This is a genomic window from Paraburkholderia flava, assembly GCF_004359985.1.
Lineage (GTDB): Bacteria > Pseudomonadota > Gammaproteobacteria > Burkholderiales > Burkholderiaceae > Paraburkholderia > Paraburkholderia flava.
This window is the reverse complement of record NZ_SMRO01000004.1, coordinates 227110-342452: the sequence shown is the minus strand read 5'-3', so window position 1 is coordinate 342452 and position 115343 is coordinate 227110. Positions and strand designations below refer to the sequence as shown.

Sequence of the window (115343 nt, the reverse complement as noted above, 5' to 3'; positions counted from 1 at the left end):
TCACGCAGGCGACGAAGGATGCGGTCGCGACCGGCGCGGCTGTGCAGGTCAGCGATCCGGCCGATCTCGCGCGTGCGTTGCGTGAGCTGTTCGAAGACCGGCCGCGACGCATCGCGATGGGTGCGGCTGCTTCCGCGTTTGCCGCGCGGCATCGCGGCGCGACGGTGCGGACGGTGGATGTGCTGACGACGTTGTTGCCTGCGCCGGAGCTGTAACTACGCAACGCCCGCCGTCAACAACCCCTTCTTCTCGATAAACGCGACAACATCCGCCAGCCCGTCGAGCGCCTTCAGATTGGTCATCACGAACGGCCGCTCGCCGCGCATCTTCTTCGCGTCGGAGGCCATCACGTCGAGATTCGCGCCGACCATCGGCGCGAGGTCGGTCTTGTTGATCACCAGCAGGTCCGACTTCGTGATGCCGGGGCCGCCCTTGCGCGGAATCTTCTCGCCGCCCGCGACGTCGATCACGTAGATCGTCAGATCGGAAAGCTCCGGGCTGAAGGTCGCGGCCAGATTGTCGCCACCCGATTCGATGAACACGATGTCCGCATCCGGAAAACGCGTGAGCATCCGGTCGACGGCTTCGAGATTGATCGACGCATCTTCGCGGATCGCCGTATGCGGACAGCCGCCTGTCTCGACACCCATGATCCGCTCGGCGGGCAACGCGCCCGCAACCGTCAGCAGACGCTGGTCTTCTTTCGTATAGATATCGTTGGTGATCGCGACGAGGTCGTAGCGCTCGCGCATCGCTTTGCAGAGCATTTCGAGCAGCGTGGTTTTTCCGGAACCGACCGGGCCACCGACGCCCACGCGCAGCGGCGGCAATTTCTTCGTGCGGGTTTTATTCACAGCAGAGGCGTGAGGTGCATTCATGTTCTTGAGTGATTGCGTGATGCGCTTATGAACGGAATAGCCGCGAATACTGCGACTCGTGACGCGCCGACAGAATGCCGAGTTGCGGCGCGAACGTATTTAGATCATTGGGCGATGTGGCGAGCGCGTAAGCAACCGCGCCGTCGATTGAATCGCGCAGTGCGACGATGATCCGCTGTCCTGCAAGCTGACCGAGCGGCACCGCCTTTAGCGCAGCGGCGGCCTGATTCTCGGCCCAGCTGAATGCGTACGCGGCGAGGGCGGCGTCGGGTGCGATGTCGTGTGCGTACGCGGCGAATGCGAACGCAGTCGGCTGCGCGATCGGAACGAGTGCAGCGAGCGTCGCGCGACGTTCCGCATCACCCCATTCAAGCGACGCGCACAACTGCCGTAGCGACCAGCCCATCTGTTCGGTTTCGCGGCGCAGTTCCATCGACTCGCGGCTCGCGATGAAGCTCTCGTTTGCTTCGGCGAGACCGGCCGCATCGTGCATGCGCCAGCGTTCGATCTGATGCGCGACAAACGGCAGTTCACCGCGTGCGAGTACGTCGGTCAGACCGCTCGCGATCCAGTCGCGTGCGCTGTCCGCGTCGGTGACGAGTTGCGCTTCGATGGCCGCTTCGAGTCCCTGCGAATAGCTGAATGCACCGATCGGCAGTGCCGGTGACGCGAGATGCAGCAGCGCGGTGAGTTCAGCGATACGCATGGTGCGAGTGATGGCCGAGCCCCTGGCCGGGGCCGTCGCCGTGCGCGTGATCGTGGCAGTGGTCGTGTTCGCACTCGCCGGGGTGGTCGTGGTGCGCGTGGCTGTGAGTTTTTTCGGCGTGCGGATGTTGATGCGAGTGATCGTGTGCGTCGTGCGAATGGCCATGATGCTCGCCATACACCTGCTGCGCGAGCGCATAGTCTTCGGCGAACGATTCATCGTGACCATGCTTATGACCGCCGCCATACGCGCCGGATTCGGGCTGGAACGGCAGCGTCGCATGCTCGACATGCGCACCTAGCCTCTTCAACATATCTTCAAGCACAGCGTCCGCTTCGAGCTTTAGCGACTCGACACCGACCTCAACCGGCGTATGGCGATTGCCGAGATGATACGCGGCGCGCGTCAGCGTGAGCCGATCCGGCGATGTAACCAGCAGCACTGCTTCGGGCGCGGCGATCACGCGGACAAGGCCACCGTCCTGCGCAACCAGCACATCGCCATCGCTAAGAATCGTGCCGCGCGGCAGCAGCACGGCTGCTTCGTCGCCGTTATCGAGCGTCGCGGCGAGGCGGCTACGGCAGCGGTCGCCGTATGCGAGCGTCAGCGTGGGCGCGCGTTTCACGAGCACGGCGGCGAGCTTTATGTGTGGGTCGATGCGTTTGTCGAGCGTTCGCATGATTGAAATTCTATCGATGGTCAGAACAGAAAATAGCGTTGCGCCATCGGCAATACGGTGGCGGGCTCGCACGTCAGCAGCTGGCCGTCGGCGATCACCTGGTAGGTTTCCGGATCCACGCTGATCGACGGCTGCCACGCATTGTGAATCATATGCGCCTTCGTCACCGAGCGGCAGTTGCGCACCGGCACGATGTGTTTCGTCAGACCATAGCGGCCCGCGATGTCCGCTGCCGCGGCCATCTGCGACACGAACGTCAGCGACGTGCGCGCGAGCGCGCCGCCGCGCGTCGCGAACATCTCGCGATAATGCACCGGCTGCGGCGTTGGAATCGACGCGTTCGGGTCGCCCATCTGCGCGAGCGCGATCATCCCGCCTTTGAGGATCAGCGCAGGCTTGATGCCAAAAAACGCCGGTTCCCAGAACACCAGGTCGGCCCACTTGCCCGGCTCGATCGAACCGACTTCATGCGCGATGCCGTGCGTGAGCGCCGGATTGATCGTGTACTTCGCGACGTAACGCTTCGCACGGAAGTTGTCGTTGCGCGCACCGTTTCCTGCATCTTCGGGCAGCGCGCCGCGTTGCACCTTCATCTTGTGCGCGGTCTGCCACGTGCGGATGATCACCTCGCCGACACGCCCCATCGCCTGCGAATCCGACGACAGCATCGACAGCGCGCCAAGGTCGTGCAGGATATCTTCGGCCGCAATCGTCTCGCGACGGATCCGCGATTCGGCGAATGCGATGTCCTCGGCAATCGACGGGTCCAGGTGATGACAGACCATCAGCATGTCGAGATGTTCGTCGAGCGTGTTGACCGTGTACGGACGTGTCGGATTCGTCGACGACGGCAATACGTTCGCTTCGCCGCAGACCTTGATGATGTCCGGCGCGTGGCCGCCACCCGCGCCCTCGGTGTGATACGTGTGGATCGTGCGGCCCTTGAACGCCGCAACCGTCGCTTCGACGAAGCCCGCTTCGTTCAGCGTGTCGGTGTGGATCGCGACCTGCGTGTCGGTGGCATCAGCAACCGACAGGCAGTTGTCGATGGCGGCAGGCGTCGAGCCCCAGTCCTCATGCAGCTTCAAACCGATTGCGCCTGCCGCGATCTGTTCTTCCGCAGGCTCGGGCAGGCTCACGTTGCCCTTGCCGAGAAAGCCGAGATTCATCGGATAGCCGTCGGCCGCTTGCAGCATCCGTTCGAGATGCCACGGTCCTGGCGTACAGGTGGTCGCGTTGGTGCCGGTCGCGGGACCGGTGCCGCCGCCGATCATCGTCGTCACGCCGGACGCGAGCGCCTCGTCGATCTGCTGCGGGCTGATGAAGTGAACATGCGTATCGATGCCGCCCGCCGTGACGATCATCCCTTCGCCGGCGATCACTTCGGTCGCCGCGCCGATCGCGATCGTCACGCCCGGTTGAATGTCCGGATTGCCCGCCTTGCCGATGCCGACCACGCGGCCGCCCTTGATGCCGATGTCGGCCTTCACGATGCCCCAGTGATCGAGGATCACCGCATTCGTCACGACCGTATCGACGACATCGGCGGCGACGCGCTGCGACTGGCCCATGCCGTCGCGGATCACCTTGCCGCCGCCGAACTTCACTTCCTCGCCGTAGATCGTGTAGTCGCGCTCGATTTCGATCAGCAACTCCGTGTCTGCGAGACGGACGCGGTCGCCCGTGGTGGGGCCGAACATTTCCGCGTATGCGCGGCGGCCGATGCGTAAGGTCATGATGTGAGTCCGGAGTGAGGCGTGAGGTGTCGACGGTGGGATCGCATGCGTGGCATGTGCGACATCAAAGCTTGCCCATCACCAGGCCGTTGAAGCCGTAGACGGTGCGTGCGCCGGCCAGCTCGACGAGTTCGACCGTACGCGACTGGCCCGGCTCGAAGCGCACGGCGGTACCCGATGCGATGTTTAACCGGAAGCCGCGAGCCGCCGCGCGATCGAACGACAGCGCCGTGTTCACTTCGTAGAAATGGTAGTGCGAGCCGACCTGCACGGGTCGATCGCCGGTGTTCGCGACCGTCACCGTGAGGGTGGTGCGGCCTGCGTTCAGTTCGTGTTCGCCGTTGTCGACGATGAGTTCGCCTGGGATCATGCGGCCTCCTTCACGGGATCGGATGATGGACGGTGACGAGCTTCGTGCCGTCGGGGAACGTGGCTTCGACCTGGATGTCGGGGATCATTTCGGGGACGCCGTCCATCACATCGTCGCGCGTGAGCAGCGTCGTGCCGTAGTGCATCACGTCGGCGACGGTCTTGCCGTCGCGCGCCGCTTCCATCAGCGCGGCGCTGATGAACGCGACCGCTTCCGGATAGTTGAGCTTCAGACCGCGCGCGCGGCGCCGCTCGGCGAGCAACGCGGCGGTGAAGATCAGGAGTTTGTCTTTTTCGCGGGGGGTGAGCTTCATTGCGGTGGGGTGCGTTGGGTCTGGTCGGTCGGTTGAGCGGTTGGTCGCGCGGTCCGCGTTGAAAGCGGGGTTCCGTTCAACCGCTGCACAAAGATAGCAAGCCGCTTTAACGGGATGCTTACAGATCGGCGGGCAGCGGTGCGCCGAACCACTTTTTCGACATCGCGTTCAACGTGCCGTCCTTTTTGGCCTGCGCGATGGCCGCGTCGACTTTCTGCTGCAGCTTCGGCTCGTTCTTGTTCATCCCGACGAAGCACGGCGAGTTCTTGATCACGAACTTCGGTTCGGGGCGACGCGGCGGATTCTTCGTCAAGATCGCGGCGGCGACGATGTTGCCTGCGGCGATCAGTTGAACCTGGCCGGACAGGAACGCGGCGATGGTCGCGTTGTTGTCCTCGAAGCGCTTGATCGTCGCGTTCGGTGCCATCTGCGACAGCGCGATTTCCTCGAGCGCGCCGCGCGTTGCGCCGACGGTCTTGCCGGTGAGATCCGCGGGGCCTGCGACCTTGATGTCGCCGGGACCGAACACGCCCTGGAAGTACGGCGCGTAGGCCGTCGAGAAATCGATCACCTTCTCGCGCTCGGGCGTTTTGCCGAGCGACGAGATCACGAGGTCGACCTTGCCGGTCTGCAGATACGGAATGCGGTTCGCGCTGTTGACGGGCACGAGTTCGAGCTTCACGTTCATCGATTTCGCGAGCATGGCGGCGGTGTCGATGTCGTAGCCCTGCGGCTTCAGATCCGGACCGACTGCACCGAACGGCGGATAGTCCTCCGGCACGGCGACCTTCAGCACGCCGGCTTTGGTGATTGTGTCGAGCGTGTCGGCGTGGGCGACGGGTGTGGCGAGCGACAGCAGTGAGGCGAGCAACGGGGCGCACAGGAATGCGGCGAGGCGTTCACGGTATGTCGTGCGGCGGGTGCTTTGATTCGGGGTCATCGACAGAAGGTCTCCAGCAAGCGGACGCCTGCCGTCGGAGGCGGCAGATGCGTGGGGCAGGGAGGAGCAAGGGGTATGCCAGTTGGTTGGTTGGCGGGCGGGGGCGGCGTGATTACCCTGCATGTTCGGGTAAAAGCCTTGTAAGCATGAGGCATTGGCTAAGTGACACAGTGCCTCATGCGCCGCGCGCACCGTCAGGGCGCATGGACCGAACGGGGCGCACTTTCGCGGTGCGCAAAAGGTGAGGCCAAGGTTCACCTAGCCCGAGATTTTTGGGATAGTTTTGTGCGGCCATGCTGGCAATGGTGCTTGCTCAGCTTCAGACTGCTGATTCTCAGCTCTGATTTGTCCGCATCCTAGTATCGACGACACGAATGGTACTGTCGGACGGTAACTGCTGGCTGCTCACTGCCGAATGCCAATGTCGGCGGCTGACTCGTCTCGCTCCTTCAATGCGAGTAGCCCACAACGGCGACTTACGGTGCAGAGCGGACAGGGGCTTCTGACGTTAACGCTGTCTCTCATTCACGCCGATAAAGCGAGTAATGAGCTTACCTTAACCAACAAAAACGGACGCGAACATGACGAATTGGGACCTAGTGACGAAACTGGCATTCCCCATCATTGTTGCCATCGTCGTGGCAGCGATCAGTCGGAGGTTAGATCACAAACCGAAGCTAGTCACTTACTTGGCGCACGCGGCTGGTTTCTCGATGCCGCCTATTGAAGGCCCTGCCCAGCCACCCGCGCGGTCGGATGGGAGTTCGCCCCGCACGCTAGCAGTCTCCGGTGGCACGCCTGCCAACGTCACAGTGACGCCGGGTGTCCAAGTGCACGTGCATAGCATCGTCGTCCGGAATACCGGTAAAAAGACCGCCTTCAACGTTCGATTGGGGCACAACGTTCGTGTGCCTAACTATGTCCTGGAGCCGCAGGTTCAGCACGAGAAAAAGGAGTCACCGACGGGGCCTTGGGAAATTGTCTTGCCTGCTCTGGTGCCCAATGAGCAGGTCCTCGTGTCATATCTCTATTTCCCGCCGCTAACGTGGCCACAAATCAATGCGTACACTAAATCGGATGAAGGCTCTGCACGGTTCCTAAACGTGCTTCCTGCTCCTCAGCCGTCTCGCTGGACCGTGCGAGTCTTCCTCGCTTTTTTCTATTTTGGGGTTGCGGCGACTGCTTATGCGTTAATCGCGATCATCCAGTGGTGCGTCGCGGTATCGCATTTGCTCGGGCAGCATTGACGTTTGCTATCAACTCAGGGGCTCGCCAAGACAGCACCTTATTTGAGGGTACTGGCACAGGCGCAAATGAGTCTGGCTACTCACGACCGCATGCTCTCTTGCTTTAAGTGGGTTCAGCGTCGACTGTCGCAAAAATTTAAATCTGGATATGTAATAGAGATGTGAGCAACCGGAACCTCAACAAAGCGGTAGCTTACACAGCTACAGTAATCTATTGCAATACAACGCGTCACTGTTTTGTCGATTCCCCTCGGAGGCGAACTCCTCAACGCTCGAGCTGACCTCCGCCTCAAATTTGTATCCTCGCCTTCATCGATTAAGGTTCAAATCGAGATGACGGCATGTCGTCGGGGATGTCGTCCCCTGACTCCCGATCCACTTCGTTATCGATTTCTTTCCGGAGTTGCCTGAGTGCTTCACGGTATGTTCTGTCGAGGTTATTGGTATTCCCAAGTATGGTGATTCGGCTGAGCGCGTCGGGTGAGGTATTGGCGAGGATCATGTTTAGAGCATCCTCTCTTGTTTTTGCCGCTGGAATACTTTCAAAACCGTTCGCTGCTCGGAGTATATAAGTTGCAAAGTCAATACTTTGATCGAAAACTTCTGTGCTTCGACTTACCTCGATCGGTTTGCAGGCTGAAGTTGACTTTACCATCGGAAGCGCTGGAAAATCGATGCGACTTTTTCCATTCTCATAGAAAATGTAGCTGGATGCGCAATTTGCTTGTCTTAGCTGATTGAATTGGTAGCCACGTACGCTATTTTTTTGAGATATATCAGCGCGTGATCCCGTGTAGCACTTAGCCTGAAATAGAAGTGGTACAAATACATCGCCTCGCGGACGCCCTGTCAGCGCAATGACCTCGGGCTCCAGATCAGCATCGCACGAAACGCTCTCTTCAATGTCCAGAATCAATGCGAAATCGCCGCCAGTTTTTTGCTCGCCACCATCGATAGTTAAGTCAATGCTACTGACCCCAAGTACATTTTGTACGCGACTTAGATAAGAAGACGATGCCTCTGCCCAGCTTGTGCAAGCTGCTTTAATTCCCTCAAGCAGTCGGCCTGTAAGAACATCCTCTCGTGAGTGAGCTGGGCACACGTCAAGGGAAAAATCACATTCTGCTTGAAGACACGCATGAAAAAATAACCAGATGACTCGATTTCGCACAGCGACAGGTTCGTTGTATATCTGTTTGAGGACTGTCTCCCATTCCGGTTGACCAATTTTTGCGGAGTTCAATTCCTGCATCAGACTCATGAATTTGTATAGGCCGACCTTGGATAAAATATGTCGGCATTCTAAAATTTGTTTTGCAATATGAGCGCCAGAATCCTGTGTTCGTCTTGCTGTTAATAGGCGAGAGAGATTTGCCTTTTCCCCAAGACTTTTATCGAAAGCCAAATCTTGCATAGCCGTGATTTCGTCCAAGCTGATGCCAAACACGTCAAGAAGGGTCGGTTGATTCATTGTTGGGTGTTAAATGGAGTGGTCAATATATATCGGCAAATCGCAGGGAAAATTGAATTCCAATACAAAGAAAATTGATCATTGATAGCGCGGAACGCCAGGTGCCGCCGATTTCCGGCCTACGACTCGCGGAAAAGGTCTGCAAGCTGGGTGGACAAAGCATAGAGCAGAGCATCAATTCGCGTCATCTAACAGTGCGACGAGATGGGTCTGCATTGCTATCCGGCACGCGGAGAAACCCGTCATGATCTTCTCTACATCCGAGAACCGGACATAGGTCTCGGGGTCGTCAAATACCTTGATGTCCTGTTTGACCATCAACAGGTCCCACTGTGTTGAGGAAGTATCAAACGCCAGATAGAACGCACCCTGATGCGCTACAAAATTCCGTGCACTGTCGAGTTGGCTAAACCAGCCGTGATCGATTCCTTTCATGTTCATCCACGAATTAATTATCCTGATGCGCTCCGTGGTCGTGATGGGCAGGCCAACATGCTTGTGGACCGCGTGCATAAAGTCTTTCATGGCGTCGATGCATGCGTTGAGCTCGAATAGGATTGAGTGCAGGTCGGCGATCACTAGATACTTCCGATCGTTGTCAATCGGTAGCGCGAAGGCTTCCTTGTCCGGTGTGTTTCTGTGATCTGCGGTCAAGTCTGCGGCTACGGCATTCCACAGGGCGGCGAGGTCTTGGCCGAGGCGGTGGCCGATATATGGAAGCAGCGTGAGCCGGGTGCTGATATGGAGGCCAAGCTCAGTGATTGGCATTCCTTGGCCGGTGACAACCTGCATCTTGTCTGTCGTGCGCTTCTCCTGCGCAGCCCGGTGCCACGCGGTGTAGATAGGCAGTACCCATTGGTCGTATTGCATCTCCGTCAGATGGACCCATTGTGTGATCGTCATTTTTTTCTCTGTGTCGGACGTACCGAATAGCGAAGTTCTTGAAGTCTACTTCGCGGTCAGCGGTGCGGAGGTTTGTGCGGGCGGTTCGTTCGGCAGATTCTGGAGTATTGCAGCCGTCCCAACGACAGAGTTCTCCGCGTGCCGAACGACAGATCGTGGCCGCTTTCCACCTGATTTCGGGCGCGGGTCGCCGCTCGGGACAGCCGTTGCGCTGCGCTTTACGCTCGCCTGACGTCGGGGGCGGAACAGCGAGGGGCCTTACGGCCGACGCGGCAATCTTTGTCGCCACCGAACGGCGGTGTCATTCGTAGTGAGTCTTTATGAACGTTTAGCTCGGCTAGACGAACTATGTCGTCCACAGCCGCAACGGCGTCGCCTCGACCCCATGCACGACCGGCCGCAACCGCAGCCAGCATTGCATGAGCGCGTGTTGCAACGGCTCCATCGACCGCGCGGCCACCCGCACGAGCAGCACGTTGTCGCAGACGCACGATGCGGCTGCGCGGATGGTGTCGTCGAACGGCAGCGAGGCCGTCAGTGTTTCGGCGAGCGAGTCGTCGCATGCGGGACCAACGGCCCACAGCGTGCCCCACGCAGGGAAGCCCGCGAGACCTTGCGGTGCGTCGCGCAGTGGATCGGTGGCTGAGATGCGCGCCTGTTCGAGCCACAGCGTTCGACCGGTCGGCCCGACGATCCGCGCATCGGCGCGCAGCGTACCCGCCGACCATCGTTCGCCGGCTGCCTGACGGCCCAACTGACAAGCGTCCCAGCCGAGCGCGGTCGCGCCGTCGGCGAGCGTTAGCGTAAAGCCGAGCTGTGCGTGCGCGTGATCGAACACGATGTTGTTTTGCGGCAGCCAGTCGAGCTTCGCACCGGCGCCGACGCGAATGTCGATCTGCTGTTGCGCGATACGACCATTCGATTTGTACCACTTGGTCGCCCCCGGCGTCGTCAGCACCGCGTGCGTGCCGGCATCGAGCGAGATATCGACGTCGAGCCGATCGCCGCCCGCGACCCCGCCCGGCGGATGCACGATCACCGCGTGACAGATCGAATCGCCTTCCGGATAGAGCGGCCGCTGCACCCGCAGCGGCCCGCGATGCAACCGATGCGTGAGCGCCGTGCGCGTGCGTTGCAACGTGAAGCCGAGTTCGAGACGCGCGTGCCATCCGGCATCGAAAGCGGTCGATGCCGGGCTCAGCGTGGCGTGGTGTTCATGCAGCGACATGCGGGTGACGGGATAGGTGGGTGCTGTGGTGCGTGACTGCGGCGAGAATAGCACGCGGGGTGTGCGTGTTTATCGGAGCGCGATGCGGCTCATCGCGACACAGCGCCTCACACCGCGATCAACGCACGCACACCATCGGCATCCATGTTTTCGCCTTGCCCACCGGCGACGATTTCGCCGCGACTCATAACCCAGTATTGATCGGCGATGGCTTTAGCGAAGTCGTAGTATTGCTCGACGAGGAGGACGGTGAGGCCCATTTCCTCGACGAGTTGCCGGAGGGTGCGTCCGATGTCCTGGATGATGGACGGCTGGATGCCTTCGGTGGGCTCATCGAGAATGAGCAGTTGCGGCTCGCTCATGAGTGCGCGTCCGATGGCGAGCTGTTGCTGTTGCCCGCCGGAGAGATCGCCACCGCGTCGCGAGCGCATGTCCTTGAGCACGGGAAACAGATCGTAGATGCGCTCGGGAATTTTCGATGGTGCTTTACGACTTGCGGCACCGACAAGCAGATTCTCTTCGACGGTGAGTCTTGGAAAGATGTCTCGCCCTTGCGGCACATAGGCGAGCCCTTGTGCGACACGGGCGTGCGGCGGCAGTTTAGCGAGCGAGTTACCGCGCCACGAGACTGATCCGTTTTTAGCGTGCACGACGCCCATCAGACAGCGCAGCAGCGTCGTCTTACCGACACCATTCCGCCCGAGCAGGACGGTCAACTTTCCATCGGGCACGGTGAGCTTCACGTCACGAAGAATGTGACTGCCGCCATAGTATTGATTCAAACCTTCGACTTCGAGCATGACAGTCCTTTAAAGCGGAGACGCGGTGATAACGAGCCGTGAGGAAAGGCGCAATTGCAGAACAGCAACAGCAGGGCACAGCGACAGCAAAGAACAACAACAGCAAAGAACAACAACAGCAGAGAGCGATCACGGCAAAGAACGACCACAGCAAAGAACGACCCAACCGCACCGCACGAAGTGCGAAGCGGGATGAATGACTGCCTTGTCACTCAGTTGTGTGGTGCGAGAGACGATCTCGTCTCGGACCACTACGCAGGGTGAACGTGGCGTCCACTTAGGCGAGTGCCACCGAGGCAGCACATGGAAAGGAGAAGCTTCGTCTCGGCAGCTTTCTTTTGCCTACTTTTCTTTGCTGCGGCAAAGAAAAGTAGGTGCCGCCCCGCACAGGGGCAACGCCAGCGCCGCGAGGCGCAAAATCGCAGCCGCCTGCACAGGCAAAAAGGTAAAGCACAAAACCCACGCCGCGAGGCAAAAAAGCATGCCCACCAGCAGAGAGAAAAACCCTCACCTCCCAAGATAAGACTCAATCACAGCCTCATCCCTCTTAACACTATCCAAAGTCCCTTGAGCGAGAACGCGCCCCTCGGCCATGACGGTAACGCGCCCAGCGTCACCAGCGAGAGCAGCAACAAACTCCATATCATGCTCAACGACCATCATCGAACAAGACCCACGCAAGCGATTCAGCAAAGAGGCAAGTTCCATGGTCTCATCATCAGTCATCCCCGCCGCAGGCTCATCGAGCAACAACAAAGCAGGCTGCTGCATCAACAACATCCCAATCTCAAGCCTTTGCTTCTGACCATGCGACAACTCGCCGGCAGCCCGTAAAGCCTCCGATTCAAGCCCAATCAAACACAAAGTCTCCTCGATCCGAAACTGCGCTTCGCGATCAAGCCGAGCAAGCAACGAAGCCCACCACCCCTTATCAGCCTTCATAGCAAGCTCGAGGTTTTCCCAAACCGGATGCTGCTCAAAAACAGTAGGTTTCTGAAACTTCCGACCAATGCCTGCACGCGCAATCGAAGGCTCTTTCATCCGCGTGAGATCGATCGTCTGCCCGAGAAAAACCTTGCCGGAATCGGGCGATGTCTTGCCGGTGATGACGTCCATCATCGTGGTCTTGCCCGCACCGTTCGGCCCGATGATGCAACGCAGCTCACCCGCATCGATAGACAGCGACAACGCATTGAGCGCACGAAACCCATCGAAACTAACAGTCACATCTTCAAGATAAAGAATCGTCCCATGCGACACATCGATCTCACCGGGCGTAACCGCATGCCCCGTCGTCGCAACGCCAGACAATGACACTTCATCATCAAGGTTCATCGACGCCCCCTACGCGAAATCATCTCGATCAACCCCATAATCCCGTTAGGCAACAACAACGGCACCAGCACAAAAATCAGCCCAAGAAAAAACAACCAGTACTCAGGAAAATTCGCGGTAAAGAAGCTCTTCGCACCATTCACCGCGAACGCACCGATGATCGGCCCGATCAATGTGCCGCGTCCGCCGACGGCGACCCAGATCGCCATCTCGATCGAGTTTCCCGGCGACATCTCGCCCGGATTGATGATGCCGACCTGCGGCACATACAACGCACCGGCAATCCCGCACAACACGGCAGACACAGTCCACACGAACAGCTTGTAAGCGAGCGGGCTATAGCCGAGGAACATCAACCGCGTCTCGCCGTCGCGCACCGCAGTGACGACACGCCCGAGCTTGCTCGTGACAATCGCGCGCGCACCGAGAAACGCGAGTACCAGCACCGCAAACGTGATGAGAAGCAGCGCCGCACGCGTGCCCGGATGCGTAACCGGAAAACCTCCGATGCGCTTGAAGTCGGTGAACCCGTTGTTGCCGCCGAAGCCGGTCTCGTTGCGATAGAACAGCAGCATCGCGGCGAACGTCAGCGCCTGCGTGATGATCGACAGGTACACGCCTTTCACGCGCGAGCGGAACGTGAAGAAGCCGAACACCCACGCGACGATCGCCGGCACCGCGACCACCAGCAGCAGCGCGTACCAGAGATGTTCGGTGCCTTGCCAGTACCACGGCAGCGCATGCCAGTCGAGAAACACCATGAAGTCCGGCAGATCGCTGCCGTACTTGCCGTCGTGACCGATCGCGCGCATCAGATACATGCCGATCGCGTAGCCGCCGAGCGCGAAGAACATCGCGTGGCCGAGGCTCAGGATGCCGCAGTAGCCCCACACGAGATCGAGCGCGAGCGCGGCGATCGCGTAGCACATGAACTTGCCCGCGAGCGTCATCGTGTACGCGGACAGATGGAACACGCTCGATTCGGGCAGCACGAGCGCGGCAAACGGCACGCCGAGACCGAACACGATCACAAGTGCGATCAGCGCAAGCCACGCGCGTCGCGACAGCAGCGCGGGACGCGGCGGCAGACCAAGTGCGAAGCTGTCGGAATGCGGACGCACAGCATCCGGAACCGGCAGCGTGGAGACAGAAGAAGCCGTAGTCATCTCAAGCCTCCGCGCTGCGGCCCTTCAAGGCGAACATGCCCTGAGGACGCTTCTGAATGAACAGCACGATCAGCACCAGCACCGCTATCTTCGCCAACACTGCTCCCCAGAACGGTTCGATCGCCTTGCTGACCAGCCCAAGCCCGAAGCCGCCGAGCACGGTCCCCGCCAGCTGCCCGACGCCGCCGAGCACGACTGCCATGAACGAATCGATGATGTAGCTCTGTCCGAGGTCCGGACCGACATTGCCGATCTGCGACAGCGCGCAGCCGCCGAGCCCAGCGATGCCCGCGCCGAATGCGAACGCATACGAATCGACGCGTGCCGTTTTCACGCCGACGCACGCAGCCATTCGACGGTTCTGCGTGACGGCGCGCACGAACAGGCCGAGGCGCGTCTTCGTCAGCACGGCCCACGCGATGCCGACGACGATCAGCGCGAACGCGAGAATCGCGAGCCGGTTGTACGGCAGGATCAGATTCGGCAGCACGGTGACGCCGCCGCTCATCCACGACGGATTCACCACCTGCACGTTCTGCGCGCCGAAGATCATCCGCGTCGCCTGAATCAGGATCAGGCTCACGCCGAACGTCGTGAGCAGTGTTTCGAGCGGCCGGCCGTACAGATGCTTCAACACGAGCCGTTCGAGCACGATGCCGACCACAGCAGCCGCGACGAACGATGCAGGAATCGCGAACAGCGGATACCAGTCGAATGCGCCGGGCGCATGGCGCTGGAACACGTTCTGCACCGCGTACGTTGCATACGCGCCGATCATCAGAAACTCGCCGTGCGCCATGTTGATCACGCCGATCAGCCCATACGTGATCGCGAGGCCTAGCGCCGCAAGCAGCAGCACGCTGCCGAGCGACAGCCCCGCGAACAGCGTGCCGGCGATCTCGCTGCGGCGCTGGATCGAATCGAGTGCGTCGATGCCTTGCTGTGCGACCGCGCGAACGTTCGCGTCGCTTTCCGCGAAACTGCCGTCGGGCTTCTTCGCGACGAGCGGACGCAGCAGTTCGTACATGTCGAGATCGTGCCTCGCGGCGACGAGCTTGACCGCTTCGAGCCGCGTCGCGGCGTCGGGGTTGTGGAGCGCGGTCATCGCCCACAGCGTGTCGAGACGTTTCTTCAACGTCGGGTCGGTTTCCTTCGCGCGGGCCGCGTCGATCAGCGGCTTCATCGCGGGGTCGGGGTTTTTCAGCAACGCTGCGACGGCCGCGCGACGCGCGTCGAGATCGGATGAGCCGAGTTGCAGTCCCGACAGTGCGCCCGTTACCTTTGAGCGCAGCAGGTTGTTCAGCGTGACCGGTTGCGCGTCGCCGGCGGCGACGGTCTTGCCGGTGGCGGCATCGTGTGCGGTGTCGCCGTCCTGGAGCAACACTTCGCCGCTATCGGTGGCGAGTGCGGTGTCGTCGGACAGCGCTTTCAGCACGGCGAGCGACGGCGCGTCGCGATTCGCGATCAGCTTGTCGATCGCGGCGGACTTCGCATCGAAGTCGTCGCCCGCGAGCGGCGCGAGATCGGCGGGGCTCAGCGCGAACGCGGCGAGCGGCGTGCCCGCGATGAACGTCAGCAGCGCGGCAGCGACGTGACGGCGCAGCGACGCGGAAAAGTGGAACGCCATGGTGGCCTTCTAAAGTAGTGCAGGTGGTACGGCGCGGCGGTGCAGCACCGCCGCGTCACAACGTTACGGCGTCACAACATCAGGCAACCCGCGAACGCCGCAAAAACGCCGGAATCGAACTCACCACATCCGCCTTGCCCGCATTCCCCGCGATATACGGGCTCCACGGTTGTGCACGGATCGTCGTCTTCGTGCGCCACACGACGTTGAACTGACCGTCCGCGCGCACTTCGCCGATCATCACCGGCTTGTGCAGATGGTGGTTGCCGTCCATCTCGAGCGTGAAGCCCGATGGTGCCGCGACCTTCTGGCCGATCATCGCGACGCGCACCTTGTCGACGTCGGTGCTCTTCGCTTTTTCGACGGCCTGCTTCCACATGTGAATGCCGACCCACGTCGCTTCCATCGGATCGTTCGTCACGCGCTTCGTACCGCCCGGCAGATTGTTTTTCGCGACCCAGTCGGCCCATTGCTTCTTGAACTTGTCATTGGTCGGATTGCGCAGCGACATGAAGTAGTTCCACGCGGCGAGGTTGCCGACCAGCGGCTTCGTATCGATACCGCGCAGTTCTTCCTCACCGACCGAGAACGCGACGACCGGCACATCGCTCGCCTTCAAACCCTGGTTGCCGAGTTCCTTGTAGAACGGCACGTTTGAATCGCCGTTCACCGTCGAGATCACGGCCGTCTTGCCGCCCTGCGAGAAGGTCTTGATGTTCGCGACGATGGTCTGATAATCGCTGTGACCGAACGGCGTGTAGACCTCCTGGATGTCCGCTTCCTGCACGCCTTTCGACTTCAGGAACGCGCGCAGGATCTTGTTCGTCGTGCGCGGGTACACGTAGTCGGTGCCGAGCAGGAAGAAGCGCTTCGCGCCGCCGCCTTCGGCGCTCATCAGGTATTCGGTTGCGGGGATCGCCTGCTGGTTGGGAGCCGCGCCCGTATAGAACACGTTGCGCGACATCTCTTCGCCTTCGTACTGCACCGGATAGAACAGCAGACCGTTCAGTTCCTCGAACACCGGCAGCACCGACTTGCGCGACACCGACGTCCAGCAGCCGAACACAACAGCGCACTTGTCCTGCGTAATCAGTTGACGCGCCTTCTCGGCGAACAGCGGCCAGTTCGACGCCGGATCGACGACGACCGGTTCGAGCTTGCGGCCCATCACGCCGCCGCTTGCGTTGATCTCGGCGATCGTCATCAGTGCGGTGTCTTTCAGCGACGTCTCCGAGATCGCCATCGTGCCCGACAGGGAATGCAGGATGCCGACCTTGATCGGACCGCTGCCCGACTGCGCGCGCGCAAACGGGCTTTGTCCGGCGAGCGCGAGCGCGCCGCTCATGGAGCCGAGCTTCAACAGACTGCGACGTTTCATGTATTACCCCTTGCCGTGGTTGGTGAGTGTTATGACGCGCGCGACGGGCCGCGTGAGCAGCGCTCGGATGCGACGCGCTGCATGGCTTGCGGGGCGGATACTGCAAGGCATATGCCAAGCTGATAACCGGAGGGCGATGCGGGTGTTGTGCTGCGCTGCGGATTGCTGTCATGGCTCGCCTTTACGGCTCGCCAGTGCGGCTTGTCCGTCATGGCGCGTGCGATGACGAGCTGTTGTGCGCGCGATGCGGGCTGGGGGCGAAACTGGTGCAATGGCGGCGTGTCTGCTGCGTCGAGGTGCGCGCCGCGCTGCAACGAGGCGCACGCACGACCCGACGAACGGACGCGGTGCATCGCCGCTATGTCGTTGTGCATGCGCCGACCTCTGCCTACACTGGAAGACTCGCTGCAAGACTGACTGGAAAGACTCACCGAAAGACCCGCTGGTTAACCCCACAGGAAACCCATTACGGAGGAGCACCCCATGAGTACGCCCGACATGTCCGCGTTCTGGATGCCGTTCACCGCCAATCGACAGTTCAAGAGCGCCCCACGGCTGCTCGTGAGCGCGAAGGGCATGTACTACACGTCGCACGACGGCCGGCAGATTCTCGACGGCACCGCCGGCCTGTGGTGCGTGAACGCGGGCCACTGCCGCGACGAGATCGTCGCCGCGGTGCAGGCGCAGGCGGCGGAGATGGATTTCGCGCCGACGTTCCAGATGGGCCACCCGAAAGCCTTCGAGGCCGCCACGAAAATCGCCCGCCACACGCCCGGCGACCTGAAGCACATCTTCTTCGTGAACTCGGGATCGGAAGCCGTCGACACCGCCCTGAAAATCGCGCTCGCGTATCACCGTTCGCGCGGCGAAGGACAGCGCACGCGTTTCATCGGACGCGAGCGCGGTTATCACGGCGTGGGCTTCGGCGGGATTTCGGTCGGCGGGATTGCGCCGAATCGCAAGACGTACTCGGGTGCGCTGCTGCCGTCGATCGATCATCTGCCGCACACGCTCAACGTGAAGGAAGCGGCGTTCTCGAAGGGCCAGCCCACGTGGGGCGCGCATCTCGCGGACGAGCTGGAGCGCATCGTCACGCTGCACGACGCGTCGACGATCGCGGCGGTGATCGTCGAACCGGTCGCCGGTTCGACGGGTGTGCTGATTCCGCCGCAGGGCTATCTGGAGCGGCTACGCGAGATCTGCACGAAGCACGGCATCCTGCTGATTTTCGATGAGGTGATCACCGGCTGGGGACGTCTCGGTGCGCCGTTCGCCGCGCAATACTTCAACGTGACGCCCGACCTGCTGACGATGGCGAAGGGCACCAACAACGCCGCCGCACCGCTCGGCGCAGTCGCGGCGAGCACGCGGATTCACGACTCGATCGTCAACGGCGCGCCGGCCGGCATCGAGCTGTTTCATGGCTACACGTATTCGGGACATCCGATCGCGGCGGCCGCGGCCTGCGCGACGATCGATCTGTACGAGCGCGACCAGCTGTTCGATCGCGCGGCGCGGATGGCACCGGTTTTCGAAGCAGCGATTCATAAGCTGCGCGGCGAGCGTCATGTGATCGATGTGCGTAATCTGGGGCTCGTGGGTGGCGTTGAACTGGCGCCGCGCGATGGTGCGCCCGGTGCGCGTGCCGCCGAGGTGTTCCAGCGCTGCTATCAGAAGGGCGTGCTCACGCGCTATACCGGCGACATCCTCGCGTTCTCGCCGCCGCTCATCATCGACGAAGCGCAGATCGATGAGATTTTCCGGACGGTGGGGGAGGTGTTGCGCGAGACGGAGTGAGTGCGCATCGCGTCCGCTGTCGTTTAACGCAGTCGTTCAACTGAAGGGAGTGGATATCGCATCGGCAGCAAGCGACGCGATATCCATAACCTCACGATCCAGCAGGCGCATTACTGCTCGTCTTGAGCCCAGGAACGAGCGGTGTAACGAACTGCGTGAAGTGCGGTAGCCATATCGGAATCGCGCGGTCGACGGCGAACATGCCGTGCCCGTCGCGTCCGAACGGCGGTTCGACGATCAGTTCGCCTTGACCGCCGCCAGCCTGGAACGCCGCGAACCAGGTCCGCACGACGTCAGGCGCGAAGAACTGGTCGTTCTCCACGTAGTGCCACAAGATGGGGACGTGCGTGGTCGTCGCGAATTGTTTCATGGTGCGCGCCATGCCTTCCGGATCGCACGGGTCCCCTGGATGCGTCGCCGGTCGACCGCCCCGGCCGCCGGAGAAATTCACGACGCCGACGAGGCCATCCGGTGCCATGCTCGCGGTGGCAAGCGACGCGAATCCACCTGCCGATTGACCCACGAGAATCACGTGATGCGCGTCGATCTGCGGCAGCGTGTCCGCGAATTTGATCGTCGCGAGCAGGTCTTCGGCTGCATGATGGCCCGCATCTTCGTAGTCGGCATGTTTGCACGAGCCGGTATCTTCCGCGAACGTGCCGCCGGTTTCGCCATACCCGCGCCGGACCGGCACGATCACGGCAAATCCCATCCGGACGAATTCGCGGATCTGCGCGATCTTGCGATAGCGGCCGACCTTGACGCGATCCAGCGGGCTCGGAGGATTGCCGTGACTCAACACGATCAGCGGGAAGGGGCCGTCGCCGTCGGGCATATACGTCGTCGCGACGAGTTCGCGCTGCGATGTCCCGAAGAATCCTTTTTCTGTCATCGGTACGTGGACGATGGTTTCGTGCAGATCGGTTGCCAGCGCTGGGTCGTCGACCCCTGTCGATGTATGGCCGGCCATCGCTGCATGGGCTGTGGTTAACGTCAGCAGGACGGCCAGCGACGCTTTTATGAGACGCAGTCTGTTCATAATGATTTTTGTAGGATACCGAAAGGTAATCGACGGGTGGCTCTGCTTTCCTGCTGCGATAATTTATCAGGTGATGGGGGTGCGGTGGGGATCGTTGTGATCATGGTCGTCGCAAACGTACGACGGCCAGAATGGTGCTACGCCCACAACCAATCAGCACGCAGAGGCTTCGTGCGTGTCGCTAAGCCGCCCCCTACCATGCCTTCAGGTCGCCACGCGAATAGGGAAGCGCATGGCGTACGATTCAAGCGGCAATTGCAGGGCATTCGTGAGATAGCTTACTGTTCGATAGAAGCCCGCCAGCATCAGCATCTCAAGGATCGCTTCCTCAGCGAAGTGCGCGCGCAACGCATGCCATAAGTCCTCGTCGATACTGCAGTCGCGATGCAGTGCGTCGCACATTCGCAGGATGACGGAGTCTTCGACCGACCAGCACTCGTCCTGAGGGGTGCCGTGCACCAGCGCCTCGATCTGCTCAGCCGAGAAATCGACACGGGCGCCAAAGAAGGCCATGTGGACACCCCACTCGTATTCGGACTTACACAGCGCGGTGGTTCGATCGATGATCAACTCGCGTTGTCGAAGCGTCAGGTGGCCACGTTCCAGCAAGTTGGCGGCGAAGAATTTGCCAAACAGACGCTCGTCACGAGCCATCGTCGTGAAGAGGCTAAGTGGTGGGACGCCTGGCGGCATGATTTTCTCCAGCATCTCATGGATGGCCGGCGAGAAAGGCGGCTGAACGGGTGCGATGCGGGCTGACATGTCGCGTCCTGTGCTATATTTTCTATAGCGGACTCTAACGATGTTGCTATGAAAAGTAAAGCATGAAGATACCTAAAGCTGGCAAGCCGGTGCGCGGGTCAACGACGGGCCGTCCCATCATGGTCGCGCTTGATCTGCTGGGGCGACGGGCGGCGCTACGCATTTTGTGGGAATTGCGAGGCGAGCCGCTGACGTTTCGCGCATTGGAGCAGGCGGCCGATACGAATCCCAGCTTGCTCAATACCCGCCTCAAGGAATTGCGAGAGGCAGGGCTCATCGATCATGCGGGGCAGGGCTACTGTCTGACCGAGGCAGGCGTAGCGTTACGGACGGCGTTGCGGCCGCTAAACGATTGGGCGGAGACCTGGTTCGAGTGATGCCGATTGTCGATGATTCGTGCCAGTGGGTCGAACGACTGGTTGTAGTCGACTAGAGCCGCACGACAGCCCCGCTTCCGGCACGCTTATCGGCCTCGCCTGATTCGCGCTTCGAGTCGTCTTTGTGCAGCCCGTGGAGAAAGCCGCCTACTGCGTACCCGCCGGCATCGTCCGCCGACCACCCTTATTCCCCGCGCCCTTCATATGCACACCCGGATGCGGCACAGCAACCGGCTGCGGCAAGTCGGTGAGCGCGCTGTCGTCATCAGTGGAGAGCAACGTGCTGAGTTGCAGCACATCCTCGTCGGTGAGATTGCCGGCCGACGCCTTCAACTTAAGTCCATTGACGAGCGTGTCATAGCGCGCCTTCGCAAGATTGCGCCGCGCGGTGAACAACTGGTCCTGCGCGTTCAGCACATCGATATTGATCCGCACACCGACCTGATAACCAAGCAGGTTCGATTCGAGCGACGTGCGCGCGGATTTCTCCGCAGTTTGCAATGCCTGCACCTGCGCGAGTCCGCTCGATACGCCGAGGTACGCCTGACGCGCGGACAACGCAGCGTTGCGTCGCGCGGTGTCGAGATCGGACGATGCCTGGTCTTCGAGCGCGAGCGTCTGGCGCACGCGGCTTTGCGTCGCACCGCCCGCGAACAGCGGAATGGTCACCTGAATGCCGATCGTGCTGCTCGTGTACGACGAGCCGAGGCCGCTCAGTTCGGCGCCGAGCGGCACGTTGCCGCCCGCACCGAGCCCGCCTGCACCGAAGCCGGTGCCGGCCGAGCCGAGGCTGTTGCGCGAATAGCTCGCGACGAGGTCGACGGTCGGCAGATGGCCGGCCTTCGCCTTCGACGTTTCGCGCTGCGCGGTGTCGAGCGACAGACGCTTCAATACCACCTGATAGTTCGTCGCGGTCGCCGCGTCGACCCACTGACTGAGATCGGCGGGCATCGGCGGCGGTAGCGGCACACCGGCTGCGAGTCCATCGACACGCTCCACCGGATGCCCGACGATCTGCTCCAGTGCAGCGAGCTTCACCGCGAGATCGTTCTGCGCGCCGATTTCGGCGGATACGGCCTGATCGAATTTGGCCTGCGCTTCGTCGGTATCGGTGATGGTCGTGTTGCCGACTTCGAACGAGCGTCGCGCGGATTCGAGCTGCTGCGCGATCGACGTTTTCTGCGAACGCGCAATCGCCAGCGAATCCTGCGCGGCGAGCGCATCGAAGTACGCCTGGCCGAGTCGCAGGATCAGGTCCTGCCGCGCAGCGCCGAACGACGCCTGCGCCGACTCGACCGCGAGCTTGCCCTGCGAATAGCCGTACCAGTTATCGACGTGAATCAACGGCTGCGTCAGCGATACCGTATAGCCGGTGCTGTTGCCGTACGACTTCGGAAAAGCGCCGCCGAGATCGGTGCGCTGACGACTCGCGTTGACCGTCGCGTTGGCCTGCGGCAGCAGCTTCGCGCGGGCGAGCGGCAGCTCTTCGCTGTTCGCGGCCATCGTCGCGCGCGCGCTTTGCAGTTGCGAGTCGTTGCCGAGCGCTTCGTCGTAGAGCTGCGACAGACCGACCGCGTGTGCGTGCGCCGCGCAGAACACGAGCGTGAGCGCAAGCAGGACCGGCGCGGCCCGGCGCAGACGCATCGTGCGGATCAGTAGGTGGGGATCGACGGATCGACCTGGCGCGACCACGCGTCGATGCCGCCTTGCAGGTTGAACACGTTCCGGTAGCCGCGCGACTCGAGGAACATCGCGACCTGCGCACTGCGCGCGCCGTGGTGGCACACGCAGACGATCTGCGCTTCGTCGTCGAGTTCTTCGCTGCGCGCGGGGATCTCGCGCATCGGGATCGACAGACTGCCGGCGATCTTCGCCGTTTCGATTTCCCACGGCTCGCGCACGTCGAGCAGCACGGGGGCGGCACGCGACGTGTCGGCGAGCCATTCGGCGAGGGCGGAGGCGGTGAGGTTTTGCATCGATGGGTCCGGTGACGGGAAGGGGGCGACGAGGGCGTGTTGACGCGCTGCCTCGGCGCCTTGTTGGTTGGGGCGGCCCATCGGGGCTCGCCCACTCAGGCTAACTCATTTAGGGCAACCCATTCAGGGCCGATCTCGCAGGCTCACCCATGCGGACTGAGCCTTCGATCATCTACCCCACAGCGAGCCCATCGCGCACCAGCTCATCGCAATCCTCGCAACAAGCCAGCCGCGTTAAACAATCAGAGCAATCAGAACTTGAACCGCGGCGGCTCGACAGCGTTGACCAGCGGCGCGACGTAAGTTTCGAACACGTCGGCGACGCGGTATTGCTTGTCGTCGATACGCGTGATGATCTGTGCCTTCATCACCGGCGCCGTGCCGACGAACACCGCGAGACGGCCGCCGACCTTCAGCTGTTCGAGCAGATCCTGCGGCAGCACCGGCAGACCGCCCGACACGCAGATCACATCGTACGGCGCCGCCGTGGGCCAGCCGCGCGAACCGTCGCCGGTGGCGACTTCCGCGTTCAGCACGCCGTTCGTCGCGAGGTTCTGCTTCGCGAGTTCCGCGAGTTCGGGTTCGATGTCGACGGTCAGTACGTGCTGGCCGCGATGCGCGAGCAGCGCTGCCATGTAGCCCGAACCGGCGCCGATTTCGAGCACGCTTTCGTGCTTCTTCACCGCGAGTTCCTGCAGCATGCGCGCTTCGACGCGCGGCGCCAGCATGCGCTGACCGGCAGGCAGCGGCACTTCGAAATCGACGAAGGCCAGATCGCGATGGACGGCGGGGACGAAGTTCTCACGCTTGACGATCGACAGCAGATTCAGCACGTCCTGGTCGAGCACTTCCCAGGGGCGGATCTGCTGTTCGATCATGTTGAAACGCGCTTGCTCGATGTTCATGGTGGGTTCGGCGATGTGTGGGTTGAATGCGGACCGGCTGGCGTGCGGTAACTGGAACACGCGGGGGGAGGGCTTGGGGCTTGAGCCTCACTCCCGCCTGCTTCCGGCGGCCTTGCGACTGCGCGATTGTACCAAACCAGATCGACGGGCTGTTTCATCGCCGGCCGTCCGGCTTGGTGTTAATCCCTACGCGATCGAGCTTGCGGTCAGGCAGTTTGTCGAGCAAAAATGTAATCGATTACATTTTCCGGGTTTCAGTCATCGTGTCCCGTCCGCCGCGTTCTCCTCGCTCACCAGATTCATCTGCTCCGTCTGCGGCTGCCAGTTCGGCTGGCAAGGCGAGGGCGGCGCGTAACGGCGCGACGACATTGAAGAAAGCGGCAGTGAAGAAAACACCGCCATCGCAAACCGCGAAGGCTCGCTCATCCGCTGCGGCAGACATCGCACCCAGCGGCCAGTCGATCTCCAGCGTCGCCGAACAGGCCGGCGTATCGGTCGCGACCGTGTCGCGCGTCCTCAACGACCACTCGAACGTGAAGCCCGCGACGCGCGAGCGCGTGCTCGCCGCGATCGAGGCGAGCGGCTATCGCGTGAACGAACTCGCGCGCAATCTGCGCACCGCCGAGAGCCGTCTGCTGCTGACGATGGTGCCCGACGTCGGCAACCCGTTCTACGCGGAGATCGTGCGCGGCATCGACAGCGTCGCGCGGCAGCACGGCTACTTCATGCTGTTGTGCGACACCGGCGCCGATCCGGGACGCGAGCGCAGCTACTTCGATCTGCTGCGTCGGCGGCGCGCGGACGGCGCGATCTGTCTCGATCCGGCGACGGTCCAGCAGGCGCTCGCCGAAGAGTCCGGCACGCTGCCGTGGGTCGCATGCTGCGAATTCGATCCTGCGGTCGGCGTGCCGTACGTCGGCATCGATAACTACCGTGCCGCGCGCGATGCGGTGCGGCATCTGCTCGCCCGGGGGTGTCGACGGATCGCGCTGGTCAATTCCGGCGACAGCTATCTGTACGCGCGGCAACGCGAAGAAGGCTACGCGGATGCGTTGCGCGAAGCGGGCGTCGAGCCCGATCCGCGCTGGCGCGTCGGCGTCGCGAGTCTCGACTACGTCGCGGGCAGCGCCGCTGCGGCTGCGCTGATGCAATTGCCCGAGCAGCCCGACGCGGTGTTTGCCGTGTCCGACACGCTTGCGATCGGTGTGATCGCCGGCTTGCGTGCGGCGGGCCGCCGCGTGCCAGACGACATCGCGGTAGTCGGCTTCGACGACATCTCGCTGGCCGCGCAGGTCGATCCGCCGCTGACGACGATCGCACAGCCGATGCGCGAACTCGGCGAGACCGCTGCGCGTCTGCTGCTGCAACGACTCGCGGATCCGTCGGCGGAGGTGCCGGGCGTGTTGCTGCCGCACAAGCTCGTCGTCCGCAGGAGCGCATGACATGAACACAGCGAAGAGAGACCACCGATGAGCATCGCCGTCCGCTTCGACGACATCCGCAAGGACTTTGGTCCGGTGCGGGTGCTGCACGGCGTGAGCTTCGAGCTGGCGCCGGGCCGCATCTACGGGCTGCTCGGCGAAAACGGCGCGGGCAAATCAACGCTGATGAAAATCCTCGCCGGTTACGAGACCGCGAGCGCGGGCACGCTGCTGATCGACGGCGAGCCGCAGCAGTTCGACGGTTCGCGCGCGGCCGAGGCCGCGGGCATCGTGCTGATTCACCAGGAGTTCAATCTCGCCGAGCATCTGACGATCGCGCAGAACATCTACCTCGGTCACGAGAAGCGGCGCGGCTTGCTGCTCGACGACACCGCGATGCGCGCGGGCGCCGCGCAGCATCTCGCGCAGGTCGGCCTCGCGAAGCATCCGGACACGAAGGTGCGCGAGCTGATCGTCGCGGAGAAGCAGATGGTCGAGATCGCGAAGGCGCTGTCGCGGCGCGCGCGGTTGCTCGTGATGGACGAACCGACCGCGACGCTGACGCCCGCCGAGACCGAGCGTCTGTTCGCATTGATGGCGAAGCTGAAGGCCGACGGCGTGACGATCGTCTACATCTCGCACAAACTCGACGAGGTGGAGCGCATCACCGACGAAGTGATCGTGATGCGCGACGGCCGCTTCGTCGCGCGTAGCGAGACAGCAGGGCTCGCGCGTCAGCAGATGGCGAATCTGATGGTCGGCCGGGACGTGTCCGACATGTTTCCGGCGAAACCCGTGTTGCCTGCCGACGCACCCGTTGCATTGAAGGTCGATGGTTTAAGCGTGCCGGGCTGGGTCGAGAATTTAAGCTTCGAAGTCCGCGCAGGCGAAGTACTCGGCTTCGCAGGCCTCGTCGGTGCAGGGCGCACCGAATCGTTCGAGGCGTTGATCGGCTTGCGTCGACGCAGCGCGGGGCGAGTCGAGATCGAAGGCCGCGCAGTCGATCTGAAAAGCCCGCGCGATGCGATGCGCCACGGCCTCACGTATCTGAGCGAAGACCGCAAGGGCAAAGGGCTGCACGTCGATCTGAACCTGCAGGACAACCTGACGCTGATGACGCTCGATCGCTACGCGCATCCGCTGCTCGATCTGAAGGCCGCGCGCGCCGCGCTCGACGAAGCGGTCGCGACCTACGGCATCCGCACCGGCGACACGAACAGCCGCGCGCGGATGCTGTCCGGCGGCAACCAGCAGAAGCTAGCACTCGCGAAATTCCTGCAACCCGACCCGCGCGTGATCGTGCTCGACGAACCGACGCGCGGCGTCGACGTCGGCGCGAAACGCGACATCTATTTTCTGATTCACCGGCTCGCGGCGGAAGGCCGCGCGGTGATCGTGATCTCGTCCGAACTGATCGAACTGATCGGCCTGTGCCATCGCGTTGCGGTGATGCGCGCGGGCACGCTGCAGGCGACGCTCGGCCTCGACCATCTGACCGAAGAGGAGTTGATCGCCCATGCAACCGGCACCCACTGACGCCACGCAGCCGCATCGCGTGTGGCGCCTCGCACGCCGCCTGCACGGCCTCGGACCGCTCGCGGGCCTGATCGTGCTGTGCATCGCGGGCACGCTGCTGAACCGCGACTTCGCGACCGTCGACAACATGATGAACGTGCTCACCCGCACGTCGTTCATCGGCATCATCTCGGTCGGCATGACGTTCGTGATCATCTCGGGTGGCATCGATCTGTCGGTCGGCTCGATGGCCGCGCTGATCGCGGGCAGCATGATCTGGCTGATGAATGCGCTGGCAGGCGGGATCGGCGGGCACGCGCTGGCGCCGCTCGCGATCGTCGTGATCGGCATCGTGTGCGCGCTGGTGCTCGGCGCGCTGTTCGGCTGCGCGCACGGTCTATTGATTACCAAAGGCCGTATCGAGCCGTTCATCGTGACGCTCGGCACGTTGGGGATTTTTCGGGCGGTGCTGACGTGGCTCGCCGACGGCGGCGCGCTGACGCTCGACAATTCGCTGTCCGATCTATACAGCCCCGTGTATTACGCGAGCCTGTTTGGCGTGCCGGTGCCGATCTGGGTGTTCGTTGTCGTCGCGGCGGGCGGCGCGCTCATTCTGAATCGCACCGCGTTCGGCCGGCACGTGCAGGCGATCGGTTCGAACGAACAGGTCGCGCGCTATGCGGCGATTCGCGTCGATACCGTGAAGATCGTCACCTACGTATTGCTCGGCATGTGCGTTGGCGTCGCGACCGTGCTGTACGTGCCGCGTCTCGGCTCCGCGACACCGACGACCGGTCTGCTGTGGGAACTCGAAGCGATTGCGGCCGTAGTGGTCGGCGGTACCGCGTTGAAGGGCGGGGAGGGGCGCGTCGCGGGTACGGTGATCGGCGCGGTGCTGCTGTCGGTGATCGCGAACATTCTGAATCTGACCAGCATCATCAGCGTGTATCTGAATGCAGCGGTGCAGGGGGCGGTGATTATCGTCGTCGCGTTTTTGCAGCGTGGAAAGCGGTAGCGACAAGCGTAACAAGCAGCAGGTGGTTGGACCAACGATATCTGGCGCACCCAGCGCCCGACAAAGGAGACACGACATGAAGCAGGTGATTCGGACGTTATGCGCCGGCATGCTGGCGCTGGGAATAATCGGCACGGCAGGCGTCGCGCGCGCCGACGAGAAGGTGACGCTCGGCGTCGCGATACCGACGGCGGACCATGGCTTTACCGGCGGCATCGTCTGGTGGGCGAACAAGGCGAAGACCGATCTGGAGAAAGCGCATCCCGATCTGAAGATCATCGTGAAGACGGCGGCCGGTTCGCCCGAGCAGGCGAACCAGCTGCAGGATCTCGTGACGGTCAACAAGATCAACGCGCTGGTGATTTTCCCGTTCGAATCGGCGTCGCTGACGCAGCCGGTCGCGCAGGTGAAGAAGAAGGGCGTGTACGTGACGGTCGTCGATCGCGGTTTGACCGACACCAGCGCGCAGGATGCATACGTCGCAGGCGACAACACCGCGTTCGGCAAACTGCCCGCCGAGTATCTCGCGAAGACGCTGAACGGCCACGGCAACATCGTCGCGCTGCGCGGCATTCCGACGACGCTCGACAACGAACGCTATACCGCGTTCACCGACGTGCTGAAGGCCTATCCGGACATCAAGCTGCTCGACGCGAAGTACGCGAACTGGAATCGCGACGACGCGTTCAAGGTGATGCAGGACTACCTGACGCGCTTCAAGCACATCGACGCCGTATGGGCCGCTGACGACGACATGGCGATCGGCGTGATGAAGGCGATCGAGCAGGCGAAGCGTACCGACATCAAGGAAGTGTTCGGCGGCGCGGGATCGAAGGTGATGGTGAAGAAGCTGATCGACGGCGACAAGCTGGTTCATGCGGACGTGTCGTACTCGCCGAAGTTCATCTACGACGCGATCAAGCTGACTGCGGACGCGCGTCTGAAGGGCGAGAAGCTGCCGGCGACGACGATCATTCCGTCGGTGCTGATCACGAAAGAAAACGCTCAGCAGTTTTACTTTCCGGATTCGCCGTTCTAGATCTTCGATGGCGTATGAAGACGAAGGGCGGGGCATAGGGTGCCCCGCCGGATCACAACCGGAGTAAAGCACGATGAAGACGATCAAAGGCCCGGCGATCTTTCTCGCGCAGTTCATGGGCGACGACGTGCCGTTCGACAATCTCGCGCATCTAGCCGCGTGGGCTGCGGGTCTCGGCTACAAGGGCATCCAGGTGCCCGCCGATCCACGCCTCGTCGATCTCGAACTCGCTGCGACGAGCCAGGCGTATTGCGACGACGTGCGCGCGACGGTCGACAACGAGGGCGTCGTCATCACCGAACTGTCGACGCATCTGCAGGGGCAGCTCGTCGCCGTGCATCCGGCGTACGACCAGCTGTTCGACGGCTTTGCGCCGAAGAGCGTCGGCGGTAATCCTGCGGCGCGTACCGAATGGGCGATCCGCGAACTCACGTATGCCGCGAAGGCATCGCAACGTCTCGGACTCGCGACGCACGTGACGTTTTCGGGCTCGCTGGCGTGGCCGTATCTGTACCCGTGGCCGCAGCGGCCCGCAGGGCTCGTCGAGGCCGCGTTCGCCGAACTCGCGCGTCGCTGGACGCCGATTCTCGATGCATTCGACGATGCGGGCGTCGACGTCTGCTATGAACTGCATCCCGGCGAGGACCTGCACGACGGCGTCACGTTCGAGTGTTTTCTCGATGCGGTGAAGCAGCATCCGCGCGCGAACATCCTGTACGACCCGAGTCACTTCATGCTGCAGCAGCTCGATTACCTGGCGTTTATCGATCTGTATCACGAGCGCATCAAGGCGTTTCATGTGAAGGACGCCGAGTTCCGGCCGAACGGCAAGCAGGGCGTGTACGGCGGCTATAGCAGCTGGGTGGATCGAGCGGGGCGTTTTCGTTCGCTCGGCGATGGGCAGATCGATTTCGGTGCGATCTTCTCGAAGATGGCGCAATACGATTTTCCGGGCTGGGCCGTGCTCGAATGGGAGTGCGCGTTGAAGCATCCGCAGGACGGCGCGCGCGAAGGCGCGGAGTTTATTCGTCGGCACATCATTCGCGTCACCGATCATGCGTTCGACGATTTCGCTGACAGCAGTGTCGACGATGCAAAACTGAAGAAACTGCTTGGGCTATGAACTTGAACCGCGCGGCTAAGGAGCGACGATGACAGGAAGGCTCAAGCTCGGGATGGTCGGCGGAGGCCAGGGCGCGTTTATCGGTGCGGTGCATCGGATGGCTGCGCGCATCGACGACCGTTTCGAACTCGTCGCGGGCGCGCTGTCGTCCGATCCGCAGCGCGCGCACGACAGCGCACGCGACGCGGGCATTGCGCGCAGCTACGCGGACTGGCGCGAGATGGCGCGTGCCGAGGCCGCCCGCGACGACGGTATCGACGCGGTCGCGATCGTTACGCCGAACCATCTGCATGCGCCGGTCGCGACCGCGTTTCTCGAAGCGGGCATTCATGTGATCTGCGACAAGCCGCTTGCGGTGTCGCTCGCGGAAGGCGTCGCGCTCGCGAAGCTCGCGCGCGACACGCAGCGGCTGTTTGCGTTGACGCATACGTACTCCGGCTATCCGCTCGTGCGTCACGCGCGCGAACTCGTCGAAGCCGGCGAGCTGGGGACGGTGCGCGTCGTGCAGGTCGAGTATGCGCAGGACTGGCTCGCCGAGCCGATCGAAGCAGCGGGCACGAATCGGCAGGCCGCGTGGCGCACCGATCCGGCGCTCGCGGGACCGGCCGGATGCCTCGGCGACATCGGCACACATGCGTGGCATCTCGCGTCGTTCGTGAGCGGGATGACGCCGTCGTCGCTCGCGGCGGAACTGCACACGTTTGTGCCGGGTCGCCGGATCGACGATCACGTGCAGGCGATGCTGCGTTACGCGAACGGCGCGCGCGGGATGCTGTGGGCGAGCCAGGTGGCGAGCGGCGCGGAGAACGCACTACGCGTGCGAGTGTACGGCACGAAAGCGAATCTCGCGTTCGATCAGGAAGCGCCGAACGAACTGTGGCTCACGCCGCTCGGCGGTGCCGCGCAACGGCTCACGCGTGCGCGTGTGCAGGGCGCGGCGGCCGTGCATGCGACGCGTGTGCCGGCCGGGCATCCCGAGGGCTATCTTGAAGCGTTTGCGCAGTTGTACAAGGACGCGGCGCTGCAGATCGAAGCGATCGATGCGGGGTTGCCGGTGCCTGACGAGAGCCGGTTGTTGCCGACGGTTGACGATGGGGTCGCGGGGTTGCGGTTTGTCGAGGCGGTGATTGCGAGCGATGCGGCTGGAGGAGGGTGGGTGGACGTGTAGTTTGATTTGGGCAGAGCACTGTTTCCCCGGCATAATCGACGGACTTTCCACCCGCTGTCAGAACGTGCCGCGCGATCGCGCCGGGCGTTCATTTCCCGGGGAACAGCATGAGCGCTACCGGATTGCGTCAATCCCCGCCGTTGTCGTTTCCGGGCGCGGCGCTGCTGATGGTCATCGCGACCGCGCTATGGGGCGTGTCGTTCGTCGCGCCGCTGATGCTTCACGCGTATTCCCCACTCGACATCACGTTCGGACGATTCCTGTTCTACGGGATCGTGTCGGCCGCAATCCTGCTCGCGAAATATCGACGGCACCCGCTCGGATGGCGCGTATGGTCGCGCGCGGCCGTCTACGGTTTCGCCGGCAATATTCTCTTTTCGATCCTCGTCAGCTTCGGCGTGCAGGATACCGGCGCGGAGGTCGTGATTCCGATCATCGGTTTGCTGCCGATCTGCGTGTCCGTCGCGGGCAACCGGCATTTGCCCGCTGCAACGTGGCGACGGCTGCTCGTGCCGTTCGCGATGGTCGCGTGCGGACTCGGCGTCGTGCTCGCAGTGCAGAGCGGCATTCTGGTTCAGCACGTGCGGCTGTCGTGGCCGGGCGTGTTCGCGGTGGTGGTCATCGTGATCGTGTGGACCTGGTATGCGCTGTCCAATTCGCGATTCCTGCGCGCGCATCCGGACATATCGGGCGCGCACTGGTCGTGTGCGATCGGCGTCGCGACATTCGGGCTATCGATCGTAATGGCCGCGCTGAATGCGGCGCTGACACACCGCGTTGTTCCGCCGGGTTTTCTGCAGGGTCACGCGCAGGATGCGCTGCTCTTCGTGGCGATCACGATGGTGCTGGGCGTCGGCTCGTCGTGGCTCGCGACGATCTTTTTCAACCGCGCATCGCACGCGCTACCGATGGGACTCGTGGGGCAGATGATCATCCTGGAGACCGTCTTCGGTATCGCCTACGCAAGCATGTATCAGCACACGTTGCCGCCTGCGCCGCAGACTGCGGGCATGGTACTGGCCATCGCCGGAATCTGGCTGTCGGCACGCGAATTGTTGAAATAGCCGGCGCGTGGGTAAGATGTTTGCGCTACCCCTTTGTCCCTCACTGCACGCATAGCCCTATGATCACTTGCTACCTTCGCTACGTCGTCGATCCCGAACGTCTTGCCGAATTCGAAGCTTATGCAAAGATGTGGATTCCACTCGTCAATCGATTCGGCGGAACGCATCACGGTTATTTTCTGCCGTCGGAAGGCGCGAACAACATCGCGCTCGCGCTGTTTTCTTTCCCGAGCCTGGCGACCTACGAGAAGTACCGTCACGAATCGATGAGCGATGCGGAGTGTCAGGCCGCGTTTGCGTATGCGGCGCAGACGCGGTGCATCGTGAGTTACGAGCGGAGTTTTTTCAGGCCGGTGTTCGAGTGAACGTTTGATCTAGCGCGATCCCACCGACCTGATCAGATTGTCCCGCAACGTCACGATCGCCTTCTGCACCTTCTCGAACTCGTCAGGCGGCAGGCCCGTCGCTTCGACGAGGTCCATTTTCAGGCCCTTTTCACGCAGCTTCCGACCGCTCTTCGTCAGACCGACACGTACCTGACGTTCATCCACGGGATCGCGTTGCCGTTCCACGTAGCCGGCCGCCTCGAGTTTCTTGAGGATCGGCGTGAGCGTGTTTGACTCGAGGAACAGTTTCTCGCCGAGACTGCTGACGGTCTGGTGGTCCTCTTCCCACAACGCAATGATCGTGATGTATTGCGTGTACGTGAGCCCAAGCTCCTCGAGGATCGGCTTGTATGCCTTGCCGAATGCCAGGTTCGCGGAATAGACCGCGAAGCACAGGAAGTCGGACAGTGCGACGACGTCGGAGACGGGTTGATTGGTTGATTTCATCTGCGTCCTCTCGGGCATGGAGACTGATGTCTGATGCGAGTGAGTATATATCGCATGCGATTGAATCGCAAAGGATCAAATTAGGGCGAGGTACGACGAATGGCGTCGCATCGACGCCATTCGTCTTCACCGCGCTATTCGCCGACGCCTAACGCACCGACTTGAACGACGTCCTGAGTTCCTGAACAAGCAGTTGAGGCTGCTCCCACGCGGCGAAGTGTCCACCCTTGCTGAGCCGGTTGTAGTGAATCAGCTTCGGGAACGCTTTTTCGGTCCAGCTGCGCGGTGCCGCGTAGATCTCGTCGGGAAAGACGCTCACGGCAACCGGAATCGTAATGTGTTTCGGCGCGAAGAAGGGCAGCTTGTTGTCCCAGTAGAGACGCGCCGACGATATCGCCGTGCCGGTCAACCAGTAAAGCGTGATGTTATCGAGAATGTCGTCGCGCGTCAGACCCTCGGTCTTGCCGTCGAACACACGTGCGATCAGCGCATAGCTGGCCGCATCGTGATCGAGCATCCATGCGGCGAGACCGATTGGCGAATCCTCGATGCCGTACAGCGTCTGCGGACGATTCGCCATTTCCTGCGCGTAGCCCAGGCCATGCTTGTAGAAGAAATCGAGCTGCTCGTACGCATGCTTTTCGTCGGGTGCGAGACCCGCCGGCGGCGGCCCGCCGAGTTGCAGTGCTTTCGCGACGTCGTCCGGCACCGTGGCCGGCATGTTCGTGTGAATCGCGAGCAATCCCGGCGGCGCCTGCAGTGCCATCTGCTCCGACACCGCATCGCCCCAGTCGCCGCCCTGCGCGACGAACTGCGTATAGCCGAGACGCTTCATCAGGATGGTCCACGCGCGCGCGACGTGCGCGGGGTCCCAGCCGGTGACGGTCGGCTTACCCGAGAAACCGTAGCCCGGTAGCGATGGAATCACGACGTCGAATGAGTCGGATGCTTTGCCGCCGTGTGCGGTCGGGTTCGTGAGCGGATCGATGATCTTCAGCTGTTCGATGATCGAGCCGGGCCATCCGTGCGTGATGATGATCGGCAGCGCGTTCTTGTTCTTCGAGCGGACGTGGATGAAATGGATGTCGACGCCGTCGATGGTCGTCACATACTGCGGCAACGCGTTGAGCCGCGCCTCGACCTTGCGCCAGTCGTAATCCGATTGCCAGTAGTCCGCGAGCTTGCGCATCGTCGCGAGCTGCACGCCTTGCGATGCATCGGTGACCGTCTCCTGCGTCGGCCATTTCGTGTCGGCGATCCGTCGACGCAGATCCGCGAGCGCCGCATCGGACACGTGAACCTGGAATGGACGGATCGACGTGTCGTCGGCAGTCGGTGCCTGCGCGGCGATCGATGCGCTGCTGGTCGTCGGTGGCGTCGTATCGGCGTGAGCGGCGAGCGCGGGCAGCAACATGCCGATCGCAGCGACCAGCGCGGAGGCAGCAAGACGCGGGCGCGTGCCCATCAGGGAAGCGGTTTTGAACATGACGTGGTGTCCTGGTTTATTCGTGGTGGGTCGAGGAGGCCGGCAGGTTGCCGGCCCGTGCTCGAACGTTGGTTGAATGCACGGCTGGAATCAGTGGTGCGCGAAAAGGCTGTTGCGCGTGGTCTCGACCGTGCGGCTCGCGGATTGCGAATGGTCGGAGACGACACCGCCGTATGCGTCCTGTGCATCCGCAGCGCTGTTGCGTTCTGCGGCGAGGGTTTGCGCGCTCTGGCCGCGCTGCGATGCCGGCGCGCCGACTGACGGCTTGTAGAAGGGCGCCGGGCCGTAGCCGCCGGCAAATGCGGGAGCAGCAGCGGATGCGGAAAGTGCGACGAACAGAGCGGCGATGAGTCGGGTCTTCATGATGGGGTCTCGCTAAATGGTGTTGGGTGAGTGAGCGCAGATTGAATTGCTGCCTGGGTCAAACCACGTTGACGACGACGTCGATGTTCCCGTGCGTCGCTTTCGAGTACGGGCAGATCAGGTGTGCTTCGTGTGCGATGGCTTCGGCGACGTCGCGTGCGACGCCCGGCACGCTGACGTTGAAGCGCGCCTGCAGGAAGTACGCGTCGCCGGTCTTGCCGAGATCGACTTCGACCTCGACGAACAGATCGGGCGGCAGCTTCACGTTCTTCTGTTGCGCGACGAGGCCGATCGCGGCGCTGTAGCAGGCGGACCATGCGCCCGCGAACAGCTGTTCGGCGGTGGGGTGCGGCTGGACGGCTTCGAACGCGATATCGCTGGTGGCACCCACCGACGATGAAAGATTCAGGTCGAGGCGGCCGCCACGGCCGTTTGCAGTGGTGTGGGTTTTGCCGGTGAACAGGACAGTTTCGATCTTGGACATGCTGGTTTCCTTGATAGGTAAGGTGTCTCGGTGTTTTATATCGCATGCGATGTAATCGCATGCGTCGAACAATAGAGAAGAATTTTGGCGATGTCAATCGTATAAGATTAAATCGTATGCGATGTATTGATAGGATTTGACGGGGAAGTGGGTTGTGGTTCGTGTGATGTGAGGGGCGGGATCGGGGCTAACGGCCCCAGCGAAGGTGAGCTGGCAGTGGCCGCCGCATGACGATGGCGGGCTGCGCACCCGGTCCGTGCAGATGCAGCGCAGCGGATCGCGCTGGTGCTTGCGTTGCAGCCACGAAACAACGCAGCGGTTTGAAAACGGTACGCTCCGCCCGCTAACGGGGCGGAGAAAAAATCGCACGCGGCGAGGCCGTACCGATCGCCCCCGCCGCGCGACACCTCTTAGTCGCGAGTGCCCTTTGCGTCGGTCGCTGCTGCAGATCCCTCGACCGCTGCCCGCACCTCCCGCAACGGCTGCCACGCTTCACCCACCGCATACCAGTCGATCCGCCGCGTCAGCAGCATGATCGTCGCGAGGATCGCGAACAGCAGCAGCGAACCGAGTATCAGCGCGTTGTCCTCCGATTGCAGCAGGCCATACAGCGCACCGTACAAAATCGTCAGCAGCACGCCGAACCCCACGCCGCGTTTCCAGCTGTGCAGCACGAACGTCAGGTAGAAGCCCAGCAACCCGATACAGCCCGTCGAGGCGATCAGATACGCGAGGATAAACACCATGTGCTCGGACAGGCTCAACAGCAGCAGGAAGAACAACGCCAGCGAAAGCCCGACGAGCAGATACTGGATCGGGTGAATCCGCAGCTGCTTGATCAGCTCGAACATGAAAAAACCGGTGAACGTCAGCAGCACGAAGAGCACGCCGTATTTCATCGCGCGGTCGGTTTGCACGTACACGTTGATCGGATCCATCAACGTCACGGACATCGCCTCGATCGGATCGTCGCCGGGGTTGGGGCTGGTGGCGCTGATCTGATCGCGGGCCTTCGTGTTGTACGACGTGATGTCCCATTTCGCGTTGAAGCCCTTATCGCTGATGTCTCGTGTACGCGGCAGGAACGCGCCGTCGAAGCTCGGATGCGCCCACGACGAACTCACCGTCACGTCGTTCTGCTCGGCGATCGGCGCGAACGCGAGCGTTTGTGCGCCGAGCAGCGGCAGCGTCATCGAGAACGGCACGGTGCGGGGAGCGTTTGCGGCGCTCGTTGCAGCGCCGAGATCGATGTCCGCATGCAGACCCTGCTTCAGACTCGACAGTTGCGGGCCGCGCTCCATCGTCAGCTTCTTGCCGCCGACGTTCAGCACCGGCACCGCCATCAGGCCGCGAATATCGCTGACGCCGATCGACAGATACGGCTGCCCGATGTCGAAACGCTGATGTCCCGGCGATAGCGGCAACTGGTTCAGATCGGGCAGCTCGATCGTGCCGTCCCACTGACTCTGCATCTCGTACACGAGCACCTTGTAGATGCCGCGATACCGTTCGTTCGGTTTGACGTCGGACTTTATGGCCAGCGTCTTCGGGAACACCAGTACCTGCTTTCTTTCGATGTGCAGTACGGACAGGTCGGGATGCTTCGAGTCGCTGGGATCGGGCCCATCGATCGTCTCGGTGTAGGGCACGACGAGGACAGGGCCCGTGACGGTTTGCGGACCGGCGTAGCTGGCCCATACGCTACGGGTCGCTTCGTCGCGCGACGCGTTGCGCTCGTCGACGGTGTTGCCGACCATCTTCAACGGGATGAGGATGACCAGCATCAGGAACGCGACGATGATGGACTTGAACAACAGGGCTCGATTCATTTTCTGATGGACTCGCGATGAGAGCGGAGCCGTCAGCTTCGGCGAGCGGTGTGAAGGGCGTCGAAAGTGGGTGTGGGGTCTGTGTGAAGCGGGTGTGAAGTCGCTATGCGGCGACAGGCAGCGTCAGCGTCGCGCACGCGCCGCCTTCCACGCGATTGGCAAGCGCGATGTGTCCATGATGCAGCAGCGCGACTTCGCGCACGAAGCACAGCCCGAGCCCCGTGCTCTTATCGCCGCCGCCGGGGCGGGGCAGCGAATAGAAGCGTTCGAACAGCCGGGGCAGCGCGTAGTCGGGAATGCCTGGGCCGTCGTCGCTCACGCGCACGTCGATCGTATTGGGCTGACTTCCTGCGCCGTACTCGACCGTCACCGTAACCACACTCGACGACGGCGCGAAATCGAGCGCATTGTCCAGCAGGTTCGACAGCGCCTGGTGCAGCAGGAACGGATCGCCTTGCACGGGCGGAACGGATTGATCTTGCGGCGTGACGGCCAACCGCAGCGTGAGACTACGTTTGCGTGCCCGCGGCTCGGCCTGCTGCAGCAACTGTTCGAGTAGCGGAATCAGCGCAACCGGTTCCGATGTTTCGAGGCGCTGCCGCTGCTCGACTTCCGCGAGCGCAAGCAGCTTGCGGATCATCTGGTCGAGTCGCGCGGCCTGCTTGTGGATGTTGTCGACGAAGCGATGGCGATCGTCGGCGGCCATGTCTTCGTGCAGCAGTTCGGCGGCGCCGCTGATCGCCGCGAGCGGACTCTTCATCTCGTGCGTGAGCGTGTGAATGTAGTGCTCGACGTACTGTTTGCTCTCCAGCTGCTCGCGCATGCTTTCGACCGCGCGCCCCAGTTCAGCCAGCTCGCTCGCGCCGCGCAATGGCATCTGCGCGCGCTCGCCGGCTGCCGCTGCGCGCGCGTAACGTTGCAACCGCCGCATGCCGACGACGAGCCACAGCGTGCACGCGACGCCGATCACCGACGCACCGCCCATCAGCAGCAGACCGTACAGCATGATCTTGCGCTGGCTGCGCTCGATGAACGGCGCCATCGTCTGGTTGGGTTTCGCGACCGTCAGCACGCCGATGATCCTGTCGCCGTCGCGGATCGGCGCGGCGACGTGCATCACGGTGCTGCTGTCGTCGTTGGGATCCGAACGCGTGCTGCGTGCGCCGTATTTGCCCTGTAGCGTCAGATAGACATCGTTCCAGCGCGAGTAGTCCGCACCGAGCGCCATGCCCGACGAGTCGAAGCGCACGATGCCGTGCGCGTCCGTCACGTAGATGCGGTAGTCGATCATGTTCTTGTGCAGGCCCCACACGGTCGCGTCGACGCGGTTGTCGCGCAGCGCGCGCAGCTGATGCGCGAACGTGCCGTCGGCGATGTGACCGCGCTTCATGTCGTCGGCGGCGAGCACGGCGAGTACCTGCGCGGTATCGACGAGCGTGTCTTCCATCGCTTCGCGCACGCCGGGTTTGACCTCTTCGACGAATACATGCAGCGTCAGAAACGCGGCCAGCCCGACGATCAGGAAGAAGCCGAAGAAGATGCGGAGTCCGATGTGCATGAGCGGTTTGTTCCTGGCTCAGCTTTCGTGGGCTTCGAGCGTTTCGAGCGAATAGCCCATGCCGCGATGCGTGCGGATCGGATCGCTGGCGGGGTCGATCGCGCGCAGTTTTGCGCGGACGGTTTTCACATGGGTATCGACGGTGCGGTCGATCGTGTCGATCGCGTCGTGCCAGACGAGGTCCATCAACTGCGTACGCGAGTAGATCCGGCCGGGGTGGCGCACCAGCAGTGCGAGCAGGCGGTACTCGTAGCGGGTCAGGTCGAGGCGCTGTCCGCGATAGGTTACGCGGGCGCCTGCGTCGTCGAGTTCGAAACCGGGGGCAACGGGCTGTGCCTGCTGGGTCATGGTTGTAGGCGTCGCGGCTCGCGTACCCGTGCGCCGCAGGATCACGCGCACGCGTGCCGCGAGTTCGCGCGGCGAGAACGGCTTCACGACGTAGTCGTCGGCGCCGATCTCGAGTCCCACCACGCGATCGACTTCCTCGTGACGTGCGGTGAGGAAGATCACGGGCACGTCGGTGAACGTGCGCAGACTACGGCAGACCTCGAAGCCGCCGACGTCGGGCAGGCCGACGTCGAGGATCACCAGATCGAACGGCTGCGCGCGTAGCCGCTCCAGCGCCGCGTGGCCGAGCGAGCAGTGCTCGGTCTGCATGCCGTCGGTGCGCAGCGCGTAGAGGATCGTGTCGGCGATCGCGGGTTCGTCTTCGACGACGAGGATGCTGGGTTGGGTCATCGCGCGGGTCAGGGGCTGAGGGGCTGAGGGCGTGTGCGGGTAGCTGCTGCGAAAGCGATGATCCGGTAAAGCGCTTGCGATTATCGCGGCTATCGGGAATTCTAGCGCCTTGTCGTGGGACCCAGGTCGTCGGATCTATAACGTCGAAGGTGCATCGTTTGTACCGCAGCCTCGACCCTGCAACGGAGCAACCCGTGTTGGACCGCAACGATTTCGTTTATCCCGGGGGAGGCCTGATCGGTGCGCTCGTCGACCGGCTGGTCACGTGTACCGCGTTGCTGCGCGTGCGTCGCGCGATCGCGTCGCGGCTGCCGTTCATGACGCTCGCAAGCGACGTCGAGGACATCGTGTACTGCACGTGGGTCGTCGACCTCGCGGCGGTCGCGCATCTGGTGCCGCCGGATGTGACGCTGATGGAACGCGACGGCAAGACGCTGTTCACGATCCTGACTTACGCGCATCGTCATTTTGGGCCGACGCTTGCGGGACCGCTGCGGCGCCTGTTGCCGTCGCCGTTGCAAAGCAACTGGCGCTTTTACGTCGATACGTTTCCCGGCGATGCGGAGTCCGGGTCGACCGTGCTGTTCGTCAGGAACGTCTTCGACAATCCGCTGTATGCGATCGGTTGTCGTCTGTTCAGCGATGCACTACCGGCGCATGTGGCGGATCGGATGCAGCATGTTGCCGGCGATGGTCGGTACAGCACGACTATCCTCGGCGGAAGCGGTAGCGCGCCGGATTTTCAGTGCGACGCGGTCGCGTCGACAAGCCGTGCGTTGCCGGCTTCGCTCACGCCGTTTTTCGATTCGTGGGACGGCGCGTTGTCGTTCCTGTGCCTGCAACACGGTGCGATCACGCACGTCGACGATTGCGGTCGTCTCGCGTACGGCACGATCGATCTGCCGATCGACATCGATACCGTGCAGCCTCTTGAAGCAGTCGGCGACACGACGGGCGGTGAATTTCTCGAACGGATCGGGGCGGTCGGTGTGCCGTTCTGCTTTGTCGTGCCGGGGGTGGAGTTTCGGGTGTTGTCGGAGCGGTTGGTGTAGATCGTCAGCGCATTTGACGAGGGATGAACAAGGAGCCGCAGTTGAAATTGACATTCGCGAACACCACGCACGGCGATGCCGAAACGCTGGTCAACATGCGTATCGACGCGATGCGGGAAAGTCTGGAGCGCGTTGGCCGCTTTGATCCCCAGCGGGCGCGAGATCGTTTTCTGTCGTCGTTCGATCCTGCGTTCTGTCGATTCATTGTGGTCGATGAGGTATCGGTTGGCTTCGTCGTGGTAAAGCCCGCGGACGATTGCGTGGTGCTCGAAAACCTGTACGTCCTTCCGGAACATCAGGGAACAGGGATCGGTTCAGCGGTGCTCGACAGCGTCTTTGCCGACGCCGATTCGCGTTCGGTTGCAGTCAAGGTGGGGGCGCTTCGTGACAGCGATGCGAACCGCTTTTATCAACGCCATGGGTTCCAGAAGGTCGACGAGGAAGAGTGGGATATCTATTACGTTAGACCGGCGCGAACGGGCGGGAGCGATGATTCCGCGCACGCCTGACGAACCGGACGAATCAGTAACGCAATCCTTTTCTATTTACGATGAAGCTAAAACTGCTCCCCCTGTCTGCTGTTCTTTGCGCGACCTTGTGTCTGACGGGCATGCCGCGTGCGGCACAGGCCCAGCTTCATGTCGATACGGTCAGCATGAAGGCATCCGGTCACGGCATGAACCCGGGTCCGTATCGCTTGCCGTACGTGACGGGCACGGCGAATAGCGGCGACGCCGATGCAATGCAGCGGATCAACGACTGGCTGTTCGTCTCGGAAGTGGAAGCACCGCCTGCCACCGACCCGAAGAACCCGGCGAAGCCCATATGGCCGCCGTCGGGCATTCGCGACGGTGTGACGTCGCTCGATTACAAGGTCGCTGCCAATGTTCCGGGCTGGTGGTCCGTGGCGATATTCGGCGAGTACATGGGCGCTTACCCGTCGGCGGGCGAGCATACGTACAACTTCGATGCGCACTCCGGGCAGATTCTGACGGTGGGCGTGCTATTCAGTCCGCAGGGGCTGGCGACCCTCACGCGCAACGTGCAACGCGCACGCCTGAAGCGGCTCGACGACTTCGTCGCGAAGCTGCCGCCGGAGAAGCCGCATGCGGCGGACGCGGCCCCGTCGACCGGTGACGACGAAGATGCGCCGACTACCCAGCGCATGATCTACGGCGACTGCCGGCCGCTTATCGCCGACGGCAAGCTTGCGGAAGACGAATTGAAACTGACGCCTGACCGGCTGATGGTGGTTCGCGAACAATGTGCGGCCCATGCGGTGCAGGCCTTCGACGATCTCGGCGAATTCAGCAATGGCTTCGCCTATGCGGAGCTGGCGCCGCTGCTGTCCGACTACGGCCGCTGCCTGCTGGTGCAGCGTCGCACGGACTGCGCAATCGATGCGCGCGGGCGCGGCATCGGCATTGGCGTCTATCGCGGCACGCTCGGTGGCCGTTATCCGGTGACCTTCGTGATCGATACGGAAAGCGGGAGCGTCAACTATTACTTTTACGATCGCGTCGGCAAGCTCATCGCGCTGGAGCCGAAAGCGTTGCCGCAAGGTGGGCTGCGCTTTACCGAGTCACCCGACAATGGACCGAAGGCGGTGTTCGATCTGATGCCGCGACCCGACGGGCACCTCGTCGGTACGTGGACGCAGGAAGGGACGGGCAAGACGCTGGCGGTGGACCTGCATTGACGGTGATGCGCAGAAGAGCGGTCGTCAGTCCTGTTTCCCGCTCTTCTTGATCTGCGCCTCGAACGCGACGTCGAACTTGCTCGCCTTGCGCGGCTTCGCTGGTGATAGCGTATCGACGAACTTCGCGAAATCGTCGAGCGGAAGCGGATCGCACATCTTCACATCGCTGCCGCTTGAGCGATCGACCAGGTAGAACAGGCCGCCCGATAGCGAGATCGCCGCGAACTGAGAATTGCCGCTGCGGGTTTTTAGCCGTTCGACGGCGTGGATGGCTCGGGTGGTGCGCATGGGGAGGGGACCGCGAAGGAGGCGAATAGATCGCTACTTTACCAACTTCGCGGAGCGGGCCGCTCATCCCCGCCGCCCCCACTTCCTCCGCACCCACCCCGCCCAATCATCCAGCACCGCATACACCACCGGCACGACCACCAGCGTCAGCAACGAAGAAGTAATCACCCCACCGATAACAGTCTGCCCCAGCGGCCCGCGCTGCTCTCCACCTTCACCGATCCCCGACGCAAGCGGCAGCATCCCGAAGATCATCGCAAGTGTCGTCATCAGGATCGGGCGTAGCCGCACGCGCGCGGCTTCGAGCAGCGCTTCGTCGCGCGGCATCATGCGACCCTTGCCCGACGCATCGAGCAACGTGCCGCGCCGCGCCTGGTTCGCGAAATCGACCAGCAGGATCGCGTTCTTCGTGACGAGCCCCATCAGCATCACGAAGCCGATGATCGAGAACATGTTCAGCGTGCTGCCGAACAGCAGCAGCGCGAGCAGCACGCCGATCAGCGTCAGCGGCAACGACGCCATGATCGCGAGCGGCTGCGCGAAGCTCGCGAACTGCGACGCGAGGATCATGTAGATAAAGATGATCGCGAGCGCGAGCGCCTGCACCGCGTAGATGAACGACTCGTTCATGCTCTTCGTCGAGCCCTCAAAGCGGTAACGGTAGCCAGCCGGCAGATGCATCGCGTCGAGCGTCTTCGCGACGTCGGCGGCGACGTCGCCTGGCGCTCGGCCGTTGACGTTCGCCGACAGCTCCACCTCGCGCTGCAGATCGCGCCGGTTGATCACGTTCGGGCCGGTCGTCTTCTCGATGTCCGCGATCTGCCGCAGCGGCACGAGCACCGGCGCGCCGTTCGCATCGGTACGGTTGGTCGCGATCATCAGTCGCGCGAGGTCGTCGACGTCCTGGCGCTGCGACGGCGGCAGCCGTACGCTCACGTCGTAGTCCTGGTCATCGGGTGCGCGCCATGTGCTGATCGCGTCGCCGGACAGCAGCGGGCGCAGCGCGGTGCCGACGTCCGCGACGCCGACGCCGAGGTCCGACGCGAGTTCGCGCTTCATGTTGATCGCGACGATCGGCTTGTCCGCTTTCAGGCTTGCATCGAGATCGACGAGGCCGGGGATCTTCGCGAGCCGCGCTTGCGCTGCATCGGACAGACGACGCAGTTCGTCGAGGTTGTCGCCCTGCAGGCTCAGCTGGATCGCCTTCGAGCCGCCCGCGCCGTCGGGCATGCCGATCTGCGTGACCTGGATGCCCGCAACCGACACGAGCCGCGTGCGAAACAACTCGTTCAACTGCTGCACGCCGCGCGTGCGGTCGCGGCGGTCCTTCAGCCGCACGGTGATCATCGCGGTGTTCTTGCCCTGCGTGTCGCCGGAGTTGACGGTCGCGTACGTGTAGCGGACCTCGGGGTAGGTCGACAGAATTTTCTGCACCTGCGCGACGCGCGTGGACGTTGCGTCTAGCGATGTTCCCACGGGCGTCGAGATGCCGACCTGCGTTTCGGAGAAGTCCGCGTTCGGCACGAACTCGGTACCGACGAACGGCACGAGGAACAGGCTGCCGAAAAACGTCGCGGCCGCGACGACGAGCGTCGTCTTGCGATGCCGCAGCGCCCAGCCGAGCAACCGGCGATAGAACTCCGCGAGCCGGTCCACCTGCGTATCGAAGAAGCCGAGAAACCGTGCGATCGCGCGGCCGTAGCGATAACCCTTGCGACCAGTTTCCGCGTCGTGCAGATCGGGGTCCGGCCAGATCGACGACAGCATCGGATCGAGCGTGAACGACACGAACATCGAGATCAGCACGGCCGCTGCAACCGTCACGCCGAACTGATGAAAAAACCGCCCGATGATCCCGCCCATGAAACCGACCGGCAGGAACACAGCGACGATCGAGAACGTGGTCGCGAGCACGGCGAGCGCGATTTCCTTCGTGCCGTCGAGCGCGGCGGTGCGGTGATCGGCGCCGAGCTGCACATGTCGCACGATGTTCTCGCGCACGACGATCGCATCGTCGATCAGCAGGCCGACGCACAGCGACAGCGCCATCAGCGTGATCACGTTGATCGTGAAGCCGGCCATGTACATGAACGCGAACGTGCCGATCAACGCGATCGGCAGTGTGAGGCCGGTGATCACCGTGCTGCGCCATGAGCCGAGAAACAGGAACACGATCAGCACGGTCAGCAGCGCGCCCTCGAACAGCGTGCGCTTCACTTCGTTGACGCTGTTCGCGATGTCGAGCGATGAATCGTCGGTGATGTCGAGCTTCACGCCCGGCGGCAGCAGCGGGGCGAGCCGCGCGACCTCGTCGCGGATGCCCTGCGCGACCTCGACGGTGTTCTCGCCCTGCGCCTTGATGATCGACAGGAACAGCGCGCGGCGGCCGTCGAGCAGCGCCATGCTGTCGGGCTCCTCCTGACCGTCGACGACGTCGGCGACCTGGTCGAGCGTGACCGGCTGCGTCGCGGACGTCGCGGTCGGAATCGCCGACTGCGCACCGCGTCGCGCGACGATGATGCGCTTGAACTCGTCGGGCGTCGCGAAGCGGCCCTTCACCTGCACGCTCTGCTCGATCGCATGCGACGTGAGTGGCCCGGCCGGAATCTCCTGATTCTCGTTCTGCACCGCGCGGATCACCTGATCGACGCCGACCTGCAGCGCCTGCAGACGTTCGGGCCGCACGTCGATGCGCACCTGCCGCTTCACGCCGCCGACCAGCGACACCGAGCCGACGCCGCGTACCGTTTCGAGCCGCTTGCGCACGACCTGATCGGCGACGGTGGTCAGATCGCGCGTCGACAATGGCGTGCCGCCTGCTGCGGGCACGCTCGAAATCGCGACCGTGACGATCGGCAGATCGGACGGGTCGTAGCGCAGCACGCGCGGATCCTTCACGCCGTCGCGCAGGTCCGGGCGGATCAGCGCGATCTTGTCGCGCACGTCCTGCGCCGCCTGCGCGGCATCGACCGACAGATCGAACTCGACGATCACCACCGACTGCGCATCGTACGAGCGCGACGTGATCTGCTCGATGCCGCTGATCGTGTTGACCGCTTCCTCGATCTTGCGCGTGACGTCGGACTCGACCGATTCCGGCGACGCACCGGGATAGGCCGTCTGCACGACGACGACCGGAAATGTGATGTCCGGAAACTGGTCGACCTTGAGCCGTTGATACGAGAACAGCCCGATGACGAGAAACGCCGCCATCATCATCGTGGCGAGCACCGGGTTGCGGATGCTGATGCGCGTGAACCACATGGCTGCGGACTCCGGTCAGCGCGCGGCGTCGGCCGGCTGCGCGGATGGCGCGGACTGCACCATGCGGACTGTGCTGCCGATGCGCAGCGAGCCCAGGTTGTTTTTCACGATCTGCTGGTTTTCGGTGAGCGGGCCGCTGGTGATTTCGGTCCAGGTGTCGGTGTCGTTGTTGTTGTTTTTGCTTTGGCCGGTTGCGCCGGTTTGTACCGTCTGTTCGACGAGTTTGCCGTTCGCGATTGCGTAGACGCTGTGACGCTGGCCGTCGGTGCGCACGGCGGTGGACGGCACGGCGAGCACGTTGTCGCGGCCGCCGACCGCGATCGTGCCGGTACCGAACATGCCTACGCGCAGCGTCAGCGTCGGGTTCGCGAGGCGCACGTAGACCATGATCGAGCGCGAGCCGGCCTGCGCGGCCGGGTTGATCCGCGTGATCGCGCCGTCGACCGGGTCGGTCACGCCGTCGAACACGATATGCACCGGCTGGCCAATATGCACGCGGCCGATCTCGCCGACCGGCACCGGCGCTTCGAGTTCGAGTGTGCGCAGATCGACGACGTCGAAGAGCTTTGTATCGACCGCGACTTTTTCGCCGGGCTCGACGGAGCGCGCGGCGATCTGGCCGTCGATCGGGGAGCGGATCGACGTGTCGTCTACCGATAGATTCGATGACGCGAGTGCGGCGCGTGCCGCGTCGAGGTTTGCGCGGGCGATTTCGTACTGGCTTTGCGCTGTGTCGAAGGCGTTCTTCGAGATGAAGCCTTTTTGGACCAGGACTTTGTTGTTGTCTAGTGTCTGTTTTGCGATGTCTAGTTGTCCGGCCATTGCGGCTACCTGGCCGCGGGCCTGGCCGGCGCGGGCCGCGTAGTCGCGGGCGTCGATTCTTGCTAGTTCCTGGTTTGTTTTTACTGGGTCGCCTTCGCGGACTTCTACTCTTATGGCTGTGCCGGTTACTTTTGATTTCACCTCGGCCTGGGATACGGCTTTTAACGAACCTGTGAGCGGTAGTGTTTCCGATAGCGTGCGGCGGGTGACTATCGTTAGGTCGTCTGGGGTGAATTCGATGATGGATGTTGCTTGTGTTGTGGTTTGGGTTGGGTGGGTTGAGGTTCTTGTGCGGATTGCGTGGGTGATTGCGATGATTAGCACTAGCGCTGTTAACGCTGCGATCAGGAGGAGGGTGCGTTTTTTGGTGGCTTGCATGCGGTTGGGCAGGCCCTCTGGCCTCGTATCGTCGCTTCAGGTTTTAAGTTAACCGGGGCCGGTGCGGGCTGCAAGCCGGATGTCAGGATGGTACACGGGGTTTGGGAGGGGGATTTTTGTCGTCTGGTTTTTTGGTTTTTGCAGGTGGCTGCGGCCTGGTGCTTCGCGGTACTGCCTAGTGCTTTTCTTTCTGGCTTTTCCGCGCGGTGGTGCTTATTTGCGCCTCGCGGCGCAGGCGTTGCCCCTGTGCGGGGCGGCACCTACTTTTCTTTGCAGCGGCAAAGAAAAGTAGGCAAAAGAAAGCCGCTGAGACGAAGCTTCTCTTTTCCTTGGGCTCGTTTTCGTGGCACTCGCCTAAGTGGGCGCCACGTTCACCCTGCGTAGTGGTCCGAGACGAGATCGGCCCTCGCGCCGTTTGCCTTCGTGACAAGGCGGTCATTCGTTTCGGCGGGCTTCGCCGCCGTGAGGCATAACTGCTTCGGGGGCGCCCGTCTCTCCGCATTTTCGCCGGGTTTTTTTCTATGCTCTGCGTCCTGGCTACGTACTTGTTGATCTCGTGATCAACGGCAGGCTTTGAGTAGTATTCGGTAGCCCGGGAAGCAAATCACGCCGGGCGGCGATAATAGCCACTTCCTGGAACTGTCCCGGCGACTCAATTGGGTCGGCTGCAGAAGCTCGACGCTGACGCGACTACCGGTACAGGTCGTTGGCATCGAACTTCCCGGTCTGGCCGGTGCCCTCATTCACCATATGTCCGCCTGCCTCGCGGCCGAAACGTCCAGTGGGCTATCATGCCGATCCTCTTCGAAGTAGCTCCTTATGATTTCCGTCCGTAATGTCACGCTGCGCCGCGGCGTCAATGTCGTACTCGACCAGGCGTCCGTCACCTTCGCCCCCGGCGAAAAGATCGGCCTCGTCGGCCGCAATGGCGCCGGCAAGTCGTCGTTCTTCGGCCTTCTCAACGGCGCGTTGCACGAAGACAGCGGCGAATTCTCGATTCCCGCTGCATGGCGGATGGGCCAGGTCGCGCAGGACATGCCGGAAACCGAGCAGGGCGCGACCGACTTCGTCGTCGAAGGCGACACGGTGCTGCTCGCCGCTCAGGTCGAAGTCGCCGCCGCCGAGGCCAGCGACGACGGCATGCGCATGGCACACGCCTACATGGCCCTGCACGACGCCGGCGCACACGACGCACCCGCACGTGCTCAAGCGCTGATCCTGGGCCTCGGCTTCAGTGCTGCGCAGCTTGACCAGCCGGTCAACAGTTTCTCCGGCGGTTGGCGCATGCGGCTGCAACTGGCGCGCGCACTCATGTGTCCGTCCGACCTGCTGCTGCTCGACGAACCGACCAATCACCTGGACCTCGACGCACTGGTCTGGCTGGAAGCGTGGCTCAAGCGCTATCAGGGAACGATGGTCGTGATCAGCCACGATCGCGAGTTCCTCGACGCGGTGACGCAGGTGACGGTGCACGTCGATAACGCCAAACTCGTGCGTTATGGCGGCAACTACAGCAAGTTCGAAGAGATGCGCGCCGAGCAACTCCTGTTGCAGCAGGCCGCGATGGCGAAGCAGGCGGACAAGATCGCTCACCTGCAGAAATTCATCGACCGTTTCAAGGCCAAAGCCTCGAAGGCGAAGCAGGCGCAGAGCCGGGTCAAGGCGCTCGAACGCATGGAGAAGATCGCCCCGGTGCTCGCCGACGCGGAGTTCACCTTCGAGTTCAAAGAGCCGCTCAACGTCCCGAACCCACTGCTGTCGATGCTGGACGCGAGCTTCGGTTACCCGGCACCCGACGACGCACCGCCAGACACGCCGCCCACGGTCATCGTGCGAGGCATCAACCGGTCCGTGCTGGCCGGGCAGCGCATCGGCATCCTCGGTGCGAACGGGCAGGGCAAGTCGACGCTGGTGAAGACAGTGGCGCATGCGCTCGCGCCGATTACCGGCGAAATCAGCGAAGGCAAAGGCCTGAACATCGGCTACTTCGCCCAGCAGGAACTCGACGTGCTGCGTCCGCTCGATACGCCGATGGAACACATGATCCGCCTCGCAAAGGACACGCCGGCGCACATGCGTGCCCCGGGGCAGAGTGGCACCGAACAATCGCTTCGCACGTTCCTCGGCACGTTCAACTTCAGCGGCGACACGGTTCATCAGGCGGTCGGCACGATGAGCGGCGGCGAAAAGGCGCGGCTCGTGTTGTGCATGATCGTGTGGCAGCGTCCGAATCTGCTGCTGCTCGACGAGCCGACCAATCACCTCGACCTCGCCACACGCGAAGCGCTAGGCATGGCACTCAACGAATTCGAAGGCACCGTGATGCTGGTCAGTCACGACCGGTCCCTGCTGCGCGCCGTATGCGACGAGTTCTGGCTGGTTACCAAGGGCGGCGTCGAACCCTTCGACGGCGATCTGGACGATTATCAGCAGTTCCTGCGCGATGAAGCGCGGCGGATGCGGGAGGAGGCTGCGGCCGCGTAGAAAGTCGTCGTCTGAGTTACGTCCTCGCAGAAGTGCCGGATTTTTGATGTGCGTGGTCGCGATAACCGCGACACGCTACGACCGTGCGCGGTGCCTCATCGCACCGCGCACGGTCTTTCAACGGAACGTACTTCTCTACATGAGCGCGCACCGATAGCAGGGTTCACCCCCCGTCATCTACCGCGACACCCGCACCTCGCGTTACGTCGTCGTCGGAATAACCTTCTGCGTCGCATACTTGAACGAAACCAGCGTGATCTGATTCGCCCATTCCTCCAGTGCCGCGCTATAGCCGGTCTCCCATTTCTCCAGACCGACCGTGGTCGTGCTCGCGACGGTGTTCCACTCCGCGGCCAGATCCTCCAGCGCGGTCTTGACCGGCGACGCATCGTTGAGCACTGCGTTCAGCTGGTTGCAGATGATGGTGATCTGCGCGAGGTTGATGGTCGCCTCGTCGAGCGCGAGCCAGTCTGTTTCCAGCTGCGTGAGCGTGCTGTTGATCTCCCGGTTCAGTTTGATTTCGCCGATGCTGTCCTCGAAGATCTTCTTCACGCCTTTTTTCAGCGGCTTCATCATGTCGCCTTCGGTGCCGGCCGCGATGCCGAGGTCGATGACCGTGGCGATCAGATCCTTGCCGAGACCGAGCGCGCCCTTGGTCAGTTTTCCTTCCTGCTCGTCGAGTTGCGCCTGCAGCGTGGCCACCTGTTTGGCGATCTGTTCGACCTGCTGAAGATCGGCGCCCTGGATGCTTTTGGCGATCGACTGCAGTTGCGTGAGCAGCGGCTGGCCGCTTCGAATGGTCTGACCAAGCTGGGCGCAGATGCCGACCGCAATCGGCGTCGTACCCTCGCTCGATCCATAGAAGACGTTGCGCACCGTCGGCTCCTGCGCAGCCTTGAGCTGGAACAACTGCTGGACCTGGTTGCTTGCCGACACGACATTGACGGACAGCAGTGCTTCCCAGAAACCCGTCCAGAGCGCGTACTGCCACTTGCCGAAGTCCGTGACAAGAACGCCGTACTGGGAATTCCCGGTGATGACCGGCGGCAGCTTGATCCCGTCGGCGCAGTACAGATAACTTTCGATCGTCATCAGATCGTTCACGATGGTGGTGACGGGTAAGGATGCAATCGGGCTGGTCATGTTCGACCCCTTGCGAGAATGTAGTGAGATGGGTTGAGGCACGACCGGGGTCCGCATCGATGCGAAACCGGGTCGTGCGCAATAGCGAGAACGCGGACGGTTACGTGGAAAGTCCGGGGAACGCGGGCAACTGCTGCCAGACGTTGTTGCCGGAATCGGTCAGAGTCCACAGCACGCCGTTGTTGTCGGTTGCGTACACGGTGCCGCCGTCGCTGACCGTCACGCCCGTCACGTTGCTCATCACCTGGGTGCAGGTCGGGCTGCCGCCGGTCGGCGAAAACGGGACGTACCAGAGGTTGAGGTCGTTGTCGGTCGCGTACTGGTCGCCGTTCGCTACCTGAGCCAGCGAATTCACGGCCATCATCGTCGCGTTGGGCGTGTTGTTGTTGCCGGCATCGAGCACCCACGCATTGGACGACGTATCGATCAGGCCGATCATGTTGCCGTTGGCGGTGATGCTGCCGTACGTCGCATCGGTGATCTGGTTCCACTGGCTGCCGTTGTAGCTCCACAGCGAGAGCGTGTTGTTCGCGATCGCGTACACCGTGCCGTTGACCGCGGCGATGTCCATCGGCGCATCGGGTTGCTTCGTCGTGGGATTGATCGGCAACGCGGGGAGCTGCGTCCAGTTCGTGCCGGAGCCGCTGTACGCGTAGACCTGGCGGTCGGCGGTGAGCTGGTTGATCGCCCACAGCGAGGTGCCGTCCGTCGCGACCTGCGCGACGGGGAAGGTCGACACTGTTGTCCACGCGTTCTGGCCGGCGTTGAACAGTTTGGCGTAGCAGCTTTGCCCGTACGAGTTGGGGTCGAGCGACGCGGCTGCGTTGGGCGCACCGTCGACGCCCGCGACCACCGAGCCGGCGGAGACCACCGACAGCGTGTAATCGGGCAGCGTCGACCACGCCGTGCCACCCGATGTCCAGCCGAACACCGTACCGGAATTGCTCACCACCCATGCGTTGCTGCCGGCCGCCGTGAGGTTGGTCGGATTGGCCAGGCTGTACCAGCTCGGCCAGATGTACGCGGTGATGCCGGACATGAACGCGGATGCCGAGACCACCGCGTTCCATTCGTTCAGCGACGCGGCAATCTCGTCGTCGTTCAGGTCGGCGAGCGACGCGGTGATGTCGGTGGCCATCGCCGAGCACAGCTGGATCAGCGCGATCAGCTCCTGCTGGCTCGCCGAATTCATGCTGGCCGCAGCCTGCGCACTGGCGGAGAACGCGGTGACCAGGTTCGACGCTGCGGTGTCGGCCGTCAACTGAGTGGAGTAACTTTTGATCTCGCCGGTCAGCATGCCGATCTGCCCCGCCAGGGTCTTGATTTCCTCGGCGGCGAAATAGGCACCCGCGACACCTGCTCCGATCGCCAGCCATCCCAGCGGATTCCAGATGTTCAGGATCCCCGATATGCCGATAAAGCCGGACACCCCCTCGGATGCGCCGAGCGCGATGATCTCCTTGTTGTCTTTGGAGATCTGCTCATTGCACTGCGCGATGTCGTTATTCAATGCGGCGAGTTCATTGGCATAGGCCGCCTGAAGCTGCTCCAGCACGCCGGTGTTGGCGGCGGTCGTCAGCGTGACCGCAGCCGCATTGAGGTCGCCGCTGAGCTGCGTGATGCTCGTCTGAAGGCCCTGCACCGGCTTCAGTTCCGCCGAGATCAGATTCGTCACCGTCGAGAATGCGTCCTTCCATGTCTTGGTGTTCGGCGGCAGGTTTTGCAGCACGATGAACTCGGTTTGAACCGCTGAGTTGAGACCGCCGATCATTCCCGCAACTGTCGTGATCGTCGAGAAGATACTGGCTCCGCCGGTACTGCTCGAGGTGGCGACCCATAGGGCCGCCTTGCCCTGCAGCGCGGCGAGGTCGTCGACGAAGCTGTTCCAGGCGGTTTGCAGCGACAGTACCGAGATCGTCGTTCCCGGCGGCGGCTCGGAAAATTCGAGAGGGGGCGGTGCCAGCCCCGTCAACGAGTTGACGTAGGTGGTGGTCGCGATGACCTGGATCGTCGCGATCGACGCCTGCACGACGAGGTCGAGCGCATGCGCGCCGAGACGCGTGCGCGGGACGATCGTCACCAGCGGATGTCCAGCCTGCGCAAGATTGACGCGCCGGTTGGGCGCAATGAGAACGGTACGGCCAAGGTGCGGCGGCGCCTTGGCCCGGGTGACGGGCAAATCCATGACTGTTCCTCCACGAATGGGACAAAGTTGTTTGAATAAACGCTTGTCTGGCCAGACGGGAGTCTTAGATTGGTTCCGGGATCCGTTCGGGATTGAACGGATCGTGCTCGAACGGCGTTACCGGATGTCGCTGCGGAACCCTTGGGCGGGCTGTTTGAGGTGAGCCTTTCTGTGAAGCATTCAGCATACGAAAGGCATGCTAACGGTAGGTTTCCGTCGGCGCTGTTTCAACCTGCCTGGTTAGGGAGGGTTACGGAGGGATTTTGGAGTGCAGGTGCGGGAGGGGGCGGACGCCTGGGTGGTTGGCGCGTGCCGATGTGGTTTTTGTTGGTTTGGATGTTCTTGTTTTGGTCTTCGATTGTTTGCTCTGGCTGGCGGTTGCGCTTTTGCGCCTCGTGGCGCGGGCGTTGTCGTCTGTTTTTTGCTCTTCGCTGGTGGCTGCGATCTCGCGCCTCGCGGCGCAGGCGTTGCCCCTGTGCGGGGCGGCACCTACTTTTCTTTGCCGCGGCAAAGAAAAGTAGGCAAAAGAAAGCCGCCGATACGAAGCTTCTCCTTTCCATGTGTGACCCCAGTGGCACTCGCCTAAGTGGGCGCCACGTTCACACTGACTTGTGGTCCGAGACGAGATCGTCCCTTGGATAGCGACGCGGAGTGACAAGGGGCTCGCACATCCCGCAGCGCACTTGTGTGCGCGCGGACCGGTCTGCTTGGGAAACCATCGGGAAGATTGGGGCGCATGCAAAACGCGATCGCGTTGCGCGTGGATGAGTGACCGCGCGGGGAAGAAATGGCGGCACCAGGCAATCACATTGAGCGAAGGGGGTTACGCCCTTCGGCGGCGAAGCTCGCCGGAACGGATGACTGCCTTGTCACTTCGTTTTGCGGCGCGAGGGCTGATCTCGTCTCGGACCACTATGCAGGGTGAGCGTGGCGCCCACTTAGGCGAGTGCCACCGAGGTCACACACGGAAAGGAGAAGTTTCGTCTCAGCGGCTTTCTTTTGCCTACTTTTCTTTGCCGCGGCAAAGAAAAGTAGGTGCCGCCCCGCACAGGGGCAACGCTTGCGCCGCGAGGCGCCAATAAGCACCTGCCTGCACAGGCAAAAACACAAAACTCAAAACTCAAAACAAGCGCCCGCGCAGCGCCAACCAAAACCAACCCCTTTTACTGACTCAAATAAACAAACTTCCCACCTTTAACAGTCCCCATCACACTAGCCCGCTGATCAAGCCCAACGTGATCCTTAGCGCTCGTGCTCACGACACCGTTAGGCACGACAAGCTCATGCGCATGCTCCAGTTCATCACGCAACGCAACGCGAAATGCCACGGTCCCAGGCTGCGCCGTCTTCAACGCACGCGCCACCGCATCCTGCAACCGCGGATAAACCCCCGCCGCATCACCAGCAAACTGCGTCACCGTGCCTTGACCGTAGCGAGCTTCATAAGCATCGACAAACGCAAGCGCAGCCTTCTTTGCCGGATGATCGGCAGGCAGGGTCCGTGCAACTACAACCGGCTGAGTAGGAAACAACGTGCCCTCTACATCCTTGCCGCCCAGCTTGATGAACTCCGGCGTCGCGATGCCATGCGTCTGGTAGATCGGCCCCTTGAAGCCGCGCTCGACCAGCGTGCGTTGCGGCAGCACAGTCGGCGTGCCCGCGCCGGCGATCAGCACCGCATCTGGCTTGGCGGCCATCAGTTTCAGCACCTGGCCAGTCACGCTCGCATCGGTACGATTGAAACGCTCGGTCGCGACCACCTGGATGTGTCGCAGTGCCGCGAACTTCGTGAACTCGTTCAGCCAGCTGTCGCCGTAGCTGTCCGCGAAGCCGATAAAGCCGACCGTCTTCACGTTGTGATTCGCCATGTAGCGCGTCATCACGTCGGCCATCGCGCTGTCGGTCTGCGCCATCTTGTACGCCCACACGCGCTTGCCTTCCTGCGGTTCGACGACGCTCGCCGAGCCGATCAGCGTGATCATCGGTGTCTGGCTCTCGGCGATGGGGTCGAGCGCGGCGAGCGCGGCCGGCGTGATGTTCGGTCCGACGATCACATCGACATGGTCTTCGTTGATCAGCTTGCGGATGTTCTTCACCGCGTTGCCGGGGTCCGAGCCGTCGTCGAGGATCAGGTACTGCGCGTTCTGCCCGGCGATCGTCTTCGGCCACATCAGCATCGCATTCTTGCTCGTGATGCCGATCGCGGCGGCGGGGCCGGTGCTCGACAGGTCGATGCCGACTTTCAGGTCGGCGTGCGCGGCAGTGGCGATCAGCAGCGCGCCGGCGGCGGCCAGGCTGCGCAGGGTTTTCTTATGGTTCTTGTGGTCCATCATCCAGGGTCTCCGTGGCGGTCGATGCGGTCAACAACAGGATCAGTAACAGGATCAATAACGGTCAGTGCGCGAGTGCGATGCAGGTGGAGAGCGTAGCGCGCGCAGTGCGTGCCGTGCTGCGGCACGAAGCACTAAGACGTACGTACCACGACGCGGTACCGCACGGCGCCGCATCGCATTGCGCGAATCAAAGCTCGTAAGTCTCGTGCTCGCCCTTCAACGCCTGCTCGATCAGCTTGCGGTTCAGCCCCGGCGACAGCAGCTCCACGAGCGTATACACATAGCTGCGCAGATACGCGCCGTGCTTCAGCGCGACGCGCGTCACATTGCTGCCGAACAGATGGCCGACCGGCAGCGCACGCAGATGCCGGTCGCGTTCCGCGTTGAACGCGATATCGGCCATGATGCCGACACCGAGCCCCAGCTCGACGTAGGTCTTGATCACGTCGGCGTCGATTGCCTCGAGCACGATGTCCGGATGCAGTCCGCGCAGCCGGAACGCGTCGTTGATCTTCGTGCGGCCGGCGAACGCGTTGTCGTAGGTAATGAGCGGGTACTGCGTGAGGTCGTCGAGCGACAGCAGCTTGCGCTCGAGCAGCGGATGGTCCGGCTGCATCACGGCCACGTGATGCCACTGGAAACACGGCAGCGACACGAGTTCCTTATAGTTCGAGATCGCTTCGGTGGCGATCGCGAGGTCGGCCTGGTCGTGGATCACCATCTCGGCGACCTGGGTCGGGCTGCCTTGCAGGATCGAAAGGTGCACCTTCGGGAAGCGTTTCTTGAATTCGGCGATCGCGGCGGGCAGCGAGTAGCGCGCCTGGGTATGGGTCGCGGCGATCACCAGATTGCCCTGATCCTGCGCCGCGTAGTCCTTGCCGACCCGCTTGAGGCTCTCCACTTCCAGCAGGATCCGCTCGACCGACGCCAGGATGATCCGGCCCGGCTCGGTCAGCGAACGCACGCGCTTGCCGTGGCGGGTGAAGATGTCGACGCCCAGTTCGTCCTCCAGCTCGATGATTGCCTTGGAGACGCCGGGCTGGCTCGTATACAGTGCCTTCGCCGCTTCGGTGAGGTTGAAGTTCTGCCGGACTGCCTCGCGGACGAAGCGGAACTGGTGCAGGTTCATATATAACCTCTGCGCATATAAAAAGAATTTTTTAGTCGTTTGAAATATAAGGGGAGTTTATTACGATTTCCCCAACTTTTCCAATATGGTTATCTGTTTTTGTCATTAGCAAATGAGCGATCAGGCTGAACGATCGCCCGCGCGCGAGGCCAGAACCGGATAGCCAGACGCGGCGTAACCGGAACGCCGTGTGTTACGAGAAATGGGGTCCCCGAATGTATCAATACGATCAGTACGACCAGACCATCGTCGACGAACGCGTCGCGCAGTACCGCGACCAGGTTCGCCGTCGTCTGTCGGGCGAATTGAGCGAAGACGAGTTCCGTCCGCTGCGTCTGCAGAACGGCCTGTATCTGCAACGTCACGCGTACATGCACCGCATCGCGATTCCGTACGGCAATCTGCGCAGCGACCAGCTCCGCATGCTCGGCCGCATCGCGCGCGAGCACGACCGCGGCTACGGCCATTTCTCGACGCGCTCGAACATCCAGTACAACTGGATCAAGCTCGAAGAAACCCCCGACCTGCTCGCGAAGCTCGCGTCCGTGCAGATGCACGGCATCCAGACGTCAGGCAACTGCATCCGCAACATCACCGCCGATCAATTCGCGGGCGTCGCGCCCGACGAGGTCATCGACCCGCGTCCGTGGGCCGAAATCCTGCGTCAATGGTCGACGTTCCACCCGGAATTCGCGTGGCTGCCGCGCAAGTTCAAGATCGCCGTGTCCGGTTCGAAAGAGGACCGTGCCGCCGTGCAGATCCACGATCTGGGCGTCTATCTGAAGAAGAACGCGGACGGCGAAGTCGTCGCGAGTATTCTGGCCGGTGGCGGTCTGGGCCGCACGCCGATCGTCGGCGCGATCATCCGCGAAGACCTGCCCTGGCAACATCTGCTGACGTATTGCGAGGCCGTGCTGCGCGTGTACAACCGCTACGGCCGCCGCGACAACATGTACAAGGCCCGTATCAAGATTCTCGTGAAGGCGCTGAGCCCGGAGAAGTTCTCGCAGCAGGTCGAGGAAGAGTGGCAGCACCTGAAGGACGGCCCGTCGACGCTGACGCAGACGGAAGTCGACCGCGTGTCGCAGTACTTCCAGCCGCCGCAGTACGACAAGCTGCCTGATACCGATACGTCGTTCGAAAAGCATCTGCTCGAGAACCGCGCGTTCGCGCGCTGGATCGAGCGCAACGTGCGGCCGCACAAGGTCGCAGGCTACGCATCGGTGACGCTGTCGCTGAAGCCGGCCGGCATCGCCCCCGGCGACGCCACCGACACGCAGATGGAAGCGGTTGCCGACTGGGCCGACCAGTATTCGTTCGGCGAGATCCGCGTGTCGCACGAGCAGAACCTGATTCTCGCGAACGTGAAGAAGCGCGATCTGTTCGAGCTGTGGGAAAAGGCGAAGACGCAAGGCTTCGCCACGCCGAACATCGGCCTGTTGACCGACATCATCGCGTGCCCGGGCGGCGATTTCTGCTCGCTCGCGAATGCGAAGTCGATTCCGATCGCGCTCGCGATTCAGGAGCGTTTCAACGATCTCGACTTCGTGTACGACCTCGGCGACGTGTCGCTGAACATCTCGGGCTGCATCAACGCGTGCGGTCACCATCACGTCGGCAACATCGGCGTGCTCGGCGTCGACAAGGACGGCTCCGAGTGGTACCAGGTGTCGCTCGGCGGCGAGCAGAGCACGGGCGCGACGGGCGCGCATCTCGGCCGCGTGATCGGCCCGTCGTTCTCGGCGGAAGAAATGCCGGACGTGGTGTCGAAAGTGATCGACACGTTCGTCGAACATCGCATCGACGGCGAACGCTTCATCGATACGTATAACCGCATCGGCATCGCGCCGTTCAAGGATCGGGTGTACGCGTCGCGTCAACCGGCTCACGCGTAATCCGGATAAAGGAACAGGTAGATGGCTTCGATTATCAAAAACCGCACGGTCGTCGACGATGACTGGACTGTTGTGCGCGCGGCCGAAGACGGCACGCTGCCCGCAGTCGATGCCGGGTTGGACACTTTACCGGCAGGCAAGATCGTGGTGCCGTTCGCGCTGTGGCAAACGTCGCGCGACGCGCTCGCCGCGACGCGCAGCGCCGCCGAACTCGGCGTGTGGCTCGCGCCCGACAGCGAACCGGCGGACATCGCCGGCGACTTCGATCGCGTGGCATTGATCGCAATCGATTTCCCGAAGTTCGGCGACGGCCGCGGCTACAGCATCGGCCGGCTGCTGCGTCAACGCTATGGCTACAAGGGCGAACTGCGCGCGATCGGCGACGTGCTGCGCGACCAGGTTCGCCTGATGTACCGCTGCGGCTTCGATGCATTCGCCGTGCGCGCGGACAAGGACATCCACGACGCAGTAAAAGCGTTCGACGATTTCACGGTCCAGTATCAGGGCGCAGTGGACGAACCGTTGCCGCTGTTCCGTCGTCGCGAAGCAGCGGCGAAGGCGGCCGCATGAGCACCGATACCATCGTTAAGCCTTCGGGCGAACTCACGGCAGAACTCGTCGCGAAAGTCGAACGCCTCGACGCGTTGCTCGACTCGATCGCCGCGCGCCACGCGAGCGTGAAGTTCGCGAGCAGCCTCGCCGCCGAAGACATGCTGCTCACGCACGCGATCCTGTCGCGTCACGTGAAGATCGGCATCTTCTCGCTGAACACCGGCCGTCTGCACGCGGAAACGCTCGGCATGCTCGATCGCGTGAAGGAACGCTACGGCTACGACATCGAGCAGCTTCATCCGCAGCAGGACGCAATCGACGAATACGTCGCGCAGCACGGTCTGAACGCGTTCTACGAAAGCATCGATCTGCGCAAGCGTTGCTGCGAGATCCGCAAGGTCGAGCCGCTGAATCGCGCGCTTGCCGGCGTCAGCGCATGGGTGACGGGTCAGCGCCGCGAGCAGTCGGTGACGCGCGCGGAACTGCACGAAGAAGAGCAGGACGGCGCACGCGGCATCGCGAAGTTCAATCCGCTCGCGGACTGGACCGAGGCGGACGTGTGGGCGTATCTGAAAGCATTCGACGTGCCCGTCAATCCGTTGCATGCTCGCGGCTATCCGAGTATCGGTTGCGAACCGTGTACCCGCGCGATCCGTCCCGGCGAGGACAGCCGCGCCGGACGCTGGTGGTGGGAGTCGCGCGACACGAAGGAATGCGGGCTGCACATCACGACGATTCCGATCGCGGTCGACAACTCGCACGCCTCCGCATGATGCGCAGGCGCTGGCCGATAATCCGATGATTGACGCGTCGCGTGCAGAACGCCGCGACGCGAACCGAAGAAGGACCTGAACATGAGCACGACGCTCGATTCCGCTATGACTGCTCCGACCGCCCCGATCGTTCCGACCGCCGGCCCGGCGAACCGGATGGACCATCTCGACTGGCTCGAAGCCGAGTCGATTCACATCCTGCGCGAACTGGTCGCCGAATGCAGCAAGCCCGCGCTGTTGTTCTCGGGCGGCAAGGACTCGGTGGTCGTGCTGCATCTCGCGTTGAAGGCGTTCGGCCTCGGGGCGAACCGCACGACGTCGCTGCCGTTCCCGCTCGTCCATATCGACACGGGTCACAACTACGGCGAAGTGATCGACTTTCGCGATCGCCGCGCGAAGGAAATCGGCGCAGAACTGGTGGTCGGTCACGTCGAGGATTCGATCAAGCGCGGCACGGTGCGTCTGCGTCGCGAAACCGATTCGCGTAACGCTGTGCAGGCCATCACGCTGCTGGAAACGATCGCCGAATACGGCTACACCGCGATGATCGGCGGCGCGCGTCGCGACGAAGAAAAGGCTCGCGCGAAAGAGCGCATTTTCTCGTTCCGCGACGAGTTTGGTCAGTGGGATCCGAAGGCGCAACGTCCGGAACTGTGGAGCGTCTATAACGCGCGACTGCATCAGGGCGAACATCTGCGCGTGTTCCCGATCTCGAACTGGACCGAACTCGACGTGTGGCAATACATCGCACGCGAGAAGCTCGAACTGCCGTCGATCTACTACGCGCACGAGCGCGAGATCGTGCGCCGCAACGGGCTGCTGGTGCCGGTGACGCCGCTCACGCCGATCCGCGAAGGCGAGACCAGCGAAGTCGCGCAGGTGCGCTTCCGCACGGTGGGCGACATCAGCTGCACGTGCCCGGTGGAAAGCGATGCCGACGATCTCGACAAGATCATCGCCGAAACCGCCGTAACCGAAATCACGGAACGCGGCGCGACGCGGATGGACGACCAGTTGTCGGAAGCCGCGATGGAACAGCGCAAGAAGCAAGGTTATTTCTAAAGCACACGTGACGAAGTCAGGAACATCATGAGCACTCATCAACCAGAAGACCTCGGCGTGCTGCGTTTCATTACCGCAGGCAGCGTCGACGACGGCAAGAGCACGTTGATCGGCCGCCTGCTGTACGACAGCAAGGCTGTGCTGTCCGACCAGCTGTCGGCACTGTCGCGCGCGAAGAACAAGCGCACCGTCGGCGACGAAATCGATCTGTCGCTGCTGACCGACGGCCTCGAAGCCGAACGCGAGCAGGGCATCACGATCGACGTCGCGTACCGCTACTTCGCGACCGCGAAGCGCAAGTTCATCATCGCCGACACGCCGGGCCACGAGCAGTACACGCGCAACATGGTGACAGGCGCATCGACCGCCGATGCGGCGATCATTCTCGTCGACGCGACGCGCGTCACGTTCGACAACGGGGTTGCGCAACTGCTGCCGCAAACCAAGCGGCACAGCGCGATCGTCAAGCTGCTCGGTCTGCAGCACGCGATCGTCGCGATCAACAAGATGGATCTGGTCGACTACAGCGAAGCGCGCTTCAACGAGATCCGCGACGCGTACGTCGAACTCGCACGCCAGCTCGGTCTCGCGAATGTGCGCTTCGTGCCGGTGTCGGCGCTGAAGGGCGACAACATCGTGACCGCGAGCGAACGCATGCCGTGGTATGCGGGCGAGCCGTTGCTCGATCTGCTGGAACTGCTGCCGGTCGAACGTGCGGGCGGTGCGACGCTGCGCTTCCCGGTGCAATGGGTTGCGCGTCAGGACGGCAGCCAGGCCGACGATTTCCGCGGCTACATGGGCCGTGTCGAAGCGGGCGAAGTGAAGACCGGCGATACGATCGTCGTGCTGCCGGCGAACCGTGAAGCGACGGTCGCTGAGATCATCGCGCCGGTGCCGGGCGGCACCGCGCAGGTCGAGCGCGCGTTCGCAGGGCAGACGGTGACGATCCGCCTCGCGGAAGACGTCGACGTGTCGCGCGGCGATACGTTCGTGCTGCAAAATGCGGGCAGCGAAGCGGCGCCGCAGCCGGCGAAGAAGCTCGAAGCCGACCTGTGCTGGTTCGACGAAACGCCGCTGTCCACGCAGCGCAAGTATCTGCTGAAGCAGACCACGAACACGGTGTTCGCGCGGATCGGCGCGATCGGTCAGGTGCTCGACGTGCATACGCTGTCGCACGCGGTGGACCGCAACGATCTGTCGATGAACGATATCGGCCGCGTGTCGGTGACGCTGCAGAAGCCGCTCGTGTGCGATACGTACGATGCGAACCAGGCGACCGGTGCATTCGTGTTGATCGACGAGGCGACGCATCACACTGTCGCGGCCGGCATGATTCGTGCGTTCTCCGCGTAATGCGGCGGGGCGTCATCGAGCGCCCCGAATGAACGGACGAATGGAACTGGAAAATCATGGGTAAGGTGTATCTGATCGGTGCAGGACCAGGCGCAGCGGACCTCATCACGGTGCGCGGCGCACGCTTGCTGGGCACCGCCGATGTGGTGCTGCACGACGCGCTGGTCGAGCCCGCGATGCTCGACTACGCGCCGCATGCGCGCAAGATCGCGGTCGGCAAGCGTTGCGGCCAGCGTTCTACAGCCCAGCACTTCATCAACAAGCAGATCGTCGATGCGGCGCTCGAGCATGGTGTCGTCGTGCGGTTGAAGGGCGGCGATCCGATGCTGTTCGGCCGTGCCGACGAGGAAATGCGCGCGCTCGAAGCGGCAGGTATCGACTACGAAGTGGTGCCGGGTATCACGGCGGCGCTGGCGAGTGCGGCTTCGTTGAAGCGCTCGCTGACGCTGCGCGGCGTCGCGCGTAGTGTGGCGCTTGCCACGCACAGCCGCGCGCCCGACAGCGAAGCGATCCGCGAGCAGGTCAATGCCGACTCGCTGGTGTTCTACATGGGCCGCGACAGCGCGCCGGAGATCGCGCGTGAGTTGATCGATGCGGGCCGTCCGGCGACGACGCCGGTCGCGATCGTCGAAGCGTGCAGCACGCCGCGCGAGCGCACGTTGACGCTGACGCTCGAAGGGCTCGCGGATGGCGACGCGCAGACGTGGCTCGATCCCGCGCAGCCGAGCCTGCTGATGATCGGTGATGCGTTCGCGGAACGGGTTTCGGCGACGACGGATGCAGAAGGAAAGGGCGACATGCTGAACGCCGCGTGACGCTCGACGGATTCGCTATTCACCAGAAAAAAACGCACCGGCATGCCGGTGCGTTTTTCTTTGTGCGGCCGCTTTGCTTTCAGGGAGCGTCGGGCCCGGCAATCTGCCGCAGACAGTAATCGGCAACCGCATCGAGCACGCCATCGTCTTCGCCCACCGCAGTAACGCAATCGATCGTCACACCCGGATGCGCAGCCCTGCATGCATCGACGAGCGCCGGCAGATCGCGCCGCACGTGGCCACCTTGACCGAAGAACACCGGCACGACAGTGATAGCGGTGCAGCCAGCCGCGACCTGCTGCGCAACGGCCGCAGGCAGATCCGGTGACATCAGTTCGAGAAATGCGAGCGCGACCGGTCCGGCCGTTCCGTGCGCGTCGCGCAGCTTCGCGGCGAGGCGCTCGAACGGTTCCGCCCAGCGCGCGTCGCGTGCGCCATGACCGAAGAGAACGAGACCGTGTGTGTCCATAGTCACGTGCACGCTAATGCCGGTCGACCCACTTCAACCCGACGAGCCCAAGCACCAGATAGACCAGCCCCGGCGTCGCCGCGGTGATCGGTGCGGGCCACGTGTTCAGCGTGCCGATGTGCGAGAACAGCGTATTGAACAGCTGGAAACTCATGCCGAGCATGATCCCGCCGAACACCTTCACGCCGACGACGCCCGCGCGCGTATGCAGGTACGCGAACGGCAGCGACAGCACCAGCATCACGAACACGGCGAACGGATACAGCAGCTTGCGCCACAGTGCGATCTCGTAGCGCTGCGAGTCCTGATGGTTCTCGGTCAAATGCTGGATGTAGCGGAACAGGTTGAACATCGACATCCGTTCGGGCGACACCAGCAGCACCGACAGGATCTGCGGCGTCAGTTCGGAGCGCAGCGAGTATTCGGGTAGTGTGGTTTGCGTCGCGCGATACACCGGGTTCAGCGCGTCGCTGGGTTGCGTTTTGGACGGCGCGACGTCGATCAGTTGCGTGTCGGTGACGCCGGTCAGCAGCCAGTGACCGGGCGGCTGATACTTGCCGCTCTTCGCGATGCGCACGTTCGACAGACGGAATTTCGAATCGAATTCGTAGATGCGCACGTCGCTGATCGTCGCATCGGGCTGCAGCTTGCCGACGTTCACGAAGCGGGTGACCTGCTCGCCGTCCGCGCGCGCGGTCAGCGTGTCTTTCACCCAGACGCCCGATTCGAAGTTGCTCGACACCGACGACCCGAGCGCTTCGAGCCGCACGCGTTCGGACAGTTGATCCGTGTACGGGCCGACCACTTCGCCGATCAGGTATGTGAGGATCACGATCGGGATGCCGATTTTCAGCAGCGAGCGCAGCGCCTGGTTGGTCGCGAGACCGGACACGCGGAAGATCGTGTATTCCGAGTTCGCGGCCATCTGCGCGAACACGTAGATCGCGCTGATCAGCGCGGCGACGGGGATGATTTCGTAGAAGCGGGAAGGTGTTTGCAGCGCGACGCGCAGCACCGCGTAGCCGAACTTGTAGTTGCCGTGGCCGACCGAATTGAGTTCGTTGATCAGGTCGAAAAAGAAGAACAGACCCGAAAACGCGAACAGGATAAAGACGAACGTGAGGTAGATCTGGCGTGCGAAGTACCGCTCATAGATGCGCATCGGTCACGCCCCCTGCGACGAGCGACGGAACATCGCCCGCGAAAACAGCGGCCGGTTGCGCACGCGCAGCCAGAAGATAAACACGACGATCGCAGCCACGACGATATGCAGCCCGACGAGCCCCACGATGAACGACATCTTGCCCTGCTCGATCCACGACTGCACGACGTTCAGCAGGTTCGAGTAAGTGAGGTAGATCAGCACGGCCATCACGAGGTTGATCGTGCGGCTGCGGCGCGGGTTCTGGTGCGCGAGCGGGATCGCGAGCAGCATCAGGTTGAGCGCGATCAGCGGCAGACCCGCGCGCCACGCGAATTCGGCGAGATTGTCGCGGGTAGGGTTGCGTAGCAGATCGAGCGTCGCCGTGCCGGTCGTGGACGGCGTGCTGACCACCGGTTGGCTCTGGATCTTCACGCCATAGCGCTCGAATTCCATGATGCGGAAATCCGGATGACCCGGCTCGCCGTCGTAGCGTCGGCCGTTCTCGAGCACGACGAAGCGGTCGCCGTTCTTCTGCGTTTCCGTGTGGCCGGTTTTCGACACGACGACATTGACCTTGCCGCCTTCGGTGCTGGTGACGAACACGTTCTCGACGCGCGCCTGGTCCGGCGACATTTTTTCGATGAAGAACACGCGATGGCTCGTCGCGGATTCGCGGAACTGGCCCGGTGCGAGCAGCGAGACTTCGTCGCGCTGCTGGAAGCGCGCGCGGATCAGCTTGTTCTGCTGGTTCGACCACGGCCAGCCGACGAACACGAAGAACATGATGAGGATCACGATCGGTGTCGCGAAGATGCCGATCGGCTTGATGAAGCGCGTGAGGCTCACGCCCGACGCGAGCCACACGACCATCTCGGAGTCGCGGTACCAGCGCGTGAGCACGAACAGGATCGACACGAACAGCGTGGCGACGAGCATGATCGCGAGGTAGCCGATCACGGTGAGGCCGATCAGGACCAGAACGTCGCGCGGATCGATCTCGCCGGACGCCGCGAAGCCGACGATGCGGATCATCATCGTCGTCAGCACTAGCGTGAGCAGAACCATGAACACGGCACCAGCCGTGTACGCGAGTTCGCGCTGGAGGGAGCGTTCGAAGATCATTGTTGATGACAAGAGGGCGTGCGTCGGATCGCGACCATCGCGCCATCCATGCAACCGCCGCGAGAAAAATAGCGGATAATTGCGGCTTTCATCCTAAGCCCAGATTTTATCCGAGGACAAGCGCGATGGACTTTAGCATAAAAGCCTGTGATTGGAGCAAAGGCTCGTCGACCGGGTTCCCGACCGGCAAATCCGATTGCATCGTGATCGGTGTGTTCGAATCGCAGACGCTGTCGGGCGCCGCGCTGGAAATCGATGCGGCCACGAAGGGGCTGCTCACGCGTATCGTCAAGGCCGGCGACATGGACGGCAAGAGCGGCACGACGCTGTTCCTGCACGAAGTATCAGGTATCGGCGCATCGCGCGTGCTGCTCGTCGGTCTCGGCAAGCAGGACAAGTTTACGCAGAAAGCGTACGGCGATGCGGCCCGCGCCGCATGGCGCGCGATCCTCGGCACGAAGGTTGCGCAGGTCGCGTTCACGCTCGCGCAACTGCCGGTGCTCGAACGCTCGGCCGACTGGGCCGTGCGCGCCGCGATCCTCGCGCTGCGCGAACAGACGTACCGCTTCACGCAGATGAAGAGCAAGCCGGACAACAGCCCGCGCGCGTTGAAGCGCGTCGTGTTCAGCGTCGACACCGCCGACGAAAAGGCCGCGAAGGTCGCCGCGAAGCAGGGCGCCGCGCTCGCGAACGGCATGGACCTGACGCGCGATCTCGGCAACCTGCCGGGCAACGTGTGCACGCCTACCTATCTCGCGAATACCGCGAAGAAGCTCGCGAAAGACTGGAAGCTGAAAGTCGACGTGCTCGGCCAGAAGCAGCTCGAAGCGTTGAAGATGGGCTCGTTCCTGTCGGTCACGCGCGGCTCGGTCGAACTGCCGCAGTTCATCGTGCTGCAGTACCAGGGCGCGGCTGCGAAGGCGGCGCCGGTCGTTCTCGTCGGCAAGGGCATCACGTTCGACACCGGCGGCATCTCGCTGAAGCCGGGTGAAGGCATGGACGAGATGAAGTACGACATGTGCGGCGCGGGCTCGGTGCTCGGCACGCTGCGCGCGGTCGCCGAGATGGGCTTGAAGATCAACGTCGTCGGCATCATCCCGACCTGCGAGAACATGCCGTCAGGCCAGGCAACGAAGCCGGGCGACATCGTCACCAGCATGTCGGGTCTGACGATCGAAGTGCTGAACACCGACGCCGAAGGTCGCCTGATCCTGTGCGACGCGCTCACGTACGCGGAGCGCTTCAAGCCGGCTGCGGTGATCGACATCGCGACGTTGACGGGCGCGGTCATCATCGCGCTGGGCCATCACAACAGCGGCCTGTTCTCGAAGGACGATGCACTGGCGGGCGAACTGCTCGACGCGTCGAAGGAAGCGTCCGATCCGGTGTGGCGTCTGCCGCTCGACGACGAGTATCACGAGCAGCTGAAGTCGAATTTCGCGGATCTCGCGAACATCGGCGGCCGGCCGGCGGGCAGCGTGACCGCTGCGTGCTTCCTGTCGCGCTTCACCGAAGCGTATCCGTGGGCTCATCTCGACATCGCGGGCACCGCATGGAAGAGCGGCGCGGCGAAGGGTGCAACGGGGCGTCCGGTGCCGCTGCTCGCGCAGTTCCTGATCGACCGCTCGGCGTGATCACGTCAGGCCGCAACGACTGCGGGGCAGGCGCCTCGCGGCAACGAGCACGATGACGCGGATCGATTTCCACACGAACGTCGGCGACGCGCTGCTGTACGCGTGCCGTCTCGCGCGCAAGGCGTATCAGGCCGGCCAGCCCACGGTGGTGCTGGCCGAACCGCCGCGGCTGCGCGCATTCGACGAGATGCTGTGGACGTTCTCCCCGCTCGACTTCGTGCCGCACTGCATGGCGGGCGCCGCGATCGTCGAGCAGACGCCGATCGTGCTGACGTCGAATCTCGACGATGCACCGCATCATCAGGTGCTGCTCAATCTGGGCGCCGACGTGCCGGCGCAGTTCGCGCGCTTCGAGCGTCTGCTGGAGATCGTCGGCAATGCGCCCGACGAACTCGCGGCCGGCCGCGAACGCTATCGCTTCTACCGCGATCGCGGCTATGCTTTGAACAACCACAAGCAGGGCGGCTGAGTTTTCCGGTTGCACGGCGCGATGTAGCTGTTGCGGCCCGTGCATGCCAACGGTTCGATCCTTCGACGGAGTGTTCCCGTGACCCCCATGTCCGATTCCTACGACAGTTCGATCCCGGTGCTGAACGACGTGCTCGTGCCGGGTAATCGCGCGCTTGCGCGGGCTGGCACGCATCAGGCCTTCCCGGAAGAAGCAGGGCCGCCCGCACTCGATCCGCGTCTTGATCCACGCATCGCGCCGCGCTTTGATCCGAGCATTGATCCGCATCTCGATCCTGGTGCGCCGGTCGCGAGCTTTGTCCCGCCGCCGTCGGTTGCACCCGCGCTCACTCCCGCCGACATGCGCTACGACCCCGAACTACTCGCCGAGCGGTTGCGTGGCCGCTTTGCAAGCTATCTGACGGGAGAAGGGCGCAGCGTCGTCGAGGCGCGTTGCCGCGACGCGTTGAACGATCACACGACGTGGCTCGTGAACCAGATCACACGCGAAGTCGCGCTGGCGCTCGAAACGGAACTGACCGGCTGGGTGCGTGATGCGGTCAGGGAAGAGATGGCGCGTCGCGCGCCGGAGCATTGAACTCGACGTAGCGTTCGTAGCGCTTTACTTCAACGTCAGGATCCACGCGGCAAGCGTCGCCGCTTGATCCGGCGTCAACTGCGTGTTGGCGGGCATCGGCACGGCTCCCCAGACACCGGCACTCCCTTCGATGATCTTGTGCGCGAGGTACGTGGCCGCATCGGCACGGCCCGCGTATTTCGCCGCGACGTCGCGCAGCGAGGGGCCCATGAACTGACGCGTCACCGAGTGGCAGCTCATGCAGTTCTGCTGCTGCGCGAGCGCGAGACCGCCGGCCGCTTCGGCATGCGCGGCGCCGCTTGCGAATGCGCTCGCGAGTGCTATGGCTGCATACGTCTTTGATCTCATTGTGGTCTCCGCCGGACGGACATCCAGCCTGTAGTGCCACGCATTATAAGAGCAAAGAAGCGGCGGTTCAGGCGTCGATCGGCCAGTGCGCGCCGATGAAAAAGGGCACACGTTTTACCGTGTGCCCTTGCGGGACGTGCTCCCAGCATCAACCCGCTATCAACCCGTTATAGCGCCCTTGTTCGCCGGCAGCGTGAGTGCCGCGAATTTCGCGAGCACGCCGCGCGTGTAGCGGGGCTTCGGTTGTTGCCATGCAGCGCGGCGGCGTTCGAGTTCGGCCGCGTCGATGTTCAGTTCGAGCAGCAGCTTGTGCGCATCGATCGTGATCGAGTCGCCTTCGTGCACGAGCGCGATCGCACCGCCGTCGAATGCTTCCGGCGCGACGTGGCCGACCACCATGCCCCACGTGCCGCCCGAGAAGCGGCCGTCGGTGATGAAGCCGACCGATTCGCCGAGCCCCTTGCCGATGATCGCCGACGTCGGCGCGAGCATTTCCGGCATGCCGGGGCCGCCGCGTGGGCCGAGGTAGCGCAGCACGAGGATGTCCCCGGCCTTGATCTTGTCGGCGAGGATCGCTTCCATCGCGCTCTGCTCGTCTTCGAACACGCGTGCCGGGCCCGTGATGACCGGGTTCTTCAGGCCGGTGATCTTCGCCACGGCGCCTTCGGTCGCGAGGTTGCCCTTCAGGATCGCGAGGTGGCCTTCCTTGTACAGCGCCTTGTCGATCGGGAAGATCACCTGCTGGTCGGCGCGCGGCACCGACGGCACGTCCTTCAGTTCTTCGGCGATCGTCTTGCCGGTGATCGTCACGCAGTCGCCGTGCAGCAGGCCCGCGTCGAGCAGGATCTTCAGCACTTGCGGAATGCCGCCGGCCTTGTGCAGGTCGGTTGCGACGTACTGACCCGACGGCTTCAGGTTGCAGATCACCGGCACGCGCTTGCGGATGCGTTCGAAGTCGTCGATCGTCCATTCGACTTCGGCCGCGTGTGCGATCGCGAGGTAGTGCAGCACCGCGTTCGTCGAGCCGCCGGTCGCCATGATCAGTGCCACGGCGTTTTCGATCGACTTCTTCGTGATGATGTCGCGCGGCTTCAGATCCTTCTTCACCGCTTCGACCAGCACGCGCGACGATTCGGCTGCCGAGCCGACCTTTTCGTCGTCCGGGTTCGCCATCGTCGACGAATACATCAGCGACATGCCGAGCGCCTCGAACGACGAGCTCATCGTGTTCGCGGTGTACATGCCGCCGCACGAGCCCGACGACGGGCACGCGTTCTTTTCGACCCCTTCGAAATCTTCCTGCGACATCCGTCCGGCCGTGAATTCGCCGACCGCCTCGAACGACGACACGATCGTCAGATCCTTGCCCTTCCAGTTGCCCGGGCGGATCGTGCCGCCGTACACGTAGATGCCCGGCACGTTGAGCCGCGACAGCGCGATCATGCCGCCCGGCATGTTCTTGTCGCAGCCACCGATCACGACGACGCCGTCCATCCACTGGCCCTGCACGCAGGTCTCGATACAGTCCGAGATCACTTCGCGCGACACGAGCGAGTACTTCATGCCTTCGGTGCCCATCGACATCCCGTCGGAGATCGTCGGCGTGCCGAAGATCTGCGGATTCGCGCCGGCGTCCTTGACGGCGTTGACCGCTGCGTCGGCGAGACGCTGCAGACCGGAGTTGCACGGCGTGATGGTCGAGTGGCCGTTCGCGATGCCGATCATCGGCTTGTCGAAGTCTTCCTTCTCATAGCCAAGCGCGTAATACATTGAACGGTTCGGCGAACGCGCGACACCCTGTGTGATGTTCTTCGAACGACGGTTGTACGACATGGGGAAACTCCATCCAGTTTGTTTTGATCTGTCCGCCGGGCGACTGGCACCGGCGTCTGCCGCAAGAATGCAATGTCCTGATGCGCGTGTCCAATATATTATTGGGGGCCTATTGAGTCGTGAAATATATCGCCATGCAGCCCATCACGCCGGACCTGCGCCAGCTGCGCTACTTCATCGCGGTGGCCGAAGAGAAGCACTTCGGCCGCGCGGCCACGCGCCTGTCGATGACGCAGCCGCCTTTGTCGCAGGCGATCCGCGCGCTGGAGGACACGCTCGGCGTCGAGCTGTTCGCGCGCACGCGTCGCTCGGTGGAACTGACGCAGGTCGGCGCCGATCTCCTGCCCGAAGTGCGCCGGCTGCTGGCCGCCGCCGAAGCACTGCGGCCGCTCGCACAGAGCCTCGCGCGCGGCGAGGCGGGCGTATTGTCGCTCGCATTCGTGTCGACCGCCGACTACGGGCTGCTGCCGCTGCTGTTGCGCGATTTCGGCGTGCGTCATCCGCGCGTGCGGCTGCAACTGACCGAGGCGACCAGCGATGTGCAGATCGAAGAACTCGTGGCCGGACGTATCGATGCGGGTCTGGTGATCGCGCCGCTGCCGCCGCGCCATGCGGCACAGCTGTCGTGGCTGCCGATCGCACGCGAGCCGCTGGTGATCGCGATGTCGTCGGCGCTGGCGGCGCGTATCGATGCGGGGCCGGTCACGGGTTCCCGTAAGCGAGGCGCGGCAGGCGTGCGTGCGCACAGCGCGGCCGCAGCCGCCGCAGAAGCCGGCGACGGCGGCTGGAACCCGATCCCGATCAGCCTCGCCGACGTCGCCGACGAACCGCTCGTCGTCTTCCCGAGGCGTTTAGCGCCTGGCTTTTATGACATCATTATGGATTGCTACGGCGTGGCTGGCCTCGCGCCGCGCATCGGCCAGGAAGCGATCCAGATGCAGACGATCGTGAGCCTCGTGTCGGCGGGCATGGGCGTCGCACTGGTGCCGCAATCGCTGCGTAACCTGCGGCGCACCGGCGTCGTGTACCGTCCGTTGCGCGAAGCGGTGCCCGCGATCGAGACAGGTCTTGTCTGGCGTACGGCGGAGGTGAGCCCGGTGCTCGCGGGCTTCATCGAGATCGTGCGCGCGCATGCGGCGACGGTCGCGAGGAAGGCTGCGCGACCACGTCGCTGAACGCATTGCCGCGGCATGCGTCCAATGCGAGGCTGGCCGTCGTAGCTGGTACACATATAGAAGCACACCGAAGAACCCGAACCTCACCACACGATGCTCATTCACCCGAATTTCGATCCCGTCGCGATCCACCTGGGACCGCTTGCCGTGCGCTGGTACGGTTTGATGTATCTCGTTGCGTTTGTCGCGGCGATCGTCGTGGGGCGGCTACGCTTGCGGCTGCCTTACGTCGCGGCGCAAGGATGGACCGCGAAGGACATCGACGACATGATGTTCTACGGCGTGCTCGGCACGATCCTCGGCGGGCGGCTCGGCTATGTGCTGTTCTACAAGGCAAGCTGGTACTTCGCGCATCCGCTCGACATCTTCAAGGTGTGGGAAGGCGGCATGTCGTTTCACGGCGGCTTCCTCGGTGTGGCGCTCGCGATGGCGCTGTTCGCGCACCAGCGCGGACGCACGTGGCTGCAGGTCACCGACTTCGTCGCGCCGATGGTGCCGACCGGGCTCGCGGCGGGCCGCCTCGGCAACTTCATCAATGGCGAGCTGTGGGGCCGCGTGACGAATCCGTCGGCGCCGTGGGCGATGCTGTTCCAGAGCGCTTCGAGCGAGGACGCGGGCTGGCTTGCCGCGCACCCTGATAAGGCTGCGCAGTGGCATCTCGCCGATATATTCGCGCAGTACCACATGCTGCCGCGTCATCCGTCGCAGTTGTACGAGATCGCGCTCGAAGGCGTCACGCTGTTTCTCGTGCTGTGGTTTTTCTCGCGCAAGCAGCGGCCGGTCGGCGCGATTTCGGCGGTGTTTCTGATTGGCTACGGTCTTGCGCGCTTCACGGTCGAATTCGCACGCGAGCCGGACGACTTCCTCGGGCTGCTCACGTTCGGGCTGTCGATGGGGCAGTGGCTGTCGATGCCGATGGTCATCGCGGGCGTCCTGATGCTGGTGTGGGCGTATCGGCGTGGTGGTCGTGCGAAGGGGCAGGCCGTCGGCGCGAACTGATCGGCCGTGCCTGACGAGTCAACAAAAAGCCCTGCATTCGCGAGAATGCAGGGCTTTCTTTCTTCATGGGCTCGCGGCCATCGCGTGACGTGGGGTCACGCGATCACGCGTTACTTCATCTGCACCGAGCCCGACACGTTGACCGTCACCGTCGACGTCCCCGCCTGCAGTGCCACCGGCGCATCGCTCTTCGCGCTGAACGACGAGGGGGCCGCGGCCATCATCATCATCCGTGGATGCGGCATGATGCCGTCGCGGCCGATGTTGACCTCGCGGATCGAATAGCCGCTATAGCCGAATGCCTGCGCGGACGCGGAGGCCTGCTGACGGAACGACGCGATCGCTTCGCTGGTGAGCTTCTGTGCGGCGGCACGCTGCGCTTCCGGCGACAGCGAGAACTGCACATCGCCGACCTGCATGATCGAGCCCATCTGGCCCGCGAGCTTCGATGCGGCAGCGAAGTCATGCGATTCGAGCACGATTTCTGTACGACCGCGCCACGTCGAAATGCGACCGTTGCGATCGGTCGACGGGCTGATCGAGAACGAGCCCGTGTGCGCGGTGACGCCGGATACGCCCTTGGCCTTTTGCAGCGCCGAATCGGCACGCTGGTTCAACGTGGTAGTCAGCGACGACGGATCGGCCGCTTCCTGCTCGTAAAACAGCGTGATGTTCACCACGTCCTGCGGCACTTCGGTACTGGCCTGCGCATTCAGAGACAGCACGCCGGCCGGCTGATACGGCGCGCTCTGCGCGTGCGCGGTTGACGGCACGAGCGACAGCATCAGCGGAGCGGCCGAAGCCACGGCGAGCGCGAATGCGATGGCGTTTTTTCTGGTCATTATGGGACTCCTTCCGTGAACAGGATTGCGCGCGGCCCGTGCCGCTGCGCATTGCTCGCGTGGCCTTTCGTGCAGATCCTGGAGAGGCGAAGAAAGGATGGACCGCACGCCCTGTGGTACGAGACGGGCACGACGCTTGCGAGCCAGTTAGGCGTGCTTTCATGCCGACAGGTTCCCTTCACCTGACCGTTTCTGGCACTTTCTGACGGTTTCGTCAGGTTGCCGCGACATGACGTCGCATACGAGCGTAGCGCGTGAGGTTGCATGCCGCATCACGTGCGGTACTACATCAGCCGCTTCGTGATGAAGCGCCACTCTTCGCTCGTGACCGGTGTGATCGACAGGCGGTTGCCCTTCGCCAGCACGCGCATCTGCGCGAGTTCCGGATGCTCGCGCAGCGCCGCGAGCGGGACCAGCGTCGACTTCTTCTTGAACACGACGTCGACGAGTACCCAGCGCGGTGTTTCGCGCGTCGATTTCGGATCGTAGTAGGGGCTCTTCGGATCGAACTGCGTCGGATCGGGGTAGGCCGTCGACGACACTTCGGCGAGCCCGGCAATGCCGGGCTCGGGACAGCTCGAGTGATAGAACAGCACACCGTCGCCGACCTGCATCGTGTCGCGCATGAAGTTGCGCGCCTGATAGTTGCGTACGCCGGTCCACGGCAACGTGCGTTGCGCGGCGTCGGCGAGATCGTCGATGCTTGCTTCGTCCGGTTCGGACTTCATTAGCCAGTAGCGCATGAATCGAATGAACGCGAAATGAGTGAAGCGATGAGTGAAAAAAAGCGCCGCTCAAAGAAAAACGGCACCGGACGAATGTCCGATGCCGTTCGAATAGGTCCCCGCCTTAGCCGCTAGGCCGGCATCCTGAACCGGGGGTTCAGAATTGGTCGCAGTTAGCCGCACTTCGGGTACATCAGACAGAGTGACGCGCACGCCCGTGCTGCAAATTTCCACAACCGTGCACATGGCATTGGTTCAAGGAATATATGACCTTGGCAAACCAGGCAGGGAAGCTGACAACTGAGCCGACGTACTCTGTGCCGACTCACATAAACCGTTTGAAACAGGAGACCTTGAAGCTGATGCTACCGGTCCGATCGGCCTTTGTCTACTGGCCTCGTGTAACCGTTATTGCGTGCTGTACTGGTTGATCACCGTGTCCAGCTGATCGTTCATCTGGGCCATTGTACGCCGGATTTCTTCAGCCGGAAACGATTCGCCATGACGTACGCTGGACTGCAGCTTGAGCAGTTCCGACGCGAGCGACAACGCAGCCATCACCGCAATGCGGTCCATGCCGCGCACGTTGCTGTGCGTGCGGATTTTCGACATTTCCGCGTCGACCCGCGCGACAGCTTCGAGCAGTGCCGCTTCGGTTTCCGGCGAACACGCGAGACGATAGGACTGGCCGAGAATCGAGACTTCGATCTGCTTCGTGGTCATGCATTTTCTCCGTGGCGGGCATCCGCATCGCTGCGTGCAGCGCCGTCTTCCTGCGGCGCGGACGCGAGCAGATCGAGCTGATTGTCCTGTTCGGAGTGGCCTTTCGCGCGCGGCAGTTTTTCGAGAATCGCGTTGAGGCGAACCTGTGCGTCGTCGATCTTCGCCGACAGCGCATCGCGTTCGGCCTGCAGCGCATTGCGCTCTTCGCGCATCTGATCGAGTTCGACGCGCGTCGCTTCGCAATCTGCACGCGCTTGCGTGAGTTGTTCTTCGAGCGCCTGGCGCGCTGCGTAGTGACGCTGACTGAGTGCAATCAGACGTCCAATGTTCTGTGAGAGTGTTTCGAGTTCGGTGAGCATGTGCTGCGTCCTCTAAAGACACGGCATTTTAGCGCGGAATGTCGGGCGTTCCGATAAATGTCTCGTTTCGAGACGTAACAGCATCGCTTTTTGCGCATATCCGGCAATTTCGCGATGTGATTCCAGCGGGATTTCGCTGCGTTTTTTGCATGCCTTCGATGCGGCGCACGCATGCACTTGTGCGAGTGCAGCGAAGCAGGGATCGCCCTTTCTTGACGCCACAGAGTGCGCTGCTACACTTGCGGCACTCTTGGTGCCCGCGCGCGATTTTCGTATCGCGTGCAGTTAAACGGGAAGCAGGGAGCGGAGTCCGCCCGACCGAGCCAACCTGTGCTGCCCCCGCAACGGTAAGCGACCGCATCGTCATGCAGGTCGACCCTTCATGTGCATCTCCTGGCCTTCGCATAGCGAGGCCGCGCGATGTGCATCGTGCCACTGCGCTTCATGCGTGGGAAGGCGGGTCGATGTGTCGCCAGCCCGGATACCGGCCAGAGGGAGGGGAGCGTCATCCGTCGCGCACGTGCCGGCGAGCATCGGCCGGCGGTTGCCGTTCCCTGTTACGCAACGGCCTGCGGGGAGCGGGCCGCGCACGCTACCACAGGAAATCCGTCGATGTTCACCCCGATCGCCCGCACGGCACTCGCTGCGCTGGCCGCAGCGGCCTATGCGCCGCTGACGGCATTTGCACAGAGCGCGCCGCAGACACAAGAGCCGTCTTCAAGCGACACCCAGCCTGTCGCTTCAGCGTCGTCTTCCACTGCAGTCGTTACGTCTCCGGGCACCGCTGCACCTGCCGTTGCAAGCACGGCTGCCGCCGCTTCTTCGGGCACCGCTACGCCCGTCGCGGCAAGCACAAGTTCTACCGCTTCTTCCATCACCGACGCACACACGCTATCGCCGATCGTCGTCACCGCTGACCGCAGTCCGCAAAAGCTCGCGGACACCATCCCGCAGACCACGCTGTTCGACAGCCAGGACATCGCCGATACGACCGCGCAGGATGTCCCCGGTCTGCTGCAACTCGCACCGGGCGCGCAGATCGTGCGCAACGGCGGCCCCGGTTCGCAGGCGAGTCTGTTCCTGCGCGGCGCGTCGTCGGTGCAGTCGCTGGTGCTGATCGACGGTGTGCGCGTCGATTCGGTGAGCCTCGGCAATGCGCAGCTGTCGCAGCTTCCGCTCGACCAGATCGATCACGTCGAAGTGGTGAACGGCAACGTGTCGGCGTTGTATGGCTCAGGCGCGATCGGCGGCGTCGTGCAGATCTTCACGAAGAACGGCGGCGATCATCCGCCGCGTTTCGACTTCTCGGTCGGCTACGGCAGCTATCACACGCAGACGCAGCAGGCGGGCGTGAACGGCGCGCTCGATCACGACGGCAACACGACGTTCAGCATCTCGCTCGCGCGCTCGAAGGACGACGGATTTTCGTCGCAGAATCCGGCGCTCGCGCCCGGCGTGAATCCGAACGCGAACGGCTATCTGAACGAGAGCATCTCGGCGTCGCTGCGTCATCGCTTCAACGACAAGTGGGACGCAGGCGTGCGCTACTTCCAGTCGAACGGCAACGACAGCTACGACAACGCATACGGCCTGCCAACCGATCTCAACAATCTGTACAGCAAGGTCCAGCAGTTGTCCGCGTTCGCGAACGGCAAGCTGACCGACTGGTGGACCACGCACTTCGTCGTCGCGGCCGGCAACGATCGCAGCCAGAACGCGCTGAACGGCGTGTACACCGACCGCTTCAACACGGACAACCGCCAGTACACGTGGCAGAACGACTTCACGTTCGGACCCGGCCAGAAGATCCAGCTCGGCTACGAACATCTCGACCAGTCGCTCGATTCGGACGAATACTCGGCACCGGACCGTCACGTGAACTCGGGCTTCATCGGCTATACCGGCCGCTTCGGCGCGAGCCAGATCCAGGCGAATCTGCGGCGCGACCAGTACTCCGATTTCGGCGGCGCGAACAGTTACTATCTCGGCTACGGCTACGATTTCAATGCGCACTGGAAGGCCACCGCGAGCCTGTCCGATGCGTTCCGCGCGCCGACCTTCAACGACCTGTACTTCCCGGTGAGCGGCAATCCTTTGATCCAGCCGGAGCGCAGTCACTCGGTCGAAGGCGCGCTGCAATACGCATCGGATGCACTCGGCGTGATCCGCGTCACCGCATTCCAGACGCGCTACTCGAACCTGATCGACTACGTGCAGACGATCCCCGGCATCTACGTCGCGCAGAACATCGGCCATGCGAAGGTGCAGGGCGTCGAAGGCTCGTGGAGCGGGCACGTTGGAAAGACCGATGTGCGCGCGTCGCTGACGGTGCAGAATCCGGTCGACGAAGACGCCGACACCGATCTCGTCCGTCGCGCGCGTCATTTCGCTTCGTTCACGGCGAACCGGTCGATCGATGCGTGGCGTGTCGGCGGCGAGTGGATCGTCAGCGGAGAGCGCAACGACAGCGGCACGCCGCTGTCGGGCTACGGTCTCCTGAACCTGTCCGCGCGCTACAACATCACGAAGGCGTGGTACGTCTCCGCGCAGATCCAGAACCTCTTCAACCGGGACTATGAAACGGCCTACACGTACAACTCGCCGCGACGCAGTGCGTTCATCACGGTCGGCTGGCAGCAGCAGTGATGCGCGCCCGCACGTGAGGACGCGCGGATGAACCGCGTCGCGTCACGCGGCTTGCCGCGCATGAGCGCATCGCGTGCGACGGCGATCTGGTGCGCGCTCGTGTTGCTCGGCGTGCTGGTGTTCGTCGCGTCGCTGTCGCTCGGCAGCGTGCCGGTGCCGCCCGCGCACGTGTTCTCGGCGTTGCTGCCGGCACACGGCGCATCGGACGATCTTGCAATCGAGATCGTCCGTTCGCTGCGTTTGCCGCGTGCGCTCGCAGGGTTCGCGTGCGGTGCGTTGCTCGCGCTCGGCGGGGCGCTGCTGCAAGTGCTGCTGCGCAATCCGCTTGCGGAGCCGTATGTGCTCGGCGTGTCGGGAGGCGCGGCGAGTTTCGCACTCGTCGCAATGATTGCTGGTTGCGCGTGGTGGCTCGTCGATGCAAGTGCGTTCGCCGGTGCGTTCGTGTCGATCCTGCTCGTGCTGGGACTCGCGCGTCGCGAACTGTGGCGTGGTGAGCCGCAGGACACGTCGCCGCGTCTGCTGCTGACCGGCGCAGTGGTCGCGGCCGGTTGGGGCGCGGTGATCACGCTGCTGCTCACGGTTGCGCCGGAGAATCGGCTGCGCGGGATACTGTTCTGGCTGACCGGTGACCTGAACGGCGACGGCATGCCATGGACCTCGCTCGCCGCCCTCGCGGTTGCGGTACTCGTCATCGTGCCGGCTGCGCCGCAACTGAACGTACTGCTGCGCGGCGATGCGGCCGCCCAGGCGCTGGGCGTCGCGGTCGTGCCGCTGCGGCTGCGCATCTATCTCATCGCGTCGCTCGCGGCTGCAGCTGCGGTGACCACGGGCGGCACGATCGGTTTCGTCGGGCTCGTTGTGCCGCATATGGTGCGGCTCGCGTTCGGCAACGATCAGCGGATGCTGTTGCCCGCAGCAGCACTCGGCGGTGGCGTCGCGGTGATGGGCGCCGACCTCGTCGCGCGTACCGTGATAGCGCCCGCGCAACTGCCGGTCGGTGTGATTACCGCGCTCGCTGGCGTGCCGGTGTTTCTGTGGATGCTGCTGCACAGGCGGTCGCGATGACGCGCACGCATGCGCTTGAAGCACACGCGCTCACGCTGCGTGTCGGCGATCGCGTGCTGCTCGACGGCTTCACGCAGCGCTTCGGTCCCGGCGAGGTGTGGTGCATCGCCGGCCCGAACGGCGCGGGCAAGACGACGCTGATCTCCGTACTCGCGGGACTCGCGCGACCGGCGGCAGGCCACATCGAACTCGACGGCACGACGCTCACACGCTGGCCCGCGGCGACGCTCGCGCAACGACGCGCGTTGATGCCGCAAAGCGTGCACGACGCGTTCAGCGCGAGCGTGCTCGATATCGTGCTACTGAACCGCTTTCCGCATCTCACCGGGTGGGGTTGGGAGCGCGACGAAGACATCGACGCCGCGCATGCCGCGCTCGCGACGCTCGGCCTCAGTGCATTCGCTGCGCGCGATGTGCTGTCGCTGTCCGGCGGCGAACGGCAGCGCGTCGCGCTGGCCGCCGTGCTGTGTCAGGCGGCGCCGCTGCTGCTGCTCGACGAACCGCTGTCGCATCTCGATCTGCATCACCAGATCGAATGTCTCGAAGCGCTCACGACATGGGTGCGCGGGTCGTCGCGTACCGTCGTGTTCTCATGTCACGACCTGAACCTCGGACGCCGTTTCGCGACTCACGCGCTGCTGCTCGACGGGCAGGGCGGTGCGTATGCCGGCGCCGCACGCGACGTGCTGACGCCGGAACGCGCGAGCCGTGCGTTCGGCTATCCGCTGATCTTGATTCGCGACGGCGAACACGAAGCGCTGATTCCCGCGCTACAGTCCCGTCATCCGACATAAGCCGTAGCATAAGACGCAAACCCGCTTTCATCCTCCAGACAACAATGACCCAATCGCCTTTCGCTCTGCCTTCCATCGCGCCGCTCGATCCGTCGCTGCGCGGCGATCTGCAACACCTGATCGACAACAAGACCAAGCCGCCCGGCAGCCTCGGTCGTCTTGAAACGCTCGCGCGTCAGATCGGCCTGATCCAGAACACCACGCAACCGACGGTGCATCGCGCGGCAATGATCGTGTTCGCCGGCGACCACGGCGTCGCAGCCGAAGGCGTGAGCCCGTATCCGCAGGCCGTAACCGCACAGATGGTCGCGAACTTTCTCGCGGGCGGTGCGGCGATCAATGCGTTCAGCCGCGTCGCGGACCTGACGCTCGAAATCGTCAACGCGGGCATCGCGACGCCGCTCGCGGACACGACCGGTCTCGTCGATATTCCGGTCGGGAGCGGCACGCGCAACTTCGCGCACGAACCCGCGATGACGCGCGACGAAACGCTAGCGGCGATCCACGCGGGCATCGAGCGCGTGCGTCATCACGCGGCGCTCGGCACGAACGTGATCGGCTTCGGCGAGATGGGCATTGCGAACACGTCGGCGGCGGCGTGCATGATGAGCCGGCTGTGTAACGTGCCGATCGACGAGTGCGTCGGTCGCGGCACCGGCCTCGACAACGCGGGTCTCGCGAAGAAACGAAACGTGCTCGCATCGGCGCTCGAGCGCCACCCAGATGTCGTGCATCCGTTCGACGTGCTCGCGACGTTCGGCGGCTTCGAGATCGCGATGATGACGGGCGCGTACATCGCGGCCGCCGAGGCGCGGATGGTCGTGCTGGTCGACGGTTTCATCGCGACGGCCGCGCTGCTCGTCGCCGATGCGCTCGCGCCCGGTGTGCGCGAGTACTGCGTGTTTGCGCATGCGTCGAACGAAGCGGGGCACCGTCGCATGCTCGATCACTTCGGTGCGCTGCCGCTGCTGTCGCTCGACATGCGGCTCGGCGAAGGTACCGGTGCTGCGCTCGCGGTGCCGCTGCTGCGCGCGGCTGTGGGGTTCGTCAACGAGATGGCGAGCTTCGAATCGGCCGGCGTGGCGAACCGGCAAGCGTGAGACCCGGCGACGCTCACGTGAACCCACTGACCGAACTGCGCTACTTCTTCACCGCGCTCGGCTATTTCACGCGGGTGCCGGTGCCGCGTTGGGTCGGCTATGAGCCGCACTATCTGAACGCGGCGGCGCGTTATTTTCCGTTGGTCGGTGCGATGGTCGGCGCGCTCGGCGCGCTCGTCTATCTCGCGTCGCTGAGGTTCTTTCCGGCGGGTGTCGCGGTGCTGCTGTCGATGGCCGCGACGCTTGCCGTCACCGGGGCGTTCCACGAAGACGGTCTCGCCGATTCCTGCGATGCATTCGGTGGCGGCTACACACGCGACGATGTGCTGCGGATCATGCACGACTCGCGGATCGGCGCGTTCGGCGCAATCGCGCTGGTCGTCGCGCTCGCGTTGAAGTGGCAGATTCTCGCCGCACTGCCGCCGATGCGTGCCGCGTGGCTGATGATCGCCGCACATGCGGCGAGCCGCACGTTTGCGATCAGCTATCTGACGACGCTCGACTACGTGCGCGCAGAAGGCAAGGCGAAGCCGGTTGCGCAGCGAATGAATGTGGGTGCGTTCGTGTTTGCGATCGTGTTCGGTGTGCCGTGGTTGTTGTGGCCGGACTGGCGCGCGGGTGTTGTTGCACTGGTTGTGCTGATCGTGCTGCGCATCGCGTTGGGCCGCTATTTCGTGCGCCGGATCGGCGGTTATACCGGCGATTGTCTCGGCTTCGCGCAGCAGATTTTCGAACTCGCGATCTACCTCACCGGGCTCGCATGGATCTCGTCCTGATCCGTCATCCGGCTGTCGCTGTTGAAGCGGGCGTGTGCTATGGCCGCAGTGACGTTGCACTTGCGGGTAGTGCAGCCGATGGCGCTGCTGCGCTCGCGCAGCGTCTTGCCATGTGGCGCGTGGACTCGCCGCCGCGCGTTGTGCTGACGAGTCCGCTTGTGCGGTGTCTGTCGGTGGCGCAAGCGTGGACGACGAACATGGGTACAACGTGCCGCAGCGATCCGCGACTCGTCGAGATGGATTTCGGTGCCTGGGAGATGCAGCGCTGGGACGCGCTCGATCGCGCGCAACTCGATGCATGGGCGGCAGATTTTACGCACGCCCGGCCGCATGGTGGCGAGAGCGTCGCGCAGTTTACGACGCGTGTGCAGTCATGGCTCGACGATGTGTGTGCTGCTGACGGAGCATCGTCTGCTCGGGGTCCTGTGTGCGTCGTCACGCATGCGGGTGTGATGCGCGTGCTCGCGGCGCTGACGCTTGGTCTGCCGGTCGAGCATTGCGTGCGCTGGTCGCTCGATCTGGCGGCGCTTGTGTGGTTGCGGCGCGATGACGTGAGCGGGCAGTGGACGCTTGTGCGCTGGAATGCGTGAGGCTTCGTAAGCCGGACACCTTCGACTTCAACGCACGTTAGCAGGCCGCCGCGAACGCGCAGTCTCCAGATCCTCACACAACTGCGCGGCACCCTGCGCAATACGCGGTGCAGGCCGGTTGATCAGATCGCCGTCGATCGCGAACAGGTTGCCACGTGCGACTGCCGTCAGCGCTGGCCATGCGCGCCATGTGTCGAGTTGCGGCAGCGGACGATCAGGCGCGGTCGCGCCAGGCGATGCAGTGACAATCGCCTCGGGGTTCGCGGCCAGCACCGCTTCGGTCGATACCGTCGGCACCAGAGGTTCCAGTTGAGCGAACACGTTGCGGCCGCCGCACAGCGCGATCACGTCGCTGATCATGTGCGTGCCGTTGAGCGTCATCAGCGGCTTGTCCCACACCTGATAGAACACACCGACTGGCGCTCGCGTCGAATAACGCGCACGTAGCGTCGCGATGTCGCGGCGGAACGTATCGGCGGCGGCATCGGCAGTCGTCGATGTATCGAGCAGCCGACCGAGCTTCGTCAGCGTGACGGCGATATCGTCGAGATGACGCGGCTCGCTGAAGTAGAGCGGAATATGCAGATCGCGCAGCCGGTCGAGCTGACGCTGCGCATTGCCGTGCCGCCATACGACGATCAGATCCGGCTTCAACGCGACGATCCGTTCGAGATCGAGCGCCTTGTTGTCGCCGACGCGCGGCACCTGCTGCGCGGCCGGCGGGTAATCGCTGTACGTGACCGTGCCGACCAGCTTCGCGCCGCCGCCGGCTGCGTACAGCAGTTCGGTCACGTGCGGCGCGAGGCTGATTACGCGTTGAGCGGGGGCGTCGAGTGTGACGGTGGCGCCGGTGTCGTCGGTGACGGTGATGGGGGCGGCCTGGGCTGACGCGGTGAACGCAGCGACCAGCGTGGTGCAGGCGAGTGTGGTGATTGCGTATCGAGCAATGACGCGCACAGCGGACAGCACACTGAAGCAGGCAACTAAACGAAGAGATCGGATCATGGAAGTAGGTGAGCGCACGATCGGGTCAACCACGTTGTGATGTATCGATCGCAGCGACGCTCTCGCGCAACGCATGTTCGAAGCGCTGCCACTCCGCTTCCGTCGCGGGCAAGCCGAAGCGCACGCTGGCCGGCTGCGCGAACAGCCGTGTCCAGACGCCGCGCTCCGCGAGCGCGCGATGCAATGAGGGCGCGCGCGGATCGTCGGTCCATGCGAAGAGTGGAGTCGCGTGCGTTGAGAGAGGCTGTTCGTGCAGCAACTGCACAAGTCGCGCGCTGTCATCGGCGAGCTGCACACGCATCTGCTGCTGCCAGTGATGATCGGCGAACGCGGCGGCAACCGCGTGACGTGCCGGCCCGCTAACCGTCCACGCGCCCAGCATGTCGTGCAACGCGTGGAGCAATGCGGGGACGCCGAGCACGAACCCCGCACGTACACCCGCGAGCCCGAAGAACTTGCCGGGCGAACGCAACACGACAAGCCCCGGCGCTCCCGCATGCGCCGCGAGCGACACGGATCGTGATGCATCGACATACGCATCGGCAAACGCCTCATCGACGATCAGCGTCCCATCGCGCGCGGCGAGTTGCGCATGCCAGCGCAGCAGGCGACCTGAATCGACACGCGTCGCAGTCGGATTGTTCGGGTTGACGACGACCACATGCGTCAGAGCATCGGGCAGTGTATCGCCACTAACGTCGAGCACAGCCACGCGATGCCCCGCACGCACGAACGCCGGCGCGTACTCGCTGTACGTGAGCGACGCGATGCCGACCGTCGCGGGCCGCAGCAGCGTCGGCAGTGCGCGGATCGCCGCCTGACTGCCCGCGACCGGCAACACGCACAAAGGATCGGGCACACCGTAGTACGCCGCCGCGCACGCCGCAAAACCGTCGCCGTCATCCGGCAGCCGACGCCACGCATCGGCCGGAACAGGCGGCACCGGATACCCGTGCGGATTGATCCCGGTCGACAGATCGAGCCACGCATCGTACGGAATGCCGTACGTGCGCGCCGCCTCGTGCAGATTGCCGCCATGACGCGGACGCGGCGCGCTTACATCGATCGACTCGAAACCCATTCCGTCACCCATGAAACGGCACGCTCAACAGCGCGAGCGCGATCAGCACGGTGAGCCACAACGTCACCGCGCGCTCGACCAGCTGCAACGCGGCCGGCACGTGCCGTGCGGCGGCGGGCTCGCCCGCGCCGAGTGTCGGACGTTGTTCGATGGCGCCGTGATAAACCGCCGCACCACCGATCCGCACGTTCAGACTGCCCGCGCCCGCGGCCATCACCGGACCCGCGTTCGGGCTGTCCCAGCGATGCGCCTGATCGCGCCAGCATTGCCACGCGGTGCGCGTGTCGCCGAGCAGCGCGTAGCTCGCGGCCGTGAGGCGCGCGGGGATCCAGTTAAGTACATCGTCGATGCGCGCGGCCGCCCAGCCGAAGCGCAGATAACGCGGCGTGCGGTAGCCCCACATCGCATCGAGCGTGTTCGCGAGCCGGAACGCGAGTGCGCCAGGGCCACCCGCGATCGCGAACCAGAACAGCGCACCGAAGATCGCATCGTTGCCGTTCTCGAGCGCCGACTCGACGGCCGCTCGCGCGAGCGCCGCTTCGTCGGCGTCGGCGGTTTCGCGCGAGACGATCCGCGACGTCAACGCGCGCGCTTCGACGAGATCGTGCCGCGCGAGCGCCGCACCGATCGGCGCGATGTGATCGTGCAGGCTGCGTGCGCCGAGCGCGAACCACAGCAGCGCGACGTGCACCGCGCACGCGAGCGGCAGCGGCAACACCGACACGAGCCACGCGGCAACGAGGACCGGCGGCGCGACCGCGAGCAGCCACGCGGCGATGCCGACGAGCCGGCCGCGTCGGCCGGTATTCAGACGCGTTTCGAGCCGCATCGCGAGCGTGCCGAAACCGACGAGCGGGTGACGCGTGCGCGGCTCGCCGGTCCAGCGATCGACGGCAACCGACAGCGTGGCGAGCCCGGCGGCGAGCGGTAGCGAAAGCATCATCATGCGTCAGTACGGTCCGCGCGCTTCAACGCGAGCGGCAGACCGGCGATCATCATCGTCACGTCGCGGCTCAACGCGGCGACGCGCTGGTTCAACCGACCGAGTTCATCGACGTACGCGCGTGTCGCCGCACCGAGCGGCACGACGCCCAGACCGATTTCGTTGCTGACGACGATCACCTTGCCCGCAACGTTCGCGAGCGTAGCGTCGAGCGCAGCGAAACGCGCGGCGCTGTCGGCGAGCGCGGGGTCGCCGTCGGGCGGGCACAGCAGATTCGCGAGCCACAGCGTCAGGCAATCGACGAGCACGCAGCCGTCCGGCGCGTCGGCCTCGGCAATCGCTTCGGCGAGATCGAGCGGGGCTTCGACGATGCGCCAATGCGCGGGACGACGCTCGCGATGATGGGCGATACGAGCGGCGAACTCGTCGTCGTCGGCGGCGAGGCGGGCGGTCGCGATGTAGGTGACGGGGCGTGCGCTGTCGCTCGCGAGCTGTTCGGCGTGTGCGCTCTTGCCCGAGCGGGCGCCGCCGAGCACGAAGGTGAGGTCGCGTGAAATCATCGCGTGATTGTAGCCGCCCGGGTGTGACGCATGCGGGTTCTCGTGCGAGTGGACGTGCACGCTCGCGCGGACATTCACGGCACGGAGCGCGATGGGATAATGCCCGCTCTTTCCTCGCTCACAGACTCGCTGCCCGTGACCTCAACGCCCACTTCGCTCCCCACCGACCTGCCCGTGCCCCACGGCACGCTGATGATCCAGGGCACGACGTCCGATGCGGGCAAGAGTACGCTGGTCGCAGGGCTCTGCCGGCTCGCGCGTCTCGCGGGCGCGAGCGTTGCGCCGTTCAAGCCGCAGAACATGGCGTTGAACAGCGCAGTGACCGTCGACGGCGGCGAGATCGGCCGCGCGCAGGCGTTGCAGGCGATCGCGGCAGGCATCGACGCGCACACCGATCTGAACCCGGTGCTGCTCAAGCCGACCAGCGATCGCGGCGCGCAGGTCATCATCCACGGCAAGGCGCGGATGAATCTCGATGCGCGCGCGTATCACGACTACAAGCCCGTCGCGTTCAATGCGGTGCTCGAGTCGTACCGACGTCTGCAGGCGCGCTTCGACACGATCTTCGTCGAAGGCGCGGGCAGTCCGGCCGAGATCAATCTGCGCGATCGCGACATCGCGAATATGGGCTTTGCGGAAGCGGTCGATTGCCCGGTCGTGCTCGTCGCCGACATCGACCGGGGCGGCGTGTTCGCGCATCTGACGGGCACGCTCGCGTGTCTGTCGGCGAGCGAGCAGGCGCGTGTGAAGGGCTTCGTGATCAACCGCTTTCGCGGCGATATCGGGTTGCTGAAGCCGGGGCTCGACTGGCTGGAGGCGCAGACCGGCAAGCCCGTGTTCGGCGTGCTGCCCTACCTGCATGGCCTCACGCTCGATGCCGAGGACATGCTGCCGCGCGAACTGCATGCAGGCAATGCGGGCGATTCATCGCGCGTGCTGCGTGTCGTGGTACCGGTGCTGCCGCACATCAGCAATCACACCGATTTCGATGCGCTGCGTGCGCATCCCCAAGTCGATTTCCATTACGTGCGTAGCGGCACCACGCCGCCGCCCGCCGATCTGATCGTGCTGCCCGGTTCGAAGAACGTGCAGGGCGACCTCGCGTTCCTGCGCGAGCACGGTTGGGATGCGGTGCTGCGGCGGCATCTGCGATACGGCGGTAAGGTGATCGGCATCTGCGGCGGGATGCAGATGCTGGGGCGGACCGTGGCTGATCCGCATGGCGTCGAAGGCACGCCGGGCACTGTCGCGGGACTTGGCTGGCTCGACTTCGCGACGACGCTCACACGCGACAAGACGCTCGAAAACGTGACGGGCACGCTCGCGCTGCCGGGCGCCGCGACGATGCGCGGCTACGAGATCCATATGGGCGAGACCGACGGCCCGGCGCTCGCGTCCCCCGCATTGCAGCTCGACACGCCGAACGGTCCGCGCCCCGACGGCGCGCTATCCGCCGACGGCCAGATCCTCGCGACCTACGTGCACGGACTCTTCGATACACCGTCCGCGTGCGCGGCGCTGCTCGAATGGGCTGGGCTCGACGCCGCTGCTGCTGGGGCGGCGGTCGATTACGCGGCGCAGCGCGAAGCGTCGCTCGACCGGCTGGCGGCGACGCTCGCGGAGCATCTCGACCTGCGGAAGATATTCGCGGCGATGGGCGTGGACGCCTGACCAGCCAGGCGTCGATTGCCTCCTATGGGGAAATAATCTAAGCGCGATCGCGCATTTTTCGGCGTTATTGGTTCGAATATAGTCCGACCCATCGACGGCGCACTGCCGTCCCTTCAACCGATCAAAAGGGGTCGTCATGAACTCGAACCGTAACGCCGACGCTGCCGCGCTGCTGCTGCGCGTCGCTCTGGGCGTGCTGTATCTCGCGCACAGCCTGCAGAAGATTTTCGTCTTCACGCTGCCGGGCACCGCGCAGTTTTTCGTATCGCTGGGTCTGCCGGGCTGGCTCGGCTACGTGACCGCATTCGTCGAGCTGGGCGGCGGGATCGCGCTGCTCGCGGGCATCCAGGTCCGCTGGGTCGCGATCGTGCTGCTGCCGTTCATGCTCGGCGCGATGTCGCAGCATCTGCAAAACGGCTGGGGCTTCGCGTCGCCGCATGGCGGCTGGGAATATCCGGCGTTCTGGGCGGTGACCCTGGTTGTGCAGGCGCTGCTCGGCGGCGGGTTGTTCGCGATCAGCGGCGCGAAGACTGCGCGGACGGTGGCTGCCTGACCGTTCCGGTTTAGCCCGGTTTCAATGCAGAAGGGCCGCCGGTGCTGCGAAAGCAGTGCCGGCGGCCCTTTTTTTGTCTCGACGACGCGTCAATACAACACGATCTGCGTGCAGCGGAACAGCGCCATCGTCTTGCCGTTCGGATCGCTGACGATCGCGTCCCACACCTGCGTGCTGCGGCCCAGATGGATACCCGTCGCGACCGCGCGGATCGTGCCTTCACGGGCGGTGCCGAGGAAATTGCTCTTCAGTTCGACGGTCGTGAAGCCGCGCGCGTTGTCGGGCAGATGGGCGAGGCACGCGTAGCCGCAGGCCGTATCGGCAAGCGCAACGACGGTCGCCGCATGCAGGAAGCCGTTCGGCGCCAGCAGGTCGCTGCGCACGGTCAGCTCGGCGGTCAACGACCCTTCTTCGAGCGAAAGCGCCCGAAAACCGATCAGATCGGGCAGCGTGCCGCGCTGCCGTTCGGCCAGTCGTTCGATCGTTGCATCGGGGCGCAGCTTGCTCATGAGCGAGGTCCTTGGGGAAAGAAATGGGCGTCTGCAGGGCATCGAAGCTTCGACGCCGCCGGTTTTGCCGATATTATCAACGGCTGGATCGACTCGCCGAGGCTAAAACGGCCAGTCGATTGCGGCGAAACGGCAAACCGGCTGGTCGCGCCAGCCATCTTCCCGGGGGAATTCATGACGGTCATCGTGGTGGCGAATCCGAAGGGCGGCGTGGGCAAGAGCACGCTGTCGACCAATCTGGCGGGCTATTTCGCCGCCGCGGGCGAGTGGGTCGCGCTCGCCGACCTGGACAAGCAGCAGTCCGCACACGCGTGGCTCGACCTGCGTCCCGCCACGCTGCCGCCGATCGAAGTCTGGGAAGTCGATGGCGAAACGCCGGTGAAACCGCCGCGTGGACTCGAGCACGCGGTGATCGATACGCCGGCCGGATTGCACGGCAATCGCCTCGGCGTTGCACTCGATCTCGCGGACAAGGTGATCGTCCCGCTGCAGCCGTCGATGTTCGATATCCTCGCGACGCAGGAATTTCTCGAACGTCTCGCGAAGGAAAAGGCGGTCCGCAAGGGCGCGATCGAGATCGGCGTGGTGGGGATGCGGGTCGATGCGCGCACGCGGTCGGCGGATCAGCTGCATCGCTTTGTCGAAGGGTTGAAGCTGCCGGTGCTCGGCTTCCTGCGCGATACGCAGAACTACGTGCAGCTTGCCGCGCACGGTCTTACGCTGTGGGACGTCGCGAAGAGCCGCGTGGAGAAGGATCTGGAGCAGTGGCAGCCGATCGTCGAATGGACCAGCAAGAAGGGGTGATGCGCGCTTGAGGGATGCATGGCGGCTCGACTGCGAGACCGCCGTGCGAAGTAACGGCGCGGCCGGCGGGTTGTGCCGGCATCGCCTGCCGCAGCAGGAGGTATCGCAACGCGGGTCGCCTCTGCTTAAGCTGCAGCAGCGTCGGGCTATCCCGGCAATAACTGCTTCGGCCCAAGCCGTCCCTGCATGGGCTACGTCAGCACAAGGTGCTCCCAAGCATTGACCGCCCCAGCACAGGCCGCCTGATCAACTCCAGGCCTGAGTCGGCACATGATCGCGGCTACCTTTGATCCGGTTCCGCTCATCGACAAACACCAGATCCGGTTTCCATCCCGCCTTCAGCTCAGCCTCGTCGACCGTCGCGAATGCCGCGATGATCACGAGGTCGCCGAGCTGTGCGCGCCGTGCCGCTGATCCATTCAGCGAAATCATCCCGCTGCCGCGCTCGCCCTTGATCGCGTAGGTCGAAAAGCGCTCGCCGTTGTTGATGTTCCAGATGTCGATCCGCTCGTTCTCGACGATGTTCGACGCTTCCAGCAAGTCCTCGTCGATCGCGCACGAACCCTCGTAATGCAGTTCGCTGTGCGTGACCGTCGCGCGGTGGATCTTCGATTTGAGCATGTGGCGTTGCATGAGGCGTGGCTCTCCGTGACGCGTTAAATCAGATTTCGAGGTTGTCGATCAGGCGCGTCGCGCCGAGCTTCGCCGCGGCGACCACGACGAGCGGCGCATCGGTATCCTGCGCGGTCGGCGGCAGCAGATCGGCGCGCTTGCGGATCGCGATGTAGTCGGGCTTCCAGCCGCGCGCGACGAGCGACGCCATCGCGTCCTGTTCGATCTGCGCAAACGCGCGGTTGCCGCCGAGCACTGCCGCGCGCACGCCGTTCAGCGTGGCGGCGAGTTGCGGCGCTTCCGCGCGTTCGGCGGTTTGGAGATAGCGGTTGCGCGAGCTGAGCGCGAGACCGTCGGTGTCGCGCACGGTTTCGGCCGCGATGATGTCGGTCGGCAGCGCGAACTGATGGCACATCTGCCGGACGATCATCAGCTGCTGATAATCCTTCTTGCCGAACACGGCGACGCGCGGCTGCACGCACGACATCAGCTTCATCACGACGGTACACACGCCCTGAAAGAAGCCCGGCCGGAATTCGCCTTCGAGGATATCGCCGAGATCTTCCGGCGGATGCACGCGATACTGCTGCGGCTCCGGATACAGATCGCGCTCGGTCGGCGCGAACAGCACGTAGACGTTTTCCTTCTGCAGCTTTTCGATGTCGTCCTGCAGCGTGCGCGGGTACTTGTCGAAATCCTCGTTCGGTCCGAACTGTAGCCGGTTGACGAAAATGCTCGCGACGACCGGATCGCCGTGCTGGCGCGCAAGCCGCATCAGAGACAGATGGCCCTCGTGCAGATTGCCCATCGTCGGGACGAACGCAGTGCGATTCTGGCCGCGCAACTGGTCGCGCAATTCGTGGATCGAGCTGATGACTTTCATGATCGGCGTTGAACTCCTCGCGCGGGGCGGGGGCAGGTCTGCGGTTCGTGGATCGCGAACGACGGCAGCGGTTCGCGGCATGGCTTCCGATCCGGACCAGGGCTCAGGTCTGGGCAACCCAAGGTTCGGAGCGCGGGATTGTAGTGGATTTGCACGGCCGGCGCACTTTCTGCGCCGTACCGCGCTGTGGCTATGCGGGCAGGTACGCAAGCCGCACGTAGATCGGCGCGAACGGCTCGGCCTGGGTGATCTCGATCAGCGATTCGCGCGACAGCTCCAGCATCGCGATGAAGTTCACGACGACGACCGGCACGCCGCGCGTCGTATCGAACAGGTCGGAGAATTCCATGAAGCGCGCGTTCTGCAGCTTGCGCAGGATCACGCTCATGTGTTCGCGTACCGACAGTTCCTCGCGCGAGATCTTGTGATGCTGGACCAGCTTCGCGCGCTTGATCACGTCCGCCCATGCCGCGCGCAGGTCGTCGCTGTTCACGTCGGGGAAGCGCGGCGTCGAGCTCTGCTCGATGTACACCTCGGCGCGCAGGAAGTCGCGGCCCAGTTGCGGCAACTGATCGAGGCGTTGCGCGGCGAGCTTCATCTGCTCGTATTCGAGCAGGCGGCGCACGAGTTCGGCGCGCGGATCTTCCGCTTCGTCGCCGGTGTCGGCCTTCCTCACCGGCAGCAGCATCCGCGACTTGATCTCGATCAGCATCGCGGCCATCAGCAGATACTCGGACGCGAGTTCCAGATTCGACTCGCGCAGCTGCTCGACGTAACCGAGATACTGCACGGTGACGTCCGCCATCGGGATGTCGAGCACGTTGAAGTTCTGCTTGCGGATCAGGTACAGCAGCAGGTCGAGCGGACCTTCGAACGTCTCAAGGAAGACCTCGAGCGCGTCCGGCGGAATGTACAGATCCTGCGGGAGCTTGAAGAGCGGCTCGCCGTACAGGCGAGCGAACGCGATGCCGTCGACGGTATCCGGCGTCGAATCGGTCGCGGGCGCCGCGAGCGCGGCGTCGGACCCGGCCGTGGCCGGCCGGGACTCGTCGGCGGTCGTCACGTTCAGAAGTTCTGGTAGTAGACGTAAGGCGTCTGCTCGACGTGGGATGCCTGCTGGCGTGCGCGTTCGTCGAGATCGACCGGCTGCTTGTCCCACAGCAGCGAACGGCCGCGGCGCTGTTCGGCTTCGAGCGCGGGCTTCTGCTCTTTCAGCTGGTTGATGAACTGGGTGATGTCCGATTGGTACATGGTTCGACGTCCGTGAAAGAAGAGGCGGGGGTAGGGCGGCGATCCGCCCGCGGGTCCGCGCGGTCGGACGTAATTTTACAGCATGCGAAACGCGTGGGGCGATGGGATAGACACGAGAGCGGCGCGAAGGCGAATTTGTCGGTTCCTTTATTGGGATAGACATGAGACGCGCGATATGCGGAACATCGGTCGGGGTGGCGCGTCCAAGGCGGGCAACCTGCGGCAACGTGGCGTTAAAAACGGCGTCGCGCGGCCGGTCCGGTCGGCCGTGACGGCCTGCCGATGTGGTCAAATAGCACGCTTCGGTCCGCGACGCGGGCCGACAGCAAACCAATCATCACAATCTGGGCGGGAGGTCCTGTTTGGCGGGGTGTCTGATCGAACCGTCGCGCGTTCGCACCATTGCGGGCCGCGTTCGCCGCGCGCTGCGCGTGGGGCTGGCCGGCTGTGCACTCGTGCTCGTCGCGTGTCTCGCCGCGAACGGCGCGTGGGCGGCGAAGGCGAAGGCCTCCTACAAGGTCGATATCGAGACATCGCCGCGCTCGCTGCGCAAGCTGTTCGAAGCGCATCTCGACGTCGCGCGTTTTGCGAAGCGCGACGACATCAGCGACGACCAGTTCGACTTCCTTGTCACCGCGACGCCGCAGCAGGTCCGCGATCTCGCCGCGACCGAAGGCTATTTCTCGCCTGTGGTGCGAACCGACGTGCGCACCGTCGACGGTAAAAAGCGTGTGCTGGTCAGCGTCGATCCCGGTCCGCAGACAAAAATCTCGTCGATCACGCTCAGCTTTCGCGGCCCTGTGCTGACCGAAGACCCTGGCCAGGAAAACGCGACCCGCTTCGCGTTTTCGCTGCACGACGGCGATCCGTTCTCGCAGTCCGGCTGGGACGACGCGAAGAACGCGTCGCTGAAGGCGTTGCAGGCGCGCCGTTATCTCGGCGCGAAGATCTCGCAGTCGGAGGCGCGCGTCGACCCGCGCACGCATCAGGCGCAGCTCACGGTCGTGTACGACAGCGGCCCGACGTTCACGATGGGCAAGCTCGACGTGTCGGGCACGCGACGCTACCCCGAGTGGATCGTCGATAACGTGAACCCGGTGTCGGCCGGCGACATCTACGACGTGCAGCGCATCAACGAACTGCAGCGTCAACTGCAGAACACGCCGTACTACGCGAGCGTCGCGATCGACGTCGACAACGACACGGCAAAGCCCGCCGACACCCCGATTCACGTGAAGGTCAGCGAGTACCCGTACAACAGCGTGCGCGGTGGCGTCGGTTATTCGACGGACACGGGCCCGCACGTACAGGGCTCGTACTCGTATCTCGATACGTTCGGCCGCGCGTATCCGTTCTCGGTCGAAGGTCGTGTCGACAAGATCCAGCGTTACGGACAGGTCCAGCTGTCGATGCCGCCCGGCGAACGCGCGTGGACCAACAGCGTGCTCGCGTCGTACACGAGCACCGACGTGTCGGACACGAACATCTACAGCGCGCGCGTCGGCGTGCAGCGGACGCGCACGTCGCAGAACATCGATTACGCGTACTCGATCCTCTACTACCAGGACCGGCTCGAACAGAACAGCGGCCGCCCGACGACGAGCCACGCGCTCGTGCCGTCGTGGTCGTGGACGCGCCGCAATACCGACGATCCTTTGTTCCCGCGCTCCGGCAACCTGATCCACGCGGAGGCGGGCTTCGGCGTGAAGGGCGTGCTGACCGACCAGTCGTTTCTGCGCGGCTACGCGCGCGGCCAGCAGTATCTGCCGATCGGTAAGCGCGACCTGATGGTGTTTCGCGCGGAAGTCGGCGGCGTGTTCACGAGCGGCAGTTCGACCGGCGTGCCGGCGTCGCTGCTGTTTCGCGCGGGCGGGTCGAACTCGGTGCGCGGCTACAGTTTTCAGAGCATCGGTAACAGCGTCGACGGCTCGGTGCTGCCGACCAAATACCTGATGACGGGCAGCGCCGAATATCAGCACTGGTTCAATCACGATTGGGGCGCGGCCGCGTTCTTCGACATCGGCACCGCCACCGACACATGGAGCGAAAAAGTCTTCTATCCGGGCGTCGGTGTCGGCGCGCGTTGGCGCAGCCCGGTCGGGCCGGTCAACGTCGATCTCGCGTACGGCATCCGCAATCGCGACATCCGGCCGTACCTGACGCTCGGCATCGCGTTCTGATGAATCACCACCCCTTACTCCTCTTACTTATCGGCCTGTATCGCGCATGACCACGGACTCCACCGCACAACCGCCTCAGCCCGCTCCGGACGGCAACCCGCCCGCAGGCTCCGGCACGCCTTCGCCTCGCGGGCCGGGTCGTCGTGTCGTGAAGGTGGTCGCGTGGCTGGTAGTCGTGCTGATGCTGCTCGCGGCGCTCGGGGCCGGGTTGCTGTATGGCGCGCTCGTCACCGAACGCGGCACCGCGTATGCGTGGCGCGCGGCGGTGAAGCTGCTCGGCGGCCAGTTGTCCGGCACGCTCGACGGCGGGTCGCTCGCGAGCGGCGTGCGTCTGCGCAACATCGAGTGGCGCGGTAGCGACGGCACCGACGTGAAGATCGACAGCGCGAGCGGCAAATGGGCGCTGACGCATTCGCCGTGGCGTTTCGCGATCGACTATCTGCATGTCGGCACGGTCGATGTGCGCATCGTGCCTTCGCCATCCTCATCCGAACCGATGACGCTGCCGCAGGATCTGCAATTGCCGATGCAGATCGACGTCCGCGATCTGCGTGTCGAGCGGCTGCTGCTGCACGAAGGCGCATCGACGACCGAGTTCGCGCGGCTGATGTTCCATGGACGCAGCGACGGCCGGCATCACGAGGCCACGGTCGAACGGCTCGATACGCCGTACGGCGCGGTGACCGCGAGCGCGAAGCTCGACGGGGTGAAACCGTTCGCGCTGTCGGGCGATCTCGGCTATGCGGGCAAGGTCAACGACGAAGCGGTCGAAGTGCGCGGCACCGTCGCCGGTACGCTCGAAACGCTGACCGCCGAACTCGACGCGAGCGGGATGAAGCTCACCGGTCACGCGCATGTCGAAGCGACGCCGTTCGCTGCGGTGCCGCTGCAACGCGCGACGCTGACGTTCGATCATGTGAATCCGCAGGCGTTTGCGCCGGGGGCGCCGTTGGCGGATCTGGCGGTGCGGGCGGAGCTGGAGCCGGCGGGGGAGGGTGGGGTTGGCGGCTCGGGTGCTGGTGCTGATGCAAAAGCGGTCATGGGTGCTGTGAGCGCGGCGGCTTCCGCAGGTGGTGCGGCGAGCGCTTCTGTTTCGGTTGCGAGTGCGCCACGTGTTGCTGCGGCTAGTGCAGCTAGTGCGGTGAACGTTGCGGGTGCTTCGAGCACTGCGATTGCATCAAGCGCATCGGGTGCCGCGACCACTCATCCGCCCGCGAACCCCTCTACTCGCCCAGCCGGCTTTGCAGTCACCGGCGCGGTATCGATCGTCAACGCGAAGCCCGGTGCAATCGATCAGCACCTGCTGCCGCTCATCGACGCGCACGCCAACGTCCGGCTCGACGCCGCGACACAGCAGTTGTCGAACCTGAATGTGCGGCTCGTGAAGAATGCGACGCTGACCGGCGGCGGCATGCTCAAAGGCAAGCATGGCCAGTTCGATCTGAAGGTGGCCGGGCTCGACCTGAACGCGCTTGCATCGAGCGTGCGTCCGACGCAGCTCTCCGGTCCGATCGGCATCCGTCTGAACGACGACGTGCAAAGCATCACGCTCGATCTCGCCGATCCAAAGGCCGCGCTGCGCGCACAGGGCAAGGTGACGTTCGATCCCGCGCGGATGAGTTTCAACGATGTGCGCGTGAGTGCGGGCAAGGGCCGCGTCGATCTGTCCGGTGCGATCAAGCACGACGCGAATTCGACGTACAACCTCAAGGCGACGCTGACCGATTTCGATCCGCTCGTTTTCACGTCGCAGAAGCCGTCGCGTAGTGCTGCGCCGGCGAAGGTGTCGGCCAGGAAATCGACCGGGGACCCTGCGAAGGCATCGACTGAGGCATCTGCGAAGACTTCGGCCGAGGCATCCGCCAAAGCATCGATCGAAGCGACAGCGAAGGGATCCGCGAAACCTTCGACCGAGACGCCTGCGAAGGCATCCACCAAGGCGCCGACCAAAGCACCCGCGAAAAAACCCACCACCCGCCCCATCGAAGCCCGCGTAAACGGCACCCTAACCGCAACCGGCGTCCTCGCTCCCGGCTTCACAACAAAGGCTGATTTCCGTCTCGGCGAGAGCGTCTACGACGGCCTCCCGCTGACCGGCGGCGGCACTGTTCAACTGGCCGGCGCGCGTCTGCTGCCGAGCCGCGCGAACCTGTCGGTGGCGGGCAACGAGGTCGATCTGCAGGGCAGCTTCGGCGGCAGCGGCGACCGGCTGCGTTTTCACGTCGACGCGCCGCAACTCGAACGGCTCGGCTTCGGACTCGCCGGCACGATTGCGGCAACCGGCGATCTGACCGGCTCGTTCGATCATCCGAATGTCGTGCTCGACTACAACGCGGACAGCGTCGTGTTCGGCTCGAACCGGCTCGGTCACGCGCAGGGTCACGCGGAACTGCGCGACGGCGCGAACGGCGCGCTGGTCTTCACGACCGACGCGCGCAACCTGAGCGCCGCCGGCATCGATCTCGCGACGCTCACCGCGCGCCTCGACGGCACGCGCGCGAACCACACGCTCACCGCTGCGGCGACCGGCAAGGTGCACGATCGCGCGATCGATCTGACGCTCGGCGCGAACGGCCATCTGACCGAAGCGCGGGACGGCACGCATTGGGACGGCACGCTCACACGTCTGCAGAATCGCGGCACGCCCGCACTGAATCTCGAACAGCCGTTGACGGTCGGCGCCGCCGCCGATCGCGTGACGCTCGGCGCAACGCGGCTCACGCTCGAAGGCGCGGTGCTCGATCTGAAATCGTTCGCACTCGATCATGGACGCATCCGCTCGGCCGGCGCGCTGACCGGTGTGTCGCTCGCGCGGTTGCTCGCGTTGCGCGAAGAGATCACCGGCGCGACGTCGCCGGTGAAGACCGACCTCGTGTTCGACGGCGACTGGGACTTCGCGCTCGGCGATACTGCGACAGGCCATATCCAGATGAAGCGGCGCGGCGGTGACGTGACGATCGAAGTGGGACGCGGCATCGCGTCGCTCGGCATCACCGACATCGCGGCGCGCGCGGATTTTAGCGGCGGCAATCGCGTGAACGCGTCACTGCATGCGCAGGCGAGCCGCCTCGGCGTGATCGACGCGGACGCGCACACGGCGCTTGCGCTGCACGACGGATCGCTATCGGTCGACGACGAAGCGCCGCTCACCGGACGCATCGACGCGAACCTGCCGTCGCTGAAAACCACCGGCGGTCTGTTCGGTCCGAGCTATCTGCTCGACGGCCATCTCGCGTTGAAGCTGGCGCTCGGCGGCACGGTGGCGAAGCCGAACCTGTCGGGTTCGCTCATCGGCGATGGATTGTCGGCGACGCTCGTCGACGAAGGCGTGCAGTTGAAGGACGGGGTGGTGCGTATCGCGCTGTCGGAGAATCTCGTCGACTTCCAGCAGGTTGAATTCCACGGCGCGAGCGGGACGCTGCGCGCGACCGGCCGCGTGCGTCTCGACGGCGCCGAGCCGGACCTCGCGGCGAACATCGTCGCCGACAAGCTCGAACTGTTCGCGGCACCGGATCGTCAGTTGTCGCTGTCGGGCAGCGCGAGCGTTGCGAACGCGGGGCCGCAGGGCGGCATGGCGATCAACGGCAAGTTCACCGTCGATCACGCGCTGTTCGATCTGCCCGAGCAGTCGGCACCGCGTCTCGGCGACGACGTCGTCATCGTGCGCGCGGACGGCACCGTACGCGGCGAGCAGCCGGCCGTCGATGCTGCCGGCATGCCGACCGCCGCCGCCGACAAACCGGTCGGCCGCTTCGCGCCGCGCGCGAACGTCGACCTGAACCTCGGCAACAACTTCCGTTTCCGCGGCCAGGGCGCGGACCTCGGACTGCGCGGCACGATCACCGCGATGAGCGCGCCGAACCAGCCGCTGCGCGCAGTGGGCAACGTCCGCGTGACCGAAGGTTCGACGTACACCGCGTTCGGCCGCAAGCTCGGCATCGAGAACGGCTTCTTCACGTTCAACGGACCGGTGTCGAATCCTGGCATCAACATCCTCGCGATGCGCCGCAACCAGCAGGTCGAGGCAGGCGTGCAGGTGACGGGCACCGTGCAGGCGCCGAACGCGAAGCTCGTGTCCGAACCGAACGTGCCCGACAACGAAAAGCTGTCGTGGCTGCTGTTCGGGCACGGCACCGATCAGGGTAACAACCTCGGTCAGCAGAGCACGATGACGACCGCGCTCGCGCTGCTCGGCAGTGCGAGTGGCAAGCGCATTGCGCAGACGTTCGGGCTCGACGAGTTTTCGGTGGGGCGCAGCGAGGTGGGGCTGACCGATCCGCAGGTCGTGATGGTGTCGAAGGCGATCAACGAGTGGCTCGTGCTCGGCTACGAACAGGGTTTACAGTCGGCGGCGAATGCGATCAAGGCAACCGTTAATCTGACGCGTTACTGGTCGGTGGCGGCGTACGGCGGGACGTTCCAGGGGATGGATCTGCTGTACACGCGGCGGTTTGATCGCTGGCGGTGGTGAGGGGCGTGGCTGTGTTTTGATTGCGCTGCCGCTGTGCCGGTGTTGCTACCGGTTCACCATCGATACTGTTCGCGCGTGGCGAGCAGTCGCTGCGACTGCTGCCGACGCTTCTACGTTGGCTACTTTTTTCTATGACGCCGGGGTTCTCGCGATGACGACCGGCACCATCGTCACGACGGCGCCCGTAAAAGCGCGCCGCCCGTGTGCTTACCTGACCCGCATCCCCGGCTTCGCGCCGCTGTGCGGCTCGAGGATATAGAGACCCGGCTCGGCTTTCTCGTCGTCGGCTGATGCCGCGAGCACCATCCCTTCCGACATCCCGAACTTCATCTTGCGCGGCGCGAGGTTCGCGACCATCACTGTGAACTTGCCGACCAGGTCTTCCGGCCGGTACGCGGACCGGATGCCCGAGAACACGTTGCGGGTCTTTTCCTCGCCGATGTCGAGCGTCAGTTGCAGCAGCTTGTCCGAGCCTTCCACTGCACGGCAGTCGACGATCTTCGCGATGCGCAGATCGACCTTCGCGAAATCGTCGATCGAGATCGTGCCGGGGGCTTCTTCGTCCTTCTTCGCGGGCTTGCTCTTCGTACCTGCGGCTGCCGTAGCCGCTGCAGCAACAGCCGGCGCACCCCCCTCGGCCTGCAACGATTCACGATTCGCCGCGATCAGCGCATCGATCTGCTTCGGATCGACGCGGGTCATCAGGTGACGATACGCGTTGATCGGACGCTGCGAGCTGAGCGGCACGTTCGCGTCGGTCCACTTCTGCGGCTCGATGCCGAGGAACGCTTCGGCGGCCTGCGCGACGTTCGGCAGCACCGGCTTCAACGCCAGCGACAGCAGACGGAACGCCTCGAGGCTCACACTGCAGGTTTCATGCAGCGCGACCGAGTTCGCCGGATCTTTCGCCTGATCCCACGGCTTCGCGGTATCGACGTACGCGTTGACCGCGTCGGCGAGTTCCATCGTCTGACGCAGCGCGCGGCCGTAGTCGCGCGACTCGTAGTGCACGGCGATCTGCGGCAGTGCCGCGCGCATCTGGTCGAGCAGCGGATGACGCATCGCGCTGTCCTGCACGCGACCGTCGAAGCGCTTGATCAGGAAGCCCGCCGCACGGCTCGCGATGTTCACGTACTTGCCGACCAGATCGCTGTTCACGCGCGCCTGGAAATCCTCGAGGTTCAGGTCGAGGTCTTCCATCGTGCCGTTCAGCTTCGCGGCGAAGTAGTAACGCAGCCACTCCGGGTTCAGCCCGGTGTCAATATAGCTCTGCGCGGTGATGAACGTGCCGCGCGACTTCGACATCTTCGCGCCGTCCACGGTCAGGAAGCCGTGTGCGAACACGTTGGTCGGCGTGCGGTGACCCGAGAATTCGAGCATCGCCGGCCAGAACAGCGTGTGGAAGTACAGGATGTCCTTGCCGATGAAGTGATACTGCTCGGTGGTCGAATCCTTGCGGACCCACGCGTCGAAATCGATACCACGTTGCACGCACAGGTTCTTGAAGCTCGCGTAATAGCCGACCGGTGCGTCGAGCCACACGTAGAAATACTTGCCCGGTGCGCCCGGAATCTCGAAGCCGAAATACGGCGCGTCGCGCGAGATGTCCCAGTCGGCGAGCTTTGCTTCGCCCGCATCGCCGAGCCATTCGCGCATCTTGTTGGTCGCTTCGGGCTGCGCGAGGCCGCCGACCCACTTGCGCAGGAAGTTCTCGCAGCGCGGATCGGACAGGCGGAAGAAGTAGTGCGTCGACGTCTTGCGGATCGGCGTCGCGCCGGAGACGACCGAGTACGGGTTGATCAGGTCAGTGGGCTGGTAGGTCGAACCGCAGACTTCGCAGCTGTCGCCGTACTGATCCTTCGCGCCGCACTTCGGACACTCGCCCTTGATGAAGCGGTCCGGAAGGAACATTTCCTTGACGGGGTCGTACGCCTGTTCGATGTCGCGCGCTTCGATCAGCCCGGCTGCCTGCAGCGCGGTGTAGACGGACTCCGACAGCACGCGGTTCTCTTCCGAATCGGTCGTGTAGTAGTTGTCGAACGAAATGCCGAAGCTGTCCATGTCGCGCTTGTGCTCTTTCCACACGCGATCGATCAGCTGCTTCGGCGTGATGCCTTCCTTTTCCGCGCGCAGCATGACCGGCGTGCCGTGCGTGTCGTCGGCGCCGACGTAGTAGACCTCGTGTCCATGCATCCGCAGTGCCCGCACCCAGATGTCCGTCTGGATGTACTCGACCATATGGCCGATGTGGATCTGTCCGTTCGCATAAGGCAGCGCGGATGTGACAAGAATCTGACGAGGCTGCGACGGCGCGTCTTGCGACGGCGCGACGGCGCTGGTGCCGGTGGCTGATGACATAAGGGAATTCCGGGCTAGGCGGGAGACGAAACTACGATTCTAGCAGGGCAGCTGCGCAAAGCGGGTCGGGCCCGATGGCGTGGAAGAAGGGGAGAAGCGGGGGACAAGTGACAGAAAAGCGAGGGAAAAGCCGAGAGCCGTGCGTCAGAAACGCAAAACGGACAGGCAAAAAAAACCGGGGCGATGTTGGGCCCCGGAGCAACAACGACAAGAGGAGAATGGTGACGCGGCGGCTTCGCCAGCCACGTACCGTAAAGACAGACAGCGGATTTTCGAGAGAGTTCGAAAATTTTTCTCGCTCTTTCAGGACCGAGATGGGGCCTGTCCCGTTGTTCGCAGGAAGCCCGGTCAGGCGGGCTTCCTGCAGTGCTCCCGGAGGCGTTGCTGCGTGCCTGCGCTTGCCTGCGCTTACTGCGCGTGCTGCGCGGTGGCGCGCAGGTACACCTCGACGCGGCGGTTCTGCGCACGGCCGGCGTCGGTGTTGTTGTCGGCGATCGGATTGGTTTCGCCGCGGCCTTCCGCCGACAGACGTTGCTGCGCGACGCCTTGCTGCACGAGGGCGTTCACGACGCTCTGCGCACGGTTCACCGACAGCGTCTGGTTGTACGCCGGCTGGCCGGTGCTGTCGGTATAGCCGATCACCTGGGCGATGACTTCCGGATTCTGGTTCAGCGTCGCCGCGACCTGGCCGAGCACCGACTGGAACGACGGCTTGATTGCATAGCTGTTCGTATCGAACGTGACCGAGCTCGGGATGTTGAGCTTCAGCGAGCCGTCCGGCTGCTCGGTGATCTGCGTGCCGGTGCCTGCGGTGGCGCCCGACAGCTTGTTGCGGATCGCCTGCCAGTTGTAGCCGGTGATGCCGCCCGCCGCTGCGCCGACGCCTGCGCCGATCGCCGCGCCCTTACCGCCGCCGATCAGCGCGCCGATGCCGGCGCCCAGACCGGCGCCGACGCCGGTTCCTACTGCGGTGTTATTGCCTTGCTGCGTGGCGCAGCCGGCAAGCAGCGCGCCGACAACGGCGAACACCGACAGGCGAGTCATGATTTTTGCATTCATTTTTAAATCCTCTCTTGAGTAGTACGGCCCGACGACGAAGCCCGGCCGTCCGCACGACAGTGCAACAGGGTCTTCGGGCAGTGGCTGGCGCCAGCCACTACAATGACGCCTGAAGCACATGCAGCCATCGAGCCAGGGCTCCATAGCTTGCTGCCGCGAAAGGGTGCCTGGCAAGCCCGTTTTGCGCAATCCCGGCTAACAATTTATTTCACTTTCAGGCAGATGGCGAAACGTTCGAGTTCGCCGCGCCGCAACCGTTCCCACGGAGTATCAATGAGCATCGATCGGGCTTTGGTCGACGCCGCCCTCGCGGCCGTCGCAGACCCCAACACAGGACGGCCGTTCGCCGCCGCGAAGAACCTCCGCAACGTGACGGTCGAAGGCTCGACTGTCGGCGTCGAGGTGGTGCTCGGCTATCCGGCCAAACGGCAGTTTGAAGCGATCCGCACGCTGGTCGCCGATGCATTGCGCGCGGTGCCCGGCGTGACCGATGCGCGCGTCGAGGTGTCGCAGCAGATCGCCGCGCATACGGTTCAGCGCGGCGTGAAGCTGCTGCCGAACGTGAAGAACATCGTCGCGGTCGCATCGGGCAAGGGCGGGGTCGGCAAGAGCACGACGGCGGTGAACCTCGCGCTCGCGCTCGCAGCGGACGGCGCGTCGGTCGGGATTCTCGATGCGGACATCTACGGTCCGTCGCTGCCGATGATGCTCGGCATCGAAGGCCGCCCCGAATCGCCAGACGGTCAGTCGATGCATCCGCTGACCGGTCACGGCGTGCAGGCCAATTCGATCGGCTTCCTCGTCGAGCAGGACAACCCGATGGTGTGGCGCGGCCCGATGGCCACGTCCGCGCTCGAGCAGTTGCTGCGGCAGACGAACTGGCGCGATCTCGACTATCTGATCGTCGACATGCCGCCGGGCACCGGCGACATCCAGCTGACGCTGTCGCAGCGCGTGCCGGTGACGGGCGCGGTGATCGTCACGACGCCGCAGGACATCGCGCTGCTCGACGCGAAGAAGGGGCTCAAGATGTTCGAGAAGGTCGGCATTCCGATTCTCGGGATCGTCGAGAACATGAGCCTGCACATCTGCTCGAACTGCGGTCACGAAGAGCACGTGTTCGGCGCCGGCGGCGGCGAGCGGATGGCGCGCGAATACGGCGTCGAGGTGCTCGGCAGCCTGCCGCTCGACATCGCTATCCGCGAACAGACCGACTCGGGCCGCCCAACCGTCGTCGCCGATCCGGACGGCCGGATCGCGGAGATTTATGGGTCGATTGCGCGCAAGGTTGCGATCCACATCGCCGAACGCGCGCGCGACATGAGTTCGAAGTTCCCGAGCATCGTGATCCAGAACACCTGAGTACCTTGCCGCGCCCGCGAGCAACGGTGGCCGAACGCGTCAATATGGCCCTGCGCTCGCGGTATCATGTCGGCTTCATCAGGTCCGGCAGACTGGCCGCAGGGGCGGCCGGACGCCGACAAGAGGATCGCATGAGAAAACGAATCGACGGGCACGCGGCACATGCGTTCATTATCCTGACCGCAGGCGGGTTACTGCTGTGCGGCTGCTCGACGTTTCTGCGGCCTCAGGAAAAGCGCGCCGACGCGCAGTTGCTTCCTACCGTCGGCAATCAGACGCGCGGCACCGTGACGTTCATCGAGCGCTCGGACGGCGTGCAGGTTACGTACAACCTCAACGGCTTGCCGCCGAACAGCGATCACGCGCTGCAGGTTCACGAGCGCGGCGACTGCAACGCCGCCGATGGGTCGAGCGCGGGCCAGATTTTTGCGCCGGCCGCCGACCGTCTGAAGAACGGCGCGCGGGTCGAGGGCGATCTCGGCAACATCCATGCAGATGCGAACGGCGTCGCAGCCGGCTTCATCGTCGCACCGGACGTGTCGCTCGACGGCGTGCGCTCGGTGCTGCAACGCTCAGTGCTGGTCCATCACGATGCGACCGATCCGTACGCGTCCTCGCAGCAGAATGTTGGTCCGGCGCTCGCGTGCGGGGCGATCCGGCAGTGAGTTTCATCTGCGATTGCGCTGCGTACCCGCGCTTCGCCCGCCAGTCCGGCGCCTTTCGCACGATCGCGTAAAATAACCGCCTTTCGTCCGGTAATCCGGCAACCGTGCTTCTCCGCGCGCCGGACGCCGCTTCATCCGTCACCCGCGCAGCGACCAACCAACGTTCAGCGTTCAACTATGGCAATCAAATCCGACAAGTGGATCCGGCGCATGGCCGAGGAGCACAAGATGATCGAGCCGTTCGTGCGCGATCAGGTCCGCACGTCCGAGGACGGTCGCAAGATCGTCAGCTACGGCACGTCGAGCTACGGCTACGATATCCGCTGCGCCGACGAATTCAAGATTTTCACGAACATCAATTCGACGATCGTCGACCCGAAGAACTTCGACGAAAAATCGTTCGTCGACTTCAGGGGCGACGTCTGCATCATCCCGCCAAACTCGTTCGCGCTGGCCCGCACGGTCGAGTACTTCCGGATTCCGCGCAGCGTGCTGACGGTCTGCCTCGGCAAGTCGACCTATGCGCGCTGCGGGATCATCGTCAACGTGACGCCGTTCGAACCCGAATGGGAAGGCTATGTCACGCTCGAATTCTCGAATACGACACCTTTGCCTGCGAAAATCTACGCGAACGAGGGCGTCGCGCAGGTGCTCTTTTTCGAAAGCGACGAGGTCTGCGAGGTGTCCTATGCAGATCGCGGCGGCAAATATCAAGGTCAGCACGGCGTTACGTTACCCAAAACGTGACGCGCGAGCGCATTGACTCACCGGCTAGTCGGGTGACCGCTGCGCAACAGAAGCAGCGGTCGTTCTTTTTGGAGAATCGCCCATGAAGTTTCGTTTTCCCGTCGTCATCATCGACGAAGATTTCCGCTCCGAGAACATTTCGGGCTCCGGCATCCGGGCGCTCGCCGAAGCGATCGAAAAAGAAGGCGTGGAAGTCCTCGGGCTGACGAGCTACGGCGATCTGAGCTCGTTCGCGCAGCAATCGAGCCGCGCGTCGTGCTTCATCCTGTCGATCGACGACGACGAACTGCTGCCGTACGTCGAGAATGTCGTCGTGGAAGGCGAGACGCCCGAACTCGCGACCGCGATCATCGCGCTGCGCGCGTTCGTGACCGAAGTGCGCCGCCGCAACGCGGACATTCCGATCTTCCTGTACGGCGAGACGCGCACGTCGCGGCATCTGCCGAACGACATCCTGCGCGAACTGCACGGCTTCATCCACATGTTCGAGGACACGCCGGAGTTCGTCGCACGCCACATCATCCGCGAAGCGAAGGTTTATCTCGACTCGCTCTCGCCGCCGTTCTTCAAGGAACTGGTGCAGTACGCGGACGAAGGCTCGTATTCGTGGCACTGTCCGGGCCACTCGGGCGGCGTCGCGTTCCTGAAGAACCCGCTTGGCCAGATGTTCCACCAGTTCTTCGGCGAGAACATGCTGCGCGCGGACGTCTGCAACGCCGTCGACGAACTCGGCCAGCTGCTCGACCACACCGGTCCGATCGCGGCGTCGGAGCGCAACGCGGCGCGCATTTTCAGCGCCGATCACCTGTTCTTCGTGACGAACGGCACGTCGACGTCGAACAAGATCGTCTGGCACGCCACGGTCGCGCCGGGCGACGTCGTGCTGGTGGACCGCAACTGCCACAAGTCGATCCTGCACGCGATCACGATGATGGGCGCGATCCCCGTGTTCCTCACGCCGACGCGCAATCACTTCGGCATCATCGGCCCGATTCCGCGCGACGAGTTCAAGCCGGACAACATCCGCCGCAAGATCGAGGCGAATCCGTTCGCGCGCGAAGCGCTCGCGAAGAACCCGAACCTCAAGCCGCGCATCCTGACGATCACGCAGAGCACGTACGACGGCGTGATCTACAACGTCGAGATGATCAAGGATCTGCTCGGCGACATGCTCGATACGCTGCACTTCGACGAAGCGTGGCTGCCGCACGCCGAATTCCATGAGTTCTACCAGGACATGCACGCGATCGGCGCGGGCCGTCCGCGCACCGGCGCGCTCGTGTTCGCGACGCACTCGACGCACAAGCTGCTCGCCGGGATCTCGCAGGCATCGCAGATCGTCGTGCAGGACTCCGAGAACAGCACGTTCGACAAGCACCGCTTCAACGAAGCGTATCTGATGCATACGTCGACGAGCCCGCAGTACGCGATCATCGCGTCGTGCGACGTCGCCGCCGCGATGATGGAGCCGCCGGGCGGCACCGCGCTGGTCGAGGAATCGATTGCCGAAGCGCTCGACTTCCGCCGCGCGATGCGCAAGGTCGACGACGAGTACGGCGACGACTGGTTCTTCAAGGTCTGGGGCCCGGAAGAGCTGGCCGAGGAAGGCATCGGTTCGCGCGAAGACTGGATCCTGCGGCCGAACGAACGGTGGCACGGTTTCGGTCCGCTCGCCGAAGGCTTCAACATGCTCGACCCGATCAAGGCGACGATCATCACGCCGGGGCTCGACGTGGACGGCGAGTTCGGCGACTCAGGCATTCCGGCTGCGATCGTGACGAAGTATCTGGCCGAGCACGGGATCATCGTCGAGAAGACCGGGCTGTACTCGTTCTTCATCATGTTCACGATCGGCATCACGAAGGGCCGCTGGAACTCGATGGTCACCGAGCTGCAGCAGTTCAAGGACGACTACGACAACAACCAGCCGCTGTGGCGTGTGCTGCCGGAGTTCGTGTCGCATCATCCGGCGTACGAGCGCATGGGTCTGCGCGATCTGTGCGAGCAGATTCATAGCGTCTACCGTGCGAACGACATCGCGCGTCTCACCACCGAGATGTACCTGTCGAGCATGGAGCCGGCGATGAAGCCGTCCGAGGCCTACGCGAAGCTGGTCCACCGTGAGGTCGATCGCGTGCCTATCGACGAACTCGAAGGCCGCGTCACGTCGATCCTGCTGACGCCGTATCCGCCGGGTATTCCGCTGCTGATTCCGGGCGAGCGCTTCAACAAGACGATCGTCAATTACCTGCGTTTCGCGCGCGAGTTCAACGAGCGCTTCCCGGGGTTCCATACGGATATTCACGGGCTCGTCGGCGAGACGATCAACGGCCGCATCGAGTATTTCGTCGATTGCGTGCGCGTCTGACGATGGGGAAGATGTTGTACCTCGGGATGAGCAGGGGCCGTCGCGCGGTTGCGGCGGCCTTGCTTGCGCTATGCGTTGCGCCGCTGGGCGTGCGTGTTGCACACGCGGAGGTCGCAGCCGCCGATCCGATCGATACCGCAATGCGCACGTGTCTCGCGCGCGGCGACATGTCGTCGACTGCGGGACAGGTGCAGTGCACGGATACCGCGCGCATCGCGTGGCAGGCGGCGCTCGACATGGCGTACCAGCAACTGCTCGCGAAGGCATCGGCGCCGCGTCGTGCGCGCTGGGAAGCGAGCGAGAAGCGCTGGACCCAGTGGCGCGATGCCGAGGCGAAGATGCAGCACGCAGCGTTCGCGACGACGCGCGGTTCGATGTACGTGCTGTACGCGGCCGATATGCAATTGCAGCCGGTGCGCGACCGCGCGCTTGGATTGCGTCGCGCGGCCGCGCTCGAAGGCACCGGCGACGTGCCGCCCCGGCTGCGCGCCTGTTCCGCCGACGCGCGCTGCGAGCACGCGATGTTCGATCTGAATCGCTACTCCCGCCGGCTCAACGCGAAGATGCCGCCTCGCGCGCGGCCCACACTCGCACGCGCGCAGCGCGCGTGGGTCGCGTTCCGCGACGCGAGCTCGCCGGTTATCGACGAGCATGCGCGGATCGACATGATCGGTGCGCGGATCGCGACGGTTAAGCGGTTGTCGGAGATGGTCGGCAACGATTGACGCAGCCGATTACTTCCTCTGTCGTCGCGTGGATCGGCGCTGCTTATTGACAGTGCCCGGCCGTATCGCGATTCCTCGCGGTGCAATAACGGTCTTCCGTTTTTTGCTCCCAAGTTCGCAATCCGTCCGCAATGTCCGGCGAGGTTACGTACGCTACTGACTCAGCGTGTGACGCCCGCAGAGCGCTCTTTGCCGCAAGGTCAAGGTGGACTGCGGCTTTGCCCCACGGAGCGTTACTGCGTCCGTCCTCGTAATCGTGTCCGGAGTCTCCCATGCGTACCACTCAGGTTCCCCATTCTCGTCGCTCGTTTTCCGCCGAAGACGCTCCGTCGACGACCGCCCCGGAACCCGATCAACCGCGCACTACGCCTGCCCCGATCCGGGCCGATAACCCGACGTTCCGTGGCCTGACGGTACGCCGCCCGAGTCTGCCCGCGCCCGGCGTGACGAACATCCACGCTGAGCGGGAAGATAACGTCGGTCGGACGGAGCGCTCGGCGAAAGCAGCGCTCGGCGAGATTCCCCTGCCCCTGGCTGGCGGGGCAGCGACCACTTCGGCGGCACATGCGGGCACAGCGCCGACGCACTCGTTCGACGATTTACCGGATGAGCTGATTCAGGAAATGAATCTGGACCCGCATCAAATGCAGTTCGTGAGTCGCCGCTATGCCGGAATCTTCCATGGTGAAGCGGCTGCTTCATCTCTCGCTGGCACGCCTGCCCGGGCAAACACGCTGAGAGCGGTCGGTGAGGCGGTGAATCAACTGGAACGCGTCGTTCCACGGCACTTGCGTCATGATCCGCTCGCCGTTCTCTGCGAACGCCTCGACGCCGTTCCTCCGCAGGAGAGGCTGCAAAGTTTCGATCTTTTGTTCGACGCGACCCAGAAGTGCACCTCCTCATTCAAACCCCTGGCCGAGCTGTACGTGCAGACCAATGAATGGGGTTCACCGATGCGCGAGACCTGTCAGGCCAGGCTCGCGACCCTTGAAGGGGCGCATGCGGCGCAGGTTGTGACACGTGCCAGCGAAGTGATTGACCGTCAGGGCATCCCCCCGCTCCTTGAACGCATGGACGGGTTGACCGATATCCAGAAATCCGTTGTGCTTGGCACATTGGCGAAACGGTTACTGAGTCTTCACCACCTGGCCTCGCACGACTTCGCGAGGATCTGCGAAGACTTCCATCAGCAGCCGTGGCCACCGATGGCCGCGTCAGGCTTGCTAAGCCGGATTGGCTGGATCACGGATGCGGCGCGGCAAAGTTTGACGGCACGCAGTCAGGGTTAAGCAATCGGGTTTCCACGGCCTTGCGTGTAGATGGGCGAACCGCAGTGAACGGCAGGGCGTCGAGGCGATCCGCTCCCCGCCGCCGATCGCATTGAAGATCGCGTTCAGACGGCAATCGAACGCGAGTTGGGCGACGGGAGCGAGCCTTCGTGCGTGCGCTCGATGGGCACCGCAGGCGGCGGCATGTTGGAGTCGTCGCATGGATCGGTATTGCGCAACCGATAGCGCGGCGCATGCGTCTGCGCGGGCACCCCGTATCGCCGGTGCATGGCTCGCGTCGACAGGGCGCAAGTACGCGTGCATGTCGTCTGGCGACGACTGCGCCCGTACCTTCGCGTACGAGCCGCGCGTGCAGCCGCTACAATGGATGCCGCCCGATTCCGCCACACGTCGAACGAATCGCGCGATCCGCTTTTCATCCCGCCCGCCTGCGACCCGTCCGGTCCGTCGGGCCGACTAACGATGACCCGAACGCCGTCTTCCACCGCTTCCGCTTCCGTGACCGCTGCCTCGACCGATGCGCCTCCGCCACTCGACGCGACGCCTGCGCGCGCGCTCGGCGACTTCATCCGCGCGCATCGCGAGCGTCTGTCGCCGAACGCGGCGGGGCTGCCGCCGGGCCCGCGACGCCGTACGCCCGGCCTGCGCCGCGAAGAGGTCGCACAGTTGTGCGGCGTGAGTCCGACCTGGTACACGTGGATCGAGCAGGGGCGGCCGGTGTCTGCATCGGCGGATGCGCTCGCGCGGATCGCCGTCGCGTTGCAATTGTCGCGTGCCGAGCGCGCGTATCTGTTTGAGCTGGCCGCGCAGCGCGATCCGGCGGGCCCGGACTCCAGCGCGGCCGATGCGCCCGATACGCTGCTGCACGCAGTCGAACTGATCGATGCGCCTGCGTACGTGCTCGACCGCCAGTGGACCGCGCTCGCGTGGAATGCGCGCGCGGCCGATCTGTTCGTCGGCTGGCTCGACGGCGCGCACGATCGCAACCTGCTGCGCTTCACGTTCACCGAGCCGGCGGCGCGCGAGCTGATCGTCGACTGGGAGGTGCGCGCGCGGCGGCTCGCGGCCGAGTTCCGCGCCGATTCGATCCGCCATCTGAACGACCCGCCGACCCGCGCGCTGATCGACGCGCTGAGTTCGTCGAGCGATGCGTTCGCACGCTTCTGGGCGTCGCAGGACGTCGGCGAACGCGAGGGCGGGCGGCGCGAGTTCAATCATCCGCGCGACGGGCGCGTCGTCTATGACCAGATCACGTTCAAGCCCGCGCATCGCGAGGATCTGAAGCTCGTGATGCTGATCCGCGAGACTTGATCGGACTCTACGCCGGGTTCGCCGCACGCCGGGTGTTAAAATCACCGACTTCCGCGGTTCGGGCGACGAAGTCATACGAATCCTTCGCACGCTCCGCTTCAAGCCATTTCATAGCTCGTTCACTGCCCAACATCATGACGTCCCAACTGCACAAAAAAGGCGAAGCCTGGTCGGCCCGCTTCTCTGAGCCGATGTCGGAGCTCGTCAAGCGCTATACGTCGTCGGTCTTCTTCGACAAGCGTCTCGCGCTCGTCGATATCGAGGGCTCGCTCGCGCATGCGTCGATGCTGGCTGCACAGAAGATCATCGGCGCCGACGACGTCGCGGCGATCCAGCGCGGGATGGCGCAGATCAAGGGCGAAATCGAGCGGGGCGAGTTCGAGTGGAAGCTCGATCTCGAGGACGTCCACCTGAACATCGAAGCGCGTCTGACCGCGCTGATCGGCGATGCGGGCAAGCGTCTGCATACGGGCCGCTCGCGCAACGACCAGGTCGCGACCGACATCCGCCTGTGGCTGCGCGGCGAGATCGACCGGATCGGCGAACTGCTGACCGGCCTGCGCCGCGCGCTGATCGACCTCGCCGAGCAGCACGCGGCGACGATCATGCCGGGCTTCACGCATCTGCAGGTCGCGCAGCCGGTTACGTTCGGTCATCACCTGCTCGCGTACGTCGAGATGTTCTCGCGCGACAGCGAGCGGATGATCGATTGCCGCAAGCGCGTGAACCGTCTGCCGCTCGGCGCGGCGGCGCTCGCCGGCACCAGCTATCCGATCGACCGTCACGCGGTTGCGAAGACGCTCGGCTTCGACGGCATCTGCGCGAACTCGCTGGACGCGGTCTCCGATCGCGATTTCGCGATCGAATTCACGGCGGCCGCTGCACTCGTGATGACCCACGTGTCGCGCTTCTCCGAAGAACTCGTGCTGTGGATGAGCCCGCGCGTCGGCTTCATCGATCTCGCGGACCGCTTCTGTACCGGCTCGTCGATCATGCCGCAGAAGAAGAACCCGGACGTGCCCGAACTCGCGCGCGGCAAGACCGGTCGTGTGAACGGCCACCTCATCGCGCTGCTGACGCTGATGAAGGGCCAGCCGCTCGCGTACAACAAGGACAATCAGGAAGACAAGGAACCGCTGTTCGACACCGTCGACACGGTCGCCGACACGCTGCGGATTTTCGCGGAGATGGCAGCCGGCATTACGGTGAAGCCGGACGCGATGCGTGCCGCTGCGCTGCAGGGCTTCTCGACCGCAACCGATCTGGCCGACTATCTGGTCAAGCGCGGTCTCCCGTTCCGCGACGCGCACGAAGCGGTCGCGCACGCGGTGCGGATCTGCGTCGATCGCGGCTGCGATATCGCCGACCTGTCGCTCGATGAAATGCGCAGCGAACTGCCGAACGTCGCGCATCTGCTCGGCGAGGACGTGTTCGAATATTTGACGCTGGAAGGGTCGGTCGCGAGCCGCAATCATGCGGGCGGTACGGCGCCGGATCAGGTGCGGGCGGCGGTGAAGGCGGCACGGGCGGCGTTGGGCTGATCGGCTTCGTACGTTGCATCCAATAAAAAAGCGGCCCCGTGGGGCCGCTTTTTTTGTCATCCGAACGCCAATGCCTAGCCCGTATTGCGCAACCCCGCCGCAATCCCGTTGATCGTCAGGTGAATCCCGCGCCGCAGACGCGCGTTGGTATCGCCTGCACGGTGACGCTTCAACAGTTCGACCTGCAAGTGATTCAGCGGATCGAGATACGGGAAGCGGTTCTTGATCGAACGCGCGAGCAGCGGATTATCCGACAACCGTTCGCTCTTGCCGGTGATCTCCGACAACACCTTCGACGTGCGTTCCCACTCGGCGACGATCCGCTCGAACACGTGCTTGCGCAGCTTCTTGTCGGTGACGAGTTGCGCGTAGCGCGACGCGACCGCGAGGTCGGTCTTCGCGAGCACCATGTCCATGTTCGACAGCAGGTTCGAGAAGAATGGCCAGCTCTTGTGCATCTTCTTCAGCAGCGCGAGGCGGCGCGTGCGCTCCGCTTCGCTCGGTGCGCTGTCGAGATGCGCGGCGACCGCGCTACCGAAGCCGTACCAGCCGGTCAGCAGCAACCGGCATTGTCCCCACGAGAAGCCCCACGGAATCGCGCGCAGATCTTCGATCTTGCGTTGCTTCGGATCCTGCAGTTTGCGCGAAGCGGGGCGGCTACCGATGTTCAGTTCGGCGATCTCGGCGATCGGCGTCGACGAGAAGAAGTAGTCGGTGAAGCCCGGGGTTTCGTAGACGAGCGCGCGATACGCGGCCATCGCCGCATCGGACAGGCTCTGCATCGTTTCTTCGTACACGGGCAGTTGCGCCGGCGCAGTGGTGCCGTGCGGCAGCAGCGATGCTTCGAGCGTCGCGGCGATCACCGTCTCCAGATTGCGCCTGCCGATCTCCGGATTACCGAACTTGCTCGCGATCACCTCGCCCTGTTCGGTGAGGCGGATCTGGCCGTCGACGGTGCCCGGCGGCTGCGACAGGATCGCCTGGTAGGTCGGACCGCCGCCACGGCCGACCGTGCCTCCGCGTCCATGGAACAGCCGCAGCGTGACGCCGCGTTCGTTGAACAGCGATACCAGCGCGAGTTCCGCGCGATACAGCTCCCAGTTCGACGTCAGGAAACCGCCGTCCTTGTTGCTGTCCGAATAGCCGAGCATCACTTCCTGCTCGCCGCCCTGGTGTTCGATCAGCGTATCGACGCCCGGCAGCGCGATCAGGTCGCGCATGATGTGCGGTGCGTTGCGCAGATCGGGGATCGTTTCGAACAGCGGGATCACCATCAGGCCCGCGCGCGCCGGGTCGTGCGCGCTGCCGAGGCAGCCTTGCAGCAGACCGGTTTCCTTCTGCAGCAGCATCACCTCGACTAGATCGCTGACCGTTTCCGTGTGCGAGATGATGTAGTTGCGCACCGCGCGCGCACCGAATTTCTCGCGCGTCGTGCGGGCTTCTTCGAGTACGCCGAGTTCGGTTTTTGCGAGCGCCGAGTATTCGAGATACGGCGAGCGCAGCAGTCGCGGCTGCGCGAGTTCGGCGAGCAGCACGCGCAGCTTGTCGGCTTCGGACAGCGATGCGTAGTCCGCCTCGACGCCCGCCGCGCGCAGCAGTTCGGCGACGACGGCTTCGTGGATGTCGGAGCTTTGCCGCAGATCGATGCTCGCGAGATGGAAGCCGAACACTTCCGACGCGCGCGCGAGCGGCGACAGACGCGGCGTCGCCAGCGTCGCGCCGTGATGCTGGGCAAGCGAGTCGATCAGCACGTGCAGGTCGCGGGTGAATTCGGCGGCGTCGTCGTACGGCTTCGCGCGGACCGGCGCGGCACCACGACCCGCGCTGCGCAGCGGCACGCTGCCTTCGCCGAGCCGTACACGCGCGCTCGCGGCGAGTCGCGTATACATGCCGATCAGCGCGCGGCGATACGGCTCGTCGACGCGATGCGGCGACTGGTCCGGCGATGCGGCCGTCAGCGCCTTCAGTTCGTCGCTCGAACCGGCGAGCAGGTTCGACACCGACAGTTCGGCGCCAAGCTTGTGCACCTGTTCCAGGTAGTGTTCGAAGATCACCGCGGCCTGGCGGGTGATCGCGTGTTCGAGCGTTTCGGCGGTCACGTTCGGGTTGCCGTCGCGATCGCCGCCGATCCAGCTGCCCATCTGGAAGAACGGCGGCAGTCGCGTCGGCAGACCGTGCTCGGCAAGCGCGGCTTCGATGTCGGCGTACAGCGCGGGGATTTCTTCGAGGAACGTCGCGCGGTAGTACGACAGCGCGTTTTCGATTTCGTCGGCGACGGTCAGGCGCGAGTCGCGCAGCATCCGCGTCTGCCAGATCGACGTGACGCGGGCGCGCAGCAGCGACTCGTTATATGCGCGTTCGCGGACCGTCAGCGGCTGGTCGCGTTCGGCGAGCAGCCGCGCGATGTCGTGCTCGGCGTCGAGAATGCTCTTGCGCTGCACCTCGGTGGGGTGCGCGGTCAGCACCGGCACGATCAGCGCGTCGTTGAAGAACTGCTGGACGGTCGGGGTCGCGGCGTTACCGGCCTCGACGAGCCGTTCGAGCGCATGGCCGACCGTGCCCGGCTGCGATGCCGAGCCGGCCAGCGAGTGAATGCGGTGCCGGCGGTTGCGATGGCGATCTTCGGCGATGTTCGCGAGATGCGAAAAATAGCTGAACGCGCGCACGACGCTGACGGTCTGCTCGGGCGACAGCGAACGCAGCTTCTTTTCGAGCGTCTGCGCGGCGGCGCTGTCATCCTCGCGACGAAAACGCACGGCCGTCTGACGGATCGTCTCGACGACGTCGAACACCGCGTCGCCTTCCTGCTCGCGCACGACGTCGCCGAGCAGGCGTCCCAGATAGCGGATGTCCTGGAAGAGCGGCTGGTCTTTGTCTTCGCGGTTGCGGCCACCGGTTTTCGATGCGGCCTTTTCGGCAGCCGGTGCAGCCGCTGCCGGCGTCGCGCCGTTCAACGCGGCGTCGAGCGCGACGGCCTTGGTCTGCCGGTCCGCTTTCGCTGTGCGCTTGCCCGTCGTGGCCTTGCCCTTATGTTTGTTCACGGCTTTGGTGGCGGCTTTAGCCGCTTTGGTGGGCGCGTCTTTCGGCGAGCGGGTAGGGGCGGCGGAGACCGCCTCGGAAGCGTTGAGCGATGCAGTGTTGCGGCGGGCGGGGCGCGCCGATCCGGAAGACGTCACGATGGGTTTCCTCGGGAAAGCCAGGGTCAAAAGAAGATGAACTGCTCCTGCTGGACTGCGGTGGTGCGGGTGGTACCAGTGGTACCGGTGGTACTTGTAGTGCTGGGGTACTCGAACTGCGCGAAACGTCGCGCCGGGTAGGGGCACCGCATGATGCGAAGCCGGAGCCGTTGTCGAAGGCAGATGCAGACAGACGCGGGCAGGGCTCAAGCATACGGCGTGCAACCGGCACGGACTACCTCAAAACCGCGCGGCGTCTGTGCTGGTACGACACACGGGGACACGCGGGGACTGCGGCACATGGCGCGCGATGGGACTGCGCGATATGCGATGT

102 protein-coding genes, 1 other RNA gene and 1 riboswitch (1 of these 104 running past the window's edge) are annotated in these 115343 nt (G+C 63.8%); of the genes, 47 read left to right on the top strand and 56 right to left on the bottom strand.

Annotated features, from left to right (window positions below; translation table 11 throughout):
- Positions 1-215, top strand: the end of a protein-coding gene (gene waaA, locus E1748_RS29575; RefSeq protein WP_133650857.1) for a lipid IV(A) 3-deoxy-D-manno-octulosonic acid transferase. 1096 nt of this gene lie to the left of the window's left edge; the window shows 215 of its 1311 coding nt (coding positions 1097-1311); its start codon lies off the left edge, out of view; its stop codon occupies positions 213-215.
- On the opposite strand, the gene ureG is transcribed toward waaA, so the two are convergent.
- The 7 genes from ureG to E1748_RS29540 all read right to left on the bottom strand — a co-directional run bounded on the left by ureG (position 216) and on the right by E1748_RS29540 (position 5622).
- Positions 216-878 carry an urease accessory protein UreG gene (gene ureG, locus E1748_RS29570; protein ID WP_133650856.1) on the bottom strand — a complete coding sequence of 221 codons (663 nt, stop codon included), beginning with the start codon at positions 876-878 and terminating at the stop codon, positions 216-218.
- Between the two features lie 25 nt (positions 879-903).
- Positions 904-1584 (bottom strand): urease accessory protein UreF, encoded by a 681-nt coding sequence (locus tag E1748_RS29565; RefSeq protein ID WP_133650855.1) that lies wholly within the window; start codon positions 1582-1584, stop codon positions 904-906.
- The gene (ureE, locus tag E1748_RS29560) at positions 1571-2263 is read right to left on the bottom strand and encodes an urease accessory protein UreE (protein ID WP_133650854.1); all 693 of its coding nucleotides are present in this window, start codon (positions 2261-2263) and stop codon (positions 1571-1573) included. Before ureE ends, E1748_RS29565 begins: the two co-directional genes overlap by 14 nt.
- Before the next feature lie 20 nt (positions 2264-2283).
- Positions 2284-3999, bottom strand: coding sequence for an urease subunit alpha (gene ureC, locus E1748_RS29555; RefSeq protein WP_133650853.1), 1716 nt, complete (start codon positions 3997-3999; stop codon positions 2284-2286).
- A 64-nt stretch (positions 4000-4063) separates the two neighbouring features.
- Entirely contained in the window at positions 4064-4369 is a 306-nt protein-coding gene (locus tag E1748_RS29550) for an urease subunit beta (protein WP_133650852.1), read from the bottom strand.
- Between the two features lie 10 nt (positions 4370-4379).
- On the bottom strand, positions 4380-4682 hold the full coding sequence (locus E1748_RS29545) for an urease subunit gamma (protein WP_133650851.1): 303 nt from the start codon (positions 4680-4682) through the stop codon (positions 4380-4382).
- A 118-nt stretch (positions 4683-4800) separates the two neighbouring features.
- Positions 4801-5622, bottom strand: a complete 822-nt coding sequence (locus E1748_RS29540; protein WP_133650850.1) for a transporter substrate-binding domain-containing protein — start codon at positions 5620-5622, stop codon at positions 4801-4803.
- A gap of 581 nt (positions 5623-6203) precedes the next feature.
- Between E1748_RS29540 and E1748_RS29535 the strand changes: the two genes are divergently transcribed.
- Positions 6204-6869, top strand: coding sequence for a hypothetical protein (locus E1748_RS29535; protein WP_133650849.1), 666 nt, complete (start codon positions 6204-6206; stop codon positions 6867-6869).
- Positions 6870-7185: 316 nt separating this feature from the next.
- Here E1748_RS29535 and E1748_RS29530 read toward each other — a convergent pair whose 3' ends face one another.
- From E1748_RS29530 to urtA, 8 genes are all read right to left on the bottom strand, one after another.
- On the bottom strand, positions 7186-8340 hold the full coding sequence (locus tag E1748_RS29530) for a hypothetical protein (RefSeq protein WP_133650848.1): 1155 nt from the start codon (positions 8338-8340) through the stop codon (positions 7186-7188).
- Positions 8341-8514: 174 nt separating this feature from the next.
- Positions 8515-9243 carry a hypothetical protein gene (locus tag E1748_RS29525; RefSeq protein WP_133650847.1) on the bottom strand — a complete coding sequence of 243 codons (729 nt, stop codon included), beginning with the start codon at positions 9241-9243 and terminating at the stop codon, positions 8515-8517.
- A gap of 346 nt (positions 9244-9589) precedes the next feature.
- Positions 9590-10471, bottom strand: coding sequence for an urease accessory protein UreD (locus tag E1748_RS29520; protein WP_133650846.1), 882 nt, complete (start codon positions 10469-10471; stop codon positions 9590-9592).
- Positions 10472-10578: 107 nt separating this feature from the next.
- A complete protein-coding gene (gene urtE / locus E1748_RS29515; RefSeq protein WP_133650845.1) occupies positions 10579-11271 on the bottom strand; it encodes an urea ABC transporter ATP-binding subunit UrtE in 693 nt (230 codons plus the stop codon).
- 507 nt (positions 11272-11778) lie between these two features.
- Positions 11779-12606: an urea ABC transporter ATP-binding protein UrtD gene (urtD, locus tag E1748_RS29510; RefSeq protein ID WP_133650844.1), complete on the bottom strand. Its 828-nt coding sequence runs from the start codon at positions 12604-12606 to the stop codon at positions 11779-11781.
- The gene (gene urtC / locus E1748_RS29505) at positions 12603-13772 is read right to left on the bottom strand and encodes an urea ABC transporter permease subunit UrtC (RefSeq protein ID WP_133650843.1); all 1170 of its coding nucleotides are present in this window, start codon (positions 13770-13772) and stop codon (positions 12603-12605) included. The genes urtD and urtC overlap by 4 nt, the downstream gene beginning before the upstream one ends.
- A gap of 1 nt (position 13773) precedes the next feature.
- Entirely contained in the window at positions 13774-15399 is a 1626-nt protein-coding gene (gene urtB, locus E1748_RS29500; RefSeq protein WP_133650842.1) for an urea ABC transporter permease subunit UrtB, read from the bottom strand.
- A 79-nt stretch (positions 15400-15478) separates the two neighbouring features.
- Positions 15479-16777 carry an urea ABC transporter substrate-binding protein gene (urtA, locus tag E1748_RS29495; RefSeq protein WP_133650841.1) on the bottom strand — a complete coding sequence of 433 codons (1299 nt, stop codon included), beginning with the start codon at positions 16775-16777 and terminating at the stop codon, positions 15479-15481.
- 483 nt (positions 16778-17260) lie between these two features.
- Here urtA and aptA point away from each other — a divergent pair, with 483 nt between their 5' ends.
- Positions 17261-18574 (top strand): omega-aminotransferase AptA, encoded by a 1314-nt coding sequence (gene aptA / locus E1748_RS29490; protein ID WP_133650840.1) that lies wholly within the window; start codon positions 17261-17263, stop codon positions 18572-18574.
- A gap of 91 nt (positions 18575-18665) precedes the next feature.
- Here the strand turns inward: aptA and E1748_RS29485 are convergent, their stop codons facing one another.
- Positions 18666-19613 carry an alpha/beta hydrolase family protein gene (locus tag E1748_RS29485; RefSeq protein WP_133650839.1) on the bottom strand — a complete coding sequence of 316 codons (948 nt, stop codon included), beginning with the start codon at positions 19611-19613 and terminating at the stop codon, positions 18666-18668.
- Between the two features lie 204 nt (positions 19614-19817).
- Positions 19818-20375, bottom strand: coding sequence for a carboxymuconolactone decarboxylase family protein (locus tag E1748_RS29480; RefSeq protein ID WP_133650838.1), 558 nt, complete (start codon positions 20373-20375; stop codon positions 19818-19820).
- A 62-nt stretch (positions 20376-20437) separates the two neighbouring features.
- Here E1748_RS29480 and E1748_RS29475 point away from each other — a divergent pair, with 62 nt between their 5' ends.
- On the top strand, positions 20438-20752 hold the full coding sequence (locus E1748_RS29475; protein ID WP_133650837.1) for a winged helix-turn-helix transcriptional regulator: 315 nt from the start codon (positions 20438-20440) through the stop codon (positions 20750-20752).
- A gap of 147 nt (positions 20753-20899) precedes the next feature.
- Here E1748_RS29475 and E1748_RS29470 read toward each other — a convergent pair whose 3' ends face one another.
- The 3 genes from E1748_RS29470 to E1748_RS29460 all read right to left on the bottom strand — a co-directional run bounded on the left by E1748_RS29470 (position 20900) and on the right by E1748_RS29460 (position 23633).
- Positions 20900-22396, bottom strand: a complete 1497-nt coding sequence (locus E1748_RS29470; protein ID WP_133650836.1) for a TolC family outer membrane protein — start codon at positions 22394-22396, stop codon at positions 20900-20902.
- 8 nt (positions 22397-22404) lie between these two features.
- Entirely contained in the window at positions 22405-22728 is a 324-nt protein-coding gene (locus E1748_RS29465) for a rhodanese-like domain-containing protein (RefSeq protein ID WP_133650835.1), read from the bottom strand.
- Positions 22729-22979: 251 nt separating this feature from the next.
- Positions 22980-23633 carry a protein-L-isoaspartate O-methyltransferase family protein gene (locus E1748_RS29460; protein ID WP_133650834.1) on the bottom strand — a complete coding sequence of 218 codons (654 nt, stop codon included), beginning with the start codon at positions 23631-23633 and terminating at the stop codon, positions 22980-22982.
- Positions 23634-24073: 440 nt separating this feature from the next.
- Between E1748_RS29460 and E1748_RS29455 the strand changes: the two genes are divergently transcribed.
- The 8 genes from E1748_RS29455 to E1748_RS29420 all read left to right on the top strand — a co-directional run bounded on the left by E1748_RS29455 (position 24074) and on the right by E1748_RS29420 (position 32343).
- The gene (locus tag E1748_RS29455) at positions 24074-25075 is read left to right on the top strand and encodes a LacI family DNA-binding transcriptional regulator (protein ID WP_240766867.1); all 1002 of its coding nucleotides are present in this window, start codon (positions 24074-24076) and stop codon (positions 25073-25075) included.
- Between the two features lie 27 nt (positions 25076-25102).
- Entirely contained in the window at positions 25103-26590 is a 1488-nt protein-coding gene (locus E1748_RS29450; protein WP_133650832.1) for a sugar ABC transporter ATP-binding protein, read from the top strand.
- Entirely contained in the window at positions 26571-27584 is a 1014-nt protein-coding gene (locus E1748_RS29445; protein ID WP_133650831.1) for an ABC transporter permease, read from the top strand. Before E1748_RS29450 ends, E1748_RS29445 begins: the two co-directional genes overlap by 20 nt.
- 76 nt (positions 27585-27660) lie before the next feature.
- Positions 27661-28623 carry a substrate-binding domain-containing protein gene (locus tag E1748_RS29440; RefSeq protein WP_133650830.1) on the top strand — a complete coding sequence of 321 codons (963 nt, stop codon included), beginning with the start codon at positions 27661-27663 and terminating at the stop codon, positions 28621-28623.
- A 73-nt stretch (positions 28624-28696) separates the two neighbouring features.
- Positions 28697-29746, top strand: a complete 1050-nt coding sequence (locus E1748_RS29435) for a sugar phosphate isomerase/epimerase family protein (protein WP_133650829.1) — start codon at positions 28697-28699, stop codon at positions 29744-29746.
- A 28-nt stretch (positions 29747-29774) separates the two neighbouring features.
- On the top strand, positions 29775-30914 hold the full coding sequence (locus tag E1748_RS29430) for a Gfo/Idh/MocA family protein (RefSeq protein ID WP_240766852.1): 1140 nt from the start codon (positions 29775-29777) through the stop codon (positions 30912-30914).
- Between the two features lie 107 nt (positions 30915-31021).
- On the top strand, positions 31022-31978 hold the full coding sequence (locus E1748_RS29425) for a DMT family transporter (RefSeq protein WP_133650828.1): 957 nt from the start codon (positions 31022-31024) through the stop codon (positions 31976-31978).
- Between the two features lie 59 nt (positions 31979-32037).
- On the top strand, positions 32038-32343 hold the full coding sequence (locus E1748_RS29420; RefSeq protein ID WP_133650827.1) for an NIPSNAP family protein: 306 nt from the start codon (positions 32038-32040) through the stop codon (positions 32341-32343).
- A 9-nt stretch (positions 32344-32352) separates the two neighbouring features.
- Here the strand turns inward: E1748_RS29420 and E1748_RS29415 are convergent, their stop codons facing one another.
- The 7 genes from E1748_RS29415 to creB all read right to left on the bottom strand — a co-directional run bounded on the left by E1748_RS29415 (position 32353) and on the right by creB (position 39269).
- Positions 32353-32811: a MarR family winged helix-turn-helix transcriptional regulator gene (locus tag E1748_RS29415; RefSeq protein ID WP_133650826.1), complete on the bottom strand. Its 459-nt coding sequence runs from the start codon at positions 32809-32811 to the stop codon at positions 32353-32355.
- A 148-nt stretch (positions 32812-32959) separates the two neighbouring features.
- Complete coding sequence (locus E1748_RS29410; RefSeq protein ID WP_240766851.1) at positions 32960-34297, bottom strand: epoxide hydrolase family protein; 1338 nt, start codon at positions 34295-34297, stop codon at positions 32960-32962.
- Positions 34298-34387: 90 nt separating this feature from the next.
- Positions 34388-34660: a hypothetical protein gene (locus tag E1748_RS29405; protein ID WP_133650825.1), complete on the bottom strand. Its 273-nt coding sequence runs from the start codon at positions 34658-34660 to the stop codon at positions 34388-34390.
- Between the two features lie 58 nt (positions 34661-34718).
- Positions 34719-35144: an Ohr family peroxiredoxin gene (locus tag E1748_RS29400; protein ID WP_133650824.1), complete on the bottom strand. Its 426-nt coding sequence runs from the start codon at positions 35142-35144 to the stop codon at positions 34719-34721.
- Between the two features lie 410 nt (positions 35145-35554).
- Entirely contained in the window at positions 35555-36973 is a 1419-nt protein-coding gene (gene creD, locus E1748_RS29395; protein ID WP_133650823.1) for a cell envelope integrity protein CreD, read from the bottom strand.
- Positions 36974-37076: 103 nt separating this feature from the next.
- The gene (gene creC / locus E1748_RS29390; RefSeq protein ID WP_133650822.1) at positions 37077-38531 is read right to left on the bottom strand and encodes a two-component system sensor histidine kinase CreC; all 1455 of its coding nucleotides are present in this window, start codon (positions 38529-38531) and stop codon (positions 37077-37079) included.
- An 18-nt stretch (positions 38532-38549) separates the two neighbouring features.
- Positions 38550-39269 (bottom strand): two-component system response regulator CreB, encoded by a 720-nt coding sequence (gene creB / locus E1748_RS29385; RefSeq protein WP_133650821.1) that lies wholly within the window; start codon positions 39267-39269, stop codon positions 38550-38552.
- Positions 39270-39463: 194 nt separating this feature from the next.
- On the opposite strand from creB, the gene E1748_RS29380 reads away from it, so the two are divergent.
- The 3 genes from E1748_RS29380 (at position 39464) to E1748_RS29370 (ending at position 42020) form a co-directional block, all read left to right on the top strand.
- Positions 39464-40321: a DUF2071 domain-containing protein gene (locus E1748_RS29380; protein WP_133650820.1), complete on the top strand. Its 858-nt coding sequence runs from the start codon at positions 39464-39466 to the stop codon at positions 40319-40321.
- A gap of 41 nt (positions 40322-40362) precedes the next feature.
- Positions 40363-40830 (top strand): GNAT family N-acetyltransferase, encoded by a 468-nt coding sequence (locus E1748_RS29375; RefSeq protein ID WP_240766850.1) that lies wholly within the window; start codon positions 40363-40365, stop codon positions 40828-40830.
- A gap of 146 nt (positions 40831-40976) precedes the next feature.
- Entirely contained in the window at positions 40977-42020 is a 1044-nt protein-coding gene (locus tag E1748_RS29370; RefSeq protein ID WP_133650818.1) for a hypothetical protein, read from the top strand.
- Between the two features lie 24 nt (positions 42021-42044).
- Here the strand turns inward: E1748_RS29370 and E1748_RS29365 are convergent, their stop codons facing one another.
- The 3 genes from E1748_RS29365 to E1748_RS29355 form a co-directional block, all read right to left on the bottom strand.
- Positions 42045-42308, bottom strand: a complete 264-nt coding sequence (locus tag E1748_RS29365; RefSeq protein ID WP_133650817.1) for a hypothetical protein — start codon at positions 42306-42308, stop codon at positions 42045-42047.
- A 63-nt stretch (positions 42309-42371) separates the two neighbouring features.
- On the bottom strand, positions 42372-45572 hold the full coding sequence (locus E1748_RS29360; RefSeq protein ID WP_133650816.1) for an efflux RND transporter permease subunit: 3201 nt from the start codon (positions 45570-45572) through the stop codon (positions 42372-42374).
- A 15-nt stretch (positions 45573-45587) separates the two neighbouring features.
- Positions 45588-46772: an efflux RND transporter periplasmic adaptor subunit gene (locus tag E1748_RS29355; protein ID WP_133650815.1), complete on the bottom strand. Its 1185-nt coding sequence runs from the start codon at positions 46770-46772 to the stop codon at positions 45588-45590.
- 819 nt (positions 46773-47591) lie between these two features.
- Between E1748_RS29355 and E1748_RS29350 the strand changes: the two genes are divergently transcribed.
- Entirely contained in the window at positions 47592-49256 is a 1665-nt protein-coding gene (locus E1748_RS29350; RefSeq protein WP_133650814.1) for an ABC-F family ATP-binding cassette domain-containing protein, read from the top strand.
- 201 nt (positions 49257-49457) lie between these two features.
- On the opposite strand, the gene E1748_RS29345 is transcribed toward E1748_RS29350, so the two are convergent.
- Positions 49458-50399 carry a hypothetical protein gene (locus tag E1748_RS29345; RefSeq protein WP_133650813.1) on the bottom strand — a complete coding sequence of 314 codons (942 nt, stop codon included), beginning with the start codon at positions 50397-50399 and terminating at the stop codon, positions 49458-49460.
- Between the two features lie 100 nt (positions 50400-50499).
- Complete coding sequence (locus E1748_RS29340) at positions 50500-52584, bottom strand: hypothetical protein (RefSeq protein WP_133650812.1); 2085 nt, start codon at positions 52582-52584, stop codon at positions 50500-50502.
- 302 nt (positions 52585-52886) lie between these two features.
- On the opposite strand from E1748_RS29340, the gene E1748_RS29335 reads away from it, so the two are divergent.
- Entirely contained in the window at positions 52887-53105 is a 219-nt protein-coding gene (locus E1748_RS29335) for a hypothetical protein (protein WP_133650811.1), read from the top strand.
- A 642-nt stretch (positions 53106-53747) separates the two neighbouring features.
- On the opposite strand, the gene E1748_RS29330 is transcribed toward E1748_RS29335, so the two are convergent.
- Positions 53748-54917 carry an ABC transporter substrate-binding protein gene (locus E1748_RS29330; protein WP_133650810.1) on the bottom strand — a complete coding sequence of 390 codons (1170 nt, stop codon included), beginning with the start codon at positions 54915-54917 and terminating at the stop codon, positions 53748-53750.
- Between the two features lie 187 nt (positions 54918-55104).
- Positions 55105-56046 (bottom strand): CysB family HTH-type transcriptional regulator, encoded by a 942-nt coding sequence (locus E1748_RS29325; RefSeq protein WP_133650809.1) that lies wholly within the window; start codon positions 56044-56046, stop codon positions 55105-55107.
- Between the two features lie 215 nt (positions 56047-56261).
- Here E1748_RS29325 and E1748_RS29320 point away from each other — a divergent pair, with 215 nt between their 5' ends.
- The 6 genes from E1748_RS29320 (at position 56262) to cobA (ending at position 62496) form a co-directional block, all read left to right on the top strand.
- A complete protein-coding gene (locus E1748_RS29320; RefSeq protein WP_133650808.1) occupies positions 56262-57941 on the top strand; it encodes a nitrite/sulfite reductase in 1680 nt (559 codons plus the stop codon).
- Positions 57942-57962: 21 nt separating this feature from the next.
- A complete protein-coding gene (locus E1748_RS29315) occupies positions 57963-58511 on the top strand; it encodes a DUF934 domain-containing protein (protein ID WP_133650807.1) in 549 nt (182 codons plus the stop codon).
- The gene (locus tag E1748_RS29310; protein WP_133650806.1) at positions 58508-59266 is read left to right on the top strand and encodes a phosphoadenylyl-sulfate reductase; all 759 of its coding nucleotides are present in this window, start codon (positions 58508-58510) and stop codon (positions 59264-59266) included. Before E1748_RS29315 ends, E1748_RS29310 begins: the two co-directional genes overlap by 4 nt.
- 81 nt (positions 59267-59347) lie before the next feature.
- Positions 59348-60328, top strand: a complete 981-nt coding sequence (cysD, locus tag E1748_RS29305; protein ID WP_133650805.1) for a sulfate adenylyltransferase subunit CysD — start codon at positions 59348-59350, stop codon at positions 60326-60328.
- A gap of 24 nt (positions 60329-60352) precedes the next feature.
- Entirely contained in the window at positions 60353-61681 is a 1329-nt protein-coding gene (locus E1748_RS29300; RefSeq protein WP_205965324.1) for a sulfate adenylyltransferase subunit 1, read from the top strand.
- Between the two features lie 56 nt (positions 61682-61737).
- A complete protein-coding gene (gene cobA, locus E1748_RS29295) occupies positions 61738-62496 on the top strand; it encodes a uroporphyrinogen-III C-methyltransferase (protein WP_133650803.1) in 759 nt (252 codons plus the stop codon).
- A 79-nt stretch (positions 62497-62575) separates the two neighbouring features.
- Here the strand turns inward: cobA and E1748_RS29290 are convergent, their stop codons facing one another.
- The 3 genes from E1748_RS29290 to lptF are packed head-to-tail and all read right to left on the bottom strand — an operon-like array spanning position 62576 to position 65231.
- Positions 62576-62965, bottom strand: coding sequence for a sirohydrochlorin chelatase (locus E1748_RS29290; protein WP_133650802.1), 390 nt, complete (start codon positions 62963-62965; stop codon positions 62576-62578).
- Positions 62966-62978: 13 nt separating this feature from the next.
- Complete coding sequence (gene lptG, locus E1748_RS29285) at positions 62979-64127, bottom strand: LPS export ABC transporter permease LptG (RefSeq protein WP_133650801.1); 1149 nt, start codon at positions 64125-64127, stop codon at positions 62979-62981.
- A 3-nt stretch (positions 64128-64130) separates the two neighbouring features.
- Positions 64131-65231, bottom strand: a complete 1101-nt coding sequence (gene lptF / locus E1748_RS29280; RefSeq protein WP_133651006.1) for an LPS export ABC transporter permease LptF — start codon at positions 65229-65231, stop codon at positions 64131-64133.
- A 125-nt stretch (positions 65232-65356) separates the two neighbouring features.
- Here lptF and E1748_RS29275 point away from each other — a divergent pair, with 125 nt between their 5' ends.
- The 3 genes from E1748_RS29275 to E1748_RS29265 all read left to right on the top strand — a co-directional run bounded on the left by E1748_RS29275 (position 65357) and on the right by E1748_RS29265 (position 67910).
- Positions 65357-66865, top strand: coding sequence for a leucyl aminopeptidase (locus E1748_RS29275; protein ID WP_133650800.1), 1509 nt, complete (start codon positions 65357-65359; stop codon positions 66863-66865).
- Positions 66866-66917: 52 nt separating this feature from the next.
- Positions 66918-67334, top strand: a complete 417-nt coding sequence (locus E1748_RS29270; protein ID WP_133650799.1) for a DNA polymerase III subunit chi — start codon at positions 66918-66920, stop codon at positions 67332-67334.
- 87 nt (positions 67335-67421) lie between these two features.
- Complete coding sequence (locus E1748_RS29265) at positions 67422-67910, top strand: DUF2486 family protein (protein ID WP_133650798.1); 489 nt, start codon at positions 67422-67424, stop codon at positions 67908-67910.
- A gap of 24 nt (positions 67911-67934) precedes the next feature.
- Here E1748_RS29265 and E1748_RS29260 read toward each other — a convergent pair whose 3' ends face one another.
- Together E1748_RS29260 and ilvD are read right to left on the bottom strand one after the other, a co-directional pair.
- On the bottom strand, positions 67935-68258 hold the full coding sequence (locus E1748_RS29260) for a c-type cytochrome (RefSeq protein WP_133650797.1): 324 nt from the start codon (positions 68256-68258) through the stop codon (positions 67935-67937).
- Between the two features lie 159 nt (positions 68259-68417).
- On the bottom strand, positions 68418-70091 hold the full coding sequence (ilvD, locus tag E1748_RS29255) for a dihydroxy-acid dehydratase (RefSeq protein ID WP_133650796.1): 1674 nt from the start codon (positions 70089-70091) through the stop codon (positions 68418-68420).
- A 134-nt stretch (positions 70092-70225) separates the two neighbouring features.
- On the opposite strand from ilvD, the gene E1748_RS29250 reads away from it, so the two are divergent.
- Together E1748_RS29250 and lgt are read left to right on the top strand one after the other, a co-directional pair.
- A complete protein-coding gene (locus tag E1748_RS29250) occupies positions 70226-71266 on the top strand; it encodes a LysR family transcriptional regulator (protein WP_133650795.1) in 1041 nt (346 codons plus the stop codon).
- A 93-nt stretch (positions 71267-71359) separates the two neighbouring features.
- Complete coding sequence (gene lgt / locus E1748_RS29245) at positions 71360-72265, top strand: prolipoprotein diacylglyceryl transferase (RefSeq protein WP_133650794.1); 906 nt, start codon at positions 71360-71362, stop codon at positions 72263-72265.
- A 110-nt stretch (positions 72266-72375) separates the two neighbouring features.
- Here the strand turns inward: lgt and E1748_RS29240 are convergent, their stop codons facing one another.
- The 5 genes from E1748_RS29240 to E1748_RS29225 all read right to left on the bottom strand — a co-directional run bounded on the left by E1748_RS29240 (position 72376) and on the right by E1748_RS29225 (position 74914).
- Entirely contained in the window at positions 72376-73107 is a 732-nt protein-coding gene (locus E1748_RS29240) for an SIMPL domain-containing protein (RefSeq protein WP_133650793.1), read from the bottom strand.
- A gap of 284 nt (positions 73108-73391) precedes the next feature.
- Complete coding sequence (locus tag E1748_RS29235) at positions 73392-73850, bottom strand: EVE domain-containing protein (RefSeq protein ID WP_133650792.1); 459 nt, start codon at positions 73848-73850, stop codon at positions 73392-73394.
- A gap of 94 nt (positions 73851-73944) precedes the next feature.
- Positions 73945-74126, bottom strand: a non-coding RNA gene (gene ssrS, locus E1748_RS32170) — 6S RNA.
- A gap of 114 nt (positions 74127-74240) precedes the next feature.
- Positions 74241-74555, bottom strand: a complete 315-nt coding sequence (locus tag E1748_RS29230) for a cell division protein ZapA (RefSeq protein WP_133650791.1) — start codon at positions 74553-74555, stop codon at positions 74241-74243.
- Positions 74552-74914, bottom strand: coding sequence for an ATPase (locus tag E1748_RS29225; RefSeq protein WP_133650790.1), 363 nt, complete (start codon positions 74912-74914; stop codon positions 74552-74554). Before E1748_RS29225 ends, E1748_RS29230 begins: the two co-directional genes overlap by 4 nt.
- A gap of 234 nt (positions 74915-75148) precedes the next feature.
- A riboswitch (cobalamin riboswitch) is annotated at positions 75149-75421 on the top strand.
- 105 nt (positions 75422-75526) lie between these two features.
- On the opposite strand from E1748_RS29225, the gene E1748_RS29220 reads away from it, so the two are divergent.
- Genes E1748_RS29220 through cobC form a run of 6 tightly spaced genes read left to right on the top strand, consistent with a single transcriptional unit; the run spans position 75527 to position 81885 of the window.
- On the top strand, positions 75527-77560 hold the full coding sequence (locus E1748_RS29220; RefSeq protein ID WP_133650789.1) for a TonB-dependent receptor plug domain-containing protein: 2034 nt from the start codon (positions 75527-75529) through the stop codon (positions 77558-77560).
- Between the two features lie 27 nt (positions 77561-77587).
- Positions 77588-78625, top strand: coding sequence for a FecCD family ABC transporter permease (locus E1748_RS29215; protein ID WP_133650788.1), 1038 nt, complete (start codon positions 77588-77590; stop codon positions 78623-78625).
- Positions 78622-79419 (top strand): ABC transporter ATP-binding protein, encoded by a 798-nt coding sequence (locus E1748_RS29210; RefSeq protein WP_133650787.1) that lies wholly within the window; start codon positions 78622-78624, stop codon positions 79417-79419. Before E1748_RS29215 ends, E1748_RS29210 begins: the two co-directional genes overlap by 4 nt.
- 44 nt (positions 79420-79463) lie before the next feature.
- Positions 79464-80519: a nicotinate-nucleotide--dimethylbenzimidazole phosphoribosyltransferase gene (gene cobT, locus E1748_RS29205; RefSeq protein ID WP_133650786.1), complete on the top strand. Its 1056-nt coding sequence runs from the start codon at positions 79464-79466 to the stop codon at positions 80517-80519.
- A gap of 17 nt (positions 80520-80536) precedes the next feature.
- Positions 80537-81295, top strand: coding sequence for an adenosylcobinamide-GDP ribazoletransferase (locus E1748_RS29200; protein ID WP_205965315.1), 759 nt, complete (start codon positions 80537-80539; stop codon positions 81293-81295).
- On the top strand, positions 81280-81885 hold the full coding sequence (cobC, locus tag E1748_RS29195) for an alpha-ribazole phosphatase (RefSeq protein ID WP_133650785.1): 606 nt from the start codon (positions 81280-81282) through the stop codon (positions 81883-81885). The genes E1748_RS29200 and cobC overlap by 16 nt, the downstream gene beginning before the upstream one ends.
- A gap of 27 nt (positions 81886-81912) precedes the next feature.
- On the opposite strand, the gene E1748_RS29190 is transcribed toward cobC, so the two are convergent.
- The 4 genes from E1748_RS29190 to cobU are packed head-to-tail and all read right to left on the bottom strand — an operon-like array spanning position 81913 to position 85474.
- Positions 81913-82890, bottom strand: coding sequence for a cobalamin-binding protein (locus tag E1748_RS29190; RefSeq protein ID WP_133650784.1), 978 nt, complete (start codon positions 82888-82890; stop codon positions 81913-81915).
- Positions 82891-82915: 25 nt separating this feature from the next.
- The gene (gene cobD / locus E1748_RS29185; protein ID WP_133650783.1) at positions 82916-83983 is read right to left on the bottom strand and encodes a threonine-phosphate decarboxylase CobD; all 1068 of its coding nucleotides are present in this window, start codon (positions 83981-83983) and stop codon (positions 82916-82918) included.
- Complete coding sequence (gene cbiB / locus E1748_RS29180; protein WP_133650782.1) at positions 83976-84917, bottom strand: adenosylcobinamide-phosphate synthase CbiB; 942 nt, start codon at positions 84915-84917, stop codon at positions 83976-83978. The genes cobD and cbiB overlap by 8 nt, the downstream gene beginning before the upstream one ends.
- Positions 84914-85474: a bifunctional adenosylcobinamide kinase/adenosylcobinamide-phosphate guanylyltransferase gene (cobU, locus tag E1748_RS29175; RefSeq protein ID WP_133650781.1), complete on the bottom strand. Its 561-nt coding sequence runs from the start codon at positions 85472-85474 to the stop codon at positions 84914-84916. Before cobU ends, cbiB begins: the two co-directional genes overlap by 4 nt.
- A gap of 192 nt (positions 85475-85666) precedes the next feature.
- Here cobU and E1748_RS29170 point away from each other — a divergent pair, with 192 nt between their 5' ends.
- Together E1748_RS29170 and E1748_RS29165 are read left to right on the top strand one after the other, a co-directional pair.
- The gene (locus tag E1748_RS29170; RefSeq protein ID WP_240766866.1) at positions 85667-87145 is read left to right on the top strand and encodes a cobyric acid synthase; all 1479 of its coding nucleotides are present in this window, start codon (positions 85667-85669) and stop codon (positions 87143-87145) included.
- 136 nt (positions 87146-87281) lie between these two features.
- Entirely contained in the window at positions 87282-87698 is a 417-nt protein-coding gene (locus E1748_RS29165) for a DoxX family protein (protein ID WP_133650779.1), read from the top strand.
- Positions 87699-87787: 89 nt separating this feature from the next.
- Here the strand turns inward: E1748_RS29165 and E1748_RS29160 are convergent, their stop codons facing one another.
- Positions 87788-88207 (bottom strand): PaaI family thioesterase, encoded by a 420-nt coding sequence (locus E1748_RS29160; protein WP_133650778.1) that lies wholly within the window; start codon positions 88205-88207, stop codon positions 87788-87790.
- A 174-nt stretch (positions 88208-88381) separates the two neighbouring features.
- Here E1748_RS29160 and E1748_RS29155 point away from each other — a divergent pair, with 174 nt between their 5' ends.
- On the top strand, positions 88382-89011 hold the full coding sequence (locus tag E1748_RS29155) for a ParA family protein (protein ID WP_133650777.1): 630 nt from the start codon (positions 88382-88384) through the stop codon (positions 89009-89011).
- A 246-nt stretch (positions 89012-89257) separates the two neighbouring features.
- Here the strand turns inward: E1748_RS29155 and panD are convergent, their stop codons facing one another.
- From panD to E1748_RS29135, 4 genes are all read right to left on the bottom strand, one after another.
- Positions 89258-89644 (bottom strand): aspartate 1-decarboxylase, encoded by a 387-nt coding sequence (gene panD, locus E1748_RS29150; protein WP_133650776.1) that lies wholly within the window; start codon positions 89642-89644, stop codon positions 89258-89260.
- 28 nt (positions 89645-89672) lie between these two features.
- A complete protein-coding gene (gene panC / locus E1748_RS29145) occupies positions 89673-90506 on the bottom strand; it encodes a pantoate--beta-alanine ligase (protein WP_133650775.1) in 834 nt (277 codons plus the stop codon).
- A gap of 190 nt (positions 90507-90696) precedes the next feature.
- On the bottom strand, positions 90697-91569 hold the full coding sequence (locus tag E1748_RS29140; RefSeq protein WP_133650774.1) for a segregation and condensation protein A: 873 nt from the start codon (positions 91567-91569) through the stop codon (positions 90697-90699).
- Between the two features lie 2 nt (positions 91570-91571).
- A complete protein-coding gene (locus tag E1748_RS29135; protein ID WP_133650773.1) occupies positions 91572-91757 on the bottom strand; it encodes a DUF3460 family protein in 186 nt (61 codons plus the stop codon).
- A gap of 362 nt (positions 91758-92119) precedes the next feature.
- Here E1748_RS29135 and E1748_RS29130 point away from each other — a divergent pair, with 362 nt between their 5' ends.
- On the top strand, positions 92120-93937 hold the full coding sequence (locus E1748_RS29130; RefSeq protein ID WP_420819361.1) for an autotransporter assembly complex protein TamA: 1818 nt from the start codon (positions 92120-92122) through the stop codon (positions 93935-93937).
- Between the two features lie 46 nt (positions 93938-93983).
- Positions 93984-98408: a translocation/assembly module TamB domain-containing protein gene (locus tag E1748_RS29125; protein WP_133650771.1), complete on the top strand. Its 4425-nt coding sequence runs from the start codon at positions 93984-93986 to the stop codon at positions 98406-98408.
- Between the two features lie 207 nt (positions 98409-98615).
- Here the strand turns inward: E1748_RS29125 and metG are convergent, their stop codons facing one another.
- Complete coding sequence (metG, locus tag E1748_RS29120) at positions 98616-100766, bottom strand: methionine--tRNA ligase (protein ID WP_133650770.1); 2151 nt, start codon at positions 100764-100766, stop codon at positions 98616-98618.
- 408 nt (positions 100767-101174) lie between these two features.
- Complete coding sequence (locus E1748_RS29115; protein ID WP_133650769.1) at positions 101175-101825, bottom strand: YiaD family glycine zipper/OmpA-like lipoprotein; 651 nt, start codon at positions 101823-101825, stop codon at positions 101175-101177.
- A 273-nt stretch (positions 101826-102098) separates the two neighbouring features.
- On the opposite strand from E1748_RS29115, the gene apbC reads away from it, so the two are divergent.
- The 8 genes from apbC (at position 102099) to argH (ending at position 111833) form a co-directional block, all read left to right on the top strand.
- Positions 102099-103187, top strand: coding sequence for an iron-sulfur cluster carrier protein ApbC (gene apbC, locus E1748_RS29110; protein WP_133650768.1), 1089 nt, complete (start codon positions 102099-102101; stop codon positions 103185-103187).
- A 131-nt stretch (positions 103188-103318) separates the two neighbouring features.
- The gene (locus tag E1748_RS29105) at positions 103319-103852 is read left to right on the top strand and encodes a superoxide dismutase family protein (RefSeq protein ID WP_133650767.1); all 534 of its coding nucleotides are present in this window, start codon (positions 103319-103321) and stop codon (positions 103850-103852) included.
- 177 nt (positions 103853-104029) lie between these two features.
- The gene (gene dcd, locus E1748_RS29100) at positions 104030-104599 is read left to right on the top strand and encodes a dCTP deaminase (RefSeq protein WP_133650766.1); all 570 of its coding nucleotides are present in this window, start codon (positions 104030-104032) and stop codon (positions 104597-104599) included.
- 82 nt (positions 104600-104681) lie between these two features.
- Entirely contained in the window at positions 104682-106967 is a 2286-nt protein-coding gene (locus E1748_RS29095) for an arginine/lysine/ornithine decarboxylase (protein ID WP_133650765.1), read from the top strand.
- 11 nt (positions 106968-106978) lie between these two features.
- Positions 106979-107692 (top strand): lysozyme inhibitor LprI family protein, encoded by a 714-nt coding sequence (locus tag E1748_RS29090; RefSeq protein ID WP_420819363.1) that lies wholly within the window; start codon positions 106979-106981, stop codon positions 107690-107692.
- 272 nt (positions 107693-107964) lie between these two features.
- A complete protein-coding gene (locus tag E1748_RS29085; protein ID WP_133650763.1) occupies positions 107965-108981 on the top strand; it encodes a hypothetical protein in 1017 nt (338 codons plus the stop codon).
- 462 nt (positions 108982-109443) lie between these two features.
- Positions 109444-110292 (top strand): helix-turn-helix transcriptional regulator, encoded by an 849-nt coding sequence (locus E1748_RS29080; protein WP_133650762.1) that lies wholly within the window; start codon positions 109444-109446, stop codon positions 110290-110292.
- A gap of 134 nt (positions 110293-110426) precedes the next feature.
- Positions 110427-111833 (top strand): argininosuccinate lyase, encoded by a 1407-nt coding sequence (gene argH, locus E1748_RS29075; protein WP_133650761.1) that lies wholly within the window; start codon positions 110427-110429, stop codon positions 111831-111833.
- Between the two features lie 74 nt (positions 111834-111907).
- Here argH and ppc read toward each other — a convergent pair whose 3' ends face one another.
- Positions 111908-115009 (bottom strand): phosphoenolpyruvate carboxylase, encoded by a 3102-nt coding sequence (gene ppc / locus E1748_RS29070; RefSeq protein WP_133650760.1) that lies wholly within the window; start codon positions 115007-115009, stop codon positions 111908-111910.
- Between the last annotated feature and the right edge of the window lie 334 nt (positions 115010-115343).

What these genes read in the sequence shown, in the direction of transcription:
- ureE (WP_133650854.1), bottom strand. Translation starts at nt 2,263, where the DNA reads ATGCGAACGCTCGACAAACGCATCGACCCACACATAAAGCTCGCCGCC.
- E1748_RS29410 (WP_240766851.1), bottom strand. Translation starts at nt 34,297, where the DNA reads ATGTTCAAAACCGCTTCCCTGATGGGCACGCGCCCGCGTCTTGCTGCC.
- E1748_RS29460 (WP_133650834.1), bottom strand. Translation starts at nt 23,633, where the DNA reads ATGAACATCGAGCAAGCGCGTTTCAACATGATCGAACAGCAGATCCGC.
- E1748_RS29370 (WP_133650818.1), top strand. Translation starts at nt 40,977, where the DNA reads ATGAAGGCATCCGGTCACGGCATGAACCCGGGTCCGTATCGCTTGCCG.
- E1748_RS29155 (WP_133650777.1), top strand. Translation starts at nt 88,382, where the DNA reads ATGACGGTCATCGTGGTGGCGAATCCGAAGGGCGGCGTGGGCAAGAGC.
- cobT (WP_133650786.1), top strand. Translation starts at nt 79,464, where the DNA reads ATGACCCAATCGCCTTTCGCTCTGCCTTCCATCGCGCCGCTCGATCCG.
- E1748_RS29250 (WP_133650795.1), top strand. Translation starts at nt 70,226, where the DNA reads ATGCAGCCCATCACGCCGGACCTGCGCCAGCTGCGCTACTTCATCGCG.
- E1748_RS29550 (WP_133650852.1), bottom strand. Translation starts at nt 4,369, where the DNA reads ATGATCCCAGGCGAACTCATCGTCGACAACGGCGAACACGAACTGAAC.
- E1748_RS29565 (WP_133650855.1), bottom strand. Translation starts at nt 1,584, where the DNA reads ATGCGTATCGCTGAACTCACCGCGCTGCTGCATCTCGCGTCACCGGCA.
- E1748_RS29330 (WP_133650810.1), bottom strand. Translation starts at nt 54,917, where the DNA reads ATGATGGACCACAAGAACCATAAGAAAACCCTGCGCAGCCTGGCCGCC.
- E1748_RS29445 (WP_133650831.1), top strand. Translation starts at nt 26,571, where the DNA reads ATGCAACCGGCACCCACTGACGCCACGCAGCCGCATCGCGTGTGGCGC.
- E1748_RS29425 (WP_133650828.1), top strand. Translation starts at nt 31,022, where the DNA reads ATGAGCGCTACCGGATTGCGTCAATCCCCGCCGTTGTCGTTTCCGGGC.
- creB (WP_133650821.1), bottom strand. Translation starts at nt 39,269, where the DNA reads ATGACCCAACCCAGCATCCTCGTCGTCGAAGACGAACCCGCGATCGCC.
- E1748_RS29135 (WP_133650773.1), bottom strand. Translation starts at nt 91,757, where the DNA reads ATGTACCAATCGGACATCACCCAGTTCATCAACCAGCTGAAAGAGCAG.
- lgt (WP_133650794.1), top strand. Translation starts at nt 71,360, where the DNA reads ATGCTCATTCACCCGAATTTCGATCCCGTCGCGATCCACCTGGGACCG.
- E1748_RS29105 (WP_133650767.1), top strand. Translation starts at nt 103,319, where the DNA reads ATGAGAAAACGAATCGACGGGCACGCGGCACATGCGTTCATTATCCTG.
- E1748_RS29415 (WP_133650826.1), bottom strand. Translation starts at nt 32,811, where the DNA reads ATGAAATCAACCAATCAACCCGTCTCCGACGTCGTCGCACTGTCCGAC.
- E1748_RS29525 (WP_133650847.1), bottom strand. Translation starts at nt 9,243, where the DNA reads ATGACGATCACACAATGGGTCCATCTGACGGAGATGCAATACGACCAA.
- metG (WP_133650770.1), bottom strand. Translation starts at nt 100,766, where the DNA reads ATGTCATCAGCCACCGGCACCAGCGCCGTCGCGCCGTCGCAAGACGCG.
- E1748_RS29235 (WP_133650792.1), bottom strand. Translation starts at nt 73,850, where the DNA reads ATGCGCTACTGGCTAATGAAGTCCGAACCGGACGAAGCAAGCATCGAC.
- E1748_RS29085 (WP_133650763.1), top strand. Translation starts at nt 107,965, where the DNA reads ATGCGTACCACTCAGGTTCCCCATTCTCGTCGCTCGTTTTCCGCCGAA.
- E1748_RS29535 (WP_133650849.1), top strand. Translation starts at nt 6,204, where the DNA reads ATGACGAATTGGGACCTAGTGACGAAACTGGCATTCCCCATCATTGTT.
- E1748_RS29405 (WP_133650825.1), bottom strand. Translation starts at nt 34,660, where the DNA reads ATGAAGACCCGACTCATCGCCGCTCTGTTCGTCGCACTTTCCGCATCC.
- creD (WP_133650823.1), bottom strand. Translation starts at nt 36,973, where the DNA reads ATGAATCGAGCCCTGTTGTTCAAGTCCATCATCGTCGCGTTCCTGATG.
- ureC (WP_133650853.1), bottom strand. Translation starts at nt 3,999, where the DNA reads ATGACCTTACGCATCGGCCGCCGCGCATACGCGGAAATGTTCGGCCCC.
- E1748_RS29125 (WP_133650771.1), top strand. Translation starts at nt 93,984, where the DNA reads ATGACCACGGACTCCACCGCACAACCGCCTCAGCCCGCTCCGGACGGC.
- E1748_RS29435 (WP_133650829.1), top strand. Translation starts at nt 28,697, where the DNA reads ATGAAGACGATCAAAGGCCCGGCGATCTTTCTCGCGCAGTTCATGGGC.
- E1748_RS29485 (WP_133650839.1), bottom strand. Translation starts at nt 19,613, where the DNA reads ATGAACAGACTGCGTCTCATAAAAGCGTCGCTGGCCGTCCTGCTGACG.
- creC (WP_133650822.1), bottom strand. Translation starts at nt 38,531, where the DNA reads ATGCACATCGGACTCCGCATCTTCTTCGGCTTCTTCCTGATCGTCGGG.
- E1748_RS29225 (WP_133650790.1), bottom strand. Translation starts at nt 74,914, where the DNA reads ATGCTCACCGAACTCGAAACACTCTCACAGAACATTGGACGTCTGATT.
- E1748_RS29530 (WP_133650848.1), bottom strand. Translation starts at nt 8,340, where the DNA reads ATGAATCAACCGACCCTTCTTGACGTGTTTGGCATCAGCTTGGACGAA.
- dcd (WP_133650766.1), top strand. Translation starts at nt 104,030, where the DNA reads ATGGCAATCAAATCCGACAAGTGGATCCGGCGCATGGCCGAGGAGCAC.
- E1748_RS29220 (WP_133650789.1), top strand. Translation starts at nt 75,527, where the DNA reads ATGTTCACCCCGATCGCCCGCACGGCACTCGCTGCGCTGGCCGCAGCG.
- E1748_RS29350 (WP_133650814.1), top strand. Translation starts at nt 47,592, where the DNA reads ATGATTTCCGTCCGTAATGTCACGCTGCGCCGCGGCGTCAATGTCGTA.
- cbiB (WP_133650782.1), bottom strand. Translation starts at nt 84,917, where the DNA reads ATGATGATGCTTTCGCTACCGCTCGCCGCCGGGCTCGCCACGCTGTCG.
- ilvD (WP_133650796.1), bottom strand. Translation starts at nt 70,091, where the DNA reads ATGTCGTACAACCGTCGTTCGAAGAACATCACACAGGGTGTCGCGCGT.
- E1748_RS29475 (WP_133650837.1), top strand. Translation starts at nt 20,438, where the DNA reads ATGAAGATACCTAAAGCTGGCAAGCCGGTGCGCGGGTCAACGACGGGC.
- panC (WP_133650775.1), bottom strand. Translation starts at nt 90,506, where the DNA reads ATGAAAGTCATCAGCTCGATCCACGAATTGCGCGACCAGTTGCGCGGC.
- E1748_RS29230 (WP_133650791.1), bottom strand. Translation starts at nt 74,555, where the DNA reads ATGACCACGAAGCAGATCGAAGTCTCGATTCTCGGCCAGTCCTATCGT.
- lptG (WP_133650801.1), bottom strand. Translation starts at nt 64,127, where the DNA reads ATGCGCATCTATGAGCGGTACTTCGCACGCCAGATCTACCTCACGTTC.
- E1748_RS29325 (WP_133650809.1), bottom strand. Translation starts at nt 56,046, where the DNA reads ATGAACCTGCACCAGTTCCGCTTCGTCCGCGAGGCAGTCCGGCAGAAC.
- E1748_RS29465 (WP_133650835.1), bottom strand. Translation starts at nt 22,728, where the DNA reads ATGCAAAACCTCACCGCCTCCGCCCTCGCCGAATGGCTCGCCGACACG.
- urtA (WP_133650841.1), bottom strand. Translation starts at nt 16,777, where the DNA reads ATGAAACGTCGCAGTCTGTTGAAGCTCGGCTCCATGAGCGGCGCGCTC.
- E1748_RS29190 (WP_133650784.1), bottom strand. Translation starts at nt 82,890, where the DNA reads ATGATCCGATCTCTTCGTTTAGTTGCCTGCTTCAGTGTGCTGTCCGCT.
- E1748_RS29355 (WP_133650815.1), bottom strand. Translation starts at nt 46,772, where the DNA reads ATGCAAGCCACCAAAAAACGCACCCTCCTCCTGATCGCAGCGTTAACA.
- urtB (WP_133650842.1), bottom strand. Translation starts at nt 15,399, where the DNA reads ATGGCGTTCCACTTTTCCGCGTCGCTGCGCCGTCACGTCGCTGCCGCG.
- ureG (WP_133650856.1), bottom strand. Translation starts at nt 878, where the DNA reads ATGAATGCACCTCACGCCTCTGCTGTGAATAAAACCCGCACGAAGAAA.
- apbC (WP_133650768.1), top strand. Translation starts at nt 102,099, where the DNA reads ATGAGCATCGATCGGGCTTTGGTCGACGCCGCCCTCGCGGCCGTCGCA.
- cobC (WP_133650785.1), top strand. Translation starts at nt 81,280, where the DNA reads ATGGATCTCGTCCTGATCCGTCATCCGGCTGTCGCTGTTGAAGCGGGC.
- E1748_RS29450 (WP_133650832.1), top strand. Translation starts at nt 25,103, where the DNA reads ATGAGCATCGCCGTCCGCTTCGACGACATCCGCAAGGACTTTGGTCCG.
- E1748_RS29215 (WP_133650788.1), top strand. Translation starts at nt 77,588, where the DNA reads ATGAACCGCGTCGCGTCACGCGGCTTGCCGCGCATGAGCGCATCGCGT.
- cobA (WP_133650803.1), top strand. Translation starts at nt 61,738, where the DNA reads ATGGGTAAGGTGTATCTGATCGGTGCAGGACCAGGCGCAGCGGACCTC.
- E1748_RS29090 (WP_420819363.1), top strand. Translation starts at nt 106,979, where the DNA reads ATGTTGTACCTCGGGATGAGCAGGGGCCGTCGCGCGGTTGCGGCGGCC.
- E1748_RS29365 (WP_133650817.1), bottom strand. Translation starts at nt 42,308, where the DNA reads ATGCGCACCACCCGAGCCATCCACGCCGTCGAACGGCTAAAAACCCGC.
- E1748_RS29470 (WP_133650836.1), bottom strand. Translation starts at nt 22,396, where the DNA reads ATGCGTCTGCGCCGGGCCGCGCCGGTCCTGCTTGCGCTCACGCTCGTG.
- aptA (WP_133650840.1), top strand. Translation starts at nt 17,261, where the DNA reads ATGAGTACGCCCGACATGTCCGCGTTCTGGATGCCGTTCACCGCCAAT.
- lptF (WP_133651006.1), bottom strand. Translation starts at nt 65,231, where the DNA reads ATGATCTTCGAACGCTCCCTCCAGCGCGAACTCGCGTACACGGCTGGT.
- E1748_RS29275 (WP_133650800.1), top strand. Translation starts at nt 65,357, where the DNA reads ATGGACTTTAGCATAAAAGCCTGTGATTGGAGCAAAGGCTCGTCGACC.
- E1748_RS29115 (WP_133650769.1), bottom strand. Translation starts at nt 101,825, where the DNA reads ATGAATGCAAAAATCATGACTCGCCTGTCGGTGTTCGCCGTTGTCGGC.
- E1748_RS29210 (WP_133650787.1), top strand. Translation starts at nt 78,622, where the DNA reads ATGACGCGCACGCATGCGCTTGAAGCACACGCGCTCACGCTGCGTGTC.
- argH (WP_133650761.1), top strand. Translation starts at nt 110,427, where the DNA reads ATGACGTCCCAACTGCACAAAAAAGGCGAAGCCTGGTCGGCCCGCTTC.
- E1748_RS29340 (WP_133650812.1), bottom strand. Translation starts at nt 52,584, where the DNA reads ATGGATTTGCCCGTCACCCGGGCCAAGGCGCCGCCGCACCTTGGCCGT.
- E1748_RS29540 (WP_133650850.1), bottom strand. Translation starts at nt 5,622, where the DNA reads ATGACCCCGAATCAAAGCACCCGCCGCACGACATACCGTGAACGCCTC.
- E1748_RS29480 (WP_133650838.1), bottom strand. Translation starts at nt 20,375, where the DNA reads ATGTCAGCCCGCATCGCACCCGTTCAGCCGCCTTTCTCGCCGGCCATC.
- panD (WP_133650776.1), bottom strand. Translation starts at nt 89,644, where the DNA reads ATGCAACGCCACATGCTCAAATCGAAGATCCACCGCGCGACGGTCACG.
- cysD (WP_133650805.1), top strand. Translation starts at nt 59,348, where the DNA reads ATGAGCACGACGCTCGATTCCGCTATGACTGCTCCGACCGCCCCGATC.
- E1748_RS29260 (WP_133650797.1), bottom strand. Translation starts at nt 68,258, where the DNA reads ATGAGATCAAAGACGTATGCAGCCATAGCACTCGCGAGCGCATTCGCA.
- E1748_RS29310 (WP_133650806.1), top strand. Translation starts at nt 58,508, where the DNA reads ATGAGCACCGATACCATCGTTAAGCCTTCGGGCGAACTCACGGCAGAA.
- E1748_RS29240 (WP_133650793.1), bottom strand. Translation starts at nt 73,107, where the DNA reads ATGACCAGAAAAAACGCCATCGCATTCGCGCTCGCCGTGGCTTCGGCC.
- E1748_RS29290 (WP_133650802.1), bottom strand. Translation starts at nt 62,965, where the DNA reads ATGGACACACACGGTCTCGTTCTCTTCGGTCATGGCGCACGCGACGCG.
- E1748_RS29520 (WP_133650846.1), bottom strand. Translation starts at nt 10,471, where the DNA reads ATGTCGCTGCATGAACACCACGCCACGCTGAGCCCGGCATCGACCGCT.
- urtD (WP_133650844.1), bottom strand. Translation starts at nt 12,606, where the DNA reads ATGAACCTTGATGATGAAGTGTCATTGTCTGGCGTTGCGACGACGGGG.
- urtE (WP_133650845.1), bottom strand. Translation starts at nt 11,271, where the DNA reads ATGCTCGAAGTCGAAGGTTTGAATCAATACTATGGCGGCAGTCACATT.
- E1748_RS29345 (WP_133650813.1), bottom strand. Translation starts at nt 50,399, where the DNA reads ATGACCAGCCCGATTGCATCCTTACCCGTCACCACCATCGTGAACGAT.
- cobD (WP_133650783.1), bottom strand. Translation starts at nt 83,983, where the DNA reads ATGGGTGACGGAATGGGTTTCGAGTCGATCGATGTAAGCGCGCCGCGT.
- E1748_RS29440 (WP_133650830.1), top strand. Translation starts at nt 27,661, where the DNA reads ATGAAGCAGGTGATTCGGACGTTATGCGCCGGCATGCTGGCGCTGGGA.
- E1748_RS29095 (WP_133650765.1), top strand. Translation starts at nt 104,682, where the DNA reads ATGAAGTTTCGTTTTCCCGTCGTCATCATCGACGAAGATTTCCGCTCC.
- E1748_RS29265 (WP_133650798.1), top strand. Translation starts at nt 67,422, where the DNA reads ATGTCCGATTCCTACGACAGTTCGATCCCGGTGCTGAACGACGTGCTC.
- E1748_RS29320 (WP_133650808.1), top strand. Translation starts at nt 56,262, where the DNA reads ATGTATCAATACGATCAGTACGACCAGACCATCGTCGACGAACGCGTC.
- E1748_RS29545 (WP_133650851.1), bottom strand. Translation starts at nt 4,682, where the DNA reads ATGAAGCTCACCCCCCGCGAAAAAGACAAACTCCTGATCTTCACCGCC.
- E1748_RS29080 (WP_133650762.1), top strand. Translation starts at nt 109,444, where the DNA reads ATGACCCGAACGCCGTCTTCCACCGCTTCCGCTTCCGTGACCGCTGCC.
- E1748_RS29360 (WP_133650816.1), bottom strand. Translation starts at nt 45,572, where the DNA reads ATGTGGTTCACGCGCATCAGCATCCGCAACCCGGTGCTCGCCACGATG.
- E1748_RS29165 (WP_133650779.1), top strand. Translation starts at nt 87,282, where the DNA reads ATGAACTCGAACCGTAACGCCGACGCTGCCGCGCTGCTGCTGCGCGTC.
- E1748_RS29400 (WP_133650824.1), bottom strand. Translation starts at nt 35,144, where the DNA reads ATGTCCAAGATCGAAACTGTCCTGTTCACCGGCAAAACCCACACCACT.
- E1748_RS29430 (WP_240766852.1), top strand. Translation starts at nt 29,775, where the DNA reads ATGACAGGAAGGCTCAAGCTCGGGATGGTCGGCGGAGGCCAGGGCGCG.
- cobU (WP_133650781.1), bottom strand. Translation starts at nt 85,474, where the DNA reads ATGATTTCACGCGACCTCACCTTCGTGCTCGGCGGCGCCCGCTCGGGC.
- E1748_RS29170 (WP_240766866.1), top strand. Translation starts at nt 85,667, where the DNA reads ATGATCCAGGGCACGACGTCCGATGCGGGCAAGAGTACGCTGGTCGCA.
- E1748_RS29420 (WP_133650827.1), top strand. Translation starts at nt 32,038, where the DNA reads ATGATCACTTGCTACCTTCGCTACGTCGTCGATCCCGAACGTCTTGCC.
- E1748_RS29160 (WP_133650778.1), bottom strand. Translation starts at nt 88,207, where the DNA reads ATGAGCAAGCTGCGCCCCGATGCAACGATCGAACGACTGGCCGAACGG.
- E1748_RS29315 (WP_133650807.1), top strand. Translation starts at nt 57,963, where the DNA reads ATGGCTTCGATTATCAAAAACCGCACGGTCGTCGACGATGACTGGACT.
- E1748_RS29270 (WP_133650799.1), top strand. Translation starts at nt 66,918, where the DNA reads ATGACGCGGATCGATTTCCACACGAACGTCGGCGACGCGCTGCTGTAC.
- urtC (WP_133650843.1), bottom strand. Translation starts at nt 13,772, where the DNA reads ATGACTACGGCTTCTTCTGTCTCCACGCTGCCGGTTCCGGATGCTGTG.